This is a genomic window from Streptosporangium sp. NPDC049078 (assembly GCF_040648855.1).
Classification (GTDB): Bacteria; Actinomycetota; Actinomycetes; order Streptosporangiales; family Streptosporangiaceae; genus Streptosporangium.
Window position 1 is genome coordinate 1 of the sequence record NZ_JBEZEL010000026.1, and the last position, 112772, is coordinate 112772.

Here is a 112772-nt window from a genome sequence, read left to right on the forward strand (position 1 = left end):
GATCTTCATCTCGTTCTCGGCCGTGATCATGTCGAACTCACGGTTCGCGATCGTGGTGTACTGCGAATCACCGAGCTTGCCCGCGGCGATCGCGGTGCCGAAGTATCGCCCGCTCTGCTTGGCGGCGGCGGCCAGCGTGCTCTCCGCCGCCTCCGCGGGAGCCGACACCATCAGCGCCGCACCGACGACACCCACGACGCCGGCACTGATGATCTTGGTGAGGGCACCGAAACTTCGGCGCGCGGATGGGGGTGAAACCTTCATGCCCATGCCTGACTCCATACTGAAATCGCGGAAAGAGGGATACGCGGGAACCCCCGCGAACGACGCCGCACCCCGGACGGGGACGCACACCACGATGGCGTCATGGCCGACGACCCTTACTCGATCACCACATCAGGCAGGGCCGGCCGCTTGGAGACTCAGTTTGAAAATCTATCCGAAACATGTCAATACTTGAGCGAAATTTTCGGTCACGCTCTTCCAGCACCGATGCCCCTCACCACGGGTCCGATACAGCCAGGGCACGGCATCTCTTCAGGGCATATAGGAGAAATCTATCGGCAGTCTCGTCCTGAAATTTTCACATCAGGACCGCAACTTCCGGAATCGAGGACCGAGCTCCGCAGGCAGCGACGCCCTTCTCGGCGATGCCTGGCGCAGACGCCCCCCGAGAACCCCCGTCCCTTGACAACATCCGGGCCCGCTGTATTGACTCTCCGTCATCACCACCCGCGACGCCGGGTTGCCGAAGGGAGGTCACACCGCGATTTGGTAGCGCCAACACGGCGCACCTCCCCCACGATGCGCGATGTGGTCGGACCTGGGTGACACCACACTCCCAGGTCACTCCGCGTCCGCCGCTCCGCCGTCGTATGAGGCGGGGTTACCGACCAATCCCGTCATCGAGACGGGCTTCCCCACAGGACGAACACCGACGTCAAGCCAGCTCTGGAAATGAGCCTTCAGGACTTTCGTAGTAGCGGGCGATGGAGGCTCGGTGAGACAAGGCGCCGGGCTGGAGGTGGCGAGGTTCCAGTCGGACGCCGGTACGTCGTTCAGCGAGCGCCAAAGCACCCTCGATGTAAGGCGGGAAGACTTCGGGGTCCGGGTCGAAATCCCAGAGCATGCCCAGTTCTTCGAGGTCCTGCTTCAGTCGTTCAGGGTCGGTACTGTCACCCCAGTGGGCGAACATCGGAACCAGGCGCTCGACGATGTGACCGTCCACGGCATGGACGAAGTGGGAGTGGTGGTTGACATTGCACTCCACGCTGACGATCGACGTACCTTGTGAGAGGGCGCGCACCACGTCGCGCAAGATCCCGGCATTGCCGCCCTCCACCATGATTGATCCACCGACCGCACGGCCGACTTCGATGGTGGCGAAACCTTCCTGTTCGGGGTCCTCGGTGAGTCCCAGTCGGCTTAGCACCTCTTCAGGCGCGAGGTCGGCGATGAAGGTGAAACAGAACGCTGCTCGTTCCCATCCTGACTGGCTCCACCACGCGTAAACATCCGTGGTTGCTCTGCGGTCGCCGACGACGATCGACAGCTCGGAATGATGGCTTGTCCCATCTGTGACCGGATCGACGGGAATTCGGTGACCACAGCCTTCTTCCGTCTCGTCGTACAAGGCCAAGTGCGTGGGGCACGGCCATATACGACAAGTGGGACACGTCTTCACCTCATCGAATATGCAGTCATCGCAGCCGCGAGGCATTCGCCTGTGCGCGACATGGCGAGAGCAAGGACGCCACTGGGCGATGGTGCCCAACTGGTGGAGGGCATCTGCCCGAGCGACCGCTTGCACGGACTTCTCTGAGAATTCCGGCACAGGTTCCTTTCGATGGTTCCGAAGGGCGGTTTCAAGATGGCTTCTCGAAATGCGATCGTCACACTCCTCGAACTCCCACTCTCCGATCCGGCCGACCTTCTCCGCGAGGTCGCTCCACGTCGGAGCCTCCAGCACCGCTATCCGATCGCTCAGCCACTTGGTCACCTCGGCGGGATGCAACTCGGGCACGAAGAGCCAGTGGCGGCCGATGAGAAAGGGATGACGTTGCAGCTGATCGGCGAGGGCCGATGGGGTGCAGACGGTGAGCTGGAACCGTTCCTCGCCCGGCTCTCCCCACGGGCCGACGTACATCTCCAGCAGCTCGCAGGCATGGGCAGGGTCATCGATGCTCCGCCCGAGTTCGAGGTCCGGCCATCGGAAGGCGCCCACTTGTGCTCTCATCACCCAATAGTCGCGCAACAGGGTGAAGCCGTGAGCATGCTGTCAGCTTGGCAAGTACGTCGAGTACGGCTGGTAGGGCTGCCGGCTTGAGCTTCGGGCCGGTCGTGAGTGACCGTGGTTGACCCCTCGTCACCCTGGTTGACAGCCCGCCGATGGCCCGGCGGTCAGAGATGCATGCCCTGGGGGTGCTGGTCGTGACGGCCGGACAGCAGGATCTCTCGCAGGCTGCTTCTGAGCAGTTCGACGCCGCCCTCGTCGATCTGGAGATCGATCCGGACGACGGGCTCCACGTTCAGTTCCTTCGCGGCCTCCGCGGTGAAGTGGAAGGTCAGGCGACCGGAGTCGATCCCGCAGTGAGTCACGCCGCCGTAGGTGGTGCCTGCCTGGTCCTCGCGGACGATGCAGTATGTGTCCATGCCAAGCCCTGTCTCCTGCTCGTCAGGTTCCTCGGCGGACATCATGAAGATCAAGGCGTTCCCGGTGCCGTCCTCGTGTTCGGCCATCCCGAAAACGATCGTCTCCTCGTCCTCGTCGCGGCCGACGGTTCGCGCGACCATGGTTCCCAGCGGAGGCCAAGCCGAGCCGGGTTCGCTGTCTGCCGGTGAGGTGAGAGTGGAGTCGCCCTCAGGCAGGGGACACCGTCGGGCCAGGCGGCGCGCATCCACGACGGGGTGAGGTCCGGCCTGCGCGGGAACATGGTCAGTTCCTCCACGTAGGCCCAGGCGGGCACCTCGACGGCTTGGGCAAAAGGCAGCTCCATCCCGAAGGCGGGCGGCATCATGTCGGTGTAGTCCCGGGAGAAAGGTGACTCCATGCTGAAGGTCCGCATCATGGCGTCGTACGACTTCCCGCGCAGGCTGTAGCCGAGCCGGCAGACGAACCACGTCCCCTCACCCGGCTTGTACTCGGCCACTTTCAGCCGATGGAAAAGGTCACCGAGATCCTCGCCATCTCGAATTTGCCGGGAACCGTCCGCCATCCGATAGGTGATCGCGGTTATGCCGAAGGTGCCGAGCTGGCAGCGAAGGACGTCGACCTCCTGCCATCCGTCCGGGGCGCCATCCCGCACGGTTCGCCCGATTTCGAGGCAGAGTTCGTGCGTGAGGTCGGATGACATACTCACCGCGCCTTTTCCGTTGGACGAACGAGAAACAGGAGTTCATCGGGCGTCTTTCGGCCGTTCCCACTATCATGATCATTTCATGCATATCGCGCGAGAGCATGATCTCAAGGACAGTTTCGAGGATCCTGCCCTCTTTGCTCGAAAGTGTCCAGAGAGATCACGACGTCGATCTCCTGTTCCTCCTTCTCATCCCATTCCTGTATCAGCACCTGGCCCGGGGCGATCTTGGCGGCATCGTCGAGCTCGAACGTCACGTGTCGTAGCGAACTGGTGTTGTCGTTGGTGAAGCCGTACGCCTTGTAGGTGATCGCCGGCTCCAGAGAGGGAGGTTTGGGCGTGATCACCCAGCCACCGGCGGGGGTGTCGAGTCGAAACGAGGCGCTCTGTCCGTTCAAGGTGGGTGCTTGGTATACCGCGTCGTCGATGTACGCATCGTCGGGGTTGCCGGTCGGGCTCCTTTGGGGAGTGACACGCTCGTGGTAGAGCTTCACTCCGTCCGGTGCAGGCCCACACCAGGCCAGTACGGCGATGAGGTGACCTGACTCGTCCACACTGATACCGACATTGCCGTTGGCGGCGACTGTGCAGCCAGTGAGACAGGCCAGGAGCGTTCCCACGAGTACTATGCACATCCAGTTGCGCATGCTCCGACCGTATGCTGCGAAGGATCTCGCGAGGGGCCACGGGTTGGAGTTGTGATCACACCGCCCTGTGGTCGTAATCTGCGGCACCGGGTGCACCGAAGATCTGCAGGGCGAATGGGCTCACGCATGAGGTTTTGCGGTGCGCCCCCTCATCGAGGGCACCCTCCACGGAGGCCGGGGTACCGCTTGGCACACGGTCGCGACGCTCCTCATCGAGCATGGTGTGAACATCCGGGCCGTTCAGGAGGTTCTGGATCACCCGAGGGTGACCACGACCGAGAGGTACGCGCATGTGTCCACACCGTTGATGCGCGATGCCGGGGAACGGGGCCGGCCTCCGTGCTCCGGGGAAAGTCCTGAACGTTGCGACCAGGACTGCGACCACAGCACCTTTGGAGATCAAAAGGCCCTCTCCCCGTGTCTCGGGAGAGGGCCTCTGAAGTGCGGAGGCTCGGGGATTTGAACCCCGGATGGGCGGTAAACCCAAACCGCATTAGCAGTGCGGCGCCATAGACCTGACTAGGCGAAGCCTCCTGGTTGCCGTTCGGCTCAGCACAGAGTACCGGCCATCAGGCGAGGCGGCAAAGTGGTTAACGATCACGTCTCGGGCAAGAGTTGGGGGAGAGTTATCCACAAGCAGTGGATAACTCTCCTCGCCCCTGTGGACAAACTGGGGAATCCGCAGCTGGGTGTGGCGGAAATCCTGTGGATTTCCAGTTTGCGAGACGCTACATCTCACTACGTGAACACTTCCGAGGCCCCGACCGTCCGGCGGGACCTCGGGTGGTCACGGAGATCAGGCGGCCGGGTTGGCCTCGCCCTCGATCTCGATCTTGATCTTCTTGCCGACCAGGACGCCGCCGGTCTCCAGCGCCTGGTTCCAGGTCAGGCCGAACTCCTCGCGGTCGATCTCGGCCTTGATCGAGAAGCCCCAGACGTCCTGGCCCCACGGGTTGGTGCCGGCGCCGCCGTACTCGACGGTGAGCTCGACCGGCTTGGTGACGTCGCGGATGGTGAGGTCACCGACGAGGGTGAACTCGTCACCGGAGTGACCCAGAACGCGGGTGCTGCGGAAGGTCAGCTCGGGGAACTTCTCCGCGGAGAGGAAGTCGTCGCTGCGCAGGTGGCCGTCACGGTCGGGAGCACCGGTGGTGATGCTCGCGGTCTTGATCGAAAGCTGCGCGGAGGAGTCGAGGGGGTTCTCGGCGATGGTGACGGTGCCGGCGAACTCGTTGAAGTGACCGCGAACCTTGCTCACCATCATGTGCTTGACGACGAAGCCGATCTGGGTGTGGGCGACGTCCAGAGCGTAGGTGCCCGGGGCGGGGATCTGAAGGTTCTCCCAGGTCCGAGTGGTCATTTTCTGCTCCCGAAGAGATGCTTGCCGATTGGATGGTTGCGTCAACAGATTTCTACACGAGAAATATTCCTCTCGTCAACTACTGTCGGGTAGGGTATGACCGTGAACCACTTTGACGACCCCCGGCTGACGGCGATGGGCCTCCTCGCCGAGGTCTACAGCGGCATCGCGGCGAAGTCGCACGAGTCCTTCGCGGCCGCGGGGCTTTCGGAGGTCGACTTCGAGACGTTGGTCAGGCTGGCGCGCTCGCCACAGCGGCGGCTGCGCATGAGTGATCTGGCGGCGCAGACGAGCCTGTCCACGAGCGGGACGACCCGCGTCGTCGACCGGCTGGAGCGCGAGGGCCTGGTCATGAGACAGGCGTGTCCCACCGACCGGCGGGCCTCCTACGCGGCCATCACCGAGACCGGCGTCGACCGGCTCGGCGAGGTCCTCCCGCAACACCTGATCGACATCGAGACCTGGTTCACCGGGCTTCTCCCTCCCGCGGAGCTCGACTCCTTCCTCGCCACCCTCAGGACCATCCGCGACGCCGTACGACCGTGCGCCACCGCGGGGGCCGAGGACTTCCGGCAGGAGGAGGGCGCGCTCATCCCGTCCGATCCAGGTGCCGCGGCTCGGAGGGCGTGAGGTCCCCGCGGAGTTTGGCCATTCCCCGGGAGACCGTGCTCTTGACCGTCCCGATGCTGATCCCCAGGGCCTTGGCGATCTCCGGCTCGGTCATGTCCTCGTAGTAGCGCAGGACGACGGCGGTCCGCATCCGGGTGGGCAGCCGGTCGAGGGCCTGCTCGACACGTTCCGGCAGGTGTTGGCCGCCCGCGGCGACCGGCTCGGGGAGCTCGCCCGACGGATACTCCTCCAGCTTGCGCCGCCGCCACCAGGAGATGTTGATGTTGACCATCGCCCGGCGTACGTATCCGTCCAGGGCGCCGCGGTCCTGGATGCGGTCCCAGGCGAGGTAGGTCTTGACCAGCGCCGCCTGCAGCAGGTCCTCGGCGTCGCTCGGATGCCCGGTGAGCCGGTAGGCGGCACGCAGCAGCGCGGGGCCGCGAGCAAGGACATACTCGCGGAACTCCTCGTCGGTCCCGCCGATCACCGCGATCACCAGCCTGTGCTCCAGGTGCTTAGGTGCCAGAATCGCAGCCCGAACCCATACTGCGGCTGAACCGAAATCTATATTTCATCCATCAAAGGTAAAGATCGGCTTCGATGGGCGATGGAGCACGCAAGAACCATTAGATAGCGGTTTGTTGTGGGGTGGGCGCCAATGCGTTCCACCAGGGAGGGGAACTTTAGTACCTGGTTGGACACCTGCCGTGATTATTCGTGGAGCGGACAGCGGGATTCCGCGAAGCGTGTGACGCTGGCTGCGACACCTCGCAGAATTGGGGAGCGACGATGCCCTATCGCAGCGCCGATCGCCGTCGTACGCTGGCTGCCGCCGCGCTTGGCCGGACCGTCCAGGAGCCGGGCCCTCTCCCCTTCGAAGGCGAGTCCTTCCACGCGGTCAGCGGCACCGTCCTCGACGTCAGCCCGCATCTGATCGTCATCGACACCCCGGAGGGCGAGGAGGAGCGGCTCGTCATCGCCCCGTGGGCGACCGCCTGGCGCGGTGAGGCCGTCAGCCCCGCCGACCTCCCCCGGGGGGCCAACGTGATCATCAAGGCGCTGCGGTCCGGCCGGGTCGTGGACCGGATCTGGGCGGACATCACCAGGATCACCGGGGTGATCCAGTCGATCGGTACCGAGGGCAAGGACCACACCGTGGAGCTGTACTGCGGGCCGCACCGCGGGCGGCGCACGATCGTCATCCCCTACCGCTCCTCAGGCCGGCTGCGGGTGAGGCATCCGCGGTTCGAGCCCGGCTATCTGTTCGACGCCATCGGGGTCCGCGAGGACGGTGCGGCGCGGGCGCGGTTGCCCGCGACCTCGCAGCCGCCCTACCGGTGGACGGCCGTACCGCCACCGCCCTCCGGCTACGTAGGCGTGCAGTCGCGGATCTCGGGCACGGCGACCTGGTCGGACACCTTCGACGACGGAGAGCAGGGGGTGGCCTACCCCATGCTGGAGCGGGCCGACACGGCGTGCGACGACACCGGGGTGTCCTGCGCGGGGTTGCCGTACCTGGCGCTGGGGTCGATGCTCAACGTGCGCAACGTGTGCGCCGGGCGCACCTCGCTCCTGCCGATCGTGGCCTGCGGCTGCCTCGCCGGCCGATTCTGTGACCGGTGTCTGGAGTGCGGCACCTCCCCGCGCGGCCGGATTCTGGAACTGTCACCGAGTTCCTTCGTGGAACTCGGCGGAGACCTGACCACCGGGTGCTTCAACGCCCGGCTTGGAATGGGGTGACACGGATGTTGACGACGATCGCCGCCGCACAGCTACCGGTCGTGTTCGTGCTGCTGGTCGCGGGCACGGTCGCGAAGATCGGAACGGTCGTACGCGAGACCGAGCCGGGCATGCTGAGCAAGCTGGGGCCGGCCGTGCTGGTGCCCGAGCGCTGGCGCGCGCCGGCGATGCTGTGCTGCGCGTTCGTGGAGTTGTTCCTGGCGAGCGGGCTGCTGCTGACCGGTCATCCGTTCTTCCGGTGGGCGACCGCCGGGTTCTTCGCGGTCTCCACCTACGTCCTGTGGGAGCTGCGGCGTCGCCGCCCGGACGCGGGCTGCGGCTGCTTCGGCGAGGTCAGCGCGCTTCCGGTGGGACGGCGGTCACTCGGCCGCACCATGGTCCTGACGGCGATGTCCCTCGGACTGCTCCTCACCCCGGGGATCCCCGGTTGGGAGTCGATGGCGGATCTGACGTGGACCCACGCGTCGGCCGCGCTCGCGGGGTTGCTGCTGCTCGCCGCGCTCTCGCCGGAGATCGAGGAGACCGTCGCGAGGCTCCGCCACCGGGCGCCCTGCGAGCAGCGCCGCCTCGACCCGGCCACCGCGCTCGGACGGCTGCGGTCGAGCGCCGTCTGGCGTTCGCACCTGGGACTGCTGTCGAGCAAGGATCCGGTCGACAGCTGGCGGGAGCTGTGCTGGCGGTTCTTCGTCTATCCGGGCAACAGCCACGCGGGCGACCCCGTCGACGTGGTCTTCGCGATCTATCTGAGCGGACGGCACCCGGCGGTGCGGGTCGCGATGGTCGGCCTGGACGGGCGGCCGGTGGCGACGGAGTCTCTGCCGGAATCTCTGCCGATATCGGCCGGACGCTAGAGAGCCCTAGATTTTCCTAGGGCAGCACGATTGAGCTCTATATGGCTCTCTAGCTTCCCCACTAGAGAGCCATATAGAGGGCTAGGGGTTCCCGCACACTATATCGAACATTTGTTCGATCAGACCGGTTGTGACCGCAGGAATTTTCCGAAGTGCGGAACGGTGAACGCGATCAGCCCGCGTTCCGCGCTGTAGATGAGGCCCTTCTTGATGAGGCTGTCACGGGCCGGGGAGAGACTCGACGGCTTGCGGCCGAGCCCTTCGGCCACCTCGGCGGTGGCGACGGGCTCGTCACCGATGGCGGCCATGGCGTGCATGTAGTCGCGCTCGGCGGGGGTGGCCCGCTCGTAGCGGCTGCCGAAGAACCCGACCGCGAGCTCCTCCTCGGCCTCCGGCGCGGAGACCCTGATGTCGTCGGCGGTGATCGGGCTGCGCAGCGCCAGGTCCCAGGCGACCTTGCCGTACGCCTGGACGAAGTAGGGGTAACCGTCGGCGGCCACGTAGAGGGCGTCGAGGGCGTCCTGGGTGAACTCCACGCCCTCGCTCTCGGCCGGGGCGATGAGCGCGAGGTCGGCCGCCTCCCGGTCGAGGCGATCGATCCTCGCGTAGCGGAAGAGGCGCTCGGAGTAACTCTTGCTCGCCGAGAGCACGCTGGGCAGGTGCGGCAGGCCGGCGCCGACCACGATCAGCGGGCCGCCGCTCTGGGAGAGCTCGTGGCAGGCCGCGCAGAGCGCAGAGACGTCGGGGGCCTGCACGTCCTGCATCTCGTCGATGAACAGGGCGATGCCGACCCCCAGGTCGGTGGCGACCGCGGCGGCGTCGACGAACAGCTCGGTGAGGTCGATCTCCAGGTCTCCGGAGTCGGCCCGCCCCCGGCCCGCGGGCACGTCGATCGCGGGCGACCAGTGCGAGGTGCCCTTGGCCGCGGACGGGTCGCGCATCGCGAACGCCTTGAGCACACCGAGGAACTCCTCGATGCGCTCGGGCGCCCGATGCCTCGGGGCGAGCTCTCTGATCGCCATGTGCAGGGCGGCGGCCACCGGACGCCGGATCGACTGGTCGGGTCTCGCCTCGATCTTGCCGGTGCCCCACAACCGCTGCATGGCCATCGACTTGAAGGTGTTGAGCAGAACGGTCTTGCCCACGCCGCGCAGCCCGGTGACCACCATGCTGCGCTCGGGGCGCCCTCTGGCCACCCGTTCCAGGACGATCTCGAACTGCTGCAGCTCGCGGTCGCGGCCGGCGAGCTCCGGGGGGCGTTGTCCGGCACCGGGAGCGTAGGGATTGCGCACGGGGTCCACGCTCTCGGACTTTATGACGGGATATAGCGGCCTGCTTAGAATTCCGTAGAAAGCGCTACGGCGTGTCGCGCCGCCCTCCGCCGGCGGGCGAGGGAGCGGGGGGCGCGTCGTCGACGGCACCGCGAGCGTCGCCATGGCACACCCCTCACCTGGGAGAACATCAGACCGAACCCGTGTTCGATCCCGTGCCCATGACTGTAGCGCGGGTTCGAACACAGGCGCGATACGTTTCGATGAAAAGCCTCCCCAAGGAATGTGGGCCCCCACGCCAAGCGACCACGAATCCGGCCGTAAGCGGCACCCCCTCGGAGAACGCCCTCTCGGAGAACAGCGCCTCGGAGAACGTCGCCGGGATCGGGGCCTGACCGCCGGAGCCTACGATCGACCACGGGTGGATCACCGCCGCAGCCACCTCCCGCCCCGGGCGAGCCAGTCGCCTACAATAGCCTTTTGTCGCTTTTGTCCGTTTTTCTGAGGAGGCGGCACGTGTCAGGTTCCCGATTCATGATCCGTACGCGGGCCGTGCTCGCGGCGACCGCCGGCTGCCTGGCGGCGGCCGCGTGTGGCCCGGCCACCTCCCAGCCCGCCCCGGCCGCGCCCCCGGCCACCTCCGAGCCGATCTCGGCGTCCTCGCCCTCCACCGGGGTGGCCCCCCCGGAGCCGTCCGCCGCGACGCCGACGGCCGGCCCGTCCAGCACGGTGTCGCCGACCCCGACGGGCCCGCCGGAGTTCGCCGCGAAGGTCTCCCGGATCGCCCGTGAACGGCTCGAACACTCGTGGCGGCCCGGATGCCCGGTCCCGGTCGGCGACCTGCGGCTGATCACGATGACCTACTGGGGCTTCGACGACAAACCACACACCGGCGAGCTGGTCGTGAACAAGGACGTCACCGACGACATCGTCTCCGTCTTCCGTCGCCTGTACGACTGGCGCTGGCCGATCCGCAGGATGGAGCTCGTCGACGTCTACAAGGCCAGCGACTTCGCCTCCATCGAGGCCGACAACACCTCGGCCTTCAACTGCCGCCCCGTGGAGGGGACGAGCAACTGGTCCAAGCACGCCTACGGCCGGGCGATCGACATCAACCCGCGCGAGAACCCGTACGTGTACGCCAACGGCTCGGTGTCGCACAAGAACGCCCGCGAGTTCGCCGAGCGCCCGCTGAAGGCTCCCGGGGTGATCAACCCGGGTGACCGCGTGGTCAGGGCCTTCGAGCGGAAGGGCTGGGAGTGGGGCGGCTCCTGGTCCGGCGCCAGGGACTACCAGCACTTCGCGAAGGGCGGGAGCTGAGCCCGGCACATCGAGCAGGGCCGGGCTAGCCGTACGCCGGGGAGACGTCGGCGGGCTGGAGCAGGTCCCAGCGGTTGCCGTACAGGTCCCGGAAGACGACGACCTGGCCGTACGGCTCGCTGCGCGGGGCCTCCTCGAAGACGACGCCCGCCGCCAGCAGGCGCTCGTAGTCGCGGGTGAAGTCGTCGGTGTGCAGGAACAGGCCGACCCTGCCGCCGGTCTGGTCGCCGACCCTGGCCTCCTGCTCAGGACCGTTGGCGCGTGCGAGCAGCAGCGCCGTCTCCCTGGCGCCGCGCGGGCGGACGGTCACCCAGCGCCTGCCGTCGCCCAGCGGCGTGTCCTCCAGGAGTTCGAAGCCGAGGATGTTCAGGTAGAAGCCGATGGCCTCGTCGTAGTCGCGTACGACGACGGTGGTGAGACCGAGGTAGGAACCCACCGGTGGCCCCTGCCTCTTCAGGGGTCCTCCCCCCGCGGGCAGGCCGGCACGGGCGCTCTCCTGAAGATTGGTGATCCTCAGGATGACCCGGGCGGCGAGCAGGCCCGCGACGATCGGCAGCAGGACGCAGGCGACGAGGACGACGGTCTCCGTAATGGTCATGCCCGCGTACCCCAGGGGCACGGACGCCGCCTCCGCCACCGTCCACGCCAGCCATGCCAGCCACCACGCCCAGACCAGACCCGAGCGGCGTCCCCGGTAGAGGTCGGTTCCCGGTCGCAGCCCGCCGGGCCTTGAGGTGGTCAGGATGTCGTCGACGAGCCCCTTGGGGACGAACAGGTTGACGAGGGGGGCGATCCATCCGAACACCAGGAACGGCGTGGCGTACCTGTGGAGAACACCGGGAGAGATCGCGTACGCGTTGGCCCGGGCGCGGAACGACCAGCACATGAAGGCGATGCCCGCCGCCAGTTGGAGGGCCAGGAAAAGAAGGAGGATCGGGGAGAGGAGCAGCGCGAACACGGCGTTCCACTCGTCGGCCGCCCGCCACGACCAGCCCTCCCGGTGGAGGAGCCGAAGCACCGAGGTCCCCGCGGCGAAGACGGAGTTCAGTGCGATCAGGGTGAGGGCCACGGTCGCGAACGCGCGGACCGGCCGCAGGACGCGAACAGGTGCGAAACGCGCGCTCGGATACATGCGAGTCCTTCAACGAGGATCAAAACGGCAAGTATGCCGGATCATGACATGGCAGCATGAACGATTTTTACCTGCCGGTCGTCCCCTCCATCCCCGGCGTCTCCCTGATCGGCCGGGGGCGGAGAATCCTCAAGCATGCCCTGGGACATCATGAAGTCATGACGGCGAGGGATGGGGACGGTTGGGCCCGGTGCGATCTCGGGCACCGGCACTGGGGGGTGTACGGCGCGGCCGGTCTGCTCGCCGTCCACCACGACCCCGCGGACGGGCCCCGCGTCCTGATGCAGAAGCGCGCCGCGTGGAGCCACCACGGCGGCACCTGGGGACTGCCGGGCGGCGCCCGCGACAGCCACGAGGACACGATCGAGACCGCGCTGCGCGAGGCCTTCGAGGAGGCCGCGCTGGACGGTACCGATCTACGGATCCAGGGCGTCTACCTCGACGACCACGGCGGCTGGTCCTTCGAGACCGTGATCGCCGAGGCCTCCGAGTTGCTGCGCGTGGTCCCCGCCAGCGCCGAGAGCGACGACCTGCGCTGGGTCCCCACCGAGGAGATCACCGCGAGGGAGCTCCACCCCGGCTTCGCCGCGACCTGGCCGGTCGTCGGCCTCGCGCTCACCCCCTCCCTCGTCGTCCTCGACATCGCCAACATCGTGGGCGCCCGCGCCGAGCACGGCTGGTGGAGGGATCGCGCGGGGGCGGCGGCCAGACTGCTCGCCGAGGTCGGCGCGAGCGCCGGCGACGGCCGGTTGGCCGTGCCCGGCCGTACGCCGACGCTGGCACGCTGGTTTCCCAGGCTGACCGCGATCGTCGAGGGAGCCGCCCGCGGCGTCGCCTCCGTACCCGGCGTCCGGGTGATCGCCGCGCCGGGGAGCGGGGACGACGCCGTCGTCCAGGCCGTACGGGACGCGCGGCCGTGGGAGCACGTCCTGGTCGTCACCGCCGACCGAGGGCTGCGCGAGCGGGTCACGGAACTGGGCGCCGAGGTCACCGGGCCTCGGTGGCTGCTGGCACAGCTCTGACACAGCGGATCAGCGCGGGACTCCGACCCCGCGGATCAGGCGCGGGACGGTTCCGGTTCCAGGGGCGGCACCGGTTTCAGATCTCGGGTGGCCCGGTGGAACAGCCAGTAGCTCGTCACGGCGGTGGCGATGAAGAACAGCCTCGCCGGCCGGGGGATGTCCAGGATGAGCAGGCCGTCGCTGAGCGAGTGGAGCATGGCCGCCGTGACGAAGGCGACGACGATGGGCAGGGCGACGACGGCGCGCCCCCGGACCTCCCAGACGCCGAAGGCCACCGCGCAGACCAGACCCGTCCAGACGAGGTGGCTGAAGGGGGTGCTGAGGCCGCGCAGGAGAAGGACCGTGCCCGCACCCATGGCACCGTCGTGGTTGGCGACGCTCTTCCAGGCGTAGGCCATCGATTCCATGATCGCGAACCCGGTCGCGCACGCCAGGCCGAGTGCGATACCCGCGGCCTTGGTGAGGTGGCGGCCGGTGAGCGCGACCGCGAGGGGCGGGACGAGTTTCGCGGGTTCCTCGATCCAGCCGACCCTCAGGATCGAGGTGCTGTTCTTCTCGGAGATGAGAAGCGCGTCGAAGTAGCCGCCGAGCAGGAGTGCGACGCCCCCGCCGAACATGAACATGCTCGCCAGCGTCATGGCCGGCACGCTGGTGGCGATGTGGATACGGTCGTGGACGGCGAGCAGGAGCGCGATGGGCCCGGCTGCCGCCCCGTAGAAGAAGGCCGCGGGCAGGACGGCCTGGTTACCGGCCACCTGCATCATGGTGATGAGCGAGAAGGACAGAACGATCAGGGCGATCCACGCCTTGAACCATCGATGCCGATAGAAGCGCAAATGGTCTCGCATGGTAGGTAATTTCCCAGTAGGTTTGCCCTAGATTCGGGCGATTTGTCGATGTTTACCTAAATGTCGACTCCAGCGCGATCACCGGACCGATGACGTGGTCAGCCGAGAGCTGCGAGCGTTATGATCACTTTTATCCGCTCTTGCCAGCCCCCCGGAGACCGCACGTGGGCTACCCGCCGCAGTACGGCCAGCCGCCACGTGGCGAGACAGGACGCGGGCTGGCCGCGATAGTCATCATGGCCGTCGGGGTGGCCATCGGGGCCCTCATCACCGTTCTCACGGTGCTCAACCCGCCCTCGTCACCGCCGAGCACATCCCCGACAGGCGGCGGCGAGCACTCGGAGGTCTCGGTCCGCCAGGCCGTCCAGCCGGCACTCGACGCCTACAGCAGCGGGTTGTACGGCGACTTCTGGGACCTGTGGACCGTCGAGGCGCAGGGGCTGATCGCGCGGGAGGAGTATGTGCGGCTGTTCGAGATCTGCCCGCCGCTCCAGACGAACTCCCCGCTCGCCATCTCCACCGTCACGATCACCGGAGACAGCGCCAAGGTCGAGGCGGCCAGGCTCGGCGAGACGACGGAGTTCGGCTTCGTCTTCGAGAGCAGTGCGTGGCGGTACGAACCGTCGCCCGAGGAGCGGCTCACCTACCAGGCTCCGGTCGACCAGATAGCCGTGCAGCGGCGGGCCCTGGGACTCTGCGGCGCGACCACCCCCAGCCCCGGCGCGACCGCCCCCACTGCCCCCACTGCTCCCACCGCTCCTACGAACCCCGGCGATCCCTCCGCCCCCACGAACCCCGGTGATCCTTCCGCCCCCACGAACCCCGGTGATCCTTCCGCCCCCACGAACCCCGGTGATCCTTCCGCTCCTACGAATCCCGGCGATCCTTCCGCTCCCTCCGGCCCCACGAACCCCGGCGATCCTTCCACTCCTACGAATCCCGACATTCAACCGCCGGGGTTCCAGCAGTGATGACCTTTGATGCAGAAGTGCTGCCATAATCCGCAATTCGCAGCTACTGTCGAACGCATGGCCCACTCCATGCCGGCATGGCGAGACGGCACAGGATCGGAAAAACCATCATCAAATGATCACGATGGCGCCAGACAAGAATCGGATTCGGTTCCGCTGTGGCTGGCGCACCTTCAGTTCAGAGAAGGGCAAAAGGAAATCAGCGCACCGGCTTCTGATACAGCTATCACCATAGAGCTGGATAAAGCGGATTATGAGGCGCTTTCCCGGAAGGCACGACTGACCGGAAACCGCGTCGCCGACGTGATCCACGCGGCCCTCCAGAGAGAGATCGGCAACAAACCTCACGTGATCACCCTGATGCGCCGCTGGAACCTGCATCGCGATGACCTCGACACGGCGGCCGACTCCCTCGGGGTCGACCAGCTTTCCGAGGCGGAGTGGGGCCAGATCGGCATTCGTCGTTTCCGGAGGCGCTGAGCCATGCTTCCCGGTCGAGTGCTCGACGTGAGCGCACTGGTCGACATCGCGGTGGCGAAGACCGAATACTCGCGCAGCGTCGCGGCCATGTGTCTCTTCCGTGGCGGCGGGATATGCGTCCCGGCGACCAGTCTCGCGGCCGTCCTGTCCATCTCCCCGATCTCGACCCAGGTGGAGCTGTTCGAGCTCGTCACGACACCCGGCGTGAAGATCGACGACTTCACCCACGGGAAGGTCGGGGACATCGCGGAGATCCTCGACGGATCGCGCGACATCACGGCCGGACACGTCGTCTGGTGTGCCCGCGCCACCAAGTGGCCCATCCTCACCGATCGCGGGGCGGAACTCGTCCAGTACGACCAGAACATCGAGATCGACCCCCTGCCCTGACCCGCTCCCCGGCCGGGTGACGTGGCCGAGCGGCGCGCCGGCATGGCGGCCACCGCCGACCGTACGGACCCGAACCTCGGAAGGGGCCTTACATTCATACCTTTTCAGTCAAAAATGATGCCAAATATCGTCATACGTACGATCGATTTTCCAGGCCGCGGCTTTCACACTGGAAGAGTGACATTCCAGATGAGGCGCATCAAATTGGAGATTCCTGACGGACCGGAATACGACCAGGTGCGCGATATGCACGGTCACGCGGTCACGGTATTCGCGTCCACGGAGATCAACGGCGAACGTTCCCTGAAAATCGGCAGCAGGACCCTGCTGCTGAGGAAGGTGGGCGAGGACGAGGACGAGGAGGGACCGCTGGACGTCTACCGGGCCGAGTCCATTTCCGAACCCTCGTACTGACCTCCGCCCCCTCTGAGGGTCCATCTCCACGGAGGATCCCCCCTCTCCGATGGTCCGTCCCGCGCCCCGGATCCCGGTCGCCGCGTTCCGGTGTCCCATCCCCGGCGTCTCCGTGCCCTGGTTTTTCCGTGCCCGGCTCATCTGCCTCGCTCGTCCCCGCACCCGTGCGCCTGCCTCGAAGGACCGGTGACGCCCTGCCCCGGATCCACGAATCGCCGTACGAGACGCCCTGGAGGCCTGAGGATGTGCACGGCGGTAAGCCGCGGAAGACGTCCCGCGCGGAGTGCGCGCGAGAGTACGCCGCGGACGTCCCCCGCGGAGTGAGTGAGAGTACGCCGTTCCAACCGGGGAACTCGTGAGGGAAACGCGCACGCCCGTCCAGCACGAGGAGCTCCGACCCGATGCGCATCACCTTCGCCACCGAAGCGGCACCCGGCAGGCAGAACGCGGACGCCGACAAAACCACGGACGCCGCAGATATCACGGACACCCTGGACAGCACGGACAGCGAAGACAACGAGGACTTCTTCGGGGCGACCCCGGACGCCTACGTCCTCCTCGACGGCGCCGGCACCCCCGCGGGGACGGAGACCGGATGCGTTCACGGCGTCGGCTGGTACGTACGCTCCCTGGGCTCGACCCTCCTCGCGGGCATGACGCAGGACACGGGAACGCTCACGGAGATACTCGCGAACGGCATAAAAGCCGTCGCCTCCCTCCACCACTTCCTCTGCGACCTCACCCACCCCGGATCGCCGTCCGCCACAGTGATCATGGTCCGCCGTATGGCGGGCAACCTGGACTTCCTCGTCCTGTCGGACTCCGTCCTCCTCCTGGACGTGGTCGGCGAGCAGGAGCCGACGGTCGTCTGTGACGACCGGGTGAACCGGATCGGCAGGGCGCATCGGTCGGCCATGGACAGCCTCGCCCACGGAAGCGCCGAGCACGTGACCGCGCGCCGGGAGTACGTGGAGACCATGCGGGACCACCGCAACCGCGAAGGCGGTTTCTGGATCGCCGCCGTCGACCCGCTCACCGCCGAACGGTCGCTCACCGGCACGCTCCCCGCCGACCGGGTCCGGGCGGCCGCCCTGCTCAGCGACGGAGCCTCCCGGCTCGTCGACCTGTTCGAGCTGACCACCTGGCGCGAGGCCCTCGACATCCTCGAACGCTCAGGACCCGGCGAGCTGATCCGCAGGGTCCGCGAGGCGGAGGACACCGATTCCGACGGCTCCCGCTGGCCCCGGACGAAAACCCACGACGACGCGACGGCCGCCTACTGCCTGTTCGGCCGAGGATGAGGAGGCGGCTGACCGCCTCCCGGTGAGGTCTGACCGTCTCCGCGCGACGGGTGGTCATCCGATGATCTCTCCCCGGACGGCGAAGGACCGTCCAGGTGAAGGAAGAGTTCGTGCGCCGAACCGATGCTGGCGCGCAACGCCCGCTCCAGCTCATCGGCCTCACCCGCGAGATATCCGATCTCGGGCATGCCCAGGGCGTCGGCACCCGACTCGACGAACAGCTCCTCATAGCGCGGCAACCGTTCCACCAGCGCCTCGATCTGGCCACGGGCCCGGTAGGCGCGTTCGGCGTCGGCGACATGAGCCGCGTAACGCTCCAACGCCTCGACCTTCGCGACGACAGCGCTCTCACTGCCGGCGAGCACTCGCTCCAGCGGCTCCATCGCCGCCGCCACCTCCCGGGTGACCCCGCCACGCACGAGATCGCGGTGTTCTCCACGTAGGGAGGACAGCTTGGCCAACAGGCGCGCGACCTCCCACTCCTGCGACGGCAGCATGACGGCGTTCCGTACGTCGTCAAGCAACCCTTCGGCGTTGACACGCGATCGCAGGACGGAGTCGACCGCCGTCCGGGCCCGGCCGAGCAGGCGGCTCGCATCGGCGTCGAAGTCATCGGACAGAAGATAGGAATCCCGGTAGCGGCCCGCGAGAGCGTACAGTTCCCGCTCCGGAGTGGCGCTCTCCTCGGAATCCCCGGCGGCTCTGATCGCGAGGTGAAAGCAGTACGCGAGCGTGATGAGCAGCAGGATTCCGAGCCAGGCTCCTCCTCCGAGGAAAAGCACCATCAGAAAGCCGACCCCCGCGAACATGCCACCGGCAGCCGGGAGATCCGCGGATTTCCTTCGCGGAATCTCCGGTGGCCTCCAACCGGCCCGTACGCGCCCGAGCAGGGAGGGATTCGCGCGCAACAAATCCGCGATCTCCGAGGGCAGGTTGGGATCGACCACCACGAATGATCGCTGTCTTCCTGGTCCTTTCAGATACTCACCCCCTGTTCCATGGGTCATTGTAGGGTCCGAAAGTCGGAGTGGACGTGAGCCGGCCGATCGAAATCGGATAACTTCAGAAGAGGGCATGCGCCGCGAAAACCAGGGGTGATCTCGCATCAGCCGATAACCGCGGACACGTAATGCCTTTCCAAGGCAGACCGATAACCCCCGGGATCGACGCGACCCATGGCATCGGCTCTTCGCCCCACGTTATGGGCGGCCATCGCGCATCGGGCGAGGCTGTTTCCCCGAGATCTCCTGGAGAGCGAGGGCCCATTCGTCTCCGGTGTCGGCCGGGTCGGGTCCGGAAGGGCTGGGCAGGACGCGGACGCCTTCGGCCCTGAGGCCCTCGACGCTCCGGCGGAACGGCGCGCGTGTGGCGAGAGCGTCGTTGACGAAGGGAAGGACGACCACGGGGATGCCGAGGCCGGGTGCCTCGGCGAGGAGGCCGAGGGCGTAGGTGTCGGCGATGCCCTGGGCGAACTTGTTGACGGTGTTGTAGGTGGCGGGGGCGACGATGATCGCGTCGGCCCTGGGCGGCTTGGGCTCGTCCGGCCTTCGATACCGGCTGCGGACGGGACGTCCGGTCTGCCGTTCCAGGGCGGGGACGTCGATGAAGTCCAGTGCGGACGGGGTCGCGACGACCTGGACGACCCAGCCCTCGTCCAGGGCGAGGGCGACGAGACGGCCGACGTCCCGGGCGGCGCCCGCCGCGCACACGATGACGTACAGAAGCCTGCCGGACTCGGTCACGCGATCACTCCCGGGTACGCGACATATTCGTGGGTTCCAAGCAGAAGACACCTTGACGGGTGTGACGGACGGTGGAGACTTGTCCGGTGGTCAAAACACTACGTCCCCAGAACTACAACGAGGCGATCTACGTCGGACACTTCTTCCGTACGGGCATGCCCGTGGTGATGGACCTCAACGGGCTCACGGACGACGAGGCGAAACAGTTCGTCGACTTCGCCGCCGGCCTGGTGTTCGGCAGAGGCGGGGACATGGACCGGCTGTCCCCCAAGGTCTTCCTGCTGATGCCTCACGGACTGGGCAATCGGGTGCCCACCGTCGAAGAGGGACCGTAGGCAGGCCGGCTTCGACCTTCTCCCATGCTTCGTCTCACGCGCCGGAGACGCGACTCGGGACGGCTCTCGATCAGGGGAATCTGTCGTGGGCGGATGGCAGGATCGTCGCCGTGACAGACATCGACGACCTCCTCCGGCGCGTGTTCACGAAGGCGAGCGTGGACGAAGAGCGACTGCCTCCCACCGCGACGGAGGAAGAGGTCGCGCGGGCGGAGAGCATCCTGGGTTTCGGGCTTCCTCCGCTGTTCGCACGGCTCTATCGGGAGGTGGCCGACGGCGGCTTCGGCCCCGAATACCAGCTCTTCCCGCTCCTGGGAGAGGGTCGCACCGCCGTGAGCGTCTACCACGAGGAACGCGCGGCCTCAGGGCTTGGCGAGAAGGCGTACTGGCCGGCGGAGGTCCTGCCGATCCTGGACTGGGGCTGCGGCATGTACGCCGCGATGGACTGCCGGACCCCTGCGGGCACGATACTGCTCTTCGAGCCGAACGGAATCGAAGACGACTGGCACGACGCATGGTACGTCGACTCCGAGAGCCTGTCCGACTGGCTTGAGACCTGGGTCTCGGGAACCGGCTGGTACGAGGAGGACTCCGAAGAAGAGGATGGGATGCGGCGATGGGAGGCCGCTCGGCGGCGCCTGGCGGAGAAGAGCTGACCTGCCGTTCATCCCGCAAGCTCGTCTTCCGACGCTCCCGGAGCCCTCGGCCGCGTACGGCGCGCCCCTTCGAGGCGAGCGGGCCGTGAACGGGGCGGAACACTCCCAATGAGCACCCTTTCCCTGTTGCTCGTCCTTAATAGCCTGACGATTGCCCCGCGGTCGCCCTGGACCGCCTCCACAACGTGGGCCGACGATCCCATCACGCGTGACAGATCATCTATCGCCCAAGCAGTGGGAGACCTCAGTCGGCGGTGAGATCGGCCTCGGCAACTCGTTTGATGTACTGATTCCGGATCCGGATCAACTTGGGCATGTAGTGACGGAGAGCCAGCATTTCAGCGATCCCGCCAAGAGGGTCGAGCGGCGCGGCGAATTCAATGACATCGCTCATTATCGTACCGTCGTGGCCGTAAGGCCGAAAATAATGAGCGTGATACCAGCGCTTGAAAGGTCCTGACACCTGCTCATCGACGAAATATCCGGGGCGGTCGTAAGCGCTGATCACAGACGTCATTCGCCAACGAATGCCGAAGTGCCGCGCCCGCCACGTAACGGTGTCACCCAGCTTCAAGCTCCCGGCGGTCACACCTCCGACTACTTCCTCGGAAGATGCCACCATTGAGGCTGCGTGAACACCCACGTCCAACGAGATATCGAAGACTCGTTCCGGAGGAGCCATGATATGCGTGACAATCTCAAAGATTGGCATGTGTCAATTCTAGGCGACTGTCCGGAAGCACCGTAGCCCCTCAAAGGCACCAGGTCGCGTCTTCCGCGTCCAGATACCCGCTCACAACGGGGGTCGGGCATCCGACTCCAGTCCACGTCTCCACCGTCGCTCCTCAAAGGCGTTCCACAGCGGCTTCTCCAACGCGACCTGCGCGGATGTGGCCAACATCATCCCGCATACATCCCACACCGTTGGCCGTCGGCATAATGACTCGGAAATCGAGAAGGTGATGCCGTGGAGGACTACAAACGCGCTCTCATTAGCCAAATGGCTGCGCGACTTGACCTGTACGACTCGAATGGAATCTCCTTACCCAAGCTGGTCGAGGACCTTCGCGGCCTGTTCGAAGCCGCCGATCCGCGCGAGTTGAGCATCAGGGACTCGTTCGAAGAACTGTGGAGCGAACTCGACGCCGAGAGCGAACTCAGGACGGAAGTATGGGCACCTCCCGGCCTCGCCGATGACACCCACCTGCGCGATATCCTCCATCGGCTGCGATCCTGGATCGAGGGTGCGGCCTCACTTTCTAATCCGTAGATCCCCGAACAATCTCCAGGAACGTTCAAAGCCGTTCGTTCTGCTGATCGCCAGGGCTCCGGCCGTTCGGGGCTGTTCAGTCCAATCCATGATCGCCCGCCTGGATAGCTCCCAAGGTGACTCCTGTAAGGCGAACGGATCACCTCGCCGAGCTGCTCCGGCCCTGATGAACCCTTGGTGCACGAGACGGACGGGCCACCTACCTACCAGTCGCTGACCTCCCAGACGTACCAGGGTCCGTCGATGTGTTCGTAGATGCCAGGTCCATCGATGTCGTACGGGTCACCGTTCGGGGCCCAGGCGAGACCATAACTGGTGAAGAAACCCGTGTCATCGATCATAAAGCTGAAGGCGCTGGAGGATCCTTCAAGGTACTCGACGGGATACAGGCCGATCCAATTCCGCTTTCCAGGCGGCGTCCCCTCTGACATCGTCTTCGCGAAGTGATCGAGGTCGGCGCGCGACAACTCGAAACGCATCTTGACCGGTGCGCCGACGTAGACCAGCGAGGCGACCAGCACCACGATCAAGGGCGGAACGGCCCAGAACGGCCAGTTTCGACGCAATGCGACCAGCCTCCCAGGCATAACAAGGAGGACACCGAGCACGATCAACCAGCCGGCGCCGAACAAGAGCCAGCCGGGACCGACAAGCATGAACCACGCATAGTGCCACCCGGGAGCACTCGTCGCATACATCATCCCTAACCCCAGCAATACGGCGACCGTCACCCATATCCCGCCTTTGACATCAAGAGGAGCACGCGGGTGGTGCACGTCAGGAAGATCATTCGTTGCGTCCACCGTGTGACCGTAACTGTCGCTCATGGCGATTCCGCCGTGCTCATGTGTATGTTTTGTGCAGAAATCCCCGACCGGAGTCGAGATCGGCTGATGTCCCACATGGGCGCTCCTCCACGCGGGCGGTGCTGGAGCGAGGGCCGATAGGACTATGACAAATTTCGCGACCGCCTCATAGGCAAGAAACGAAGGGATGACTGGAGGTTCAGAGAGGACCTGGACAACCTGCGACTTCGCGATCGCAGGTCATCGGTGGCGAGCGACGCTCCGGCAATCCACGCGCCGGCGATGTCTTCTTCAGCCGTCGGCGGGCGACGCCTCGTCGGCGCTGAGGGTCCGCAGTATGTCGACCAGCGTCGACAGCTGCTCGGGGGTGAGTGGCCTGAACAGCTCTTCCGCCGCCAGTTCATAGCCGGCCGTCCAGTCCTGGGCCAGTGCGGCCCCCTGCGCCGTCACTCGAAGGAGTACGGACCTGCGGTCGTCCGCGCTGGCCTGGCGTTCGAGCAGTCCGTCACGGACGAGCGCGTCGACCAGGGTGGAGGCGGTCCCCTGGGCGATACCGACCGCGAGAGCGAGCTCGGTGAGCCGAACCGGCTGCGAACGTGCCACCTCCACCACCAGGCGCGACCTCGGTGTCGACACCCCATGCTCGCCCAGACGCTCGTTGAAGTGACGTACGAGCACCTTCGCCGTACGACTGAACTCGTCGGCGACCTGTGCTGCGGTCACGTTCTTCCTCGCGTGCGGCATCGCCCACCTCCACTTGACGCACCCATCGTACGGGAGGTTACATAGACGTCGATGCATTGATATCAAACTATTTGATGGCTATGCACCCGGAAAGCGGTCGGGAACGCGTGCCGAGCGGCACCGACCACCAGGCGTGCACGAAAAGTGCGTACTCAATCACAAGGAGTGCAATCATGAAGGTCTTTGTCACCGGTGGCAGCGGTTTCGTCGGCGGCGCTCTCGTCCGTCGCCTCGTCGCCGAAGGACATGAGGTCATGGCGCTTGCCAGATCGGGCTCGAGCATTCAGCGGGTACGTGCGGCTGGAGCCGATGCCGTTCCCGGCGATCTCACCGAGCTCGGCCCTGCCGGTTCCCCGGCGCCGATCTGGCTCACCAAGCTGCGCGAGGCCGACGCGGTCGTGCACGTCGCGGCTCACATGGAGTTCTGGGGGCCCGACTCGCTCTTCGAGCAGGCCAATCACGTGCCGACCGTCGCCCTGCACGCCGCGAGCGTCGCGGCCGGGGTGCGACGCTTCGTGCTCATCAGCGCCGCGTCCGTCTCCACGGGCAGTCAACGTCGTCCCGTCGTCGACGAGTCGACGCCGGAAGGCCGGCCGAACATCGCCTACAGCCGGGTCAAGCTGGCCACCGAGCGCACACTGTTGAAAGCCAACAGCGAGAACACCGAGCTGGTCGTGCTCCGCCCGCCGTTCATCTGGGGGCGCGGAATGACGACGATCAACGAAATGGTCAAGGTCGCCGAGGCGGGGCGGTTCGCCTGGATCGATCACGGTAAGCACATCGTCGACTTCGTGCACGTCGAAAACCTGGCCGCTGCCGCGATCCTCGCGCTCACACGGGGCCGCCACCGTGGGGTGTACTACGCGACGGACGGCACGCCGATGCCCATTCGAGACTTCCTCACCCCCTTGCTGGCGACCCGCGGCGTGGATCTGTCCAAGAGCCGCAGCGTCCCTCTGGCGATGGCGGCGCCCATGGCCGCGATGATGGACCGCACAGCGCGCCTGCTTCGCCGCAAGACGGCGCCCCCGCTGACGAACTGGCTGGTGAGCTTCACCGGCCGTGACCGTTCCTACGACATCACCGCCGCGCGGAGGGAACTGGGCTACTCGCCCGACGTGACAGTGGAGAAAGGTCTGGCGGAGATGAGCTTCTCGTGAAGTGACGACCTCGCGCGCCGCGGCCTCAGCGCCCTCACCATGGATACGGTGCCTCACGTTTCCCGTAGGCGTCCCTTATCGAAGAGTTCGGCGTCCACGAGGACGGGCGGCTGTTCCGTACCTCGCGCGGGGGCGTGATCTCCATCGGGACCTACTGCGAGGTGTGGAAGGCTGCGCGGGCCTTCGCCCTGACTCCCGAACAGCAGGTCTCACCCCTGGCGGCCCGGCCGTACGACCTGCGCCACGCGGCGGTGTCCCTGTGGCTCAATGCCGGGGTGGCGGCCCCCGACGTGGCAGAGCGGGCAGGGCACGGGGTGGACGTACTGCTCAAGGTCTACGCCAAGTGCATCGACGGCGGCACGGAGATTGCCAACCAGCGGATTGAGGACGCGCTGGCGGCGTGAGTCCACCGGTTACGGTGAGAGGGTCTCGGTCATCCGGGACCCTCTTTTTTGTCTTGATGAGCTGGGCAAACGTGGCCGGTTCCATCCCACAGATATCCCACGACCAGCGACATGTGGCCGCTCAGGGCGGCATACGGCTGCATACCCCGGAAACGATCAACGGCGCCCGATCCGAGGGAATTCCCTGGTCAGACGCCGTTTTGCGAGCTGGGCGGAGAGCGTGGGATTCGAACCCACGAGACCGGTCACCCGGCCTAGCGGTTTTCAAGACCGCCGCCATCGTCCACTAGGCGAGCTCTCCTGGTGACACGTCCGAAGAACTTGTCAGATTGCACCCTAGTCTCTCATTGGCCCGAGCGTGCCCGGACCCGGCAGGCGCCGTGGCTCCGATCTGGAGTCGCGGCGCCCGCCGGTGTGTGGGTCAAGCTGAGGACCGTGTGTGGATCAGGGCTGAGGGCCGGCGAAACCGTCGCCGACCGAGGCGGCCAGGCGGAGGTAGGACTCGCGGGTACCGGCCTGGAGTCTTTCCAGGTCGATCTCCGCGCCCTCCTCGAGGTGCGGGTCGTAGGGGACGCGGACGACGGCGCGGCAGCGGGCCGCGAAGTGGGCTTCCAGGCGGTCGAGGTCGACGGTCGACTTCGAGCGCGGGCGGACGCTGCACAGCACCACGGTCGCGGAGCGTACGAGCTCCTCGTAGTGGTGGGCCTCCAGCCAGTCGAGGGTCGCCGAGGCGGCGCGGGCGCCGTCCACGGAGGGGGAGCTGACCAGGACGAGCTGATCGGCCAGTCCGAGCACGCCGGACATGGCCGAGTGGAGCAGGCCGGTGCCGCAGTCGGTGATGCAGATCGAGTAGAAGTTCTCCAGGACCTGGGAGACCGACTGGTAGTCGGCCGCGCTGAAGGCCTCGGAGACCGACGGGTCCCGGTCTGAGGCGAGGATCTCCAGGCGCGACGGGGCCTGGGAGGTGAAGGCCCGTATGTCGACGTACCTCTTGATCTGCTGACGCTCGTTCAGCAGGTCGCGGACGGTCGCGGAGGTTTCGAGTTCGACCTTGTCCGACAGGGTGCCGCGGTCGGGGTTGGCGTCGACCGCGATGACCCGGTCGCCGCGTACCTGGGCCAGGGTGGCGCCGAGGCCGACCGTGGTGGTGGTTTTGCCGACACCGCCCTTGAGGCTGAGTACGGCGACACGGTGGTGGCCGGTGGCCACCGGGGTGCGTGCGCGGCCGACCAGCTCTCTGCGGCGGCGGACCTCCGGGGACTCGCCCGGCTTGATCAACCCTGCCGACGCCTTGTAGACGAGCTTCCGCCAGCCGCCGGCGGGCGCGTTGCGGCGGCCCCTCAGCAGCGACTCCGGATCCAGGCTGTCGGCGGACGGCCGGGGAGCCGTGCCCGGAGGCTGCTGCCTGGTCGGTGCGCCGAAGGCGGGTGCCGGGGCCGTCTGGCGGCGGCGTGCCTGGTACGGCTCCCGAACCGGTTCCGCCGCGTCCCGACCGGGTGCGAAAGGGCTCTCCCGTTCTGCCGTGTCCCGGCCCGATGCGAAAGGGTTCTCCCGTTCCGCCGTGTCCCGGCCGGACGCGAAAGAGCTCCCCCGTTCCGCGCGGTCCTGGGGGGAGGGGGTTTCCCGTTCGGGGGCGGGGGGCGTGTCCCGGCCCGGTGCGAAGGCCGTGGGGCCGGAGAAGGCGGCGAAACCGGAGGAGCCGGAGGAAGAAGGCGACGGTGAGCTGGAACGCTCCGTGTCGAAGGAGCCGAACGAGCTGAAGGCTCCGGAGGAACCGGGAGCGTCACCGAAGGCGCCCGAGGTGGGCTTCGAGCCGAAGGCACCCGCCGTGGAAGGGCGCTCCGGCGAGGCGGCCGGTTCCTGCTTGCCGGTGCCGAAGGATTCGGATGCCTGGAACCGCTCCGACTCGGGCTCGGGCTCGGGCTCGGAGCCGGGCGGAGAAACGGGCGCGGGAACGGGGGCGAAGCGATCCGGAGCGGGTTCGGAACGCTCGGGCGCCTGCCTGGGCGACGGCGACTCCTTCGCCGCCGACGTCACCGTGGAGTCGAAGGATCCGAAGGGCTCGAAGCTCGTACGGTCGCGGTCGGCGCCGGTGGAGGGGAGGCGGTCGGCCTCCGCGGCACCTGACGAGAATCGGTCGCCGTCGTCGGACGAACCAGACGTACCGGAAGTGCCTGACACACCGGACACACCGGACGAACCGGAGGTGCCGGACGGGGACCGGTCGGAGTCGGTGCTTCCGGTGGAGAGATCTCCGCTGGTCGAGGAGAAGTCCTTGTCCCCCGAGGCGGGGCGCGTGTCGCCGCTTCCGAAGGAGAAGCGGTCGGAGTCGGTGCCGCCGAACTCCTTACTGCCGAAGGTGAACCGCTCGGTGTCCGAGGAGGACGGCCTGAGCGGCTCCAGCTCTGAGGGCTCCGCCGGGGCGGGAGCGGAAGCGGCCGGCTCCGCCGGACGCTGGGGTTGCTCGAACAGCCCTCGGGAAGGCTCCTGGGCGGGCGCCGCGAACGGGGTGCGGATGTGCGGCTCGGTGAAGTCGCCGGCGCCGTACTCGCTGGTGTCGGCCGACTCCTGGCGCGGCAGGGGCTTGAGCGGCTCGAGAAAACCGTCGTTGTCCTGCTTGCCGGACGCCGGGGCGGGCACGGTGAACGACGTCACCGTGTCGGAGGCCTCCATCCACTCGGCCGCGTCGGCGTCCTCCACCGGCGGATCGGTGTCCGGGTGGGCCGAGTCGACAGCCGCGCGGAACAGCGGCGAGGACGTCGTGTCGGGCTCGGTCGGGACCAGACTCCAGGGATCCTTCGGGTACGGCGAGACGACGGCGTCGTCCACCGCGGTGGCCTTCACCGCCAGGGCGGGCGCCTCCTCCTCCTGCTCCTTGATGGCATCCAGCCACGCGAGCTGTTCCTCGAGAGATTCCTCACGATCGTGTCTTGCCACCGTGTTCCCCCTCGGGATGGGCATAAAAGGGCAGCAAACACATAGCAGGTTAACGCCCTGTGTTCATGTCAACGCGTGCAACCACCAAGTTGGGGCTCAGCGGATACCTTTTCTCACATGCGCGCCATCGTGATCGATAAACCAGGCGGACCGGAAGTTCTGACGTGGCGGGAGGTTCCCGACCCGCTACCCGAACGTGGCGAAGTCATCATCGACGTGACCGCCTCCGCGGTCAACAGGGCCGACGCGCTCCAGCGTCAGGGCTTCTACGATCCGCCCCCCGGCGCCTCACCGTACCCGGGCATGGAGTGCTCCGGCGTGGTCGGGGCGGTGGGCCAGGACGTGGAGGGGTTCGCGCCGGGTGACCGGGTGTGCGCGCTGCTCAGCGGAGGTGGGTACGCGGAGAAGGTCGCCGTGCCCTGGCAGCAGGTCATGCGGGTGCCGGAGGGCGTCGACCTGGTCGAGGCCGCCGGGCTGCCCGAGGTGGCCTGCACGGTCTGGTCCAACGTCTTCATGACCGGGCGCCTGCGGAAGGGCGAGACCCTCCTCGTGCACGGCGGTGCCAGCGGGATCGGCACGATGGCCATACAGCTGGCGAAGGCGTTCGGCTCGCGCGTGGTCGTCACCGCCGGGTCCCCCGAGAAGATCGAGCGCTGCCTGGAGCTGGGAGCCGACGAGGGGATCGACTACCGGCGGGAGGACTTCTCGGAGAAGGTCAAGGCCGACGTGGTCCTCGACATCATGGGCGGCAGGTATCTTCCGGGAAACATCAAGGTTCTCAAGACAGGGGGGCGGCTGGTCGTGATCGGCCTGCAGGGCGGCGCGAAGGGCGAGCTGAACCTGGGAGCCCTGCTCGCGAAGCGGGCCTCGGTGTACGGCACCACGCTGCGCTCCCGGCCCGTCGACGAGAAGGGGGTCATCGTGCGCGGGGTCGTCGACAACGTCTGGCCCCTGCTCGACGCCGGGGCGATCCGGCCGGTGGTGCATGCCCGGGTGCCGATGAGGGAGGCGGCCGAGGCTCACCGCATCCTGGAGTCTGGAGAACACGTCGGGAAAATCCTGCTAGTAAGTTGAGGCTATGAACGCTGAGGAGAGCACTCCGCACATCGTGGTCGTGGGTCCCCAGGGCTCCAAGGGCGAGGAGGAGGGCGAGAGCAGGTCCATCGCCGACCTCGTCGAGCAGCCCGCCAAGGTGATGCGCATCGGCAGCATGATCCGTCAGCTCCTTGAGGAGGTCCGGGCGGCTCCTCTGGACGAGGCCAGCCGCAAGCGGCTCAAGGAGATCCACGAGAGTTCCATCAAGGAGCTCGAAGACGGTCTGGCGCCCGAGTTGGTCGAGGAGCTGGAACGGCTCTCGTTGCCGTTCACCGAGGACGTCAACGGCACCCCGCCCAGCGAGGCGGAGCTCCGGGTCGCCCACGCGCAGCTGGTCGGCTGGCTCGAGGGGCTTTTCCACGGCATACAGACCACCTTGTTCGCCCAGCAGATGGCGGCTCGCGCCCAGCTGGAGAACATGCGCAGGGCTCTGCCCGGTGGCATGTCCCTGCAGCAGCAGGAGGGAGGACCCGCGGGTAACGCGGGCCCCTACCTGTAGAAGGCCCGCACCTGCAGAAGGCCCGCGATCCGGCGAGGGTACGGCGAGAGCCGGTGGCCGCCCCCGCCCGCGGAGCCTTCATGGGACGCCTTCACGGGGGTCGCGAAACCCGTCCCCCTTGTAGAGCTCCTCAAGGACTCCGGCGACCCCGTCGTCGTTGTTGGCCGCGGTCACGTGATCGACCGCGGCCAGCACCTCCGGGTGGGCGTTGGCGACGGCGTACGAGGTGCCGGCCCACCTGAGCATCGGCAGATCATTGGGCATGTCACCAAAGGCGACCACCTCTTCGGCCACGACACCGAGCGTCATAGCGAGATGGGCCAGCGCCGATGCCTTCGTCACACCGTGCGCGCTCATCTCTATCAGTGCCCGGCCGCTGGAATGGGTGGGGGTGACAAGGTCACCGACCAGCCCGTAAACCGCCTCATGGAGGATGTCGGGGTCCATTCTGGGATGCAGCGCTAGAAGCTTGGCGCAGGGCCGCGAGGTAAGTGCGTCCGTTCCGACACGGCGTCCGACGACCGTCTTGCTGTCCCATCTTCCGAGACGGAAGTCCGATTCGTGGGCGAATCCGCCCTCGTATTCCACGGAGAAGGCGAGGTCGGGCACCTTTTCGCGGAGGCGTCTCACCACCTCTTCGAGCACGTCCGGGTGGATGAGGTGGGATTTGACGATCTGCTCGCTGTGCAGGTCGTAGACGAGGGCTCCGTTGGCGCATATGGCCAGCCCACGACGGCGTACGGCGCCCGCGACCATGCTCATCCAGCGGGGTGGCCTGCCGGTCACGAAGACCAGCGTGGCCCCGGCGTTCTCCACAAGCGCAAAAGCGGCGGCCGTACGGGGAGAGACGGTACCGTCCGAGCGCAGAGCGGTGCCATCGAGGTCTGTGGCGATCAACCTGGGGCTTTGCATAACACGTCCCAGTCTGCACTGTGATAGCCGGTCTGTCGGCCCCGGGATCCGGTCCAAGGAATCTTCCTCATGGCGGGAACACGCCCGCGCCGGATAGTGTTAGATGTGATGGCGTTGTATTAGCTGAATCCCGTTGTGAAAACCAGTTTGACTGAGCCACCCCGGGGCCCGCTGTACGACACATGGGGTTCATGAGGTGTGAATCCCAAAGTTTCAAATCCTGAGGGAGAGCTTTAATGGCTCAGGGAACCGTCAAGTGGTTCAACGCTGAAAAGGGCTTCGGCTTCATCGCACCGGACGGCGGTGCACCGGACGTGTTCGTGCACTTCTCCGAGATCCAGGGCAACGGCTACCGTAGCCTCGAAGACGGCCAGCGGGTCGAGTTCGAGATCACCCAGGGCCAGAAGGGCCCGCAGGCCTCGCAGGTCCGCGCCGTCTGACGCATAGACCTCTTGGTTGAACCGGGAAGACGGGGTTCGCTTCTAGCGAACCCCGTCTTTCTGTTCCCGGACCTTCCGGGGCGTCCCGCGGCACTTCGGGCACCGGCCCCCGTCCTGCGGAGCGCGCCCCGGCGTACCGTCCCGCGTGTTCTCGCCTTACTTTCGTCCGCGGAGGCCGATTCTCCCCTTTGAGGGCACCGGCCCCGGGCCAGACCTGCGGAGCTCATCGACAGACCGGATCCGAGAGCCGCCAGGCGAGACGCCGAAGAAAGGCCGGGCTGAGCGCCAGGAGTCGCAGAACGAGGTCTCCGAGCGGTCGCAGGTGCCCGTTCACGTCGCCCGGCCTGAAAGCCGCCCGGTGAGGGTGGCGGCCTGGAGTGCGATGGGGCGGCGGGCCGCGACGTAGCGGTCCAGCGCCCTCTCTCCGCCTCTGAGAGCGACCGTAAGGGCTTCGCCGGGGCGACAGCGGGAAGAGGGGATTCCGATGTTCGTTCCGTGCCCTCCCGCGGGACTGTGGACGTGCGCGGCGTCACCGGCGAACCGAACTCGCCCGGCACCGGGACGTGCGGATCGCTCGGGTTTCGGGACACACCTCGATCACGAATGCCACCAATCCCGAACCAAGCCTCGTCGCGGTGGATCTACCCGGCCGTGGAAAGCCCGCGAGAGCCCCTCCTTGCCTGGATCGGGCATCCGGCGACCGTGGTCGCCACCTTCGTGCTGCTGATCAACGATCATCTCCTCAAGGCCCTGTGGCCGGGGCTCGTCACCGGCAAGCTGAGCGACGTCGCGGGGCTGCTGGTCGCCCCGCCCGTACTCGCCCTCGTTCTTTCTCTCCCCTTCTCCTCGTTCTCCTCGTTCTCCTCGGTCCTCGCCCGCTCCGGAGGCGGCGCCTCCTTCGGAAGCGGCGCCTCGCTCGTCCCCGTCCGGCTCGCCGCCCTCGTGGCGATCACCGCCACCGGTGTCGGCTTCACCCTGGTCAAGACCACGGAGGCGGGCGCGGCACTCGCCTCCAGAGCGTGGACCCTGGCCGCCGGCCCATCGCTTGTCCTGGCCGATCCGACCGACCTGGTGGCCCTGCCGGCGCTGGGCGCCGCGTGGCTGATCTGGCTCCGGTGCGGTACCGGTCACCCGGTACCGCGGGTCCGCGTGTTGATCATCGTCCCGATCGCCCTTGTCGGGGTCACCGCCACCGCAGGTGAACCGCGGCCGCCCGCGGCGACGCAGGTCCTCATACGTGGCGAGGTCATCGCCGTGGTCCTGGACCAAGGTGCCGAGTTCCTCTCCCGTGACGGCGGCCGTACGTGGATCGGTCACCCAGCACAGGAGCGGAGCACCCGGATCTCTTCGCCCTCACCGGACTCGGGCCTCCCAGACCTCGGTTCCTCGCCCGTCCAGGCCCCCGCGACCCGGAGTTGCCTGCCCGATGACCCCCTGCACTGCTACCGCGTCGTCCCTCCTCGGCTGGCGGTGGACGAGTCGCGGGACGGCGGGAACAACTGGAGAACGGTGTGGGCGCTCTCCCCGGGGCGTGAGGACGCACTCCGGCGGCGGGCTGCGGGCATGTGGGGCAGGCCGTGGCAAGGTTCCTCGGCCATCGCGGTACAGCGCGTACCGGACGGGCACGTGGTGGTGGCGGCCAACGGTGAGGATGGCATCGCCGTACGGGACGCGCGGGGAAACTGGCGGCGGATGGGCCTGTTCGACGGAGGTCTCTCCGCGAACGCGGCGATCCCGCTCGACGCGCCGGGAGTCGATCTGAGGACGGAGCACCGCATCGGTCTCTTCGTCGGCCTGCTCGGCTTCATGTCCGGCATGGCCGTGGCACGCCGTCACACACGGCGGACCACCGGCGTGACCGGGCCCGCGTACTTCCTCGCCGCAGTCGGTTTCGTGCTCGCCCTGCCGTCCGGCGAACCGTACGTCATCGACCTCGGCGTTCTGGTGGCCCTGCTCGGCGGCGCCTGCGCCCTCACCGCGACGATCCTCGTGTCGGTGGCGGCGATCCAGGCGCGCGTACCGGCCCGGACCTGGCTGGCGCTCGTCACCATCGCCTGCTGCACGCCGTTCGCGACATGGACGCTCTTCACCGGTTGGGAGGCGGGCGTCATCGACGACTACGCGACGGCCGGGTTCCTCGCCTGGCTCGTCGGCGCGATCGGAGTCGGAGGGTCCGTCCTGGTCGGCTGGGCGGGCGCCGCGAGGACAGCGCGAACCGGGGAAGCGGCAAAAGCGGTGAAACATCCGGCGTGAACGCGGAAGTGGCGAAAGCGGTGGAACGCCCGGCGTGAACGCGGAAAGGCCCCGCCGCGGCGGGGCCTTCACCGTGAGTCTCTTCGCGCGGCGCGGGCTTACTTGACGGGTTCGAGCACGTCGAGACCGACGTACGGGCGCAGCGCCTTGGGGAGTACGACGGAGCCGTCGGCCTGCTGGTGGTTCTCCAGGATGGCGACGATCCAGCGGGTGGTGGCCAGCGTGCCGTTCAGGGTGGCCACGTGCTGGGGTTTGCCACCGGAGTCACGGAAGCGAACGCCGAGACGGCGGGCCTGGAAGTCGGTGCAGTTGGAGGTCGAGGTGAGCTCGCGGTAGCTGCCCTGGCTGGGCACCCACGCCTCGCAGTCGAACTTCCGCGCGGCCGAGGACCCCAGATCTCCGGCCGCGGTGTCGATCACCCGGTAGGGCAGCTCGACCTTGGCCAGCATCTCCTTCTCCCAGGCGAGCAGGCGCAGGTGCTCGGCGTGGGCGTCCTCGGGGCGGACGTAGGAGAACATCTCCACCTTGTCGAACTGGTGGACCCGGATGATGCCCCGGGTGTCCTTGCCGTACGAGCCGGCCTCGCGCCGGAAGCAGGAGGACCATCCCGCGTAGCGGTACGGGAGCGCGGAGCCGTCGAGGATCTCGTCGCCGTGGTAGGCCGCCATCGGCACCTCGCTCGTGCCGACCAGGAAAAGGTCGTCGTCGGGCAGGTGGTAGACCTCGCTTGCGTGGGCGCCGAGGAAACCGGTGCCCTTCATGGACTCCGGCTTGACCAGCACGGGCGTGATCATCGGGACGAAGCCCGCCTCGATCGCCTGCTGCATGGCCATGTTGAGCAGCCCGAGCTGCAGCCTGGCGCCGACACCCTTCAGGAAGAAGAACCGCGAGCCGGAGACCTTCGCGCCGCGCTCCATGTCGATCGCGCCGAGGAGCTCTCCCAGCTCCAGGTGGTCCTTGGGCTCGAAGTCGAAGGACGGCTTCTCGCCGATCTCCTCCAGCACGACGTAGTCGTCCTCGCCGCCGGCGGGAGCCCCCTCCTCCACGAGGTTGGACACCGTGTAGAGCAGGCCGTCGAGTTCGGAGCCGAGCTTCTCCGCCTCGGCCTCGGCGGACTTCACCTGCGCGGAGAGATCCTTCGCCCGCTCCAGCAGGGTCGCCTTCTCCTCACCCGAGGCACGGGAGACCGACTTGCCGATGGTTTTCTGCTCGGCGCGGAGCGTCTCGAAGCGACTCAGCGCGCCGCGCCGCCGCTCGTCGAGGTCGAGCAGCGTGTCGACGACAGAGTCGTCCTCACCGCGGGCACGCTGCGACGCCCGTAGCCGGTCGGGATCCTCACGAAGGGTACGCAGGTCAATCACAGCCACAAGGCTACCGATGTACTGCCCGCGCCCGCGCCCGGATTGCCCGCCCGCCCTCCGAGGCGGGGTGGCGCCACGGGAACGGAACCCGCTTTCCCGCCCGGCGGGACGTTTCGGCGGGCACCCACCGACCCCGTTTCCGCCCGGCGGACGCCTTCGGCGGGGGCCCGGCGGACGCCTTCGGCGGGGATACGCACCGGCCCCGACCTCGCCCCCTCTGGTGTGCCTTCGGCGAGCCCCCGCCGGGTTCGTTTCCCTCGGAAGCGCCTTCGTCGGGCACACTCCGGATCCCTCTCGGAGGGCGCCTTCGAAGGGCATACCCCGGCTGCCCCCCTGGGATCGGCGCCGGCTCGCGGGCCGGGTGACGGTCAGACCTGACCGTTGCGGATCCTGCCGAGCCAGCTGGCGGCCTCGGTGAAGTCGCCGTCGTTCGTACCACGCTTGATCTGCGGGAAGAGACCGTCGGCACGCGGGTAGCTGCCCAGGAAGCGCACCTCGGCGGAGACCCGGTGGAGACCCGAGATCGCCTCTCCGACGCGGGCGTCGGCGACGTGGCCCTCGAAGTCGAAGTGGAAGAAGTAGCGGCCGATGCCGTCGCCGGTGGGCCGCGACTCGATGCGGGACAGGTTGACGCCGCGGACGGAGAACTCGGTCAGCATCTCCAGCAGCGCGCCCGGGTGGTCGTCGGCGAGGAAGACGACCAGGGAGGTCCGGTCGGCACCGGTCGGCTCCGGCAGCGGTCCGGGACGCGACACCTGGACGAACCGGGTGACGGTGTCGGTGCGGTCGCCGATCCCGGACGCGAGCTCGACCAGTCCGTAGTGCTCTCCGGCGATGCGCGCGGCGATGGCCGCGTCGTACGGCGAGCCGGGCAGCGCGACCTCCTGCGCCGCGGCGGCGGTCGACGGGGCGGCGACCACCACGGCGTCGGGCAACTCGCGGGCGATGAAGTTGCGGCACTGGGTGATGGCCGCCGGGTGGGTGAAGACCCTCTTGATGTGGCCGATCTCGGTGTCGGGACGCGCCAGGAGCGAGAATTCGACGGGAAGCAGCAGCTCGGCGGTGATGAGCAGCGCCTCACCCCGGGCGAGCTCGTCGAGGGTCGTGGTGATCGCGCCTTCGAGCGAGTTCTCCATCGGGACGACGGCTCCGTCGGCCTCGCCGCGCCGTACGGCATCGAGGGCCGCGGTGACGTTCGGGCTCGGCAGGCGCTCGGCCTCAGGCGCCAGGATGCGCAGGGCTTCCTCGGTGAAGGTCCCCTCCGGTCCCAGGTAAGCGAGTTTCGGCATGGCCCCAGGGTATCCGGCGACTGTCAGAAAATGTGCGCAGGATTACATACCGATACGACCGACTCCTATCCGATCAGTCGAAGTCGCCCCACGTCAGAGGTCGTTTCCTCGTTGATCTTCCCCTCGATGGCCACCGCGCGCCGGACCCCCGCCCGCTCAGGTCCCCTCGACGGCCGTTTCACGTCCGGGGCCCTCGTCCCTTCCGGGCCGCTCCGTCTCCGGGGCCGTATCCCGCCGGGAAAGCGCCTCGAACGTCGCCCTTCGCCGGGGCAGCCACACTCCCAGCACCCAGACCAGGGCCAGCGCGCCCAGCCCGAATCCGTTCTGCACGATCTTGCCCAGCACCGGGCTGAGCACCGGGATCTCCATCGCCTTGATCGTCACTCCCCACCAGGGGATCGGCAGCACGTAGTAGAGCCAGACCCCGGCGGCCACCCGGAGCCTGACCGGGTCGCGCCCGTCACCGACCAGCGCGCCGAGCACCACGACCACCCAGGCCAGATGGTGGATCCAGGCGACCGGCGAGAGCAGTACGGCCATCAGCCCGACCAGGGCCACCCCGCTCACGAGGTGCCCGTCGAGCAGCGCTCTACGGGCGTGGCGGAAGCCGTACCAGGCGACCACGGCGACCAGCGCCAGCCAGAGCAGGCTCGTCAGCACGTCGGGGAGGTAGAGCCGGATGAGCATGCCGCGCATCGACTGGTTGGTGGTCGCCGCGTTGGCACCGAGCCGCTCGGGGTCGAGCAACGCGCGGAACCAGAAGTCGGCGGCGTCCGCCGGGATCACCAGGAACGGGAGCAGGGTCAGCAGCGCGGCGGTGAGCGCGGCCACGAGGAAGGTCTCTCGATGCTCCCGTCTCGCGCCGGGTCCGAAACCGGCGATGAGGAAGTAGATCAGGAAGACACCCGGGGTGAGCTTGACCGCGGTGGCCAGGCCGATCAGCATGCCGCGCGGCCACAGCGGGCGCCTGGCCACGCAGTCGGCCAGACAGAGCGCGACGAGCAGGATGTCCACCTGGCCGAAGCGGACCTGGTCCCTGATCGGCATCAGGTAGGTGCACGCGATCATCAGGGCGGCGAACAGCAGCGGCGTCCACAGCCGCCCCCCGCCCGTCCCACCGAGCCCGCCGAATCTCCCCGAACCGACCAGTCGGGTGCGTACGCCCCGGAGTTTCCCCTCCGTCGGCGCCGGCTCCCCACCGGGCGCGCGGGGAGCGGAACCCGGTGAGAGCGGAACCTCGTCCGCCGCTCCCGACCTCCCCGGCGCGCCACCCACCCCGTCGAACACGGCGCGGAAGGAGAGCCGGACGGAGACCCCCAGTGTCAGGAAGATCAACGCTGTCCACGCCCACTGCGCCGTCGTCCACGACACCGCCGCCAGCGGCGTGGCGAACAGCGCCGCCACCGGCGGATAGGTGAAGGGCAGCAACTGCGGCGCGGGCGTGACGAACCCGTAGACGGACCGACCCTCCAGGATCGCCGCTCCGCCGGTACGGTACACATCCAGGTCGACCAGACGCTGGTCGTCCACATTGCCCAGCCAGGAGAGCACCAGCGGGGCCACCGCGGCGGCGACGAGCAGCAGCGCGGGCAGCCAGGGCAGCCACGCCGACCACGACGGCCACGTCCGTGGGCGCCGCTCGGTCGTGGTCGCCTCGCCAGTCCTCACGAGCAGGCAGGTTACCGTGGGGGCGGGGAAAAGTGGCCGCCCAACGGGCACGGACAGAGCGGGCACGGACAGGGGGAACCGGATGGCTTCGGCACACAGCGGTCACGGGCGCGCGTGCCCGGCGACCGGGGGACCCGCGACACGGCCGGCGTTCCGCCGGGTCGCCGGGACCGTGCCGACCGCCGCGGCCCTGCTGTCGGCCCTGCTCTTCGTCCTGCTCGGCCTCCCGGGCACTCCGGAGGCCTTCGCCGCCTCCGGTGTTCCCCATACCTTGGGAGCCCAGGGGATCTCGGGTGCCCTCGACGCCTCGGGTGCCGGTACGGGCGCCTCGGGTGCCCCCGGTGTTCCGGGGGGCTCCGGTGACGGCGTGACGGGCGCCTCGGCGGTGACGACTCCCGGAAGGGTCGTGATCATCGGGGTGCCCGGCCTGGAGTGGAGCGACCTCGACCGGGAGCGGACCCCGAACCTGTGGAGGCTCGCGGGTGAGGGCGGGTCCGCGTCCATGTCCACCCGGGCGGTCCCGCCGCCCGAGCGGGGGATCACCTGCCCGGCGGCGGGCTGGCTGACGGTGTCGGCCGGCCAGCGCGCGGGCGCTCCCGGCACGGGTTGCGAGCCCCCTCGGGCACCGGAGGCGGCCCCCGGCGGCGGGGCGAGCGTGCCCGGCTGGGACGAGCTGACCGCTTTCAACGCCACCACCTCCTACCGGCCGGTTCTCGGGCAACTGGGCGGGCTCGCGGCGGAGGCGGGTCTGAAGGTGGCGGCCGTCGGGCCGGGAGCCGCCCTCGCCGCCGCCGACAAGTCCGGAAAAATCGGGAAATACGCGGCAAGTGTCGAGGAGCTGGGCGACCTGTCCCCGTACGGGCTGATCGTGGTCGAGGCCGATGACCTCGCCAGGGCCTGGACCGGTGACGCCCTCGCCGCGGACGGCGTCCCCGCCACGATGACCACCCAGGCCAGACAGGAGGCCGTGGCCAGGGCCGACCGCGTGGTGGGCACGGTCCTCGACCGCCTGCCCCCCTCGCTCGCCGACGGCACGACCCCGGCGTCGCCCACGGCGAGCACGGCCCCGGAGACCACCGCGCCCGAAACCCCGGCACCGGCACCGGCACCGGCACCGGAAACCACGACGCCGGAAACCACGGCCCCGGGGACCACCGCTCCCGGAGCCACGACGCCCGAGGCCACGCCCTCCGAAGGCACCGTCCCCGGAACGGCCGCGCCCGGAACGGGGACCACGGTCCTGGTCGCCGGCCTGGCCGACACCTCGGTCGCGCCTCACCTGCACGTGGCGATCGCCCGGGGGCCGTCCCCCGGCGGGGAAACGTACCCGCGCGGCTACCTCACCGCCGCCTCCACCCGCCAGGACGGCCTGGTCACGAACACCGACCTGACCGCCACCGCGATCGGCCTGCTGGGCCTCCAGTCCCCCAACGGGGTCGTGGGACGCGCCTGGCAGGGCGGCGGGACGAGCGAGGAGCCGGTCGCGGCGACGGTCGAGAAGCTCGCCGACGACGACCTGGCGAGCCAGGTGCTGCGCGAGGTGAGGGGGCCGTTCTTCGCGGTGTTCGTGGCGGTGCAGATCCTGTTCTACCTGCTGGCCGCCGTCGCGATCCGCCGGGGCTGGGGTGGTTCTCGTGCCCTGACGGCCATCCAGGTCGTCGCCGTGGTCAGCGGGGCGATCGCGGTCTCCACCTTCCTGGCGCAGCTGATCCCCTGGTGGAGCCTGCCCGCGCCGATGGTCTGGGTGATTGTGACGATCCTCGGCTTCGCCTGCGCGGTCGCCGGGGTGGCGCTCTCCGGACCGTGGCGGGCGCACCCGCTCGGCCCGCTGACGGTGGTCGCCGCCATCACCTCGGTCGCGCTGCTGGCCGACGTGATGACCGGCTCGGCACTTCAGGTGAACGCGGTCACCGGCTACGAGCCGGTCACCGGCGGACGCTTCTACGGTTTCAGCAACATCGCCTTCGCCGTCTACGCCGCCGGCACGATCCTCGCCCTCGCCGGAATCGCCCAGTGGCTGATCTCGGGTGGCCGTCGGACGCTCGCGCTCGCGGTGTGCGCGGCGTACGGAGGACTGGCGGTGTTCGCCGACGGCTGGCCCGCGTGGGGCGCCGACTTCGGCGGGGTCCCGGCGTTCCTGGTGGGGGTCGCGATCCTCATGATCCTGGTGTCCGGCGGGCGGGTCTCACCGATGAGACTGATCCTGGTCGGCCTGGCGGGCAGCCTGCTGATCAGCGCCATAGCGGTGGCCGACTGGATGCGGCCCGCCGACCAACGCACCCACCTGGGTGCCTTCGTGCAGCAGGTGCTGGACGGGGAGGCCTGGACCGTGGTCGGCCGCAAGTTCGGCGCGATGATCGGGGTCACGGTCGGCAACTGGTCGCTGTCGCTGCTCACGCTGGTCGCGCTGGCGTTCCTGTTCCTGGTGCTCGACCGCCCTTCGCGGTGGGGGGCCTCGGCCCTGGGCCGGGCCTACACGCTCGCGCCCGCGCTGCGCGCCGGGCTGATCGGGGCGCTGGCCTGCTCGCTGATCGGGTTTCTGATGAACGACTCGGGCATCGCGATCCCCGCGATGGCGCTCACGGTCGCGGTGCCGCTGACGCTGGCCGCCTGCGTGCGCGCAGTCCGGCTCTCGCCGCCCACCACACCAGGGCGATCGTCAGTGCCAGCAGCGTCCACGGCACCACCGTCTCCCTGAGCAGGGTCTTGGTCCAGAGCAGGTCATCGGGCCGCGCTATCTCCCTGGCCGGGAGGTAGGCGAGCGACAGCACGGCGACCCTGGCCACCATGAACGCCTCCAACGCGGGCCAGGACGCCATCGCCAGCAGCGCGAAGGCCAGCCCGTCGTACCAGGGCAGCGCGTACGGGGCGGCGAACAGCCAGGCGACCACCATCGCGGCGGCCACGGACGGACCCACATTCGGCCCCACAGCCGGCACGGTGTCGGCGGGCAGCGCCCGCAGCACGAGCCAGGCCAGGCAGGCCATCAGGAGCAGGGACCCGATCTGGATCCACGCCGAGTACGCGCCCGGCCCGAAGAGCGACTGGAGCCCCACCTTGACGAGTTGCCAGGGGGTGGCGAGGGAGACCCTCTTACTGGCGGCGCTCACCTGATCGAGCACGTGCGGCCCGGCGACGGCGTAGATCGCCACCACGGTGGCCGTCGCGGTCCCCGCCACCACGGCGAGCCTGCCCGGCGAGCGACGCAACTCCCACGCGGGTCCGAGGGCGACGAGCCCGGCGTTGAGCTTGACCCCGATGCCCACCCCGAGCATCAGCCCCGAGGCGGCGCCGCGCACCGTGAGCGCGGCGACCATGCAGGCGACGGCGAGGGTGTCGACGTGTATCCCGGCGGCGAGGTGGTAGATCATCAGCGGGTTCGCCACCCACAGCAGCGCCGCCCGCCGCTGGAGGTTCGCGTCCCCCCTGGCGAAACGGTGCAGCAGCAGCGCCGTACCGACGAACGCCGCCGCGTTGACGACGGCCATCACGAAGACCGTGAGCCTGACCGAGTCACCGCCCACGAGGCTCGCCAGTGCCTGGACGGCGGTGGCGACCGGGCCGTAGACGCTGGTCACACCGGCCCACTCCTCCACCGCGCCGGTGACGGGGTCGCCGGGCAGGGTGGCGGGGGTGATCGCGTACGGGTCCAGGCCGAGCGTGACCAGGCGACCGTACGCGGCGTAGTTGAGGTGGTCGGCCGAGCCCGAGGGCGACAGGAAGGCGAGCACGCCCGACACGGCGCAGCCGGCCGCGAGCAGCAGGCGCGGGTCGGGGCCCCACCGTGACCTGAGCGCGCCGACGAGTCCGAGCCCGCCCAGCACGATCGCGAAGGCGCCCATGGCGATGACCAGATGGGTGCCGGGATGGACGTCCAGCGAGTACGGCGGCTGCCAGGAAGGGCCGGGCAGCCTCGGGACCATGGCCGAGGGGCCGAGCAGCCCGATCAGAACCGTCGTCGCCGCCGAGAGCCCCACGGCTGCGAACGCGGCGATGCCGAGCCTTCGCGGCGTATCGCCGGCGGGGCTCCGCCTGGCGTCGACGACCGACGCATCCCGAGTCACCCGCAAATTCCAGCACACCCGGCGGGGTGCCCGGTTCGGCGCGGGCTTCCAGGCCCGCCGACCTGGTCGACCGGGTGCCAGGGCGGCCGGGGCCGGGGCCGGATCAGCCCATGTCGGCCAGGTCAGCCGGGTTAACGGCGTGCCAGGAGGGCGCGGGCGACGTCGCGGAACTGCCTGGCCCGATGGATCTGGGCCTTCCAGTCGGTACCCGTGGCCCGGTGTGCCATCTCGACCTGAACCTCGCGCACCCGGAAGCCCTTCCTGAGCAGGTCGATCGTGAGACCCGTCTCCACGCCGAAACCGCGCGCCAGGGGGCGGGCGGCCTCGAAGGCCGCCCGGGTCAGGCAGCGCTGCCCGTTGAGCGGCTGGGTGGGGGTCCAGCCGGTGGCGCGCTCGACGCCCTCACGCGCGAGTCTCACGACGAACCCGTGGCCTCCGAGCTTCACCCGGGTGACGAAGACGGCGATCGTCATGTCGGCCTCGCCCGCCGCGACCGGCTCGATCAGCGCGGTGGCCGTACGGGCGGTGTCGCCCAGATCGGCGTCGAGGAAGAGCAGGTGCCGGGGCTCCTCGCCGTCGAGCTGGCGCACGGCGTGGGCACCGCTCTCCATGGCGGCGGCCTTGCCCCGGTTGTGGCTGTGTCGCACGACACGGGCGCCGGCGGCCTTGGCCACCCGTCCCGTCTGGTCGCCGGAACCGTCGTCGACGACCACGACGAGGTCGACGCCGGGCAGCGCCAGGACCGCGGCCACGGTGGCCCCGATCCTGTCGCCCTCATCCTTGGCGGGAATGATCGCCGCCGTGCCGGCCATCGAACACCTCCAGCGTGGTGACCCCGGGCATCAGCCGTGGGGAGGACGTCATCCTTGTGAATCGGAGGTCAGCAGCTTCTCCGGCAGGGTCTCGTGCACGACGAAGACGGAGTCGAGACCTGTGACCTGCAGGATCTTGCGTACGGCGGGCCGGGGCGCCGCCACCTCCAGTGTGCCGCCCCGCTCCCGCAACCGCTTGAGCGCGGACAGCAGCACGTTCATGCCGGTGGAGTCGCAGAACTCCACCGCGGACATGTCGAGGACGACACGCATGGTCTGGCTCTGACCAAGCAGCCGGGTGAACTCGGCCTGCAGGCGAGGCGCGGTGTATAGGTCGATTTCGCCAACGATGGTCACGACGGTGTGCCCGGCATGAGATCGAGTTGAGACTTTTAGCTCCACAGCGGGCACACTATCGGCGCGAGAGCCGCTGGTCACGTTCTCTTGAACAACCCGAGTCGTCCGGCCCTTTGTCCCCCGTTTCCGTCTCACGGAAACCCTGAGTGCGCGAAGCTTGACACTACGCAACAACGGCTTGGCCCGAAAGGGAGGAGACCCGGCACCTCCCGATCACCCCGCGCCACGTCAGTGGCGGCCGTTGAGTCACAAGAAACGGGCTCAAACGCATCATGAACACCGACCTACCCGAAGATCTCCAGCGGAAGCGGCTCCGGGAGCACCTGGAGTCCATGATCACTCGTACCGACAAGGCCACCTCGTGGCGCGACGCGGCGAGCTCACTGCGAAACCTGGTGGACCACGAGGGGCACATCCCGATCAGGACCCGCCTGTCGACCGAGGACCTGGACTTCCTTGAGGGAGCGCGTGAGGAGCTCCTCGACTTCGCCACGCTCGGCGTCAGGCTGCTCGACCTGCACCGGCCGCGCGACGCGGGCGGCGTCACGAGCGACACCGCGCATCCGATCCTGCGTTGCCGCAGCTGCATGTGGCGCTGGCCGTGCCCGACGTTCCGGGCGATGGTGGAATCTCTCGGCACCACCAGGAGGCTGACCTCCTGCCAGCACGTCGAACGCGACACCGAGGGTGACGAGTGCGCGCAGATGGCCCTCATGGTCGCTGTGAGACCCGAGAACCTCGATGACCATGTCACGCCCGCGCCGGCCGCCGACGGCACGGGTTCCAACGGCACGGGCGCGAACTGACCGTCCCTCGACCGTCCTGTCCCCGCACCCGGGCTCGACCGTTCAACACACGGACGCCCAGGCGAAGGAGCACCTGGCCGCCCGGACGAAGCCCGGACGAAGGAGCACCCGGCACCCGGCCGCTCAGGCGGAGAGTGACAGCCGGATCTCGAAGCGGCAGCCGGCGTCGGCGTTGACGACGCCGATCGACCCCTCGTGGGCCTCGACGATGCCTCGCGCGATCGCCAGGCCGAGGCCCGCTCCGGCTCCGTCGGCGCTGGGGGTACGGGCCGTCTCGCCGCGGAAGGCGACGTCGAAGACGCGGGGCAGGTCGTCGGCCGGGATGCCGCCGCAGCAGTCGGCGACGGACAGGCAGGCGATGTCGTCCTCGGCCGAGGCGCGGACCACGACGGTGCCGTCGCCCGGGGTGTGCCTGATCGCGTTGACCACGAGGTTGCGCAGCGCCCGGGAGAGTTCGGCGGCGTCGGCCTGGACGGGGACCACCTGGTCGGCCTCGCCGGTCAGCCGCACCCCCTTCGCCCTGGCCAGCTGTTCGACCCCGGCCAGCGCGTCGGCGACCAGATCCCCGAGGCCGATCCTGCTGCGCGACAGGCGCAGTGTCCCGGCGTGGATCCTGGACAGCTCGAACAGGTCGTCGACCATGCCCGACAGCCGGTCCACCTCCAGGCGGATCTGCCGGTGGTAGCGGCGGACGGTCTCCTCGTCGGAGACCACCCCGTCCTCCAGGGCCTCGGCCATCGCCCTCATGCCCGCCAGCGGGGTGCGAAGGTCGTGGCTGACCCAGGCGACGAGCTCTCGGCGGGCGCTCTCCAGGGCGCGCTCGCGCTCGTGGCCGAGCCGCAGCCGCCGATACGCCTGGTCCAGGCTCCCGGCGATCGTGCCGAGCTCGGCGGGCAATCCCCTCGGTGGGGTGAACTCCCCCGAGGGCGATACGGCGTGCACGGCGTCGACGAGCCTGCGGCTCGCCGCCACGACCCGGCGCGAGAGCACCGTCGCGACGCCCAGCCCGACCAGGCCGCCCACGACGACCACGCTGAGCACGATGTCTCTCGGCGTACCCTCGATGATCATTTTCAGGGTGATGGCGACCACTCCGCCCACCGTGGCCACCACGGTCACCACGACGACCACCGCGAGCATCACGCCGATCGACCGCTCGCGCAGCAGTCGCATCGCGCCCAGCCCGGCCAGCGCGACCAGCAGGCCCAGCCCGGCGGTGACCGCGACGATCAGCAGGATCTCGGGGATCACGACTCCGCCAGCGGTTCGTAGCGGTAGCCGACGCCCCACACGGTGACGATGCGCCGGGGGGCGGTCGGGTCGGGCTCGATCTTCTCGCGGAGGCGGCGGACGTGCACGGTCACCGTGGACGAGTCGCCGAAGGACCAGCCCCATACCTGGTCGAGCAGGGCGGAGCGGCTGAAGGCCTGGCGGGGGTTGCGCATCATGTGGGCGAGGAGGTCGAACTCGCGGGCGGTGAGCAGGACCTCGTCGCCGTGCAGGCGCACCTCGTGGGCGCCGACGTCGACCGTGAGTTCGCCGTCCCTGAGCACGCCGGTGCCGGCGGGCAGGGAGGCGCCGCGCGCCCGCCGCAGCACGGACTGTACGCGCAGGGCCAGCTCACGCGGGCTGAACGGCTTCGTGACGTAGTCGTCGGCACCGGTCTCCAGGCCGGCGACCCTGTCCAGCTCCTCGCCGAGCGCGGTCAACATGATCACCGGGACCGGCCAGCGCTCCCTGAGTTTCCTGCAGACCTGGAGTCCGTCCATCTTCGGAAGCATCAGGTCGAGCACCATCAGATCGGGCGGGTTGGCCAGCGCGCGCCTGAGCGCCTCGGCGCCGTCCCCGACGCAGTCGACCGCGTGACCGTCGCGTTCCAGGTAGCGGGCCACGACCTCGGCCACCATCGGATCGTCCTCGACCACCAGAATCCGCGCGTTCATGGCCTCCACGGTAGGCCCGCGAGGGAACGATCCCCCATTCGTGTCATCGGTCCGTAAGGACCGGATCGTTATGACCTTCGTTATGATCAAGGCCCTCGCCGTTTCCCCGGCCGACGTACGGTAGAGCGTATGAGTCGTATCGTGTTCGGGGTTCTGGGCGTCCTGCTCGCGCTCTACGTGGTGTTCGGGCTCGTGCTGCCCGCCCTCTTCGGGCTGCTGAAGTTCGCGCTCGTGCTCGGGGTGCTCGCCCTCGTGGTCGTCGCCGCGGTCACCGTGGTCGGCAAGCTCAAGCAGTGAACCTACTGCTCGCCGTCCAGACCCTGACGGTCTGGATGTTCGACGGCGGCGGTGTCCTCACGGCCGCCGCCGTGGTCGGGCTGGGCGTGCTCCTGCTCGCCTGGGCGCTGCGTCCGGCGCCCGTCACCTCGGGTACGGGGTCACGGTCACCGCTGTCCCGGCGCGACCGGGCCAGGCTGACGATGTTCGTCCGGCAGTGCGACCCCGACGCGGCCGGGAGGTCCCGGCCCAGAGCACCCTCCGCGGGCCCGGCGCCCGCGTAACCCCCGCGACCTCTCGCGACCTCCGTGCCCGACGCGCGTGATCGCCGTGTGTCCCCCGTGTGCCTGATCACCGTGTGCCCGCACAGATGTGGTCGCCGTGCGCCCACGCGCACGCGATCGCCGTGCGTCACCCGCGCACATGACCGGTAACCCCGTACATGCGTGATCGGCATGTCTCCGGGACACCCGGCCTTCGCGCGCCGCGCACGCGTCCCGAAAAGATCCTCGCGGTTCGCGGGTGCCTTCTGCGCCGTCTTCACTCCGCTCGGAAGGGCCCTTCCATGTTCGACCCCGTCATCTCGTTCACCGCCGGTCTCATCGCCGTGCTCGCCGAGCCGTTGGGTTCGGCCCCGCTCGCGATCGTCGTTTTCACCCTCCTCGTCCGGCTCATGCTGCTTCCGCTCGGTGTCATGCAGGCGAGGGGCGAGCGGGTCAGGACCCGCCTCGCGCCGGAGCTCGGGAAACTCCGGAAGCGGTACGGCCGCGACCCCGAGCGGCTCCAGCGGGAGATGGCCGCCCTCTACGCCAGGGAGAAGACCTCGCCGCTGGCCGGGTGCCTGCCGTCCGTGGCACAAATGCCGTTCCTCATGGTGACGTACCAGGTGTTCGTCTCCTCGACGATCGCCGGGCAGGCCAACACGCTCCTGACTCACGGGCTCCTCGGGGTGCCGCTCGGGCAGCAGTTCGCGGGCACGGTGGCCGGATTCGGGCTGATCAGCGGTCCGACCATGGTGTTCGCCGGACTCTTCCTGCTGCTCGTCGCCGTGGCGTGGGTCACCTCCCGCCGGATGCGGCGCACGATGAGCGAGGACCTCCAGCCCGCGGCGCTGCGCCGGATGCTGCCCCTGCTGCCGTACGGGACGGTTCTGGTCGCCATGGTGCTGCCGCTGGCGGCGGGGATCTACCTCCTCGTCTCGACGGCCTGGACGGCCGGTGAGAAGGCGGTGCTGCACCGCCCGGCGCTCGCCGGGGCGTGAGGGCCCGTCCCCGGATCCACCGAACTCGGCACCGGCGAGGGAGCGCCGTCACACCGCTTCGGACACCCACGAAAGAAGCACCGCGACACAGGTTCGACGCCCACGAAAGAACCGCCGTCACACCGGCTCGGCACCCGCGAAAAACCGCCGTGAACGTTTCACGTTCGCCGCACGTCTCCTCACCGGTGTCACGAGGTCAGGCCCGCTCCGCGGACCGGGACGGGGACGGTGATCTGTTTCCTGGCGAGTGCCGGTGTGATACTTCCGGTGCCGTCCGGCCCGACGGAGTGATCGCACGTCTTCGCGGAACCGCATTTCGTCCATGCCCCAGGAGGAATGATGCGCAAGACCCTGACCCTGCTCGCCTCGGCCGTGCTGGCCACCGGCCTGACACTGTCCGTCGGCGCGGCCCCCGCACAGGCCGCCACCCTCAGAAACGTCTACTACTACGACTGGGACTGCCACCGGGTCGGAAACCTCGGCATCCAGAGCGGCTGGTGGACCTCGTACAGCTGCGTCCCCCAGTACGACAAGTGGTTCCTCTACGCGTAGAGCCCGCGTAGCCGCCCACCGAACAACGCCGCCCGGCGGGCCCCGGGTGAGCACGCGGAGATCGGGATCCCGCCCTGCCTCATGACGTGTGAGGTGGGGCGGGACACCGTCGGGAGCGTTACCCGCATTCCCTGAGGGCGGGTTCGGGGGTGGAAACACGGCCGTTACCTACCGTGTCGACCGCCGCGACCAACGCCCACACCGTGGTGATCTCTCCTTCGTGCCTGACGCCCCAGGTGGAGGCCAGATATTCGACGATTCCGAGTCCTCGCCCTCCCAGGGAGGAGAGCGCCGGGCGTCCCGCCCGCGGTTCGGTGGCGGCGCCACCGTCACTCACAGCGACCTCGACATGCTCCTCGGTCCAGCGCCATGACACCCTGATCTGCCCTGATGGCAGGGGGTGAGCGTGACGCAGCGCATTGCTCAGCAGCTCGCTGACCACGAGCACCGCGTCATCGATGGCGGACTCGTACACACCCCGTTCCTGCAGGTCAGAGCAGAGGCGTTGGCGTGCGACAGCGACGCTGGACGGTGCATACGGCAACAGAACGACGCTCGACGCACTCACCTCCCCGTATGCCTGTTCCCCCCTGAGGAACTCACCCCAGTACGACCGAAATGCCCCGTTAGATAGTCTTGGAAACCGCACACCAATTACAGCTTGTGCACATTCGACAATAGATCAGCACATCCGTTACCGGCTCGTTGCCGCCTCGGCGTGTCGATCAGGTAAGAGCGCTCGGCGTGTCGGCAATACGAAGAGCCAACCTCATCCGGGTGCCGCCCGAGGGGCGCGGATGCGCCGTGACCTCCCCTCCCTGGGCCCGCGCGAGGCTCCGCACGATGTAGAGGCCGAGGCCGACCCCGCCGAATCTGCGGCGGTCACCGCTGTCCGCCTGGACGAAACGTTCGAAGACGCGCTCCCGGATGGCGGGGGCGATTCCCACGCCCTCGTCGTCCACGACCAGCACCACCCGGTCGCCGTCCACCCATGCCTCGACCCTGATCAGGCCACCGTCCGGTGAGTACTTGAAGGCGTTCTCCAGCAACTGGGCCAGCAGGATGTCGGTGGCCAGCGCGTCACCGGACACCGGGGGCAGGTCGTCGGGGACGGCGACCTCGATGCGGTGCAGGTCCGACAGGATCGGCAGACCCAGCGTGGCACGCCCGACCAGTTCGGCCAGGTCGAAGCTCTCGATCCTGAGCACGAGCTCGCCGGCCCCGGCGCGCGAGCCCAGCAACAGGTGGTCCATGAGCTGACCGAGAGAGCGGGCCCGCTCGGCGATGGTGTGCACGGCGGCACGGCGCTCGACGTCGGTCATGCCGTCCCAGCGGCTGTCGAGCGTGCTGGCGAAGCCTCGGACCACGGTGATCGGCGTGCGCAGCTCGTGGCTGGTGGTGGCGAGGAAGAGGTCCTTGGCCTCCTCCAGCTCCTTCGCGCGGGTGACGTCGCGGAAGTCGACCACGATCTCGCCCGTCTCCACGATCTCCGCGCAGAGCACGTCCAGCCAGGTGCCCGAGGGCAGCTGGATGCCGAGCTTGTCCCCGGGCCTCGGCAGCTCGAACGGCGGCGGCCCGCCGATCACCTCGGTGGCGTGGAAACCGGTCAGCTCGCTCGCGGCCGGGTTCCACCGGACGACCCTGCCCGCGCCGTCGAGGACCGCGATGCCGTCGGCGCTGGCGTCGAACACCGCCCGTTCGTGGGCGCGCTGGCGTACGGCCTCCTGGTAGGCCATCGCGTTGCCCACGGCGATGCCCGCGTGACCGGCGAGGAGCTCCAGCAGTTCCAGCTCCAGGTGGCTCACCTTGCGCTTGGCGAACAGCGCGTACAGCGCGCCGTACGGCCGCCCGCCCATGGCGGCGAGGCCGAGCGCGATGGTGTGCAGGCCGGGCAGCCGCGACCAGATCAGCTCGTCCAGGCGACTCTGGTCGCCGGTCTCCAGCAGGACGGTCCTGCCCTCGCGCAGCAGCTTGCCGACCAGGCTGGTGCGAAGGTCGGCGGTGGAGTCGCGCATCGAGTCGGGAAGGTTGTGGCAGGCCACGAGCCTGAGTTTGTCGCCCTCGATCAGCACGAACCCGCCCGCGTCGGCCCCGGTCAGGTCGGCGAGGCTCGCCGCGATCCGGTCGAGCACGGCGGGCAGCTCCAGCTCGGCGTTGATGTCGGCGACCACGTCGGTGAGCCTGCGGACGAGCTGTGCCCTGCGGACGCTGCGCTCGTTCGCGGTCTCGTCGTCCTGGGCCAGGTGGTAGACGCTGACGTAGCCGAGGAGGGCGCCGTCCGGCGAGGACAGCGCGCCGGTGTCGACCCGTACGTCGATCAGGCTGCCGTCGCGGCGAAACCGCTTGGTCCTCAGCGAGACCTCACCGCCGGTGCGGACCTTCTCCAGGACCGCGTTGTGCTCGGCCGTCAGCTCCTCGGGGACCACCGGCGCCCGGCGCCCGACGATCTCCTTCGCCGACCAGCCGAAAAGGCGCTCGGCGGCGGGATTCCAGGCGAGCACCGTCTGCTCGCGATCGATGGCGACGATCGCGTTGGGCGCAGCGGCGACGACCTCACGGCCGATACCGCCGTCACTGTCGGCCCTGTAGTCCACCACAGACCCATAGTGCCGTCTCAACCGGTCTGATCTTGGCACTTTCGTCCCGCACGTGTTGCCACTGGCCGGGCGATCCGTCCGATACTCTGCGGTCACCACACACCTGGATACGAAAGGGTGGGGCCATGTCATCCGGCGACATCGATGCATTGCTACGGGTGACCTCGCCCGACTACGTCGGCACGAGCCATCCCGACATCGCGTTCGGCACGCTCGACGGCCCGCTGGGGCGTCTCACCCTCGCGGTGACGGGCAGGGGTGTGGTGGCCTGCAGCTACGAGGACGAGAACGTCGTCTTCGAACGGATCAGCAGGGAGGTCGGCACGTTCATCGGGCCGGACGCCCGGCGGCTCGATCCCGTCCGCCGGGAGCTGGACGCCTACTTCTCCGCCAGGCTCCGCGCCTTCACCACACCGGTCGACCTGCGCCTGGCGACCCAGTTCTCCAGGACCGTCCTGCAGATGATGCTCGCGGTGCCGTACGGGACGGTGACGACCTACCGCGAGATCGCCGAGCGGATCGGCAGGCCGCGGGCGCTGCGCGCGGTCGGCAACGCGCTGGGCAGCAACCCGGTGTGCGTCATCGTGCCGTGCCACCGGGTCGTCGAGAGCGAGGCCGTTCTGGGCGGGTACGCCGGAGGGTCCGCCGCCAAGGAACGCCTGCTGCGCATCGAGTCCACCGCCACGGCCCGCGCGCCCGGCGGCGCGTAGACCGCCTCGCCCGTCCCTCCCCGCCCGGCCGAAGGCGTACGCTCCCGTGCGACAGGAAGCCGTACGCCCTCGTACGCCACCGACCGGAAACCGTACGGGCGGCACGGTCAGGAGCGGCGCCGGAGCGCGCCGAGGGCCAGGGTGGCGAGGCCCGCGACGAGGAACGCGCCGACGGACGCGCTCATCCACGGCTGCGGGACGAAGCCGAGCGCGTCGCGGACGCCGTTCCAGAACGAGGTCCACCACGCGACCTCCGGAGCGGTCGGCAGTGCGGCGAGCATCCACCACGTCACGAAGCCCAGCACCCACGCGACCACCATGAGCGGGCGCGAGGGCGCGGTCTCCGAGGTGTCCCAGCGATCGGCGCCGCCGAGCAGGAAGTAGTCCGCGGCGAGCACCGCGAACATCGGCACGAAGACCGCTCCGATGAGGCCGAGGAAGCCGGTGTAGGTCTCGGCGTTGACGAAGATCGCGAGCAGGGTGACCAGCACGCCGATGGCGACGGAGATGATCCGGCGGTCCAGCCTGGGCAGCAGGTTCTGCAGCGACATCGCGGTGGAGTAGACGTTCACGAACGACTGGTCGGTCTCGCGCAGCACCAGGATGCCGAAGAACAGCGGGCCGAGCGCCGCGGCGACGAAGGGGTCCCAGACCTGGTTCGGGTCGTTGCCGACCAGTGCGAGCGCCGCGATGCCGAGGACGAGGCAGGCCACCTGGGCGATCGTGTAGCCGCCGACGACCCCGGTGAACGCGGCCCTGCCGGAGCGGGAGAAGCGGGCGAAGTCCGCCGCGACCGGCACCCACGAGACCGACAGCGCGATCACGTAGTCGACCGCGGGGGCGAACGCCTCCCAGGATCCGCCGCCGATCGCCGGTCCCCGCTGGAAGAGCGCGATCGTGAACCAGATCATCGAGATCACCACACCGGCGGTGACGTACCTGCGGAGCAGGCGGACCGCTCCCAGCGGCCGGATGGTGAGCGCGGTGGTGATCACCCCCGCGACGACCACCCAGACCGCGTAGGGCACCTCGACACCGAAGGACCCGGCGATGGCCTGGGCGCCCTGGGCGATCACCCACAGCTCGAAGGCCCCCCAGCCCAGCATCTGGATGATGTTCAGCACGGTCGGCAGGTAGGAGAGCCTGGCCCCGAAGAGGCCGCGCAGCAGGACCATCGCCGGAGCGCCGGTCCGCTGCCCGGGAATCGCGGCCAGGCCGACCATCGCGGTACCGATGACGCTGCCCACGACGGCGGCCAGGATCGCGGCCACGAAGCTCAGCGGCCGGTCCCCGAGCGGGTTGATCAGGGCGATCGCACCGGAGAACCCGAGCAGGCTGACTCCCAGGTTGGCCCAGAGCGCGCCCTGGTCGAGCACGCCGAGGGCCTTGGGAGGAGCCTCGCCGAGCGTGAGGGGCGCCTCGACCGCCCCTGAGTCCCCGGGATCGCCGGGGCCCTTGGTGGAATCAACGGCGGCAGACGTCATCACGCACACTCCCTACGCCGGCATTACCCGGACAGGTTCATGCGGTCGGCGGCGCGTCGGAGGGTTCGAGACCCTCTGCGTGATTCCGCCCTCTCAGCCCGGTTACGCCCGAGCTCCCGCGGTAGACATTCGCCCCGATTATGCCATTCATTCCTTTCCTAGCAAGGGCTCCCCCTCGCCCGGTGCGTACGGCTCAGGCGACGAAGGGGTCCTGGCCGCTCTCGGCGACCATCGGGCGTCCCGCGCCGTCCCAGGACCGCATGCCGCCGCCGACGTTGATCGCGTCCCAGCCGACGTGGTTGAGCCAGGCGGCGGCGTTCGCGGAACGGCCGCCGACCCGGCAGACCACGTAGACGGGTGTGTCCTTGGGCACCTCGTCGACCCGCGCCTGCAGCTCGCCCAGGGGGATGTGGACGGCACCGGGCGCGTGCCCGGCACGCCACTCGTCGTTCTCGCGTACGTCGAGCAGGAACGCGTCTTCCGGCACGGCCTGCACCTCAACTTCAGGAACACTCATGCGCTCATTGTTCCAACGTCCCCCACCGGATGGGGCACGAAGCCGCTCGGATGCCCTCATCCGGACCTTCAATTTCCCCTGATAGCAGGCTAATTAGGGACATCCGGCCTGCCTGATCATCCGTCTCCGGCAGGGCGGGGAAGCCGTTCGCCGAGGGCGGCCGGGAGCGCCTCACGGAGAACGGATGATCCGGCGGAGGGACCCGGCCGCCGGAGACGTTCACCCACGTCCCGCTGTCAGGGCACGTCCCAGAAGGCGAGTTCGTGAGCCATCCCCTCGGCGAACAGCCTCCCCGCCCTGCCGGGGTCCGGCGCCGCCTCGTCGATCATCACCGCGATGCGCTCGGTCAGCTCGGCGAAGGCGGGGTGCGCGTAGGTGTCCACCCAGGCGCGGTAGCGGGGCTCGGTGGGCGGGTTCTCCGCCAGGACGCGGCCGAGCGTGGAGTAGCCCCACATGCAGGGGTAGAGCGCGGCCAGACCGTCGGCGTAGACGGCCGCGGAGTCGAGCAGGAAGGAGGTGTACGCCGCGCAGGCCGGCCCCTTCCTCGCGCCGCCGAGGTCGGCGTCGAACTCGGCCGACAGCGACCGGTGCAGGCTCAGCTCCTCGTGGAAGGTGGCGTGCGCCAGGTCCACCAGGTCGCCCAGATGCCCGTCCGGAGCCTGCCAGGCGAGCCGCGAGAAGACACGGACGTAGTCGAGCAGGAACAGGTAGTCCTGCTCCAGCCACGACCGGAACACCGGCTCCGGCAGGTCTCCCCGTGCGATGCCCACCACCGTCGGGTGGGCGAGCTGCGCCTCGACGAGCGGGCGGCCGATCGCGTGCAGTTCCTCAGAAACCCTCATGGGTCGGAGATTGTGTCAGGTCAGGGAGGCGGCGCCGAAGGAGACGCTGAAGCGCTTGCACCAGATGGTGACGGACTTCAGGCTGTCGAGGTCGGCTCCGGCGGGAATGGCGTAGTTGGCGTTGCCCCTGTTTCCCTTCAGGTCGCCGAGTTCGAGGTGCTTGCCGTCGTCCAGGTTGAACCATCCCGCGGTGCCCTCCTTGACGGGCTGGTCACTGAGCCAGACCCGCAGGTCAGGCCCATCGGAGGTGTTCAGGTCCTCGATCCGCAGGACCCGGCTCCCGTCGGGCAGCTCCAGCACCCTCGCCCTGCCCTCGGTCTTGTGCTCGTGGGAGATGAACGTGCCCTTGGACAGGGTCTTCGGCTCCCGAGCGGGCGCAGGGGATTCGGAGGGCGCCGAGGGCTCCGAGGACTCCGAGGACGCGGAAGACGTCGAGGGCTCGGAAGGCTCGCCCTGCGGGGCGGCCTCGGCTCCGGGTGGCGCGGTCGCCACGGGCAGCGCCTCGTTCACCTCGACGACGGTGAACAGGCGCCACGGCTGGAACAGGTACAGCGCGACACCGAGCGCGACGGCGCCCAACGCCAGGACGCCCCAGGTGACGGGGTGTCGGAGCAACCTCTTGACTCTCATGGGATACCTCCGGCGTCGGGTCCCGCGGCTTCCGGCCACGAGGAGAAAGCCGAGATGTCCCTCCGGCCTCGACGCCGACGCTATCCGCGGCGCCGCCCTCGATCGATTACGGACTGCTTACGACCGCGAAGTCCTCGCCCCGCTCCCGCGTGACACGACGGCGCCGACCGCCTCGACCCCGCCGCCCCTCGACGCCTCACCCCGCTCCCGCGTGACACGACGGGACTCCCCGGTCTCCGAAGGACGCGGCCCGGTCGCCTCCGTTCGGCCTCCGGCGCCGTTGTCCGGTACGGGACGAGCGGGTCGCGAAGATCGAAAACGAGCTGGGCCGAGGCCCTCGGAAGGCCGGGGAGTCGGAAGGCCGGGGAGAAGGTCACTTGCCGAGGGCGTCCTTGGGGACGGGCTTGTCCTGGGCGAGGGCCTCGAACATGCGCAGGGCCTTCTCCCGGTCCCACTTGACGACGGCCTGGCCGTCGATGGTGGGCAGTGAGCCGATGGGAACGACCGTGGTGATCGGGTCGCCGCCCATGGCGAGGCCGAGGGAGAGCAGGTCGAACGCGCCGGTCTCCTCGCCGACGGTCACCGAGTCGGCCGCGCTCAGCGCGAGCGGGACGGAGGTGAAGGGGTTGATCAGGACGCCGGGGCTCGCCGCCTTCTTCACCACCGCGGAGAAGAACTGGCGCTGGCGCTGGGTCCTGTCGAGGTCGGGGATCGCGCCGGTGGCGCGGGTGCGGACGTAGCCGAGGGCCGTCCCGCCGTCCATGGTCTGCAGGCCCTTCTTCAGGTTGATCCCCGCCTTGGGATCCTTGATCGCCTGCTTGACGTTGATCTCGACCCCGCCGATGGCGTCCACGATCCCCACGAAACCGCCGAAGCCGATCTCCATGTAGTGGTCGATGCGCAGCCCGGTGACCTGCTCCACGGTCTTGGGAAGCAACTGCTGGCCGCCCTTGAAGGCGTAGGCGGCGTTGAGCTTGTTGCTGCCGTGGCCGTCGATCGGCACGTACGAGTCACGCGGGAGGCTGACCAGGGTCGGGCGGTCGTCGCCCTCGGGGATGTGCAGCAGCATCATCGTGTCGGTCCTGCGACCCACCGCCTTGCCCGTGGCGAGCTTCTTGCGCTGGGCCGCGGTCAGGCCCTCGCGGCTGTCGGAGCCGACCAGCAGCCAGTTGGTGCCGGGAGTGTCGGCGGGACGGCCCTCGTAGTCGGTGAGCGCCTCGACCCGGGTCAGCCGCGAGTTGACCGTGAAATACCCGACGACGACCAGGATGAGCAGCACGACGACCAGTCCGGCGAGGATCCGCACGGCGAGCCTGCCGGGGCGCTTCGGCCGCCAGGCGGGCATGCGCGACGCGAACCCGCCGCCCTGGCCGCCGGAGCCTCCGCCCGAGCCCCCCGGCTGGGCCGAGGGGGCGTTCAGCGGCCTGACCGGGCCGGAACCCGATCTGGCCTTGCCGTACACTCGCCCGCCTCCCCGGGAGGGCGGCACCTCGCGCGCGGACGCCTCCTGTCGGACGGGCGTCTCCCGTGAGGAGGCCGACGCCCCCCGGACGGGCGCCCCCGGGCCGCCAGGCGCGGGGTAGGCGGGCTGCCCGGCCGCTCTCGACGGCACGGGCCCCGGCGTGGGCGATCGCAACGCGCGGGTGCGATCGTCGTCTTCGGGCCTGTCAGCCACGTCTTGTCCCGCCACTTCTCGATCTCATGGTGAAAACGTCATTATCGACGCTACGTCGTGGCTCAGGAACCTGCCGCGAGACGGCCAAGGTTTCCCTATGTAAAAGTACTCAGACAGGTGGTTAGCGACCGACAATGCGATCGTCGGCCGATCCGGAAACATTGACCCCCACCCGGATCGTTACGGTAGAGGACTACCTCTGCTCGAAAGGATGATCGTGTCCACTCCGGACCCGTGGAGTATCTGCCCGTGCGAACGCACGGGCACCACTGAACCAACCGGGAGAGTCGCCCGGTGAACACGGCTTTGGGCCTTCTGGCCATCCTCCTCCTGACCTTCGCCACCGGTTACTTCGTCGCACAGGAGTTCGCCTTCGTCGCGGCGGACCGGGGTGTGCTGCGCGAGCAGGCCGACTCCGGCGACGCGGCCGCGGCACGGGCGCTGGAGGTGACGAAGCGGCTGTCGTTCATGCTGTCGGGCGCGCAGCTCGGCATCACCGTGACCGCCCTGCTCGTCGGCTTCCTCTCCGAACCCGCCATCGCCACGGTCGTCCGTCCCTGGCTGGAGAACGCGGGAGTGCCGTCGGGGGCCGTGCCCGGCATCGCCGTGGCGCTCGCCGTCACGATCGCCACGGTGATCCAGATGGTCTTCGGCGAGCTGGCCCCCAAGAACCTGGGCATCGCCCGTCCCGAGCCCGTGGCGAAGTTCCTCGCCCGCTCGACGTTGATCTACCTGCGGATCGCCGGACCGGTCGTCCGGCTTTTCGACTCCGCCGCCACCGGCCTGCTGCGCCGGGTCGGCGTGGAGCCGGTGGAGGAGATCGAGCACGGCGCGAGCCCCGAGGAGCTGTCGCGGATCATCTCCGAGTCCGCCACGGCGGGTGACCTGCCGCCAAGGCTGTCGGAGCTGCTGGAGCGGGCTTTGGAGTTCGGTGACCGCACCGCGGAGGACGTGATGGTGCCGCGCCCCCGCCTGGTGCTGCTCAGGGACGACCGGCCGATCTCCGACCTGGTCGACGCGGTCCGCAGGCACGGTCACTCCCGCTACCCGGTGCTCTGCGACCAGAACGGCGACGACGTGGTCGGCGTCACCGGCGTACGCGAGCTGCTCAAGTCGGGGCTGACCGACGGCAGGCTGGAGAAGATCACCCGTCCCGCGCTCCTGGTGCCCACCTCGTCACCGCTGCCTCTCGTCCTGGAGCGCATGCGCGCCGCCCGCGACGACCTGGCGTGCGTCATCGACGAGTACGGCGGCCTGGCCGGCGTGGTCACCATCGAGGACCTCGCCGAGGAGCTCTTCGGCGAGCTCATCGACGAGAACGACCCGGAGCCCGCGGGGGTCGTCGTGGGCGAGGAGGGCACCTGGGACCTCCCGGGCACGCTCCGGCTGGACGAGATCGAACGGGCCATCGGGCTGCAGCTCCCCGAGAGCGACGACTACGACACCGTCGCGGGCCTGGTGCTCGCCACCCTCGGCCGGATGACCGAACCCGGTGACGAGGCGACCGTCACGCTGACGCCGCGGCACGATCCGCTGGAGAGCGACGACGTCGACGAGGAGGAGGCAGTGCTCACGGTGCTCTCCGTGCACCGCAGGGTCCCCGAGTGGGTTCGGCTGTCGCTCAACGCGCCACGGGAGACCGATGGCGACCAGGACACGGAGACGAGACCCGGGAAGACCGGGGATGAGGAAGAGCCGGAGATGAACGCGCCGCGGATGATCCAGCGTGGCCCCGAGCCGCCCATGATCGAGCGGAGCGGGGTGAGGCGGCGATGAGCACCGTCTCCGCCCTCCTGCTCGGCGTGGCCCTGCTGATCGGCAACGCCTTCTTCGTCGCCGCCGAGTTCGCGGTGATCTCGGCCCGCAGGCACCGCCTGGAGGAGATGGCGGGCAAGGGCGGCCGGTTCACCCGGCTCGCCGCCCGCGCCGCCGTGCGCGGCAGCAGGGAGCTCTCCCTGATGCTGGCCGGAGCCCAGCTGGGCATCACGCTGTGCTCGCTCGGCCTCGGCATGGTGACGGAGCCGGCCATCGAGCACCTGCTGGAGCCGGTCTTCGGCGCGGTCGGCCTGCCCGAGTCGCTGCGGGTCGCGGTCTCGCTCGTGATCGCGCTGGCGTTCGTCACCTTCCTGCACATGGTGATCGGCGAGATGGCCCCCAAGTCGTGGGCGCTCACCCACCCGGAGACCGCGGCGATGGGGCTGGCCATGCCGTTCCGCGGCTTCACCTGGCTCATGAGGCCGGTGCTCGCAACGCTCAACGGCCTGACGAACGGGATCCTGAGGCTGTTCGGGGTGGATCCCAAGGACGAGCTGGCCACCACCAGGACCCCGGTCCAGCTGGCGATGCTGGTCGGCGAGTCGGGCCGGATGGGCCTGCTCGACCGCGATGAGCACGACCTGCTCACCCGGGCCCTGCGGGTTCACCAGCAGCCGGTGGAGCGACTGATGCTGCCGCTGGAGAAGACCACCTCGGTGCCCGACGACGCGACGAGCGAGCAGATGCGCCAGGTCGCCGCACGCGACGGGCACCTGCGCATGCTGGTCACCTCCGGCAGGCCGGGCGACGTCCTGGGCGTGGTGCACGTCAGGGACATCCTCGTCCGGCCGGAGGCGAGCCCCGCCGAGCTCGCCCGCCCGGTGCCCCGCCTGGACAAGGCCACCACGATCCCCGACGCGGTCTCCACGCTCCAGGACGCCCACGCGCACCTGGGCCTGGTCACGGAGAACGGCGGCGAGGTGGTCGGCATGGTGAGCCTCACGGACCTGCTCGGCGAGGTCCTGGACGTGCGGGTGCTCGCGACCCGCTAGCGGCTCGCCGACTCGCGACCCGCCGGTCGGCGGGGACCGTCGGGATCGGTCTCGGAGTGGGCGGGAGACGGCGCGGGCCGGGGAAAGATTCTTTCCCCGGCCCGTGTTCTCTGTCAGCGTAATCCGGACACCGGCGAACCCCTGCAAGTCATCCGAAAGTGATCAGCAAGCACGGCAGGGTAGAAGGGTGAGGCATGCCGTAGTGGGCCAAAAACCACAAGACCCATGCGTAACCCCTGAGACTTCTCTATAACGGAGCGAGCGACTATCTTGATCGATGATCCACTCGGTCCGGCACGAGACCTTACGGACGGCTCAGATGAATACGCGGTTTCCCGGAAAACGACAAGACCCCGGTCGCGATGCTCGCATGACCGGGGTAGTGATCTTGTGGGCGAGGAGGGATTTGAACCCTCACGTCCTTTCGGACACACGGACCTGAACCGTGCGCGTCTGCCGTTCCGCCACCCGCCCTTGTTGGGTGCGGTCGAAACATTAGCACGAATCAGCCGGTACCCATGAACCCGGATACGATCCTCCTAGATGCGGAAGCGGAGCAGCTGGGTGCGAGAGAGCGAGGAACGAGCCCCCAAGCGGCCGTGACCAGATAGACGGAGGAGGGGAGGTACCCGATGGGAGTCCTTCAGCGTTTCGAGCGGAGGCTCGAAGGCTTGGTCGAGGGGGCCTTTGCGCGGGCGTTCAAATCTGACCTTCAGCCGGTAGAGGTCGCCAGTGCGGTCCAACGGGAAATGGACGAGCGGGCGGCGATCGTCGCCCAGGGCCGCACTCTCGTGCCCAACGACTTCGTGGTCGAACTGTCCACGACCGACAGCGAGCGGTTGGAGGTTTACTCCGACAGCATCAGCCACGAGCTGGCCAACCTCGCCAGGGAGTACGCCAAGGAACAGGGCTACTCCTTCGTGGGACCGGTCAGGGTCCGCTTCGAGACGGCCGACGACCTCGCGGTCGGCCTGTTCCGCATCCGTTCGGGCGTGATCCGCGGGGCGACGGTCGAGCAGGACGAGATCCGAACCCCGGTGAGCGACGTGCCCCCCGCACGGTCGCACGCCTTCGGGGGCCGCCCCCGCCTGCTGGTCTCCACCCAGGACGACCCGCAGGGCCAGCGGTCCTTCGACCTGACAACACCGGTGACCCTGCTCGGCAGGGGCACCGACTGCGATCTACGGCTGGTCGACCCGGGTGTGTCCCGGCACCACGCCGAGCTGCGAGTGGAGGGCCCCCTGGTCGCGCTCGTCGACCTCGGCTCCACGAACGGCACCTTCGTCAACGGCCAGCCGGTTCGCCGGGTCGAGCTCCAGAACGGCACTCGTGTGACGCTGGGGCGAACGACTCTGGTTTTCCGGCGCGATTAAAGGTAAACAGACGGTCCATGTCCGAGCTCACGCTGCTGCTGATCCGGCTCGCCTTCCTCGCGGTGCTGTGGTTCTTCGTGATTGCCGCGGTCGGTGTGATCCGGACAGACTTGTTCGGATCACGCACGGCCGCCGCCGTCCCCGCGCGCAAGGCCCCCAAGCCGGTGAAGCCCGCGGCCAAATCCAGGAAGGGGGAGCCACGGGAGATGATCGTTACCGGTGGCCCCCTCCAAGGCACCACCATTACCCTCTCGGAGACGCCCATCACCATCGGCCGGGCGAACGACGCGACGCTGGTAGTCAGCGACGACTACGCCTCCAGCCGGCACGCCCGGCTCTTTCCCCAGGACGGTCAGTGGATCGTGGAAGATCTCGGCTCGACCAACGGCACGTATCTCGACCGCTCCAAAGTCACCCGTCCGACTCCGGTGCCGCTCGGTGTTCCGATCCGCATCGGTAAGACCGTCATCGAATTGCGCAAATGACCATCGCACTCCGTTACGCCGCCCGCTCCGACGTCGGCCTCCTCCGCGAAGGCAACGAGGACTCCGCCTACGCCAGCGGCCGCCTGCTCGCCGTCGCGGACGGCATGGGCGGCCACGCACACGGCGAGGTGGCCAGCTCGGTCGCCATCGCCGCGATGTCCTCGCTCGACGTGGACGCCCAAGGGGGTGACCTGCTCAGCGCCATCGAGGCCGCGGTACGCGACGCCAACCGCAAGCTGCACGAGATGGTGGGGCGCGATCCCAGCCTCAAGGGCATGGGCACCACCCTCACCGCCATGCTCTGGTCGGGGACGAGGGTCGCCCTGGTCCACGTCGGCGACTCACGCGCCTACCTGCTGCGCGCCGGGGAGCTCTACCAGATCACGCACGATCACACCCTCGTGCAGTCACTGGTGGACGACGGCCGCATCACCCAGGACGAGGCCGCCACCCATCCACAGCGGTCGATCCTGCTGCGGGCGCTCGACGGCAGCGGTGAGGTCGACCCCGACCTGTCCCTGCGCGAGGCCCAGGTCGGCGACCGCTACCTGCTCTGCTCCGACGGCCTGTCCGGGGTGGTGAGCGCCGAGACACTGCACCACACGCTCTCCACGATCGAAGACCCGGAGGGGGTGGTCCGCACCCTCATCGACCTGGCCAACCGTGGCGGCGGCCCCGACAACATCACCTGCGTCCTCGCCGACGTGCTGGAGGTGGACGAGAGCCACGTACCGCGCACCGACGCGGCCGTGGTCGGCGCCGCGGGTTCCAGCATGCCGCGGTCGGAGCTGCCGGACACCCCCGCGGGTCGCGCCAGCGCGGTCACCATGCCGCAGCCCGTCATCTCAGACGACGACGACATCGACGAGCCGATCATCAGGGCCGCGGCCCGACCGGCCAAACGCCGCCGGCTGTGGCCGCTCCTGGCCGTGGTGGGCGGCGTCGTCGTCGTCGGAGGCGGCCTGGGCTGGTATTTCGGCGGCCAGTGGCTGGAAGACCAGTACTTCGTGGGCGCCAAGGGCAACGAGATCGTGGTCTTCCAGGGCGTGAAGACCAACCTCGGCCCCTTCGAGCTCTTCGACGTGGCCCAGAGCACCGCGGAATCGATCACCTCCCTCGGAGCGTTCCAGCAGGGTCAGGTCCGCGACGGCATCCCCGTTCCCACCGTCGAAGCGGGCCTGAAGAAGATCGAAGAGCTGAAGTCGTCCGCGGCCAAAGCCGATCGGAAGGAAGAGCCGACCGCGACCCCGAGCGCCTCCGCGTCCTCCGCGCCCGCCAGGGCCCCCGAACCCACAAGGTCACAGTAGACACATGAGCACCCCTAGCGCCGAGCCGGTCCCGCTTCCCGCCAAACGGCGGGTGGCCCAGTTGGCGATGCTCGCATTCGCGGTCGCCATCGTGATGCTGGCGTACGCCAACGTGGGGTTGGCCCTCGACAACCAGATCCCATCGGGAATGCTCACCTACGGCCTCGGCCTGGGTGGTCTCATGCTCGCCGCCTACCTGGTCCTGGCGAAGTTCGCCCCCTGGGCCGATCCGCTGATCCTGCCGCTGGTGACGCTGGTCAACGGCATCGGGCTGGTGGTCATCTACCGCCTTGAGGCCTCCGGCATGCCGGGTGCCTCGGCCACCGGCCAGCTGCTGTGGACCGGCGTCGGGGTCGTCATGTTCTCCGTGACGCTGATCGTGCTGCGCGACCACCGCGCGCTGCAGCGTCTGACCTACACCATGGGCGCCCTCGGCCTCGCCCTGCTGATCTCACCGCTGCTGCCGTTCATCGGCCAGGAGATCAACGGCGCGCGCATCTGGATCGGCATCGCCGGTTTCACCCTCCAGCCCGCGGAGTTCACCAAGCTCGCCCTGGTCATCTTCTTCGCCGGCTATCTGGTCGCCAAGCGCGACGTGCTCGCCCTGGCCGGGCGGCGGCTGCTCTTCATCGACCTGCCCAGGGCCCGCGACCTGGGACCGGTCCTCATCACCTGGGGCCTCAGCCTGGGCGTGCTGATCCTGCAGAAGGACCTCGGCTCCTCGCTGCTGATCTTCGGCACGTTCATCGCGATGCTCTACATCGCCACCCAGCGCACCTCGTGGGTGCTCATCGGCATCCTGCTCTTCGTCGGCGGCGCGGTCCTGGCGGGGCTCATCTTCGACCATGTCGCGGCCCGCTTCGAGGTCTTCCTCGACCCGGAGAACCCGGAGCTGTACGACCGCACCTTCGGTGGCAGTTACCAACTCATGCAGGGCCTGTTCGCGATGGGGCAGGGCGGCGTTCTCGGCACCGGGCTCGGCCAGGGACATCCCAACCTGATCCCGCTCGCCTTCTCCGACTTCATCTTCACCGCCGCCGGCGAGGAGCTCGGCCTCACCGGGCTGATGGCCCTGCTGATGGTCTACGCCCTGCTGGTCGAGCGCGGTCTGCGCACCTCGATCGCGGCCCGTGAGCCGTTCTCCAAGCTGCTGGCCGGCGGCCTGTCGTTCATCCTCGCCTGGCAGGTCTTCATCATCGTGGGCGGCGTGACCAACCTGATCCCGCTGACCGGCCTGGTCACCCCGTTCATGTCCCAGGGCGGATCGGCGCTGCTGGCTAACTGGATCCTTATCGCGCTGCTGGTACGCATGTCGGATACGGCGAGGAAGCCTCCGCCCCAGGCCATCCAGGACGAAGGAATGACGCAGGTGTTCCAGCGATGAACGGTCCCCTCAAGCGCGCCGCCTTTGCCTGCCTGCTCATGTTCGGCCTGCTCATGATCAACGTGAACTACCTGCAGGCCGTACGAGCGGAGGATTTGCGCGACGACTCGCGCAACACGCGCAACTTCTTCGCACGGTACGAGGTCGAGCGCGGTCGCATCACCGCGGGCGACAAGATCCTCGCCGAGTCGATCGACACCGGCGACTCCGAGTTCCGCTTCCAGCGGCGCTATCCCGAGGGCAAGGTCTACGCGCCCATCACCGGCTTCTTCGCGCCGGAGAGCGAGCGCGACATGGAGCGGGCGGAGAACAGCCTGCTCGACGGGAGCAGCGCCGACCTGCTGATCCGGCGCAGCATCGACCTGTTCACCGCCAAGCAGACCAAGGGCGCCAACGTCGACCTGACGATCAACCCCAGGGCGCAGGAGGCCGCGTACAAGGCGCTGGGCGAGAGCGGCAAGAAGGGCGCGCTGGTCGCGATCGAGCCGAAGACCGGGGCGATCCTCGCCATGGTCTCGATCCCCACCTACGACCCAAACCTGCTGTCCAAGCCCAGCAAGGAAGACGTCAACAAGGCCTACAACAAGCTGGACAAGGACGAGGACAAACCGCTGGTCAACCGGGCCATCGAGCGCACCTACCCGCCCGGCTCGACCTTCAAGGTGGTCACCACCGCCGCATACCTGGAGAGCGACGACACGGTGGGGCCGGAGACCCAGGTGGACGCCCCGCAGCGTCTCGATCTGCCCGGCACCACCGCCGACCTGCCCAACTACGGCGGTGCGGCGTGCGGAGCCGGGGTGGTGACGCTCTCGTTCGCGCTGGAGAAGTCCTGCAACACCCCGTTCGGCAAGATCGCGATGGAGCTCGGCTACGACGCGCTGCGCGAGCAGGCGCTCAAGTTCGGCATCGGCGGCGACCCGATCGAGATCCCGCTGCCGGTCGCGGGCAGCGGCATCGGCCCCGAGGAGGACCAGGCGGCCCTCGCCCAGGCCTCGATCGGCCAGCGCAGCAACCAGATGACCCCGCTGCAGATGGCCATGATCGCCGCCGGCATCGCCAACAACGGCGTGGTCATGAAGCCGTACCTGGTGGACAAGATCGCGGACGCCGAGGGCGGCGAGATCGAGAGCGCCGACCCCGACGAGCTGGACACCGCGATGAGCGAGGACAGCGCGCGCAAGCTTCAGGAGATGATGGTCAACGTCGTCAACAAGGGCACGGCGAGCGCGGCGCAGATCCCGGGGGTGACGGTCGGCGGCAAGACCGGCACCGCCGAGACCGCGAGGGGCCGTGACCCGCACGCGTGGTTCATCTCCTTCGCCCCCGCCGAGGACCCCAAGGTCGCCGTCGCGCTGATCGTCGAGTCCGGGAGCGCCGGCAGCGACGCCTCCGGTGGTCAGACCGCCGCCCCGATCGCCAAGAGCGTGATGGAAGCGGTGCTGGGTAGATGACCGCGTTGCTCGGGGGCCGATACCGCCCGCTGGGGCGGATCGCGTCGGGCGGCATGGGTGAGGTGTGGCGGGCCGAGGACGAACTCCTCGGCCGTGAGGTCGCCGTGAAGCTGCTGCGTCCGCACGTGGCGGAGGATCCGGCCTTCCGCCTGCGGTTCCGCTCCGAGGCGCGCATCGCGGCCGGGCTGTCCGATCCCGGCATCGCGCAGGTCTTCGACTACGGCGAGGGTGAGGGCGTCGCCTACCTGGTGATGGAGCTGGTGCCGGGACAGTCCCTCGCCGGCATCCTGGCACGCGACGGCGCGCTGAGCCCGGAGATCACCCTCGACGTGGTCCGCCAGACCGCGATGGGCCTGCACGCCGCGCACCGCGCGGGGATCATCCACAGGGACATCAAGCCCGGGAACCTCCTGGTGACCGAGGCGGGCGTGATAAAGATCACAGACTTCGGCATCGCGCGAGCGCTGGAGGCCGTGCCGGTCACCCAGACCGGCATCCTGATGGGCACCGCGCAGTACGTCAGCCCCGAGCAGGCGTCGGGCGAGCCGCTCACGGCCGCCACCGACATCTACTCGCTCGGGGTGGTCGCCTACGAGTGCCTGGCCGGTCGGCCGCCGTTCCGCGCCGACACGCAGGTGGCGATCGCCCTCATGCACATCGGCGAGCCACCGCCGCCACTGCCGTCGAGCGTCCCTCCCGCGGTTCGCGAGCTGGTCATGGCGTGCCTGGCCAAGGACCCGCTGCGGCGCCCGGCCGGTGCCAGGGAGCTGTCGGAGCGGGCGGACATGCTGCTCGACGCGCTGACCTCCACCGGTTCCACCGGTCTCGGCATGCTCACCGACCCGGTGGGCTGGCGCGCGGAGCCCGCGAGCGAGTGGCCTCAGGAGGTCACCTCCGCCCTCGCCGTCCCTCCCCGGCCCGATTCCGGCCCCGGGGCGGGTGCGGGTGCCGGAGCGGGTGCGGGTGCCGGAGCGGGTGCGGGTGCGGGTTTCGGCGCGGGCGGGGGTTCCGGTCCCGGGCCCGGTCACGGCGCCGGCACGAACGGGGCGGGCGCGAACGGGGCGGGCACCGCTCCGGTGCGCGGGCGCCGCGGCCTGCGCAGGAAGACGGTGATCGTCGCGGCGGTCGCGGGGTGTGCCGCCGCGGTCGGGCTGGGCGCCCTCGCGGTCCACGAGCTGACGAGCCGGCCCGGTGACAACGAGCCGGGAGAGCCGGTCGTACGGTCGAGCCCTGCCACCAGGTCTCCGACGGCCAGACCGACGGAAACCAGGTCTCCGACGAGCAGACCGCCGCTCTCACCGACGAACTCGGCCCGCCCTTCGGTCACGCCGTCGGCTACGGTAAGCACATCGGCCACGCCCACCGTAAGGCCGAGTACGTCGCCACCGCCCAGCCCCAGCCCGACGCCCAGCCCGACACCCAGCCCGACGGTGACACCGAGCCCCACACCGAGCCCGACTCCTGAACCCGGTGACACAGAGCCACCGAACGAGGAGACGTGATGCGGGAACGGGTCGATGATGGACACCGGTGGCCCAAGAGCTCACCGGCACCCAAGATGAACGGTAAGGGACAGTGCAGGAAATGACTCAGCCCCGACGCCTCGGCGATCGCTACGAGCTTGACGGCGTCGTCGGGCGTGGCGGCATGGCCGAGGTCTATCGCGCCCGAGACATCCGGCTGGATCGGATCGTCGCCATCAAGACCCTCCGCGCGGACCTGGCCAGGGATCACATCTTCCAGGCGCGCTTCCGCCGGGAGGCGCAGTCGGCCGCGTCGCTGAACCACCCGTCCATCGTCGCGGTCTACGACACCGGCGAGGACGTCTCCGAGGGCGCGCCGGTGCCCTACATCGTGATGGAGTACGTCGACGGCCGCACGCTGCGCGACCTGCTGCGGGCCGACCGGCGGCTGCTGCCCGAGCGCGCCGCCGAGCTGGTCGACGGGATCCTGCGGGCGCTGGACTACAGCCACCGCGGCGGCATCGTCCACCGCGACATCAAGCCCGCGAACATCATGATCACTCGCAACGGCGACGTGAAGGTGATGGACTTCGGCATCGCCCGCGCGATGGCCGACTCGGCCGCGACCATGACGCAGACCGCCCAGGTGATCGGGACCGCCCAGTACCTCTCACCGGAGCAGGCGAGGGGCGAGCGGGTCGACGCCCGCAGCGACCTCTACTCCACCGGCTGCGTGCTGTACGAGCTGCTGACCGGGCAGCCGCCGTTCACCGGTGACTCCCCGGTCGCGATCGCCTACCAGCACGTGCGCGAGGACCCGATCCCGCCGTCGCAGATCGACCCCGACATCCCGCCGTGGGCCGACGCCATCGTGCTCAAGGCGATGGCGAAGGACCCAGCGCACCGCTACCAGAGCGCCGGGGAGATGCGGGCCGACATCCAGCGGGCGATGTCCGGCATTCCGACGGACGCCCAGACGATGGCCCTGAGCGCCAACAACGAGTACGGCTCGGCCACCCGGACGATGATGCAGCCGCCCGGCCCCGGCGGCCCCGCCACCCAGCGCACCACCGCCGTCCCCCCGTACGAGTACGGCGAGGAGGGCGGCGGCGGGCGCACCGGCGGAGGCGGGGGCGGCCGACGCCGGCAGCAGAGCGGCGGGAACACCGCGGTCAAGACCGCGGCGTGGATCATCGTCCCGCTGCTGATCATCGGTGCCTTCATCGGCGTCGGCGTCAAGTTCCTCAGCTCGCCCGGCGATCCCACCGCCTCGGCCAAGGTGACGATCCCGCAGCTGGTCTCGCAGACCGAGGAGGCGGCGACCAAGAAGCTGGCCGAGCTCGAACTGAAGGTGAAGACGGTCGAGGAGTACGACGAGGAGATCCCGAAGGGGTCGGTGATCGAGACCGATCCGGCGGCCGACGCCGAGGTCGACAAGGGCACCGAGGTGACGCTCAAGGTCTCCAAGGGCGTCGAGAAGGTCGAGGTGCCCTCCGTGCTCAACATGACCACGGAGGAGGCCAAGCAGGTCCTTGGGGATGCCGGTTTCAAGGTCAGCGTGCAGACGAAGGCCTCCAGCCGCAAGCAGGGAATCGTCTTCGAGACCGTGCCCGAGGCGGGCAAGAAGGCCAACAAGGGCAGCACCGTCCGGATCTACGTCCCCAAGGAGGCGATGGAGGTCCCGTCCGTGGTGAACCTCACGGTCGAGGACGCCACGAGAGCGCTCAAGGAGGCGGGCTTCAAGGCGAAGATCTCCGAGCAGCCGAGCGACCTGCCCAAGGGCACCGTGCTGAGCCAGTCTCCCGAGGCGGGCAGCAAGTATCAGCCGGGGACGACCATCACGCTGATCGTGTCGAGCGGGGCGCCGCCCCAGCCGACCGAGCAGCCGACCTTCCCCGACGAGCAGCCGACCGTTCCCGACGAGCAGCCGGATGAGACGCCCACGAATCCCGACGAGGGCACGATCTTCGACGAGGCGCCCAGTGACGAGTTCTGATCTGAGCACCTGACCGGATCATCCGATGGAGGCCCTCGCGACCGCGGGGGCCTTCGTCGTCTCCCGTCCTCCGACTCGGCGCGGTCTCCCGCTGAGAGGCACGCGAGCGGGAAATGTCCTGAAGGCGGGGGCCATGGGACGGGGAGGTCTGGAAAACAGGTGGGCCCTGAAACGGGGAAGAGCCCTTCCGCCACTCGGGGGCGATGGCGGAAGGGCTCTCACTGGTCAATCGTCCAGGATGGGTCCCGCGTTACAACAATCTTTCCAGCCAGTTTCCGAGCAGTTGACGACCGTGTTCCGAGATCACCGACTCGGGGTGGAACTGCACGCCCTCGACGGGGGCGGTACGGTGGCGCAAGCCCATGATCACACCGTCCTCGGTGGTCGCGGTGACCGTGAGGACCTCGGGAACCGTCTCTGGCAGGACCGCCAGCGAGTGGTAGCGCGTCATGGTCACCGGGGACGGCAGGCCGGCGAAGACACCCTGCCCGTCGTGCTCGATCGCGCTGGTGCGGCCGTGCACCAGTTCGGGGGCCCGCGCCACGGTCGCCCCGTGGGCGACGGCGATGGCCTGGTGTCCCAGGCAGACGCCGAGGAGCGGGATGCCGTGGGCCTCGCAGTGGCCGACGAGCGGGACGCTCACCCCGGCGTCCTCCGGGGTGCCGGGGCCGGGGCTGATCAGGACCCCGTCGAAGCCACGGGTGTCCTCGACCGTGACCCGGTCGCGCGGGCGCACGTCGCAGGTGGCACCGAGTTCGCGGAGATACTGAACGATGGTGTGGACGAAGCTGTCGTGGTTGTCGACGACGAGGACCCGGCTCATCGGCCCACGACGATCGAGGCGACGCGGTTCGTCGGGCCCTGGGCGGTCAGGAGGGTCCCGTTCAACGGCCCACACCGGTTCGTCGGGCCCTGGGCGGTGAGGAAGGTCCTGTTCAACGGTCCACGCCGGTTCGGCGGGCCGCGCCGGTTCGTCGGCCCGCGACGGCCGGTAGGACGCGGTTCATCGGCCCACGGTGGTCAGGTCGAGGGAGATGCGAGGTTCGATCCAGGGAAACACGACATACCAGAGTACGACGGCGACCAGCCCGACCAGCACCAGGGTGGCGAACACCCTGGTCACGAGGTTGCCGGGAAGCATCCGCCAGATCCAGCCGTACATGAGACCCGCCTTCTTTCCGATCTTGGTTACCCGGGCCGTACCGGGTGGTTCTCACGGCCTTCCAGCTCGCCGGAGACGATGAGGCGCTGGGCGGCCGAGTACTCCGGGTGGCAGGTGGACAGGGTGATCAGCGCTCTGTCCGGCTCGCGGCCCGGCTGGTCGGGGACCGGGGCGATCACGCCGATCTCGGAGGGGTCGACGACGCGCTTGCCGGTGACACGGTAGGTGTAGCGGGTCTCGCGGGTGTCGACCAGGATGAGATCGCCCCTGCGGAGCTCGTCGATGCGGTTGAAGGGAGCGGCGTAGGTGGTCCGATGGCCCGAAAGTACGAAATTACCGATTTTTCCTGGCATGGCGGTTCCTGGGTAGTGCCCGGGGCCCATCCTCAGCCGATCCTGGTCGACGCCCTCCACGATGGCGTACCGGTAGTCGTCACCGAGCCTGGGGATCGTCAGCATCGCCACCGCACCGCCCAGCCGGACCGGCCAGGCCGCCCTGTCCCGCCGCCCCCCTGCCTTCCCGCCCGGTGGGGCTTGCGCCAGGAGTTCCTCACGCAGCAGCGCCTGCTGCTCGGCTGTGTAGGAGCCGGTGCCCCACAGCAGGTAGGCGCAGAAGAGAAGGACGACCAGCCCCGCGGTGAGGCTGAGGTCGCCCAGAGCCCTCAGCGCTGCTCTCATGGGGGCAGGGTAGTGACGGGAAAGGCCGCCGCGGTGAGCCGGATCACGGGCCCGGCATAACATTTGCCACAGGATGGTGCCCTGTGGAATCGCCACGGCCCACCTGCGCCGACTATCCTTACACGGAACTTCACACGCTAGCGACCACGCTCACCGACACGGCCTGCGCACGATCCGGATCGCGCAGGGTTGACGCAGGAGAAGAACCCCAGTGCCCAAGCCCAAGACTCGTAAGAAGCCGGTCTACACCCCGCCGCAGACGTCACAGCAGATCAAGGTGAGCCCACGCTGGCTGGCGCCGGTCATGGTGACCTGCTGGATCGTCGGCATCCTGTGGATCGCCGCCTACTATGTGGCGCCCACCGCGCCCCTCCTCCGCGACCTCCAGAACTGGAATCTGCTGGTCGGGTTCGCGTTCATCATCTTCGGGGTGGTCCTGTCCACTCGGTGGCGCTAGCTTTTCCACAGGGATTGTCCACACCCTGGGGAAGCATCAGGGTGTGGAGATCAACCGAAGATCCCGAGCTCGGCCTGGACGGCGAACGGTGGCAGACCCAACACCATCGCGACCAGGACGACCAGCATCACCGCGCAACCTCCCCACTGGATCGCGCTGCGGTTTTTGGCGGGGGCGAAGGCGAAGATCACGGCGACCAGGGTGCCGACGATCAGACCGCCGAGATGCCCCTGCCAGCTGATGCCGGGGATCACGAAGGTGATCACGGCGTTCACGCCGATCAGCCAGAGCACGCCCTGGGCGTTGTAGCCGAGCCTCCTCGCGAGCACGAACAGCGCGCCGAACATGCCGTAGATCGCGCCCGAGGCGCCGACCGCGGCGATGCCGAACAGGTAGATCGCGACGGATCCGCCGAGCGCGGAGAGAAGATACAGCGTCAGGAACCTGGCCGACCCGAGGCGCCGCTCCAACTCGGGACCGATGACGTAGAGCGCCCACATGTTGAACAGGATGTGGGTCAGTGCCCAGCTTGAGCCACCCAGCGGCTGGTGCAGGAACGCACCGGTGATGAGGCGCCACCACTCGCCCTGATAACCGACCTCGTAGGCGTTCATCGTGAAGTTCGCGAGCACCCAGTTGGTGTTCACGGTCTCGACGGCGTACGCCAGGATGTTGACGATCAGCAGCGTCCAGGTGACCCGGGGGGTGGTGACCGCCCGGCCGCCGAAGACCGCCTGCGCCTGCCGCATGCCCCTGTTGCCCTCGTTCACGCACTCGGGGCACTGGAAGCCCACCGAGGCGTCGCGCATGCAGTCGGGGCAGATAGGACGTTCGCAGCGCTGGCAGCGAACGTAGGTCTCACGTTCCGGGTGCCGGTAGCAGGTGGGGACAACGGTGTTGGGCTCGTTGGACGGCTGGGTGGTCATGTGTGTGGCTGGCCCCTTCGAGCGTGCTGTTATCCACAGACTGCCAGCCTATTCACGATCCCGAGCGCCTGTGCACCCGTGAACGGCGACTGAGCCGCACCGGGCGAAGCCCAGGTCGAGGTGAGACGGTCTCGGACGAGCGAATCCGAGGGACGGGGCGGGGCCGAGGGAAGATGCGGGTCTGAAGGACAGGGCGGGTCCGAAGGACGGGGCGGGTCCGAAGGATGGGGCGGAAAGAGCCGGGCGAAGACCGAAGCGAGGACCGAGGACCGAGGCTGCACGGGACCGGCGCGTCCGAGGGCGGGGCCAGCGGGGCCGGACGAGGGTGTGCGGGAACGCGAACGGCGGCCTCCGACGGAGGCCGCCGAGCATGAGATCAGCTCTGGACGCGCTCGATGGTCACCGACTCCAGGACCACGGGCTCCGTGGGACGGTCACGGGCGTCGGTGTCGGTCTTGGCGATGGCGTCGACGACGTCCTGGCCCTCGATCACCTCACCGAAGATGGTGTGCTTGCCGTTCAGGTGCGGCGTGGGCACGACCGTGATGAAGAACTGCGAGCCGTTGGTGCCGCGGCCGAACTGGACACCGGCGTTGGCCATGGCGAGCAGGTAGGGACGGTTGAAGTAGAGGTCCGGGTGGATCTCGTCGTCGAACTTGTAACCCGGGCCTCCGACGCCCTGACCCAGCGGGTCGCCGCCCTGGATCATGAATCCCGAGATGACCCGGTGGAAGATCGTGCCGTCGTACAGTTTGGCGGTGGACTTCTGGCCGGTCTCCGGGTGCACCCACTCGCGGGTGCCCTCGGCGAGCTCGACGAAGTTTCTCACGGTCTTGGGCGCGTGATCCGGGAAGAGCTGGACCTTCACGCTGCCGCGGTTGGTGTTGAGGTTCGCGATCAACTTCTCAGCCATGATCGGACTGCCCCCTTCAGGTCGTAGGCAATACCTGAGCAACGTATTGCTTTTGTGGCACTTTGACGATTTCGGCCGTGGCCGCATCCCCAAGCATCCTCCCACGGGCCGTCATGATTGAGCCGCCTTCGAGCGGGAAGGGGTGGCGACGGGGCCCCAACGAATGGGGAGGTTGTTGTGCCTCTAGCACTGTTTGGAAAGCGCCACATGAAGATCGTGGCACCGGAAAGGCGGCTGCGCCACGTGAAGGCTCAGGCCGTCCGAGCTGCGGATCGGGTCGGCCCAATGGCCAGTCATGCCCGTGACGCGGCAAGTCAGCACGCACATGACGTAGCCCTTCAGGCTCGCGATGTGGCCGGTCAAGCCCGTGAGATGGCCGGTCAGGCCCGTGAAGTGGCCGGTCAGGCCTGCGGCATGGCGAGTGAGAAGATCATCGTGGCACGTGGGTGGGCGGCACCGAGGCTTGACGCCGCCGCGCACTCGATCGAGGAGCAGCTCGCGCCGAAACTCAGCGCCGCGCTGTCCCAGGCCGCCGCGAGGATCGATCCCACTCCCGTGAAGTCCAGGAAAACACCGATGTTCCTGCTGTTCACGGGCATCGCGATCGCCGCGGCGGGCTACGTTCTGTACCGCAAGAACGCCGACCAGTGGGCGGACACTCTGAAGGAGAGCGCCTCCGACGCGTCCCAGTGGGTGGGTCAGAAGACGGAGGCGGTGGCCGGAAAGACCTCCGGCGCGGTGGACGACGCCGTGAAGAAGGCCGAGGAGGTCGGCGCCAAGGTCACCGACAAGGCTGCCGACATCAAGGCCGAACACGCGTCGCACACGTCGCAGACGCCGAAGAGAACCCCTTAGGGGACGGGGCGCGCCTCTCGGATGACCGGGCTCCCGCTCGGCCCCCGGACATGGCGCGCAACCGATCACGGCGTACGACGTCGGCAGAGAGTACGGCTCGCGCCGCGAAGGTGCGGGCCGTACTTTCGTGTGGCGGCCCGTCGGCCGTATTTCCGCGCGGTACCCCATTGATCGAACTTCCGGGTGGCGACCCGTTGACCGATCACCAAGCACTTGTTAGAACGTGTTCCCCGGCCCAAGGAGCACCGATGACGCTGTCGCCCCTCGACGACCATCCCGTACACCAGTCGTCCGAGGTGATGCGGCACGTCACGACGTCGGACCGCAATTTCTACGACCGGTACTACTTCAACTGCCACGCCGGATCCGACGAGCTGATGCTCATCGTCGGTCTCGGCCAGTATCCCAACCTCGGGGTCACCGACGCGTTCGCCTGCGTGCGCCACCGGAACCTGCACCGCGTGGTCAGGGCTTCCCGGGAGCTCGGCGACGACCGGATGGACACGAGGGTCGGCCCGTTCAGGGTCGAGGTGATCGAGGGACTGCGACGGCTGCGGGTGGTGCTCGACCCCACGGAGCACGGCCTGTCCTTCGACCTCACCTGGGAGGGCACCGTACCGGCCACGCTCGAACCCCGGCACTTCCTGCGCTGGCAGGAGCGCGTGGTGTTCGACTCCTCGCGGATGGCCCAGACCGGCCGGTGGACCGGGCACATCCTGATCGGCGACGAGCGTGTCGAGGTCACCCCCGACCGCTGGCAGGGCACCCGCGACCGCTCGTGGGGCATCCGCCCCGTCGGCGAGCCCGAACCTCCGGGCATCCAGGCGCGCAACGCGGGGACTTTCTACTGGCTCTACACGCCCGTCCGGTTCGACGACCACGCCATCCTCTGCATCATCCAGGAGGACGAGAAGGGCCGCCGAGTCCTGGAGGAGGCGGTGCGCGTGTGGGGGTTCGGGTCCGCGCGGGAGGGTGAGGAGGAGTATCTCGGCCGTCCCGAGTATCGCCCGACGTACGTGGACGGCACCCGGGAGGTGCGCGAGGCGACGATCTCCTTCTCCCCGCCGGGCGGGAAGCCCTTCGACCTGCACTGCGTCCCGATTCTCCCGGTGCACCTGATGGTGGGCACCGGATATGGCCTGGAATCGGATTGGAAGCACGGCATGTACCAGGGTTCCCACCCGGTGGTCCAGGGCGTCACCCACACGCTGCCCGAGGACGCCCAGAAGATGTGGGGCATGGTCGACGCGGTCGGCCGCTTCGAGTACGACGGCCGGATCGGCTACGGGTTGTACGAGTACTGGGCCCTGGGGCCGCACCCGTCCTTCCCCGAAGGTTGAACACCGCGTCCCCTTCGGGAGGTCTTCCATCGCGCGGAGTCCGTTCTTCCCGAGTCCGGGCACGAGCGATGGAAGACCTCCCGGAGGGTGAACCGCACCGTCCCCCGTACGGCGCGGACTCCCGGGCCGGTCCTGCGGTCGCTCGCGGTCGTTCCCGGTGACTCCGCGGTCCGGCGGTTCTGTAGCCCGGTGACTTCGTGACCCGGTGGCTCCGTGACCCGGTGGCCACGGACCTGCCAGGCTTCCCGGATCGTCTCCGAGCAACCGGCTGCGAACCGGCCGGACCATTCCCGCACGGATGCCCCGGCCGGCTCGCAGGTCTTCACGGGGACGCCTCTCCGCTCGCACGGCGTCCCCGCGAGGTCACTTCTCCTCGGCCTTCATGACGCAGGTGACGGTGGGCACGTCGCCCTCCGAGGACTTCTGCGCCACCCTCACCTCGGTGACCGCGTCCCCGTCGGGGACGGGCACGGCCGTGGAGAGCGTGGCCGTCTCGCCGGACTCCGGTACCCCTGCGGGAACGGCGGGCACGGCCATGACCGTGACGTCCTCGGGCAGGGCGGAGGGCTCCGCGGCCGGCTTCACCGCCCTGAAGTCCTTGGTGATCGTGACGCGGCCGGCTTCGGCCTTCCTGGCCTCACCGGTCTCCCCGAGCGGCGGGGCGGGGACGGCGGGCACCGCGAGAGCGGCTCCGCCCTTCTCCAGTTCCTTGCGCTCGGCCTCGGTGAGCGTGCGCGTCGTCAGGCTTATCTTGCCGCCGCCCTCGCAGTCGACGAGCCGCGCGACACCATCCTTGGGCAGGGGCGCGGGGGTGGGGGTGTCGGCACTGGCGGCCCCGGTCAGCGTGGCCATCAGAGCCCCCGCGGTCACCACGGCGGCGGCGAGCATGCGAATACGCATGTGTTTGTTCTCCTTGTCAGACGGATCGATGTCAGGCGGATCGATGAACGAATCGGGAAGCGGACCGGCCCGCGGTTCCGGAGACCACAGCTTCCCGCCCGCTGCCTGAACCCAGGCTGAAGGCGCCGGAAGTCGTCTTCAGGTTGGCTTTAGCCGCGGTACGGCAGTCTGAGCGGCATGCGCGTGCTGCTGGTTGAGGACGAGAAACGCCTGGCCCATCTCCTGAAGGAAGGGCTGGCAGGCGAGGGGTTCGCCGTCGACGTCGCGTACGACGGGCGCGACGGCCTGTGGATGGCGACCGAGAACCCGTACGACGTGATCGTGCTCGACGTCATGCTGCCCCGGATGAACGGCTACGCCGTCTGCGCCAAGCTCCGCGACGCGGAGAACTGGACGCCGATCCTGATGCTGACCGCCAAGGACGGGGTGCACGACGAGGCCGAGGCCCTGGACACGGGCGCGGACGACTTCCTGTCCAAACCGTTCTCCTACGTGGTGCTGCTGGCCCGGCTGCGCGCGCTGGTGCGCAGGGGCGGCGGGGCGCGGCCGGTGTCCATCGTGGTCGGCGACCTGACCGTCGATCCGGCGGGGCTCCGCTGCCGCCGGGGCGACACGGAGATCTCCCTCACGCCCAAGGAGTTCGCGGTCCTGCACGGCCTGGCGCGCAGACAGGGCGAGGTCGTCTCCAAGAGCGAGCTGCTGGCCCAGGCGTGGGACTTCTCCTACGACGGTGACCCGAACATCATCGAGGTCTACGTCAGTGCGCTGCGCCGCAAGATCGACGCTCCGTTCGGCCGCTCGTCACTGGTGACCGTGCGCGGCGCCGGCTACCGGTTGGAGGCCTGAGATGGCATCGCGTCTTTCCGTACGGCTCCGGGCGACCCTCGCGGCCACCGCGATCGTCGCGGTCGCGCTGGGAGTGGCGTCGGCGGTGCTCGTCGGCGTGCTGACGGGGAGCCTCACCCGCAGCGCCTCCGACGAGGCCACCCGCCGCGCCGCCGCGACCGCCGACGTCCTCGCCGGTGGCACGGTGATGCTCGACGTTCCGGCGATCGACGTCACGCGGGCCGCCGTTCCCGCGACGGCCGAGGCTCCGTCGGCCACCGTGGTGACCGTCACCGGAACGCGGGCCGGGGTCCTCCGGCATTCGGAGGCGACCCTTCTCGATCCCGACATCAAGATCTTCACGCACCCCGTATGGCCGGCTCCGGCGGTCGCGGGCCCATCGTCCGAGAGGAAGGGCACGACGTCACCCCCGGAGGTGGCCATCCGGGGCACGGCGGACGAGCCGTCACCCCATGCGGCGGCAGCGAAAGGTACATCGGACGCGGCGCCACCCCCGGAAGCGGCCGTGAAGGGCACCGCGTCCCCCTCGGAAGCGGCGGCGAAAGGCATCCCGTCACCCTCGGAGGTGGCGGCGAAGGGCACCGCGTCGCCCTCTGAAGCGGCGGCGAAGGGCACCGCGAACAAGGTGTCACCCCCGGCGGTGGCGCTGCGGAGCGTGGCGGGCGCGCCGGCGTTCCAACTCGCCGAGCCGGCGCCATGGGCGTCCGGCGACTCCTTCGCCCTCGCCACGATGCCGGTGGACACCGCGAACGGAACGTTGTTCGTGCAGGCCAGGGCATCGATGGAGCCCACGGTGGACGCCCTGAGGTCCCTGCGCGGCCTGCTGCTTCCCGGCATTCCCGCGCTGCTCCTGCTGGTCGCCGTCCTGACCTGGCTCACCGTCGGCCGGGCGCTGGCACCGGTCTCGGCCATCCGCGCCGAGGTGGCCGACATCACCGCGAACGACCTGCACCGAAGGGTCCCCGTACCGAGATCGCGCGACGAGATCGCCCGCCTCGCCGAGACCATGAACAGCACACTCGACCGGCTCGAACTGGCCGTCGGCCGGCACAAGCGCTTCGTCGCCGACGCGGCCCACGAGCTGCGCAGCCCGCTCGCCATCCTGCGGACCCGCCTGGAGCTGGCCCAGCCGGAGCCGCTCGCGGCCGAGGCGCTGACCGACGTGGAGCGGATCCAGGCGCTCACCTCCGATCTCCTCCTGCTCGCCCGCCTGGACGCCGGTGAACCCGCCTGTCACGAGGAGGTGGATCTCGGCCAGGTGACCGCCGAGGAGGCGGCCAGGTCGAGGCCCAGGCCGGAGGTCAAGGTCACGCTGGAAGTGGCGGCCGACACCGTGGTCATGGGCTCCGCCGGCCAACTGCGCCGCCTGGTGGCCAATCTGGTGGACAACGCGGTACGCCACGCGGGTTCCACGGTCACCGTCCGGCTGGCCGTGGACGGCGGCGAGGCGGTGCTCGACGTGCGCGACGACGGTCCGGGCATTCCCGCCGAGCACCACGAGGCGGTCTTCGACCGCTTCACCCGGCTGGACGAGGCCAGGGACAGGGACGCGGGCGGTGCGGGGCTCGGGCTCGCCATCGCGAGGGACATCGCGGTACGGCACGGCGGGAGTCTGCGCGTCGCGGGGAAAGATCGCGAAGCCTGGCTACAGGCCCGTTTTCCTGTGATATGAACCCCTCAGGTGATCTATCACGGCGCCCTTCACTCCCCAGGAGGCCCACCATGCCCGCCCCAACCCGTCGACTGATGATCTTCCGAGGTCTCGCGGGCGGCGCCGCCGCCGTGATCGCGTCGGCCGCCACATGGGTACGCCCCGCCCAGGCGTCCTCGGAGACCCAGGAGTCCGAGGAGTCCGCCGGTCCCATCCTCGCCAGGACGAGCGGCATCCCCGTCGGCGGCGGCCGGATCATCAAGGGAACATGGGTGGTCACCCAGCCGGTGAAGGGCACCTTCCGCGCCTTCAGCGCGAAGTGCACGCACCAGGGCTGCACCGTCGCCACCATCCGCGGCGGGACCATCAACTGCCCCTGCCACGGCAGCAAATTCAGGATCGCCGACGGCTCGGTGGCCAGAGGCCCCGCCAAGCGGCCGCTGGCCCGCAGGAAGATCAAGGTATCCAAGGGGATCATCAGGCTGAGCTGACCGCTCGGCTTCAGACGTGGCGGGCCGGACCGCGCGAGCGAGCCAAGCAGGCGAGCCGAACGGAGCCGGCCGAGCGGGCAGGACGGGTGGGCCGGACGGGTGGGCCGTGACCGATGACCTCCCCGGACATCGGCGAAGGTTTCACGTGAATCAATACGCTTCGCCCGGCGGCCAGGACGGTCTTGGCGGATCGCACCCGCTCCCGAGGGGCAGGAGACGTCACTCCCGGGGCGGGACATCCGATGACCGCCCGGCCACGGGGAAAGCGGAGGCCGCCGGGAGCTCCCGCTCGGTGAGAGGCATCCGATGTCCGCACGGCGACGGGAGACGCTTGGCTTCCGCACTCGCGACCGGACGGCCCGCCACGCGCACCCGGTGAACGTTTTCCGAAATATCTAATTGATATCGTCACATAACGCCACCGGGGAATATATGAATATTTACCCGAGAAAATCCATCCGAGATAACCCGTGAATCGCATGCGGATGTACAAGTCTCACTCTCCGGCAAGTAATGTCAAAGGGTTGATCGCGCCTGACGGCGGATAGACGTCACACCATGCGAGGCACAGTTCGACGTTCCCTGATCACCGGCACCGTCTTCGCCCTGGCCACAACCCTCCCCTTCGGCATCGCACCCGCCGTGGCCGACCCAACCCCCGACTCCCGGCACCTCCCACTCCCGGATCAATTCACGGTCCTCAGAACGGGCAGCAGGGGAATGGAGGTGCACAACGCGAAGAAAAGACTCAAGGATCTGGGATTTTCCCCGGGGAATCTCAGCCCTCTGTACGACTCCGCTCTGCGAATGACCGTATGGGCGTTCCAGAAGGCGAACGGATTGAAACCCGTCGACAGAATCGACCTGCCGACCTGGCAGGCTCTCCTGCGCCCTCGCCGGATCAGGCCCCTGGTGACGTACGGGGAGCGGGAAAGGGCCGAGATCGATCTGCGGCGCCGGCTCCTCGTCGCGTGGAGAGACGGGAAACCCGTGCTGGTGACCCACATCTCCACCGGCGCCCGCAGGCCGTACTGCGAGAAGGGCCACTGCGGGTTCGCCTCGACCCCGATCGGCGACTACCGGGTGGGAATGCGGGTCCCCGGCTGGTCCACGGGGATCCTCGGGGCGATGTTCTATCCCGTCTACTTCAACGGCGGCATCGCGATCCACGGTTCCACCCTCGTCCCCCGCTTCCCCGCGTCCCACGGGTGCGTCCGGGTCCCGCTGCACAACGCCCTCGACCTCTACCGGTTCCTTCAGCCGGGGACTCCGGTGTACGTCCGCCGCCCGGAGGCTCCCATCGGACGTGCGATGAGGGTTCGCGGGGAGCGGCGCCCGCGAATCCCGAAGGCACGACCTGTCGAGGCTCCGCACCACTCGTCCAAGAAATCCTCGCGTCCAGGGCTCTCCACCGGCCGGCGGACGGGAGGTGACACCGGTGGCCGCCGGTGAGCGTGCGGGCGCATCGGAGCGGGGAGGTCGTGGCCGGGTGGTGCGGGCGCCTGTGACAAGCCGTGCGGGCCTGGCCCGGCTCGCGGTGCGCCCCCACCTGCGCGCGGACGCCTGGCGACGAGCCGTGCGGGCGCCCCGCGCCGGTTCCGCCGCGAAAATCCCGGCCTGTACGCCGATCGAGCCGATCTCGGGGGCTTAGAACCGATGCCCCGAGGTGATGATGAGGATGTCGGCTGATCATTCCGAAGGGCGTGCATCGTGATACCAACCATGATCCTGTTCGGCCTGGTCTTCGGGCGCTGGTGGCGCGCCTCCCTCCTCGCCGCCGCCGTGTTCTGGCCCGTGGTGCTCCTGGCCGGCGACGCGATCGGGCTCGACGGGTCACTCATGACGGCGGCCGCGCTGGGAGTGCTCAACGTCTCCGCCGGGGTGGCGATCCACCAGAGCGTCCTGTGGATCGTGAGGAACACGATCACGCAGCGGCCGCGGGCGAAGAATCCCTGACGCACTTCCCTGCGAGGAGGGACGCTGTCGCGCACATTCGACGCGCCCTCCGGTGGCCGGACGAGAACGCCCCGGCGAGCCGACGGACCCACGGTCGAACACGTCCCCGACTCCCCGGCCACCTGGCGGCGTCCGGCGATCGACATCACCCACGGGCGTGTCTTCAGGACCTGATCCCCTCCAGGATCACCTCTTCGAGCACGATCGAGGTCATCGAGCGATCGCGCGTGTTGTACTGCCCTCCGGTGATGGCGACGACCAGGTCCAGCGCGGGCGCCACGTAGATCACCTGGCCGCCGTTGCCCGACCCTCCCTTCCACGTGTCGCCCGAATACCAGTGGTAGCCGTAGTGGAGGTCCTCGGCGATCCGCACGTGCGGGTGCAGGGCCGTCTTCAGCCAGGACGAGGGAACGACGTCGCCGCCCCCTTCGAGCACGAGCCGCCCGATCGAGAGAAGGTCGCGGGGGGTGAGCCGCAGTCCGGCGGCGGCCATCGCCGTCCCGTCCTCGCCGGACGACCACTCGAAGCGCGTGATCCCCAGCGGTTCGAACAGCCTGGTACGCGCGTAGTCCTCCAGCGCCCGTCCGGTGCCCTTCGCGATGAGCCGCGCCACCAGCGCGGAAGCGCCTCCGCAGTAGGACCACTTCGTGCCCGGCTCCTCCACGATCCGCTGCTCCAGGACGTAGCGGAAACGGTCGGGAGACAACTCCATCGCGATCTCACTGTTCGCCGTGCTCGTGTAGGGGGCGCTCTCGTCCCACTCCAGGCCGAGCGTCATGGTGAGGGCGTGCTCGACCGTGAGCGCGGCGCGCCGGGGATCCTGCGGGAGGTCCGAGTATTCGGGGAAGTGCCTGAGCAGTGGCTCGCGCGGCTCCGGCACCTCGCCGTCGGCCAGGGCGATGCCGTACAGGAGTCCGACGACGCTCTTGGTGATCGAGCGGAGGTCGTGGAGCGTGTCGGGCGTGAAGCGCACCCGGCCGAGCGGCTCGTTCAGCTTGAAGTCCTCGCCCTCGCCGTAGTGCTCAAGGATCACCTGGCCGTGGCGGACGGCGACCACGCCGTGGAGGTCGGGCACCCGGCCCTGCTCCACGGCCAGGGCGAGACGGTCGTTGAGTGTGTCGCTGCTCATGGTTCCGTTCTACGCCCTGCCACCGTGTCAGGATCAACCCCTCGTCGATCACGACGCGCGTGGAGAACCGGGGCCGTTCGCGCCCGCCGGCCGTGCCTTTCTCGCCTCGTTTCCGGCAGGCCCCCTGCGGGACCGCGGACCGCGACGGGACTTCGCCGGGCGAACGCGGTCGGCCGGGGCCAGGCGAGTGCGTCCGCTTGCGGATAATCCGGAACGGTACCGGTTGGCTATGGTGAGGAGCATGACCGCGATGGCACCCGCCCGTACCGAGCCGGATCTCTCCTTCCTGCTGGACCACGCCGGCCATGTCCTGCGGACCCGGATGGCTGCGGCGCTCGCCGAGATCGGGCTCACCGCACGGATGCACTGCGTGCTGGTCCACGCCCTGGAGGAGGAGCGCACGCAGATCCAGCTCGCCGAGCTCGGCGACATGGACAAGACCACGATGGTGGTCACGGTCGACGCCCTGGAGAAGGCGGGCCTCGCCGAGCGCCGCCCGTCGAGCACGGATCGGCGGGCCCGGATCATCGCGGTCACCGAGAAGGGCGCGCAGGTCGCGCGGCAGAGCCAGGAGATCGTCGACGGCGTGCACAGGGCGGCCCTGGCCGCGCTGCCGGGAGACGAGGGCGAGGTGCTCGTACGAGCCTTGAAGCGCCTGGTGGCCGGACATCTCGCCACCCCCGTGGAGGCACCGCAGGGAGTCCGGCGGGCACGGCAGCGCACAAAGTGAATCCATAGAGGATCGTCTACAACAAAACTATCTGCTACGGTCTCTCCTGTTCCCCTCGAACAGGAGGCGACCCCATGTCGCGTACCGCACCTTCCGCACGCCCCGCCGATACGTCTCCCTCGCGCTGGACGGCGCTCGCCGTGCTGTCCGCCGCGATGTTGATGACGATCCTGGACGGCAGCATCGTGACCGTGGCGATGCCGACCATCCAGGCGGACCTGGGCTTCTCGCCCGCCGGGCTCAGCTGGACCGTCAACGCCTACCTCATCGCCTTCGGCGGGCTGCTCCTCCTCGCCGGTCGGCTGGGCGACCTCATCGGCCGCAAGACCATGTTCCTCGCGGGGAACACGGTCTTCGCCGCCGCGTCGCTACTGGCCGGACTGTCCACAGGGCCCGGCATGCTGATCACCGCCCGGTTCCTGCAGGGCGTCGGCAGCGCGATGGCCTCGGCGGTCGTGCTGGGCATCCTGGTGACGCTGTTCACCGAGCCCGGGGAGCGCGCGAAGGCGATCGGCGTCTTCAGCTTCACCGGCGCCGCCGGAGCCTCGATCGGCCAGGTCCTGGGCGGGGTCCTCACCGACGCGCTCAGCTGGCACTGGATCTTCTTCGTCAACCTGCCGATCGGGCTGGTCACGATCGCGATCGCGATCCGGGCGCTGCCGGGCGAGCGCGGGGTCGGGCTCGCCGCCGGAGCCGACGTCCTCGGCGCCGTGCTGGTCACCGGCGGGCTGATGCTGGGCCTCTACACCGTGGTCAAGATCGAGGAGTACGGCTGGCTCGCCACCCACACCCTCGGCCTCGGCGCGGTCTCGATCGCCCTGCTCGCCGCGTTCCTCGTCCGCCAGGCGACCGCGAGGACCCCGCTGATGCCGCTGCGGATCCTCCGCTCGCGCAACGTCTCAGGCGCGAACCTCGCCCAGATCCTGACGCTGTCGGCCATGTTCGCCCTCCAGATCATCGTCGCGCTCTACATGCAGCGGGTCCTCGGCTACGGCGCCCTCGACACCGGCCTCGCGATGCTCCCCGCGGCGGTGGCGATCGGCGGCGTGTCCCTGTTCCTCTCCGCCCGGCTCAACACCCGTTTCGGCGAGCGCGCCGTCCTGCTCGCGGGCCTGGTGCTCCTGTTCTGCGCGATGTGCCTGCTCACCCGCGTACCGGTGAGCGCGAACTACGTCACCGACCTGCTCCCGGTGATGCTGCTCATCGCGGGCGGCGGGCTGGTGCTCCCGGCACTCACCACGCTCGGCATGTCCGGCGCGGGGGCCGACGACGCGGGCCTGGCGTCCGGGCTGTTCAACACCACCCAGCAGATCGGCATGGCCGTCGGCGTCGCGGTGCTGTCCACGCTGGCCGCCCGGCGCACCGAGGAACTGCTCTCGGCGGGAGAGAGCACGGCCTCCGCGCTCACCGGCGGCTACCACCTCGCCTTCGGTGTCGCCGCCGCCCTGCTCCTCGCCGCCTTCGCCGTCGCGCTCGTCGTGCTGCGGCAGCCCGGGCCGGTCAGAAGAGGGTGAGCGGCTCGGCGGGCATGGGCTCGGGCAGCGGCTCGACCTCCGGCAGCAGGGCCCGTACGTCGTCGTGGAAGCGACGGGCGAGCGTGAGCGCGTCGGCGTTGTCGGGGGTGTGCACGAACACGGTCGGCGAGCGGCCCTCGCGCAGCCAGCCGGTGACCGTGCCGATCCAGTGCTGCCAGCCCTTGATCGTGCTCTCGGTGTCGTCCCTGCCGAGGTAGCGGACGATCGGCCGGTCGGTGAGGGCGACCGACCGGAGCGGCATCCGGGGCTTCCTCGACCACGCCTCCCGTTCGGTGTCGCTGGTCGGAGGGCTCCGGAAGAGCGTCGTGGTGTCGAAGGGCACCCACTCGGCGCCGACACCGGCGAGAACCCCTTCGAGAAGCCGCGCGGACCGCGCGTCGTCGAAGAACGCGCGGTGGCGGACCTCGACGGCGTACCTGTGCGAACGAGGGAGCCGGTGCAGAAAAGCGGCGAGGGTGCCGAGGTCGGTCGGGGCGAACGACCCCGGCAGCTGGATCCAGAGGGCGTGGGCTCGCGGCCCGAGTGGCTCGATCGTCTCCAGGAACGACCGGACCTCCTCGTCGACGCCGGTGAGGCGCCTCTCGTGCGTGATCGACTTGGGCAGCTTCACCACCAGCCGGAAGTCGGGCGCGGTCTGCCTCGCCCACGACTCCACCGTGCTCCTCGACGGTGTCGCGTAGAACGTCGTGTTGCCCTCCACCGCGTTGCACCAGGACGCGTAGGCCCGCAGGCGCTCTCCCGGCGGGAGCGGGTGGGGCAGGAAGTTCCCCTGCCATGACTTGAGGGTCCACATCGCGCATCCCACATGAAGCCGCATGACCTCGACGCTATCCAAGGACGGGAGCGAACCGGGCGTCGTACGTTAGATCCATCATCCGACCGGGCATCCCGATAGACCATCGCATTCGCGACAGATGGGATGTTTCCCAATGAAGGCGATATCTATCGCGGCAGGGGTCCTGGCCATACTCATGGCGGCCCCGCCCCCGGTGGCGGCCGAGATCGGAGCCGGGACCGGCGCCTCCCCGGCCTCCGCCTCCTCCGCGAAGCCGGCCTATCCCACCGAGTTCTCCCTTCCCGACGGTTTCCAGCCGGAAGGGATCGCCATCGGCCCGGGGCCGTCCGCGTACTTCGGCTCGCGCGGAACCGGCGCGATCTACCGCGCCGACCTGCGCACCGGGAAAGGCCGGATCATCAATCCGGGACCCGGCACCCCGTCGCTCGGTCTCAAGGTCGACCCGCGCGGGCGGCTGTTCGTCGCCGGCGGCACGGGCGGCGACGCCCGCGTGATCGACACCCGCACCGGCAAGGTGCTCGCGAGCTACCGGCTCACCACCGGCGCCGCGTTCGTCAACGACGTCGTGCTCACCCGCGACGCGGCGTACTTCACCGACTCGGCCAACCCCGTGCTGTACAGGCTGCCGTTCGGGCGCGGGGGAGCGCTGCCCTCCCAGGCGGCGAAGGTGCCGCTGAGCGGGGACATCGTCTACACGACCGGCAACAACGCCAACGGCATCGCCCAGACCCCCGACGGCAAGGGCCTGCTCGTCGTGCAGTCCAACACCGGCAGGCTGTTCCGCGTCGACCCCTCGACCGGAGTCGCCACCCTGGTGGACATCGGCGCCGAGTCCCTGGAAGGCGGGGACGGCCTGCTGCTGGAGGGCCGTACCCTCCACGTCGTACAGAACCGCCTGAACCTCCTCACCTCCCTCTCCCTGGACCGCGCCGCCACCTCGGGGAAGGTGATCCGCAAACTCGTCGACGAACGCTTCGACGTTCCCACCACCGTCGCCTCCTTCCGCGACCGCCTCTATCTCCCCAACGCCCGTTTCACCACGACCCCCACCCCGACGACCCCGTACAACGTGGTGGCCGTCAAGGGGCACTGATCGTTCCTCTCGTGCCCGCCCGCCGCTGATCGGCGTGCCCGCCCCCGCGGGCACGCCCTCGCACGTCCGCCGCACCGAGAAAGCCGCACCGAGAAATCGGCCGGCCGCGCGAAGGGGCGGCAGCGGAGCCCACGACGACGGCCGATTTCCGCCAGCGTGCCGCCTCGGCGCGGCCGAGCATGGATCCATGAGTACTCTTCTTACGCTCGCCATCGAAGCCGAGGTCGCCGCCGAGCTGCGTGTCCGCGACGACGCCGGGCGCCCGCCCCGCGTGGTCACCGACACCGAGGGAGGCGCTCCGCTGCGATGCTGCCTGCGTCGCAGCCTGCCGGGCGAGCGGCTCGCCCTGCTCGCGTACGCGCCATTGCGCAGGTGGGCGGCACGGACCGGGGGCGATCCCGGCCCGTACGAGGAGCTGGGCCCGGTGTTCGTGCACGCCGCGCAGTGCGAGGGACCCGGCGGGACGGGTTTTCCCGTCGAGATGTGCGGCGAGCGGCGGGTCTTCCGCGCCTACGACGCGGTCGGCAACATTCTCGGCGGACGGCTGGTGGACCGCCACCTCAGCCTCGACGCCGCCACGGCGGAGGCCGTCCTGGCGGAGCAGTTCGCGGACCCGGGCGTGGCGCTGGTGCACGTACGGGCGGTGGAGTTCGGCTGCTTCCTGTTCGAGGTGCACCGTGCCTGACCTGGAGGTGTACCTCGCCTGACCACAGGCGGCGAATTCTTCGCCGCCCGCCTCGGACGACGCCGTCATGTGACGACGGCGTCGGAGATCTTCACCGGCTTCTTCCCCGGTGACCCCAACGGCGCGGAGGGTCTCGTCGATCATCGCCCGGATCGACGAGCCCCTCCGCGCCGTATGCGTGCCGCCGTCGCCGGCGGCCCTGCGAGTACGAGTTCACGGTCATCGACACCATCGACTCTGGTCGGATCGGCATGCATGAGTTATATTTCACCTGTAAGAAAATTATTACAGGTGAAGGAGCGTCATGACAGGGGCCGTGCCGACCGGCGACGAACTGGTCGTGGTGCTCGCGGCGCTCGCCAACCCGCTGCGGCTGCGCATCGTCGCGAGGCTCGCCGACGGGCGTGACTACGTGAGCCACCTGGCCCGCGACATCGGGATCAGCCGCCCCCTCCTACACATGCACCTGCAGCGGCTGGAGGCGGCCGGGCTGGTCGTCGGCAGCCTTGAGCTCTCGGAGGACGGCAAGGCCATGAAGTACTACGAGGTCACGGACTTCCACCTGCGCCTCACCGCCTCGACCTTGGCCGAGGCGGTCCAGACCCTCACCCGATCGGACCCCGAGAAGGGTCCCGCCCCCAAGGAGAAGTCCTGAATGGACGCGACGACCTGGCCTGGCACGGTCCTGATCCTGGGCCTGTCATTCCTCGCCCTGATCCTGCTCATCGGCACCGCGGCGACGGTGCACGAGTTCCGCAAGCTGAAGATATCCGCCACCGTCCAGGAGGACCTGCGACAGCTGGTACGCCGCTACGAGCAACTCGCCGAGAACACCATGGACGCCCAGCAGCGGATGTCGACCGACCTCTCCGACGTGCGAGCGCGCGCGACCTCGATCGAGCAGATCCTGCGGACCGTCGAATGACCTCCTCCCCTCCCCGAAGGGAGGGGATTCCCCACGGTCACCCGTGAGGGTTCCTGCTTCACCACCGGTCGCCCACCAGGAGGACTCCCCATGAACAGGCCCACCACCCAGAAGAAGGACACGATGAAAGCGATCACCCAGGAGAGGTACGGCCTCTCCGGCGTCCTGAGACTCGACGAGATCGACAAGCCGGTGCCCGGCGACGACGAGGTATTGGTGCGCGTTCGCGCGGCGTCGGTGAACCACGGCGACCTGGCGACCATAACGGGCGTGCCGTACCTCGGCCGCCTCGTGTTCGGGCTGCCCACGCCGAAGCAGAAGGTCCCCGGCCGCGACATCGCCGGAGAGGTCGAGGCCGTCGGCAGGAACGTGACGCGCCTGCGGCCGGGCGACGAGGTGTACGTCGAGGTCAACGGCGGAGGCTTCGCCGAGTACGTCCGCGTCCCCGAGGACCTGCCGTGCCCGAAGCCTGCCAACCTCACCTTCGAACAGGCGGCCGCCGTCCCCTGCGCGGGAAACACCGCACTGCACGGTCTCCGCGACCGTGGCGGGATAAAGGCCGGGCAGAAGGTCCTGATCAACGGGGCGTCGGGCGGCGTGGGCACCTTCGCCGTACAGATCGCCGCGTCGTACGGGGCGGAGGTGACCGGGGTGTGCAGCACCAGGAACATGGAGCTGGTCCGTTCGCTCGGTGCCGACCATGTCGTCGACTACACCCGGGAGGACTTCACCAGGAGCGGCCGACGTTACGACCTCATCTTCGACCTGGCGGGAAACCACTCGCTCTCCGACTGCAGGCGCGCGTTGAGCCCCGGCGGGACCCTCGTACTGTCCAGCTCGAAAGGCGGGCGCTGTTTCGGTCCGGTGCTCCGGCTCCTGGGGGCGCTGGTGCTGGCGCCGTTCGTACGGCAGAACCTGCGCCCGTGCATGGCGATGCGAAGCCGGGAGAGCCTCGTCGATCTCAAGGATCTGATCGAGTCCGGGCGGATCACACCCGCGGTCGAGAAGACCTACCCGCTGAGCGAGCTCCCCGAGGCGATGCGGTACTTCAGCGAGGAGCACGCGCGAGCGAAGATCGTTATCACCGTGTGAGGCCGGTGAACGCCGTTCGCCTCGGGAAGGTCCGCGCGGACCTCGGTCCGATGCCGGGTCAGGCCGGATTCATCCGGGTGACGATCGTCCGCCAGAGGGCGAGTTGCAGCAGGGCGAGGAGCACGACGGCGGGCATCAGGGTCCAGATCCCGACGCTCTGCCCGATGGCACCGGTCAGCCAGGGAAGCGCCGCGCCGCCGATGACCGACACCCCGTTCATGATGCCGATGGCCGTCGGCACCAGCCGGGCTGTGGTCAGGGTGGGCACCACCGCCATCGCCGTCGGGAAGACGGGCCCGAGGAAGAAGCCGAGCAGGAGGAAACCGGCGGTCGCCACGACCACTCCCGGCGCCACCCAGGTGAGCACCGTGCTCGCCGTCACGCCGACCAGGCAGACGTAGGTCATGCCGACCGCGGTCAACCCCATCCTGGTGGCGACCGGACTGATCAGGAACCGCCCCAGGGTCAGCCCGAGCCAGTAACCGCTGGCGATGTAGCCGGCGGTGAGGCCGGTCTGCGCGTGCTCCTCCACCAGGAAGGTGAACCCCCAGTTGCCCACGCTGATCTCCAGGCCGACGTACACGGCGAGGAACACCGAGGCGAGCACCACCGCGGGCGTGCGCAGCACGGAGGTGAGCAGACCGCTCCGCTCCGGTTCGGAACCCGGGGGACCCGCCGAAGGCACCGGGGCGTCCGGATACGGGGTCCCCTCTTTCGCGGAGGGCTCCGACGACGGGGCGCCGGGCCTCACGGAGGGCTCGGGGACTGCCGGAGGCACCGGCACGCCAGGCTTCACGGAGACATCGAGGGCATCGGCGACGTCGGCGGTGCGCCTGGGATAGGCGACCAGGAAACCGGCCAGCAGCGGCAGGCCCGCCAACGCGAGCACCAGCCACACGGCGGTCCACGGCAGGAAGGTGAGAGTCCAGGCGGCCAGCAACGGACCGAGCAGCGCGCCGACACCGAAGAACGCGTGCAGGCGGTTGAGCAGTGTCGTGGCCGAGGGCAGTTCCGCCAGATAGGCGTTGAGCACCGACTCCAGCACACCGGTGCCGTAACCGACCAGCAGTTGCACCGCCACGAAGGCCGCGAACGGGGGACGGGTCGCCATGTACAGCGTGGATATCACGTACAGGCCGCCGGCGACGGCGAGGGAGAGGCGCGTACCGAGGCGTTCGAGCAGCGGGCCCGTGGTGGATCCGGCGAGCATGAACCCGGCGGAGGAGACGAAGAAGGTGATGCCGATCGTCGTCATGTCGACGCCGTAGTCACCGATCAGTGTGGGCAGCAGCACTCCGCCCACACCGGCGTTCAACCCGACCAGTACGAAGGTCGCGTACGCCAGGACGACCGGCGCCCGCCAAGGGCTGCTCACGACGGGCACATGCTCTCCAGCACGGTCATGTGATGCGGATGGTTTCCGAACCGCCCGGTGGAGGTGTGGGTCCACGGCGGTCCACCGTCGGCCGACCTCTCCCGGGGGCCTCGCCACTCGGGTGATCACCCAGGAAAGCACTTTTTTGGGGGGGAGTCTTGCCATCCGCTTTACCTGAGGGGCTCAGCATATGACGATCTTCGACAGCGGAACAGACGCGAGGCCGCAGATTTTTTAACCTGAAATTTTCATGCTCGGCGAGGCATTTCTACAGTTCACTGTTATCCGGCCCGTGCGGTGCTTGCCCCCCGCCGAGGGCCGGGGTCAGACTCCGCCGGAGTATCACCCCTCCGCGCGACCACGTGAGCGATCCGCATTCCCGTCGCACTCGCGTGCCGGTCCACGCGAGGAAATGTTAACGCTAACAATCGCGGGAGCCGATCGACGTCGAAACGACCAGGAACCATTCGGCGTCGGCGCCGAAGACCGGCGCCGACGGGACCGAGAAGGCGCGGATCGGCATCCACAGCCACGAGGAGGAGACATGACGAAGGACCACAACGAGCCCGAGAACGGCGAGCGAAACCCGCTGAGCCGCAGGGCCGTCCTGACGACGCTGGGAGCCCTGCCGGTCCTCGGCGCGGCCTCCGTCGTCGCGGCCACGGAGGCCACCGCCGCGACGGCGGTCATCAACCCGTCCGCGCAGCGGCAGACGATCCGCGGCTTCGGCGGCATGACCTTCGCGGCCTGGATCGGCGACCTCACGGCCGCCCAGCGGGAAACGGCGTTCGGCACCGGCGAGGGCCGGCTCGGGTTCTCCGTGCTGAGAATCCCCGTCCCCGAGAACCAGGCGGACTGGAGCCGTGACGTGGCGACGGCGAAGCGCGCGATCGAACTCGGCGCCTCCGTCATCGCGTCGCCGTGGAATCCCCCCGCCAACATGATCGAGACATTTACCCGCGGCAGCCAGACCAACGCGAAACGCCTCAGGGCCAACATGTACGCGGCCTACGCCCAGCACCTGAACGACTTCAACACGCACATGCGGAACAACGGCGTGAACCTGTACGCCATCTCAGTGCAGAACGAGCCCGATTACGCGCACGACTGGACGTGGTGGACCCCCGCGGAGATCCTCAAATTCATGCGGGAGAACGCCGGCTCGATCAACACCAAGGTGATCGCGCCCGAGTCCTTCCAGTATCTGAAGAACATCTCGGACCCGATCCTCAACGACTCCACCGCGCTCGCCAACATGGACATCCTCGGCGCCCACCTCTACGGCACGCAGTTCTCCAATTTCCCCTACCCCCTCTTCAAGCAGAGGGGCGCGGGCAAAGAACTCTGGATGACCGAGGTCTACCACCCCAACAGCAGCGACTCGGCGGACCTCTGGCCCCAGGCGCTCGACGTCGGAGAGCACATCCACCGCGCCATGGTGGACGCCGAGTTCCAGGCGTACATCTGGTGGTACATCCGGCGCAGCTACGGCCCCATGCGCGAGGACGGCCAGATCAGCAAGCGCGGCGCGATGATGGCGCACTTCGCCAGGTTCGTCCGCCCCGGATACGTGCGGGTCGACGCGACCGCGAACCCGGCGTCGAACGTCTACGTCTCGGCGTACCGGGGCGGTAACTCCACGGTCATCGTCGTCGTCAACAAGAACACCTCGGCGGTGAGCCAGCAGTTCACCGTGTCGAACGCCACCGGATCGTCCAGCGTCTCCTCCTGGCTCACCGACGCGAGCAGGACCGTCGCACCCCAGGGAACGACCACCATGTCGAACGGCTCCCTCACCGTCACGCTTCCCGCCAGAAGCATGATGACCTTCGTGACCGGCGTGACCACCACCCCCGACCCCACGCCCACCCCGACCCCCACCGTCAGCCCCACCCCCGGTGGCGGAACGGGACCCCGGGTCGCCTACACGATGAACTCCTGGAACAACGGCTTCACCGCCAACATCAGCATCACCAACACCGGAACCACGACGATCAACGGCTGGACGCTGGTCTTCACCCTGCCCTCCGGCCAGTCCATCACCTCGGGCTGGAACGCCACCTACTCGCCCTCCAGCGGCCAGGTGAGCGCCGTCAACGTCAGCCACAACGCCACGCTCGCCCCCGGGGCCACCATCGACATCGGCTTCCAGGCCAACCACACCGGCAACACCGGCAAACCGACCGCCTTCACCCTCAACGGCATCGCCTGCACCGTGGTCTGACCGGCGACGCTCCTGTCGGCCCGACCGGCGACGGGGCAGGTGCCGCCCCTCCGACACCGGAGGGGCGGCGCAATCGGCCGCCGGCACCTGGGAAGAAAATTCGGCGGAACCTGTCGAGAACCGGTGGCGGCCGTTCGTCACTCGTACGACACAGCCCTTCCGACCACGAGGAGCAACGATGAGGTACGCGATGCTGATCTTCGGCGACGATCGCGAGTGGGGTGCGCTCTCCCCTGCCGAGGAGCAGGAGGCGATGGAGCGGGTCTACGAGTGGTACGAGCGGTGGCAGCCGACCGGCAAGATCGCCGATGGCGGTGCCGAACTGCGGCCCCGGGACACGGCGAAGACGGTGCGCGCCGACGTGAACGGCCAACCGGTGATCACAGACGGGCCGTACCTGGAGCTCAAGGAGGTCATCGGCGCGGTCGTCATGCTGGAGTGCGACGACATCGACGAGGCCGGGCGGATCGCGGCCACCTGGCCGCTCACTGCCGGGATGAGCGCGCTGGAGGTCCGTCCGGTGACGAACCGCGAGTAGCGGTGGTGCTGGGCGCCGGTCTCACAGGCGGCGCCTCAGCTCCCCCACCCGGCGCGACATCAACTCCCGTTCGGCCGGGTTCTTCGCCAACTCCAGAGCCCGCTCCGCCGCCGTCAGCGCCTCGGCCGGACGGTCGAGCGTGGTCAGCAGGTCGGCCCGGGCGGCGTGCCACAGGTGATAACCGGCGAACCGCGCCCCGAGCGCGTCGACCTCGTCCAGCGCCGGGGCAGGCCCCACCGCGAACCGTGTGGCCACCGCCCGGTTCAGCAGCACCACCGGCGACGGGTCCAGCGCGTACAGCCGGTCGTACAGTGCCCTCACGTCGGCCCAGTCGGTGGCCTCGTACGAGGTGGCCAGGGCGTGTAGCGCGGCGATACCGGCCTGCAGTTGGTAGGACCCGGGCCGGCCCTGGCGCACCGCCGCCCGCAACCGCAGCACCGCCCGTTCGATCGCCGCCTTGTCCCACAGCCGCCGGTCCTGCTGTTCGAGCAGCACGATGCGACCCCACGAGTCGAACCGCGCGTCGGCGCGGGCATGGTGCAGTTCCAGCAACGCCGCCAGGCCCGCGGCCTCCGGCTCGCGGGGCAGCAGCTCGGCGAGCCGGCACGCCAGCTCGACCCCCTCGCGGGCCAACTCGCGCCGCTGGGCGGAGCGGCCACCGGACAGATACCCCTCGTTGAAAACGAGGTAGATGACCGCGAGCACTGCCGGTAACCGGTCGACGTACTCATGCGGCTGTGGCACCTCGAACCGGATACCGCGCTCCCGCAGCCGACGCTTGGCCCGGGAGAGCCGTTGCGCCATCGTCGGCACCGGCACCAGGAACGCGGCGGCGATCTCGTCCGTGCTCAGGCCGCCGACGGCGTACAGCGTCAGCGCGACCCGGGCCGGCTCGGCGAGATCTGGATGGCAGCACCCGAAAATCATGGCGAGCCGATCGTCCGCACCCGGTTCCGGCGGCGCTTCCGCGGCCACCCGTGCCAGTTTCTCGCGACCGACGGCGTCGCGGCGTAGCCGATCCAGCGCCTTGCGCCAGCCCGTGGTGACCAGCCAACCGGTGGGACTCCGCGGCACTCCCTCGTCGGGCCAGCGCTTGAGAGCCTCGGCCAGCGCGTCCGACAGCGCCTCTTCTGCCCGGTCGAAGTCGCCGAGCCGCCGGCTGAGCGCACCGAGCATGCCGGCCGCGTCCGTCCGCCAGATGCGGTCCAACAGCTCTGCCACGTCGTCCACCACATCAGTGTGCGATATTCGCAGGGGTGAGCGCCGCGCGAGCCTCAAGCCGGAAGGCCGGCCCCCATCCCCTCTGCTGGACCGATGACATGGGCCGACACCCAGCCGCGTCGCCCGATTCGCTGGGATTCCTGTCGCATGTCCCCGTCGCCCGCCCATATGGTGTAGCCATGGTGGGACGGCTGGTCGTCGTCGTTGGTTTCGACGGCATCGAGCTCGTCGACGTCGCGTGTGTGACGACCGGTTTCGACTACGCCAACCGGCAGGGGGCCGACCCGGCGTACCAGGTGGTGTTCGCGACCCCGATGGGCCGGCCCGTGCGGTGCGACTCCGGACTCGAGTTGCCCGGGCAGGGCCGGATCGACACGATGGACGGTCCGATCGACACCCTGATCGTCTCTGGTGGCCAGGGGCACGAGACCGCCGCCGCCAACCCTCGGTTCGTCAGCCAGGTCGTACGGCTCGCCAGGCTGTCGCGGCGGGTCGCGTCGGTGTGCACCGGGGCGACCGTGCTGGCCGCCGCCGGGTTGCTCGACAACCGCCGGGCCACCACGCACTGGTACGAGGCCGGACGGCTCGCCACCCGCTTCCCGCAGGTGCGGGTCGATCCCGCGCCGATCTTCGTCCGGGACGGCAGCGTCGCGACGTCGGGCGGGGTCACGGCTTCTCTGGATCTCACGCTGTCCTTCATCGAGGAGGACCACGGGTCCGAACTCGCCCGTCGCGTGGCCATGGGCATGGTCACCTACCTGAAACGCCCCGGGAATCAGGCGCAGGTGAGCCTGTTCAACAGGATTCCGCACTCCGACCAGCTCCTGGTCCGGCGGACCATCGACTACGTGGTCAGCCACTTCGACGAGGACCTCAGCGTCGCCCGCCTGGCCGCGCTCGCCGGGGTGAGCGAGCGGCATCTGAGCAGGCTGTTCGTCGAGTGCGTCGGCCGGACCCCCTCGCGGGTGGTCCGCGACGCGCGCCTCGAAGCGGCCTCCCAGCTGCTCACCGCGACCCGTGAGCCGGTCGCGGCCATCGCCCGGCGGTGCGGGTTCGCCTCCGCCGAGTCCTTACGGCAGGCGTTCGTGGCATGGGCCGGGGTCTCGCCGTCGCGGTTCCGGGAAAGATCGTGAAGCTTGGTCCCGCGGTCGCCCCGTGGTCGCCGTGAACGACACGGGCGCGAGCGTCAGGCAGGCGAGCACCGCCACCAGCAGCAGGACGAACGCATGTCGTATGAGCGGAAAACGCCTTCGCAGGCTTTTCGTTGCCGTCCTTTTCCGCGATCACTAAGAATCGCATACGGGATCTCAGCTGTCGCGCTGCTTGAGGCGGAGCGCCTCTTTGCGGACCTCGGCCTGAAGAGACTGCTCGCGCTCCAGCCACGCCGGGTTCTCCGCTTTCAGCGCGTCGATCTCGGCGGTGGTGAGAGGTTCGGTGATCCCGCCCCTGAGCAGGCCGGCGACGGAGATCCTGAGCTTCGCGGCCATGACCTGCTTGGTGTGCGGGCCGTTGCGGCGCAGGTCGGCGAGCCAGGCGGGTGGCGTCGCCTGCAACTCGTTCAGCTCGTCCCTGGAGATGACACCCGCCTGGAACTCGGCCGGAGTGGCCGGCAGAGGGACACCCAGCTTCTTGGCCGCGGTCGCGGGCTTCATCGTCTGGGTGGTCTTCGGTTTGGGCGAGGTCATGACGTCAAGAATAGTCAGCCGGAACAGGTTCCCCTGACATCGCTACCCTGGGGAAGTGACTGATGGAGAGACCGGCGGGACGTTTCGACTGGCGTACGTGCCCGGGGTGACACCCGCGAAATGGGTCAACGTCTGGATCGAGCGAATGCCCGAGGTGCCGATCACCCTGGTCGCGGTTCCCGCCGCCGAGGTGGTGGGACTCCTGCGGAACGGCGGTGCCGACGCCGGATTCGCCAGACTGCCGGTCGACCGGGACGGGCTCAGCGTGATCCCTCTCTACACGGAGACCACGGTGGTCGTGGTGCCCAAGGACCACGTGCTGACCGCCGCCGACGAGGTGGCCCTCGCCGACCTTGACGACGACGAGGTGTTCCACCCTCTGGACGACACCGTCGAGTGGACGGTCCGGCCCGGGCTGCCCGCGTTCACCCGCCCGGCCACAACGGCGGACGCGGTCGAGCTGACAGCGTCCGGCGCCGGGATTCTCCTGGTTCCGCTGTCGCTGGCACGCCTCCACCACCGCAGGGATCTCACCTATCGGCCGGTGCCGGACGCGCCGCAGTCTCAGGTCGCGCTGGTCTGGCCCACGGACGCGACCACCGACCTGGTGGAGGACTTCATCGGCATCGTCCGCGGCCGGACGGTGAACAGCTCGCGGGGCCGTACCCCCGCCTCCCCCGCGAAGAAACCGGCGAAGCGGCAGGCACAGAAACCCGCGCAGAACGGCTCCGGTCGCCGGACCGTGCCGACCGGCCGCAAGAAGAAGGGCCACCGACCTCGGTGACCTGCGGACAGATACGCCGATCACCCTTGGTAAGGAATGAGCACCGACGGCTGTCAGGCTGAGGCGGTAAGTCGACGCTCATCGGCCTTCATGGTGTCACCGTGGAGCCGCGAAGATTCCAACCCCTGAATTCCCGCTCACCAACGGGAGCCCTTCGCGACGTGGCGGGCTCCTCGCCCTGCTCCAGAGCTGGTCGAGACTCGACCTGGTGTGCCTGTGCGAGGTGGTGCCGCACCCTCGCGAACCGCGCTTTCACGAGAACACGCAGGCCAGGTTCATCGATGAAGGGCGAAACACGACTCGCCTGACTCGGAACCGCACGAATGCTTGCCCGGGCTTGTTCGGATTCGGTAACCGAGTCAAAATCAGTTCAGCCTTCAACTAATTGGTTGGAGGGTCACTGCACGGATGAGGAGAGGCATGAAGCGCATCATCTCCATTCTCGTCGCCGCCGTCGCCCTTGGCGCCACGCTCACCGGCGTCAGCCCCGCGTCCGCGGCCGCGTCCGCAGTCGACTGCTCCACGGGCGAGTACACCCGGGTCCTGAACAGCTACGTGCCCACCAACATTGAGAGGGGGGCCATAGACGGCCGCAGCTACAACATCGGCGGCTCGTTGACGTACACGTTCGATATCTGCCTTGACATCCCGGACACCTCGACATTCACCATCGAGGTACGGATCTGGAACAACGGGACACAGACTTCGTTCGTGGACGACCGGCCCGGGGACAAGATCTTCCGCTACACGCTCGCTCCCAACAGCTTCTGGCAGGTCTACGGCACGTTGACCGGCCCCGGCAGCACCTACCTCTACTACACCTGGAACGAGAAGATGACCCTCTCCTGACGCGGAAAGGGCCGCCCGCCTCGCTCGGTGAGACGGTCGGCCCTACCGCTCTCAAACGGCCCGGAAGCCTGCTTTATCCCGGGTCCACATTCCATCCCGATCTCTCAAGCGGCTCGGTGAGCGGCTGGATTCGTCGTCGCTGTATTTATTTCACCGCCGCACGGGACCGCGAAGGCCACTTCCTGGTCGTCGTCTGGCCGCCCATGCCGAAGCGAGGTCACGGCGACGGAAATGCATGAGGAGTTCGGCCGACCCCTGAGGTTCGGATCGTTCCACGATGTCTCCCGCGTGTCCTTCGTTCGGTTCCTCCCCTTCGAGACACCGACCCGTCCCGGAGCGGGGACCGGTGATCTCGAAGAAACGACCTTCGAAGAACCGCATGAAAGAGCGAGGGGGTGCGGCGACTCGGACGACAGGATGCGCATCGGCGACAGGCGAGGACCGGGGACTGTCACGGAGATCCCTGTGCGCTTTCGCACCACTACTTCCATCGCTCAGGCCCCATATCTTTTCAAGTACCACAAAGAGATATATCTCCTACCCAAGGCGCACATCTGATCTTATTTACCATACAGAAAAAGCAGAAGAACGCCTTTTCGTCTTGACGAAGTCGTCGAATGGCATGAGCATGGAAGCGACTGTTCATTTTCTCATGCATAGAAACAACCGATTCGGTCAACAATTATTCGCGGGTGCGGTTTCTCGCCCGTGACACGAGCAGGGCGATGAGTGCCGACTCCAGTTCCAGCAACCAGCGACCCGAAGATCATGTCAACGAGCTGAACGGGACCGTGCTGGGGTCGGCGGTCCAGGCCCGGGACATCCACGGCGGGATCCACCTGCATCAGGCATTCACCCCCCTGCCGCGACCGACCCAGCTGCCGGCCGGCGGCATCCTGGTTGATCGTGCCGAGACGCTCGCCCTCCTGGACGCCGTGTGCTCCGACCGGGCAGGGACGGGGGTGCCCAAGGTCGCCGTCGTCAGCGGCCCGGCAGGCATCGGCAAGACCGCGGTGGCGTTGCACTGGTCGCACCGGGAGCGTGACGCCTTCCCCGACGGTCAGCTCTTCGCCGACCTGCGTGGGCACGCGATGGACACCCCCGTGCAACCGGCGGAGGTGCTGGGACGGTTCATCCGCGCCTTCGGGATCGCGCCCGAACGGATCCCCGGTGACCTGGCGGAGCGTTCGGCGCTCTACCAGTCGCTGGTGAGCGGGCGCCGTCTGGTCGTCGTGCTGGACGACGCCCTGTCGGCGGCCCAGGTGAGCCCGCTGCTGCCGGCATCCGCGGACAGCATCGCGATCGTCACCAGCCGGTGGCGGCTCGCGGGACTGCTGATGCGCGGGGCGAAGGGAGTCCAGCTGGGCCGGCTCAGTCCAGCCGCCGCGCTGACGCTGCTGAAACGGACCGTCGGCGACGACCGGGTGCACGGCGAGCCGGAGGCGGCCGACGAACTGGTGGAACTGTGTGCGCGACTGCCGCTCGCCCTGTGCGTGGCCGCCGCCCGGCTGGCCACCAGGCCGCACTGGCCGCTGTCGGAAATGGTGGAGGCCCTCAGCCACGAGCGGCGGCGCCTCAGCGAACTGTCGGTGGAGGACGACATGACGATCCGGGCCGCTCTCACGCTCTCCTACAAAGGACTCACCCCCCAGGAAGCGGGACGTGTCTACCGGCTGCTCGGGCTCTTCCCCGGTGCCACCTTCGACAGCCGGGCGGTGGCCGCAACGGTGGGGCTCCCCCTTGTCCAGGTCCGTCACCTGCTGGAGGTCCTGACGGACGCCAACCTGCTCGATGACCTGCCCAGCGGGCACTATCGCTTCCACGACCTGACCCAGCTGCACGCCCGGGAACTGGCCGAGCAACTGGATTCCGTGGCGATTCGTGAGGAGGCCGTGCGAAGGGCGCTTGACTGGTTCCTGTACACCGCCTGGGGCGCGAGCCAGGTCGTGCTGCCGTACCGCCGTGTCTCCCGGGAAGCGGTGATCCACAAGCCCGCCGAACCAATTGTCTTCACCGGTCCGGTGCAGGCTCTCGACTGGCTGGAGGACGAGTTCGCCAACCTCAGGGCCACCACCCTTGCCGCGTTCGAGCGAGGTCTGTTCGACGTGGCCTGGCAACTGGTCGACGGCATCTGGCCCCTGTTCCTGTACCGCGGTCATCACGCGGAACGGCTGGAGATCGACAGGCTGGGCCTGGCGGCGGCACGCGCCTGCTCGAACTCCCCGGGCGAGGCCAAGATGCTGAACCGGACCGGTCTGGCGCTGCGCACCCTCGGCCGGTTGGACGAGGCCGCCGACGACTTCCGAGGAGCGTTGGAGATCTGGCGTCGCGAGGGAAACCGGCAGCGGGTGGCCGGCAGCCTGCGCCGGTTGGGCCTGGTGGAGAAGGATCGAGGGCGGATCGACGAGGCCATCGCGCTCTTCGGGGAGGCACTCGACGACTACCGCGCGATGGGCAGGTCACGCAAGGTGGCTCTGACGTTGTGCGACCTCGCCGACGCGATGACCGGGAGGGATCGCCAGGCGGAGGCCGTCGAATGCCTGACGGAGGCGCGACGGCTCCTCGCTCGGGAACCCGACCCCTACAACCAGGCACGCGTGCTCGTCCTGCTCGGCCGCGCACGGGCCGGAGGACCCACGGCGGCAGCCGATCTCCTGAGACGGGCGCTGGAGGAGATGCGGCGGATCGGCTCGGACAACGGCGAGGCCCAGGCCCTGGAAGCGCTTGGAGACCTCGCCCTGGAGAACGGCCACCGGGACGACGCTCGCGAACGTTACCAGGACGCGCGGCGGATCCTCGTCCGGCAGGGGGCCAGGAGCGAAAGGCTGGACGATCGGCTGTCCCACCTGGGGGGAGACTGACGGCCGTGTGGTGTCCGACGGTCGAGACCGCCCCGGCGGGATGCCAGGGCGGTCCCGGCGGTCAGGCCGCCCCAACCTCCCGGCGTCCCAACGCGCGGCGGGGCCCGGTGTCCAGCCACAACATCGGAGTCCTGACGTCCGGTCACGACGTACGGAGATCCCAGCGTCCGGTCACGACATGCGGCGTATGTGCCGCTCCCAGCCTCGACAGTTCCTCACAGGTCAGCGACGCCGTCACCGGAGTGCGGGACCCGACCTTCCAGCCGGCGTGCACCACCGCCGCCCGCAGGGCCCGTACCGGATCGCCGGTGTTCCGCCAGACGTGCAGGAAGGTGGCGAACAGCGCGTCACCGGCTCCGGTGGTGTTCACGACCTCCCGTGGCGTCACGGCCTCCGCCCTGACGAGCAGCCCGTCTCTCATCCCGAGCACCGCCCCACGCTCGCCGAGTCCGACTCCCACCACCTGACAACGCGGGTAGCGCCGGAACATCTTCGCCATCCACTGCTCGGGCGGACAGGGCAGGCGTTCGTGGCTGCAGAAGACGATCCTCGCGGCCTCCAGCCATGGACGGTTGTACTCGTCGCCGAGGTGGTGGATGAGGTGGACGTCCACGGCGATGGGAATGCCGAGCCGAGTCGCGGGCCGAACCAGATCCCGGACGAACTTCGCGTTCGTCAGGACCAGAAGGTCCGCGCCACGGGCCTGCGCCTCGAAGAGGTCCGGTGGATACGCGACCCGGTTGACGGGCGCCAGGTTCGGGAAACCCATGCGACGGCCGTCGGGTGTGACGAGTGTCACGCCCGACGACGATTCGGCGCTCTCGACGATCCCGGGTCCCAGCAGGCCCGCACGGCCGAGTTCGGTCGTTATACCCGCGCCGATGAGATCGCGGCCGACCACGGTGCACAGACGCACGTGATCGCCGAGCGTCTTCAGGGTCCGCGCGATGTGGCCCGCGGCCCCTGACACGCCGGCGCATGACCAGCATGGCGACGACGTGGGGGCGTACCGGACAGGAAACTCCCTCACCCCAACGGACATGTAGAAACTGACGGCGCCGGCCACGAGGATCCCGCGGTTCATGCGGACGTCCTTCCGGTGTCGTACGCCCCGAGGCGGGCGGGGCTGACCTGCGTCCTGCCCGCCACCTCGAGCGTTCCGATCCTGGCCGCCGAGGAGTCGACGTACCGGCCCACGATCACCGAGGCGGTGCCCAGGCTCTCGAACGGCATCCCTGCGGCCCGCCAGCCGTATAGGAACGACCCGTAGACGGCGGGCCAGGGGGCGGAGCCGCCGGAAAGGTCTCCCACCTCGGTGATCGCGGCGAGCCGTCCGTCTCGAAACCCCGCCAGGAGGCCGCCTCCGGCCTCCTGTCCGCCGACCGCGACCTCGCAACCGGGATATCGGTCAAGGAGGCCGGAGATGCCTCTTTCGGGAACGTTCCAGGGGATCTTCGGGCTCACGAGGACATCGGCGACCTCGCACCAGGTCCGGTTCAGGGGGTCGTCGAGGGTGGCGACGATATGTGTGCCGTCGAAGACGCGCCTGCCGGGCGGCAGGCCACGGTGGTGTCTCTCCGGAGACAGGATGACGAGGTGCGGGGCGCGGAGCGGGCCCTCGCGGGGGATCACCAGGATCGCCGGTTCACTCCGCCGCGATGTGGCGGTTCCGCGCGTGGTGAGGGTCCGCGGCGGGACGGTGATCCCGGACGGAGCCGCGGGTCCGGGTGAAGCAGCGGGTCCAGGTGAAGCAGCGGGTCCAGGTGAAGCAGCGGGTCCAGGTGAAGCAGCGGGTCCAGGTGGAGCGGGGGCTGCCGACGGGGACGGGATCCGGCGCAGCCTGAGCGCGTGTTCCAGCCGGAAGAGGTGAACTGACACGAACGTACCGAACACGTTGATTCTCCGATCCGGATGGTCTACCTGACGAGAAAAGGCGCCGGAGCCGGTGCGGTCACCGGGATGGTCGCGGGTTGCCGCAGTTCCAGCAGCCGGTAGATGAGCCGGCGCATGTTCCGGTCGAAACGGCCTGGCTCGGAGGTGATGCCTTCCGCGACGGCCCGGTAGTGGCCGGGCCCCACCTCCTCGGCGATCCTGACCAGCTGCTCTCGCAGCGAGCCGCGAGGGGAGAGTCTGGGTGCGACGGTGGCGAGGCCGCCGAGGGCGGACGCGGGGTCGACGTCGTCCCGGGGAAAGCCGGCCAGTGCGACCGGCGCCCCGGTGACCGTCCCGTACAGGGTCGCCGATCCGTGGTCTCCGATGATCCAGTCGGCCGACGCGAGGACCGCGTGCCAGTTCGCCTCCGGTGGCACCAGGCTCAGGCCGCGCCGCAGAGAGTCGGCGAACCAGGCTCTCACCTGCCAGATGCCGTGCCCGAACCAGACGTTGGGGTGCAGGAGCAGCACGACGCGGTACTCCTGCCGGGGCAACTCGGTGACCAGGCGGTGCAGCAGCCGGGGCCATCGGCCGAAGAGCGATGTCGACCCCCAGGTCGAGCTGACCACGACGAGCTTCTGATCCGGCTCGACGGCCAGCGCGCGGCGGTACAGATCTCGGTGCGGCAGTGCGGCGACCAGCCTGTCGTAGGAGGGGTCGCCGACGACGGTGGCCACCGGGAGCGCCTGCGGGCAGGTCCGGCCCAGCCGTCCCAGCTCGGAGGAGTGGGAGAGCGCCACCGCGGAAGGCAGTACGGCGCCGTCGTACAACAGGCGCTGGGGATCGAGCCCGTATGCCACACGATCGCCCACGGCACGCACACCGTCTCGTACGGCCACGAGCTTGTTGAAGCCGGCGCCGTGCGGAATGACGATCAGTGGCGCGTGAATCTCGTGGAGCGCGCCCAGGCTGGCGGCGACGGCGAGATCGAACCGCTGGTTTCTGGACTGTTCCCAGGGCAATACCACCGCCCCCAGTCCACCGACGAAATCCGCGACCCCGTTGCTGAAGACGTCCGGGGCGATGGTGAACACGACCTGGATTCTCAGGTCGGATTCCACGAGGCGTACGGTGTCCATCAGGCGTTGTCCCGATGTGACGGTGTGGACGACCACCAGCACCACTTTGCAGTTCCTGCGCGTCACCCATCGGCGAGAGTCGAGCCCGATAGGAACCCTGCTCCATTCGCGGTCGGACATTTTCCTGTCATCACCCCTGACCTGTTCCGGCGGACGGGCGAGGTTCGTCGTCCTCTATAGAGAGGTTCATCGCCCTTCGCAGAGCGTCGCCGTCGAAACTTGCGGAAACCCTTGCGGTAATCCTGTTGCCAGCCAGAGGGAATGAGGATAAATAGGTCATAGGACTAGTCGAATCACTTACTGCGCAGGCGACTCTGACCAGTTAAATGCCTCATACGGAAGACCGCTCCCGCCGGGAAGGGGAATAGAATGGAATTCCGTATTCTCGGACCGGTCGAGTTTTGGTCCCGAGGTCAACGCCGTGACCTGGGGTGGGCCAGGGAACGTCACATTTTGGCCGTCCTTTTGATGACCCCGGGAAAGCCTGTTTCCACCGAGTCGCTCATCCGCAAGGTGTTGGGTGAAAACCCCCCGGACAATGCCCGAAGCATCCTGTACAGTCCCATCGCCCGACTGAAGGGCCACCTGCACGGCGCCGGAGAGGGCGTGCGGCTGAGAGGTGGTTCGGGGACGTATTCCCTTGAAACAGACCCGGAGAACATCGACTACCACCACTTCCGCGCACTGTGCTCGAAAGCCCGTTCGGTAAGCGAAAAGGGCGACGTCGACGGCGCTTTGCGACTGTATGGCGAAGCGGGTCGATTGTGGCGGGGAGAGCCGCTGTCCGGACTCTCCGGCTCCTGGGTCGTCAATACCCGTAGAAATCTCGAAGGCGACCTGCTGGCCGGCACCGTCGAACGCGTCGAACTCGAACTCCTTCGCGGCTCGAACACCAACCTCGTGCCGGAACTGTACGACCTGGTCAACCGATTTCAATTCGACGAGAAACTGGTCGAGCTGCTCATGATGGCGCTCTATCGAGCCGGTCGGCAGGCGGAGGCCCTCGGCGCCTACCGTCAGGCGCGCAGTCGTCTCGTCGGAGAGCTCGGCACCGAACCGGGGCCGGGGTTACGGGCACTGCAGCAGCGCATCCTCCAGGGCGATCCGGCGCTGCTGCCCGAGTCCTGGCGCGGGGCCCGGGGGAACACGCCGCTGACCAGCCTCCCTCGCGACGTTCACACCTTCGTCGGCAGGACACCCGAGATCAACCGGCTGATCGACGAGCGGATACGGCAGGACGCGGTCACCGTTCTCGCGATCGACGGCATGGCGGGGGTCGGGAAGACGGCACTGGCCGTGCACCTGGCCCACCGGCTCGCCGACGACTATCCCGACGGTGTGCTCTATCTCGATCTACTGGGCTACGACGCCGAGCACGCGTCGATGGACCCGGCGACCGCCCTCGAACGTCTCCTGCGCCTCCTCGGCATTCCGGTCCCTGACGGCCTGGACGAGCGGGTGGCGAGGTGGCGCACCGCGCTCGCCCGCCGCAAGGTGCTCCTGGTCCTCGACAACGCCATCGGGCATGATCAGCTCAGCCCTCTCCTGCCGGGGGCACCCGGTTGCCTTGTCATGATCACCAGCCGTCGGCGGCCGGCGGGGCTGGACGACGTTCACTCGCTCTCCCTGGGGGTTTTGCCACCGCAGGAGGGGGCCGACCTCTTCGGTCGCGTCGTGGGTTCGCGGCGCGCGCTCCCCGCGGACGACGTCGCGCGGGTCGTGCGGCTCTGCGGCCATCTCCCCCTCGCGATCCAGTTGGCCGGTAGCCGGCTCCGGCACCGGCCCGCGTGGAGCGTGGCCGACCTCGCCGAGTTGCTCGGCAGGAACGACCGGCGGCTGAGCGAGATCCGGGCGGGGAACCGCGGGATCATCGCGGCGTTCGAGCTTTCCTTCAACGGCCTGGACGAATGGCAGCAGCGGGCGTTCTGGCGGCTCGGACTGCACCCCGGGGCGGACATCACCGCGGACTGCGCGGCGGCGCTGCTGGAATCGGACCGGGCCGAGGCGGAGAGGTTGCTCGACGATCTCCTCGACCATCACCTCATCTCCGAGCCTCGGCGAGGTCGATACAGGTTTCACGACCTCATCGGCGAGTATGCCCGCCTGCTGTCGAACCGGGAGCCGGAGAGCGCGCGAGCCGAGGTGCTCCGCCGGGTCCTCGACCACTACCTTCACATGGCCGACACCGCCGACCGGCTGCTCTACCCGCACCGCACCCGCGGCCCGGCCGAAATGTTCGACGCACCGGGTCCCGGAGCGGGTATCACCACCGAGGAGCAGGCCCTCGCCTGGATGAACGCCGAAGTGGACAACCTGCTCCTCGTCACGCGCCACGCCGCCGATCACGGGTGGACGAGGCACGCGGCGTTGCTTCCGCGCGTCCTCGGCCGATATCTCGACGTGTGGGTCCGCTGGGCGGAGGCGGCCGAGCTCCACACCCGCGCCGTGGAGGCGTGGCGCGAACTGGGGAATCGGTCGGGGACCGCGTACGCGCTGGCCGACCTCAGCGTGGTGCGGCGGCAGACCGGCCGGTATGAGGAGGCCCTCCGGCTGGCCGACGAGGCGCTGACGATCCAGCGTGCCCTCGACGACGAGCGGGCCATCGCCGACCTGCTCGACAACAGCGGCCTGGTGTACTGGCAGCGTTCCAAGTTCGACGTCGCCCTGAACTGCTTCGAGCAGGCACTGCGACTGCGCAGGGCGCTGGCCGACCGCCACGGTCAGGCCGCCAGCCTCACCCATATCGGGATCATCCACTCGCATCTGGGGGACTACCCGAAGGCCACCGAACACCTGCTGGGGGCGCTCGGGTTGTACCGGCAGGGCGGCGACCGGCGCGGACAGCAGGTCGCGTTGAACAACATCGGCGAGATCGAGTTCAGGCTGGGCAACTACAACACCGCGCTGAGGCACTACGAAGAGGCCGAGTCCGTCTACCCTGACATGGGCCCGCAGAACAAGGCCATCTGGCTCAACAACGTCGCCAACGTCTACCAGTTCCTGAACCGGCACGCCGACGCTCTCGAGTGCTACAGAAAGTCACTGCGGATTCACGGTGACATCGGCGACCGGCGGCACGAGGTGGACGCCCTCAACAACATCGGCAACTGTTACGCGCGTATGGGCAGGGACGAGGACGCGCTCGTCCATCACCAGAAGGCATTACGCGTCTCCATCGAGATATCGGAACGTCACGAGGAAAGCCGGGCCCTTCTCAGTATCGGCGGAATTCATCATCGCGCTGATCACCACGACGCCGCCCTGGCCCATTACGGGAAGGCCCTTGCCGTGGCGCACGCCATCGGGGACGTCCACCAGGAGGCCCGCACGCTCGACGAGATGGGCACCGCGCTCGCCGACGCCGGCAAGTGGACACGGGCAGAGGAGTGCTGGCGACGGGCGCTCGACCTCTACGAGTCTCTCGGCGTGGTGGAGGCGGAGCTGCTCCGGGCGAGACTTGCCAGGTAGAGCCGACGGGAGTCGCCAGGCGGCAGGTGGACCCATCCTGCTGTATGATCTTCATGGCCCACTGGGTGCTCAAACGCACACATATCGCCCTTATCGCTAATTCGCCACTTTTATTCTCATATTCCCCGCAGGATGTCGCGAGCCCTGCGAGATGACTACCAGTTCGGGATGTCCTATAGTGGAGTCTCGTCCTGGCCGAAATTTGAGACCGAGGACGTTTTCGGTTTTTGGCAAGAAAGCGAAAAACAGCGATGAGACGACCCTTCAAGACCGTCGGCGCCATTCTTGTGACCGGTGCCTTTATGATTTACGGTATCGACCTGTTGTCGATCATTGATTCCCTGGTCATTAGTTCCTGAATATATTATCGAACGGCCAGGGGTGGCGTAGGCCACCCCTTTTTTTTGTCGACCTCGGGGTCCCGCACCCACGGTAGTGGACGACCGAGCAGACGATCCGGCGACCACGCCCACCACCCGCACGGCCCCGTGCCGACGCAGCCTGTCCCCCGGACCGTTACCGTCCGTCATCCTCGTACCCGCCGAGGCCCGGTGAGCGGCGGCCTCAGCCCTTGAAGGCGCCGTTCATGATCCCGGCCACCATGCGCCGTCCGACGAAGACGAACAGGACGAGCAACGGGAGGGTGGCGAGGAAGGAACCGGACATGGCGAGCCCGAGGTCGATGCTGAAGCTGTTCTGCAGCGCCTTGATCGCGATCTGGACGGTGTACATCTCCGGCGACTTCAGCACCACGAACGGCCACAGGAAGTCGTTCCACGCGGTGACGAAGCCCAGCAGGCCGAGCACGAAGGCGGCGGGACGCACCAGCGGGAACGCGACCCGCCAGAAGATCTGCCAGGTCGACGCCCCGTCGATGCGGGCCGCCTGAAGGAGCTCGTCGCTGATGGCGGACGATATGTGCTGGCGCATCCAGAAGATGCCGAAGGCGTTGGCCAGGCCGGGGACGATCAGCGCCTGGAGTGTGTCCACCCAGCCCAGCGATGAGATGATCATGTATTGCGGGACGATGGCGAGCTGGGTCGGCACGGTCATCGTCAGAACGACGACCAGGAACAGCGTGTTGCGGCCGCGGAAGCGCAGTTTGGCGAACGCGAAGCCCGCCAGCGCGCACAGCACCGCCTGGCCCACGCCGATCGACCCGGCCACGATCAGGCTGTTGACGATCGACTGGACGAACGGCACGGTCGAGAACACCAGGCCCGCGAGGTGGAAGAAGTTGTCGCCCGGCACGATCTCGGGCGGCAGATTCGTCGCCGTCGCGGTGTCGGTGGTGGCGACGATGAACATCCAGTACAGCGGGAACAGGCAGAAGAAGACGGCGAGCGCGAGCAGCGCGTAGGTCCACCATCGGACACGATCGCCGGAGCGTGGTCTCGTCGTGCTCACGATCGCCTCCTCAGCCCTTGACCGGGCGGATCCGGGTGGACAGGAAGTAGTTGAGGCCGGCGAGCACGACGACCATCACGAACAGCGCCACGCCGACCGACGCGGCGTAACCGAACTTGAACTGGGTGAACCCCTGCTCGAACAGGAAGAGGGTGAGCGTCTGGCACTGACGGATCGGCCCGCAGGTGGTGGCCGCGCCGCGGTTCACGAGCAGCGGCTCGGTGAAGATCTGCAGCCCGCCGATCGTCGAGGTCACGATCGTGAACACGATGACCGGCCGCAGGGCGGGGAGGGAGATGTGCAGGAACTGCCGCACACCTCCGGCTCCGTCGACGGCGGCCGCCTCGTAGATCGCTCGGGGAACGGCCTGCAGGGAGGCCAGGTAGAGCAGCGTCGTGTAGCCGAACCACCGCCAGGCCACCATGACGGCGATCATCACATGGCTGCCCGCCACCGACTGGGTGAAGTCGATGTGCTCGACACCCACCAGGCCGAGCAGCCAGTTCAGCACCCCGTAGTCGCGGTCGAACATCTGGACGAACACGATGGCGGTGGCGGCCACCGAGGTGATGTACGGCACGAGCATCGTCATGCGGAAGAACACGGCGAAGCGCAGCCGTACGTGGTTGAGCAGGTGCGCGAGCAGCAGCGCGACCAGCAACTGCGGCACGGTGGACAGCAGCCAGATGCTCACGGTGTTGCGCGCCGCGTTCCAGAACCGCACGTCCCCGAGCAGCCGGTCGAAGTTGTCCAGGCCGACGAACACCTGCTCGCCGATCGGGTTCCAGTCGAACAGCGCCACGTAGAAGGTGAACAGCAGCGGGATGAGACCGAACACCGCGAAGAGCACGAAGAACGGGGCGATGTAGGCGTAGGGGGCAACGATCTCGGCGAAACCGCGTCGCGCGGCCTCCACCGGCGGGGCCGGGGGCAGGTCCGCCTTGGTGGGGCTGATGCTCGTCGTCACGGTCTGCTCGCTTTCCCGCCACCGGCGCGGGCCCCTTGGAACGGCCCGCGCCGGCGACGCTCGCGAAGGGGCCTAGCCACCGATCGCGGTCTTGATGTTGGTCACCGCCGCGTCCCACGCCTTCGCGGGATCACCCTTGCCCTGCTCGACGTTGGTGATGGCGTTCGTGAACTCCGTGCCGATCGTCGTGCTCTCCGGCCCGATGAGGAACGGCTTGAGGCCGAGCAGCGAATCGGTGTAGATCTTGCCGATCGGTGCGCCGGAGAAGAACTCGTCCTTGGCTGAGGTGAGCTTCGGGTCCTGGTAGACCGACGGGGTCGCGGGCAGCGACCTGGCCTCGGAGAAGTGTTCGAGCTGGCCCTGCGGCGACTGCATGGTGGCGATGTACTCCCAGGCGGCCTTCGGGTTCTTGGCGTTCTTGGGGATCGCGAGGAAACTGCCGCCCCAGTTGCCCGAGCCGCCGGGGATCGTGGCGATGTCCCACTTGCCCTTGGTGTCCGGGGCGTTGTCACGGATCTGGCCGAGGAACCAGACCGGTGCGGCGGCGACGGCGAAGTCCCCCCGCTTCATCGCGGCGCTCCACCCCTCGGTGAACGAGCTCTGCTTCGCGGTGATCCCGGCGGCCACGGCCTTGAGCGCCTGGTCGAAGGCGGCCCTGACCTGAGGGCTGCGTTCGTACACCAGGTTGCCCGCGGGGTCGTAGTACTTCTCCTGCCCCTGGTTGACCACCTGCGAGTAGACGCTCCCACCCGCGTTGTCGATGAACGCCTTGCCGGTGGCCGCCTTGTACTTCTTGCCGACCTCGATGAAGGCGTCCCAGGTGGGCCAGAGCTTGCCCACCTCCTCACGGTCCGTCGGCAGCCCGGCCTCCTTGAACAGATCGGTCCGGTAGGCGATGGCCATACCGCCGACGTCGGTCGGGATGCCGATGATCGAGCCGTCCTTGGCCGTGGGCTGGCTGATCACCCAGTCCAGGTAGTCACCCTTGACCTTGTCGGCACCCAGCGTGCGCAGGTCGACGAAGTTCTGCGGTTGCTGGACGAACTTGGGCAGGTCGTCGCCCTGGATCAGCACCAGGTCGGGCACCTTGCCGCCGGCGAGCGCGGTGGTGAGCGCCTGCGCCGTCTCCTGCGCGTTCCCCACCTCGGTCAGCTTCACCTGCACGTCCGGCTTCTTCTTCTGGTACTCGGCGACGGACGCCTTCTGGTTGATCCCGGTGAACGACCAGAACTCGAACGACGAGCCGTCCGATTCGCCGGAGGGAGTCCCGGACGACGAGCCTGAGCACGCTGCCATGCTGAGGGCCGCGGTAGCGGCCAACACGACCGCTGAGACGTTACGGAACTTCACGGCGACCTCTTTTCGCTTGCTGTGGTCAGGGATGCGATGTGCGGCCCGGCAACGCGAGGACGCGCCGCGCTCGCCGGGCACCTCCTCCGCGCGCAGGACGGTGCCGCGCCGCCTCAGACTCCGGATCGCGAACGCCGGACAGGTTCGACACCGCCATGCCGACCTGCCGCCTCACCTGCGAAGCCTTCTGACATCGCTCTTGAACATGAAACTTTCGGAATGTCACACCGGTCATTGATCCAGGACATTAGGGCTCTGCCGACCTGAGCGTCAATATTCTTACGGCAATGTGTCTGAAACAATCGGCCTGTCGGTTTTATGTTTCGGGAGCACACCGCCCCCTCCACCGAGACGACGGAGGCGGCCTGCCAGGCAGATCACCAGAAGCGAAGAAGAGATTCGGCCCTCGGGTGGCAACCTCGAAGAGCGGAGCAGCCGGCCACCGACCTGACGTTGGAGGATCGATGGGTCTTCTTGAACCAATAGTACGAATGGCGATATATATCAGTTATGGCGCTACGCGAGCAGAGCTACCTGATCCTGCTGGCCCTGTCCCAAGGCCCGCTCCATGGATACGGGGTGATCAAAGCAGTGCAGGAACTGTCCGAAGAGCGTGTACGCCTTGGCGCGGGCACTCTTTACGGTGCTCTGGATCGACTGGCGGGCGACGGACTGGTGATCGTGGTCAAGGAGGAGGTCGTTTCCGGCCGTCATCGCCGCTACTACGATCTCACCGGCCACGGTCGTCAGGTGCTGTCCGAGGAGACCGCCCGCCTGACGCGCTTGGCCGCCACCGCTCAGCGCCGATTGAGCCTCCGGCCCGGGATGGGGATGTGATGACCCCCGAGGTCACCTCTACCTACGAGCGTCGCTGCCGACTGCTGATGCGTCTGGCCTACCCAGCCCGCTTCCGGGAGTTCCGCGGTGCCGAACTGCTGAGCACCCTGATGGATCTGGCCGAACCAGGGCAGAGCAGCCCAACCTTGCGCGACGGCCTGGACGTGCTCCGTGGCGGACTCACGCTGCGCCTGCGCGAGCACCCGCCGGTGTGGCACTGGCTGCCCTATCGGGCATTCGGCTGGCGACTGCCCTGGAAATATCGCTGGTGGGCCAGAGACGATATCCAAGGCCGATTTTTCCTGGAACGGCATGTGGTCTTCGCCGTGCTTGGCTGGAGCCTGTATCTCACATTGATCCAGTCTCCTATACCGCTGCCGTACTGGCCCCTGCTGAAGGTATCGGGAATTGCCTACCTGCTCCTTCTGCCGTTCAGGGCCCGCCTGAGACGTCTATTGCTCGCCAGACACGAGTTCCATCCTGATGGCGCCTCTTACGTAAAATCAGCGCTCCAATCATAAATCGTTGCCTTTCGGCTGGAGCACCCTCGTGTGTACTGGATATCAGGACGCCCTGGCCGCTTGGAGCGGCGGTTACTATTCGGCGGCCGGATTCAGGGGGACGGAAGTCTCGGGCATCGACCAGTGCGAGGGGTCTATCACATCATCGGCGGAAGGCGCGGCGATGTCGGTTTCGGCACCCCAGCCGGTCAGACGAGCATCAACGACAAACGAGACAGGGACACCACCGTTCTTGGAAAACGGTTGGCTCCATGAACCCCAGGCCCTGCGCACCAGCTGGTCCTCACCGAGCCAGAGTCGCCAAGACATCTTGGCCTTCGCTTCCTCTTCGGTGAGCATCACCACGAGTCCGAAGGGGAATCCCTGAGAGGCCTTGGAGAGCTGACCGACGGTCATCGTGCCCTGGTAGAGCGTGGTACGAGTGCCGTCGTAGACGCCTGCGGGGCGCTTGACCCTGGTAGTGGCCAGCACCGCCTTCAGCATGGCTGGATCGGCGAGCTGGATCCAGCCGGCGTCCAATTCCGGCCGGACCTCGTCGTCCTCGTTGAGGAACCAGCTTTTGCCGTCGGGCAAGTAGTCGTTCTGGACGTACTGGCGGCCCTCAAAGATGATCTGCCGTACGGGATCGACCCGTTTTATGCGGTCGGAGTCATGTGTCATATCGACGGCTACGATCTTGCCCTTACCGAACTCGGCGACGGCCTTGGTCCAGACGTAGTCCTTATCCTTCTGCTCCTCCGTTACGGTGCGGACCATCGACATCTTCACACCCCGGTTCTCGACGAGCCGGCGCTTGAGAGCGTCGATCGGGTCGACGGGAGTTTCCTGGACGCCTGCGGTGGTGTCGAATCCAGTCGCCATCGGGACGGCCGCCTCCACGACCTCCCCGCCGCAGGCACGTTCGACGTGCTCAGCACGGATGTCCTTCCAGCGTGCATATTCCGTCACGATCCGCCCCCTCCGTCTGCCGTTCCTGCATGTAGACCTCGTAGCACTGTTCGGCGATCGGGGTGGTCTGTACCAGGCGTTCCACCGCCCGGTCTTATCACCCGTGACCAACAGGATGCTGGATCGCTACGGAGCGAAGGCAAAACAAGATTCGCACCGTCCCCGCGCTGTCAGTACTCAAGGATGCCGTGGGCGGTCACGATGTGACTGGAAGCGTTCGGCCGGACCCCGGTAATGCGCTCAGCCAGCTGCCGCGCCGCGGCAAGCCCGCCCTCCGAGTTGCCATGGACCAAGCCGAGCTCGATCCGATCGGTCAGGTAGTCCGTCTGGATGTTGTCCGTCTCATGAGGAATCAACGGGTCGAAGGAGAGGAGCTTGCGGCCGTCCGCATAGTGGTCGAAGGACGCGACCCTGTTCACGTTGACAAAGACGCTTGCCGTGACCGTTCCTGCCGACAAGGGCCGCAGCACCTCGTCCAACGTGCCGGCG

111 protein-coding genes, 3 tRNA genes, 2 pseudogenes and 1 riboswitch (1 of these 117 running past the window's edge) are annotated in these 112772 nt (G+C 68.6%); of the genes and pseudogenes, 61 read left to right on the forward strand and 55 right to left on the reverse strand.

Annotation, left to right across the window (positions count from 1 at the left end; all coding sequences use genetic code 11):
* The 3 genes from AB0B90_RS34990 to AB0B90_RS35000 all read right to left on the reverse strand — a co-directional run.
* The coding region (locus AB0B90_RS34990) for an endo-1,4-beta-xylanase (protein ID WP_362926429.1) at positions 1–270 on the reverse strand (270 nt) is incomplete at its 3' end.
* A gap of 670 nt (positions 271–940) precedes the next feature.
* Positions 941–2236 carry an Imm8 family immunity protein gene (locus AB0B90_RS34995; RefSeq protein WP_362926430.1) on the reverse strand — a complete coding sequence of 432 codons (1296 nt, stop codon included), beginning with the start codon at positions 2234–2236 and terminating at the stop codon, positions 941–943.
* Positions 2237–2400: 164 nt separating this feature from the next.
* Positions 2401–2793, reverse strand: coding sequence for an Imm10 family immunity protein (locus AB0B90_RS35000; RefSeq protein ID WP_362926431.1), 393 nt, complete (start codon positions 2791–2793; stop codon positions 2401–2403).
* A 365-nt stretch (positions 2794–3158) separates the two neighbouring features.
* Between AB0B90_RS35000 and AB0B90_RS35005 the strand changes: the two genes are divergently transcribed.
* Complete coding sequence (locus tag AB0B90_RS35005; protein ID WP_362926432.1) at positions 3159–3350, forward strand: hypothetical protein; 192 nt, start codon at positions 3159–3161, stop codon at positions 3348–3350.
* 113 nt (positions 3351–3463) lie between these two features.
* Here the strand turns inward: AB0B90_RS35005 and AB0B90_RS35010 are convergent, their stop codons facing one another.
* Entirely contained in the window at positions 3464–4003 is a 540-nt protein-coding gene (locus AB0B90_RS35010) for a hypothetical protein (protein WP_362926433.1), read from the reverse strand.
* A gap of 139 nt (positions 4004–4142) precedes the next feature.
* Between AB0B90_RS35010 and AB0B90_RS35015 the strand changes: the two genes are divergently transcribed.
* Positions 4143–4466, forward strand: coding sequence for a tyrosine-type recombinase/integrase (locus tag AB0B90_RS35015; protein ID WP_362926434.1), 324 nt, complete (start codon positions 4143–4145; stop codon positions 4464–4466).
* Here AB0B90_RS35015 and AB0B90_RS35020 read toward each other — a convergent pair.
* Together AB0B90_RS35020 and AB0B90_RS35025 are read right to left on the reverse strand one after the other, a co-directional pair.
* Positions 4448–4537, reverse strand: a tRNA-Ser gene (locus tag AB0B90_RS35020). The two genes, AB0B90_RS35015 and AB0B90_RS35020, sit on opposite strands and share 19 nt — an antisense overlap.
* Before the next feature lie 262 nt (positions 4538–4799).
* A complete protein-coding gene (locus tag AB0B90_RS35025; RefSeq protein ID WP_344915082.1) occupies positions 4800–5363 on the reverse strand; it encodes a YceI family protein in 564 nt (187 codons plus the stop codon).
* Positions 5364–5459: 96 nt separating this feature from the next.
* Between AB0B90_RS35025 and AB0B90_RS35030 the strand changes: the two genes are divergently transcribed.
* Complete coding sequence (locus AB0B90_RS35030; RefSeq protein ID WP_350942092.1) at positions 5460–5993, forward strand: MarR family transcriptional regulator; 534 nt, start codon at positions 5460–5462, stop codon at positions 5991–5993.
* Here the strand turns inward: AB0B90_RS35030 and AB0B90_RS35035 are convergent.
* Entirely contained in the window at positions 5953–6468 is a 516-nt protein-coding gene (locus AB0B90_RS35035) for a SigE family RNA polymerase sigma factor (RefSeq protein WP_350942091.1), read from the reverse strand. The two genes, AB0B90_RS35030 and AB0B90_RS35035, sit on opposite strands and share 41 nt — an antisense overlap.
* Before the next feature lie 293 nt (positions 6469–6761).
* On the opposite strand from AB0B90_RS35035, the gene AB0B90_RS35040 reads away from it, so the two are divergent.
* Positions 6762–7712: a hypothetical protein gene (locus AB0B90_RS35040; protein WP_350942089.1), complete on the forward strand. Its 951-nt coding sequence runs from the start codon at positions 6762–6764 to the stop codon at positions 7710–7712.
* Positions 7713–7717: 5 nt separating this feature from the next.
* The gene (locus AB0B90_RS35045) at positions 7718–8563 is read left to right on the forward strand and encodes a MauE/DoxX family redox-associated membrane protein (RefSeq protein ID WP_350942087.1); all 846 of its coding nucleotides are present in this window, start codon (positions 7718–7720) and stop codon (positions 8561–8563) included.
* A gap of 119 nt (positions 8564–8682) precedes the next feature.
* Here the strand turns inward: AB0B90_RS35045 and AB0B90_RS35050 are convergent, their stop codons facing one another.
* Positions 8683–9864, reverse strand: a complete 1182-nt coding sequence (locus AB0B90_RS35050; protein ID WP_329088482.1) for an ATP-binding protein — start codon at positions 9862–9864, stop codon at positions 8683–8685.
* 486 nt (positions 9865–10350) lie between these two features.
* On the opposite strand from AB0B90_RS35050, the gene AB0B90_RS35055 reads away from it, so the two are divergent.
* Complete coding sequence (locus tag AB0B90_RS35055; RefSeq protein WP_362926435.1) at positions 10351–11154, forward strand: M15 family metallopeptidase; 804 nt, start codon at positions 10351–10353, stop codon at positions 11152–11154.
* 25 nt (positions 11155–11179) lie between these two features.
* Here AB0B90_RS35055 and AB0B90_RS35060 read toward each other — a convergent pair whose 3' ends face one another.
* Entirely contained in the window at positions 11180–11590 is a 411-nt protein-coding gene (locus AB0B90_RS35060) for a VOC family protein (RefSeq protein ID WP_362926469.1), read from the reverse strand.
* Positions 11591–11671: 81 nt separating this feature from the next.
* Positions 11672–12286 (reverse strand): annotated as a pseudogene (locus AB0B90_RS35065) (DUF4328 domain-containing protein); the annotation flags it as partial.
* A gap of 56 nt (positions 12287–12342) precedes the next feature.
* Here AB0B90_RS35065 and AB0B90_RS35070 point away from each other — a divergent pair.
* A complete protein-coding gene (locus AB0B90_RS35070; RefSeq protein ID WP_350942084.1) occupies positions 12343–13308 on the forward strand; it encodes an NUDIX hydrolase in 966 nt (321 codons plus the stop codon).
* A 35-nt stretch (positions 13309–13343) separates the two neighbouring features.
* Here the strand turns inward: AB0B90_RS35070 and AB0B90_RS35075 are convergent, their stop codons facing one another.
* Positions 13344–14156 (reverse strand): PrsW family glutamic-type intramembrane protease, encoded by an 813-nt coding sequence (locus tag AB0B90_RS35075; protein WP_350942082.1) that lies wholly within the window; start codon positions 14154–14156, stop codon positions 13344–13346.
* Between the two features lie 164 nt (positions 14157–14320).
* Between AB0B90_RS35075 and AB0B90_RS35080 the strand changes: the two genes are divergently transcribed.
* From AB0B90_RS35080 to AB0B90_RS35100, 5 genes are all read left to right on the forward strand, one after another.
* Positions 14321–15127, forward strand: coding sequence for a hypothetical protein (locus tag AB0B90_RS35080; RefSeq protein WP_362926436.1), 807 nt, complete (start codon positions 14321–14323; stop codon positions 15125–15127).
* A gap of 57 nt (positions 15128–15184) precedes the next feature.
* On the forward strand, positions 15185–15607 hold the full coding sequence (locus tag AB0B90_RS35085) for a hypothetical protein (RefSeq protein ID WP_362926437.1): 423 nt from the start codon (positions 15185–15187) through the stop codon (positions 15605–15607).
* Positions 15608–15610: 3 nt separating this feature from the next.
* Entirely contained in the window at positions 15611–15997 is a 387-nt protein-coding gene (locus tag AB0B90_RS35090) for a hypothetical protein (protein ID WP_350942077.1), read from the forward strand.
* A 177-nt stretch (positions 15998–16174) separates the two neighbouring features.
* A complete protein-coding gene (locus AB0B90_RS35095) occupies positions 16175–16411 on the forward strand; it encodes a hypothetical protein (RefSeq protein ID WP_350942075.1) in 237 nt (78 codons plus the stop codon).
* Between the two features lie 401 nt (positions 16412–16812).
* Entirely contained in the window at positions 16813–17712 is a 900-nt protein-coding gene (locus AB0B90_RS35100; protein WP_362926438.1) for an integrase, read from the forward strand.
* Here AB0B90_RS35100 and AB0B90_RS35105 read toward each other — a convergent pair.
* Together AB0B90_RS35105 and AB0B90_RS35110 are read right to left on the reverse strand one after the other, a co-directional pair.
* Entirely contained in the window at positions 17688–18497 is an 810-nt protein-coding gene (locus AB0B90_RS35105) for a hypothetical protein (RefSeq protein WP_350942072.1), read from the reverse strand. The genes AB0B90_RS35100 and AB0B90_RS35105 overlap by 25 nt on opposite strands.
* Before the next feature lie 414 nt (positions 18498–18911).
* Positions 18912–19454 carry a flavoprotein gene (locus AB0B90_RS35110; protein WP_362926439.1) on the reverse strand — a complete coding sequence of 181 codons (543 nt, stop codon included), beginning with the start codon at positions 19452–19454 and terminating at the stop codon, positions 18912–18914.
* 86 nt (positions 19455–19540) lie between these two features.
* Between AB0B90_RS35110 and AB0B90_RS35115 the strand changes: the two genes are divergently transcribed.
* Both AB0B90_RS35115 and AB0B90_RS35120 read left to right on the forward strand, forming a co-directional pair.
* Complete coding sequence (locus AB0B90_RS35115; RefSeq protein ID WP_362926440.1) at positions 19541–19789, forward strand: cell division protein SepF; 249 nt, start codon at positions 19541–19543, stop codon at positions 19787–19789.
* 110 nt (positions 19790–19899) lie between these two features.
* Complete coding sequence (locus AB0B90_RS35120) at positions 19900–20445, forward strand: SMI1/KNR4 family protein (RefSeq protein ID WP_362926441.1); 546 nt, start codon at positions 19900–19902, stop codon at positions 20443–20445.
* Between the two features lie 244 nt (positions 20446–20689).
* On the opposite strand, the gene AB0B90_RS35125 is transcribed toward AB0B90_RS35120, so the two are convergent.
* Complete coding sequence (locus tag AB0B90_RS35125) at positions 20690–21157, reverse strand: SRPBCC family protein (RefSeq protein WP_350942066.1); 468 nt, start codon at positions 21155–21157, stop codon at positions 20690–20692.
* Positions 21158–21412: 255 nt separating this feature from the next.
* Between AB0B90_RS35125 and AB0B90_RS35130 the strand changes: the two genes are divergently transcribed.
* Positions 21413–21715, forward strand: coding sequence for a hypothetical protein (locus tag AB0B90_RS35130; protein WP_350942064.1), 303 nt, complete (start codon positions 21413–21415; stop codon positions 21713–21715).
* Positions 21716–21918: 203 nt separating this feature from the next.
* Here AB0B90_RS35130 and AB0B90_RS35135 read toward each other — a convergent pair whose 3' ends face one another.
* The gene (locus tag AB0B90_RS35135; protein WP_350942062.1) at positions 21919–22542 is read right to left on the reverse strand and encodes a hypothetical protein; all 624 of its coding nucleotides are present in this window, start codon (positions 22540–22542) and stop codon (positions 21919–21921) included.
* A 270-nt stretch (positions 22543–22812) separates the two neighbouring features.
* A complete protein-coding gene (locus AB0B90_RS35140) occupies positions 22813–23244 on the reverse strand; it encodes a MarR family transcriptional regulator (RefSeq protein WP_350942060.1) in 432 nt (143 codons plus the stop codon).
* A gap of 95 nt (positions 23245–23339) precedes the next feature.
* Between AB0B90_RS35140 and AB0B90_RS35145 the strand changes: the two genes are divergently transcribed.
* Together AB0B90_RS35145 and AB0B90_RS35150 are read left to right on the forward strand one after the other, a co-directional pair.
* A complete protein-coding gene (locus tag AB0B90_RS35145; RefSeq protein ID WP_362926442.1) occupies positions 23340–24425 on the forward strand; it encodes an NAD(P)-dependent oxidoreductase in 1086 nt (361 codons plus the stop codon).
* 134 nt (positions 24426–24559) lie between these two features.
* Positions 24560–24829, forward strand: coding sequence for a hypothetical protein (locus AB0B90_RS35150; RefSeq protein ID WP_350942057.1), 270 nt, complete (start codon positions 24560–24562; stop codon positions 24827–24829).
* Between the two features lie 212 nt (positions 24830–25041).
* On the opposite strand, the gene AB0B90_RS35155 is transcribed toward AB0B90_RS35150, so the two are convergent.
* A tRNA-Ser gene (locus AB0B90_RS35155) sits at positions 25042–25130 on the reverse strand.
* A gap of 143 nt (positions 25131–25273) precedes the next feature.
* Complete coding sequence (locus tag AB0B90_RS35160; RefSeq protein WP_362926443.1) at positions 25274–27766, reverse strand: AAA family ATPase; 2493 nt, start codon at positions 27764–27766, stop codon at positions 25274–25276.
* Positions 27767–27883: 117 nt separating this feature from the next.
* Between AB0B90_RS35160 and AB0B90_RS35165 the strand changes: the two genes are divergently transcribed.
* Positions 27884–28840: an NAD(P)H-quinone oxidoreductase gene (locus AB0B90_RS35165; RefSeq protein WP_350942053.1), complete on the forward strand. Its 957-nt coding sequence runs from the start codon at positions 27884–27886 to the stop codon at positions 28838–28840.
* Positions 28841–28844: 4 nt separating this feature from the next.
* A complete protein-coding gene (locus tag AB0B90_RS35170; RefSeq protein WP_350942052.1) occupies positions 28845–29360 on the forward strand; it encodes a bacterial proteasome activator family protein in 516 nt (171 codons plus the stop codon).
* A gap of 78 nt (positions 29361–29438) precedes the next feature.
* On the opposite strand, the gene AB0B90_RS35175 is transcribed toward AB0B90_RS35170, so the two are convergent.
* Positions 29439–30329: an HAD family hydrolase gene (locus AB0B90_RS35175; protein WP_350942051.1), complete on the reverse strand. Its 891-nt coding sequence runs from the start codon at positions 30327–30329 to the stop codon at positions 29439–29441.
* Between the two features lie 179 nt (positions 30330–30508).
* On the opposite strand from AB0B90_RS35175, the gene AB0B90_RS35180 reads away from it, so the two are divergent.
* Positions 30509–30712 carry a cold-shock protein gene (locus AB0B90_RS35180; RefSeq protein ID WP_012886943.1) on the forward strand — a complete coding sequence of 68 codons (204 nt, stop codon included), beginning with the start codon at positions 30509–30511 and terminating at the stop codon, positions 30710–30712.
* Between the two features lie 330 nt (positions 30713–31042).
* On the opposite strand, the pseudogene AB0B90_RS35185 reads toward AB0B90_RS35180, so the two are convergent.
* Positions 31043–31255, reverse strand: a pseudogene (locus tag AB0B90_RS35185) (FAD-dependent monooxygenase); the annotation flags it as partial.
* Between the two features lie 108 nt (positions 31256–31363).
* Here AB0B90_RS35185 and AB0B90_RS35190 point away from each other — a divergent pair.
* Entirely contained in the window at positions 31364–32965 is a 1602-nt protein-coding gene (locus AB0B90_RS35190) for a hypothetical protein (RefSeq protein ID WP_350942050.1), read from the forward strand.
* Positions 32966–33063: 98 nt separating this feature from the next.
* Here the strand turns inward: AB0B90_RS35190 and serS are convergent, their stop codons facing one another.
* The 3 genes from serS to AB0B90_RS35205 form a co-directional block, all read right to left on the reverse strand.
* Positions 33064–34326, reverse strand: a complete 1263-nt coding sequence (serS, locus tag AB0B90_RS35195) for a serine--tRNA ligase (protein ID WP_362902130.1) — start codon at positions 34324–34326, stop codon at positions 33064–33066.
* 368 nt (positions 34327–34694) lie between these two features.
* Positions 34695–35615, reverse strand: coding sequence for a prephenate dehydratase (pheA, locus tag AB0B90_RS35200; RefSeq protein ID WP_350942047.1), 921 nt, complete (start codon positions 35613–35615; stop codon positions 34695–34697).
* A gap of 156 nt (positions 35616–35771) precedes the next feature.
* A complete protein-coding gene (locus AB0B90_RS35205) occupies positions 35772–37283 on the reverse strand; it encodes a glycosyltransferase 87 family protein (protein ID WP_362926444.1) in 1512 nt (503 codons plus the stop codon).
* Positions 37284–37365: 82 nt separating this feature from the next.
* Between AB0B90_RS35205 and AB0B90_RS35210 the strand changes: the two genes are divergently transcribed.
* A complete protein-coding gene (locus tag AB0B90_RS35210; RefSeq protein WP_362926445.1) occupies positions 37366–39981 on the forward strand; it encodes a hypothetical protein in 2616 nt (871 codons plus the stop codon).
* Here the strand turns inward: AB0B90_RS35210 and mptB are convergent.
* The 3 genes from mptB to AB0B90_RS35225 form a co-directional block, all read right to left on the reverse strand.
* Positions 39863–41347 carry a polyprenol phosphomannose-dependent alpha 1,6 mannosyltransferase MptB gene (gene mptB, locus AB0B90_RS35215; protein WP_350942043.1) on the reverse strand — a complete coding sequence of 495 codons (1485 nt, stop codon included), beginning with the start codon at positions 41345–41347 and terminating at the stop codon, positions 39863–39865. The two genes, AB0B90_RS35210 and mptB, sit on opposite strands and share 119 nt — an antisense overlap.
* A 131-nt stretch (positions 41348–41478) precedes the next feature.
* Positions 41479–42159, reverse strand: a complete 681-nt coding sequence (locus AB0B90_RS35220) for a glycosyltransferase (protein WP_350942042.1) — start codon at positions 42157–42159, stop codon at positions 41479–41481.
* A 48-nt stretch (positions 42160–42207) separates the two neighbouring features.
* Positions 42208–42561 (reverse strand): STAS domain-containing protein, encoded by a 354-nt coding sequence (locus AB0B90_RS35225; RefSeq protein ID WP_350942041.1) that lies wholly within the window; start codon positions 42559–42561, stop codon positions 42208–42210.
* 227 nt (positions 42562–42788) lie between these two features.
* Between AB0B90_RS35225 and AB0B90_RS35230 the strand changes: the two genes are divergently transcribed.
* Positions 42789–43322: a hypothetical protein gene (locus AB0B90_RS35230; RefSeq protein ID WP_350942039.1), complete on the forward strand. Its 534-nt coding sequence runs from the start codon at positions 42789–42791 to the stop codon at positions 43320–43322.
* A 123-nt stretch (positions 43323–43445) separates the two neighbouring features.
* Here the strand turns inward: AB0B90_RS35230 and AB0B90_RS35235 are convergent, their stop codons facing one another.
* Positions 43446–44573, reverse strand: a complete 1128-nt coding sequence (locus tag AB0B90_RS35235; RefSeq protein WP_350942037.1) for a HAMP domain-containing sensor histidine kinase — start codon at positions 44571–44573, stop codon at positions 43446–43448.
* Positions 44570–45265, reverse strand: a complete 696-nt coding sequence (locus tag AB0B90_RS35240) for a response regulator transcription factor (protein ID WP_350942035.1) — start codon at positions 45263–45265, stop codon at positions 44570–44572. Before AB0B90_RS35240 ends, AB0B90_RS35235 begins: the two co-directional genes overlap by 4 nt.
* 129 nt (positions 45266–45394) lie before the next feature.
* Between AB0B90_RS35240 and AB0B90_RS35245 the strand changes: the two genes are divergently transcribed.
* The 4 genes from AB0B90_RS35245 (at position 45395) to AB0B90_RS35260 (ending at position 47354) form a co-directional block, all read left to right on the forward strand.
* Positions 45395–45562: a hypothetical protein gene (locus tag AB0B90_RS35245; RefSeq protein WP_350942034.1), complete on the forward strand. Its 168-nt coding sequence runs from the start codon at positions 45395–45397 to the stop codon at positions 45560–45562.
* The gene (locus tag AB0B90_RS35250) at positions 45559–45825 is read left to right on the forward strand and encodes a DUF6412 domain-containing protein (RefSeq protein WP_350942032.1); all 267 of its coding nucleotides are present in this window, start codon (positions 45559–45561) and stop codon (positions 45823–45825) included. The genes AB0B90_RS35245 and AB0B90_RS35250 overlap by 4 nt, the downstream gene beginning before the upstream one ends.
* A gap of 281 nt (positions 45826–46106) precedes the next feature.
* The gene (yidC, locus tag AB0B90_RS35255) at positions 46107–46802 is read left to right on the forward strand and encodes a membrane protein insertase YidC (protein ID WP_362926446.1); all 696 of its coding nucleotides are present in this window, start codon (positions 46107–46109) and stop codon (positions 46800–46802) included.
* Positions 46803–47141: 339 nt separating this feature from the next.
* Entirely contained in the window at positions 47142–47354 is a 213-nt protein-coding gene (locus AB0B90_RS35260) for a hypothetical protein (RefSeq protein WP_350942030.1), read from the forward strand.
* A gap of 118 nt (positions 47355–47472) precedes the next feature.
* Here AB0B90_RS35260 and AB0B90_RS35265 read toward each other — a convergent pair whose 3' ends face one another.
* Positions 47473–47922 (reverse strand): ATP-binding protein, encoded by a 450-nt coding sequence (locus AB0B90_RS35265; protein ID WP_350942029.1) that lies wholly within the window; start codon positions 47920–47922, stop codon positions 47473–47475.
* 157 nt (positions 47923–48079) lie between these two features.
* Positions 48080–49951, reverse strand: coding sequence for a PAS domain S-box protein (locus AB0B90_RS35270; RefSeq protein ID WP_350942028.1), 1872 nt, complete (start codon positions 49949–49951; stop codon positions 48080–48082).
* 125 nt (positions 49952–50076) lie between these two features.
* On the opposite strand from AB0B90_RS35270, the gene AB0B90_RS35275 reads away from it, so the two are divergent.
* Positions 50077–50661 (forward strand): methylated-DNA--[protein]-cysteine S-methyltransferase, encoded by a 585-nt coding sequence (locus AB0B90_RS35275; RefSeq protein WP_362902111.1) that lies wholly within the window; start codon positions 50077–50079, stop codon positions 50659–50661.
* A gap of 107 nt (positions 50662–50768) precedes the next feature.
* On the opposite strand, the gene AB0B90_RS35280 is transcribed toward AB0B90_RS35275, so the two are convergent.
* The 5 genes from AB0B90_RS35280 to AB0B90_RS35300 form a co-directional block, all read right to left on the reverse strand.
* Complete coding sequence (locus AB0B90_RS35280; protein ID WP_350942025.1) at positions 50769–52145, reverse strand: cytosine permease; 1377 nt, start codon at positions 52143–52145, stop codon at positions 50769–50771.
* Positions 52137–52275: riboswitch (TPP riboswitch) on the reverse strand. It overlaps the preceding gene by 9 nt.
* A gap of 63 nt (positions 52276–52338) precedes the next feature.
* Positions 52339–52662 (reverse strand): rhodanese-like domain-containing protein, encoded by a 324-nt coding sequence (locus AB0B90_RS35285; protein ID WP_350942023.1) that lies wholly within the window; start codon positions 52660–52662, stop codon positions 52339–52341.
* 236 nt (positions 52663–52898) lie between these two features.
* On the reverse strand, positions 52899–53504 hold the full coding sequence (locus AB0B90_RS35290) for a TenA family protein (RefSeq protein WP_362926447.1): 606 nt from the start codon (positions 53502–53504) through the stop codon (positions 52899–52901).
* A 15-nt stretch (positions 53505–53519) separates the two neighbouring features.
* Positions 53520–54134 (reverse strand): DM13 domain-containing protein, encoded by a 615-nt coding sequence (locus AB0B90_RS35295; protein ID WP_362926448.1) that lies wholly within the window; start codon positions 54132–54134, stop codon positions 53520–53522.
* 373 nt (positions 54135–54507) lie between these two features.
* Entirely contained in the window at positions 54508–55596 is a 1089-nt protein-coding gene (locus AB0B90_RS35300) for an LCP family protein (RefSeq protein WP_350942019.1), read from the reverse strand.
* Between the two features lie 507 nt (positions 55597–56103).
* Here AB0B90_RS35300 and AB0B90_RS35305 point away from each other — a divergent pair.
* Positions 56104–57585: a hemolysin family protein gene (locus AB0B90_RS35305; protein ID WP_350942018.1), complete on the forward strand. Its 1482-nt coding sequence runs from the start codon at positions 56104–56106 to the stop codon at positions 57583–57585.
* Positions 57582–58616: a hemolysin family protein gene (locus AB0B90_RS35310; protein WP_350942017.1), complete on the forward strand. Its 1035-nt coding sequence runs from the start codon at positions 57582–57584 to the stop codon at positions 58614–58616. Before AB0B90_RS35305 ends, AB0B90_RS35310 begins: the two co-directional genes overlap by 4 nt.
* A gap of 391 nt (positions 58617–59007) precedes the next feature.
* On the opposite strand, the gene AB0B90_RS35315 is transcribed toward AB0B90_RS35310, so the two are convergent.
* Positions 59008–59090: transfer RNA gene (locus tag AB0B90_RS35315), tRNA-Leu, on the reverse strand.
* A gap of 158 nt (positions 59091–59248) precedes the next feature.
* Between AB0B90_RS35315 and AB0B90_RS35320 the strand changes: the two genes are divergently transcribed.
* From AB0B90_RS35320 to pknB, 7 genes are all read left to right on the forward strand, one after another.
* A complete protein-coding gene (locus tag AB0B90_RS35320) occupies positions 59249–59989 on the forward strand; it encodes a DUF3662 and FHA domain-containing protein (protein ID WP_350942016.1) in 741 nt (246 codons plus the stop codon).
* Between the two features lie 17 nt (positions 59990–60006).
* Positions 60007–60474: an FHA domain-containing protein gene (locus tag AB0B90_RS35325; protein WP_350942014.1), complete on the forward strand. Its 468-nt coding sequence runs from the start codon at positions 60007–60009 to the stop codon at positions 60472–60474.
* Positions 60471–61781 carry a PP2C family serine/threonine-protein phosphatase gene (locus AB0B90_RS35330; protein ID WP_350942013.1) on the forward strand — a complete coding sequence of 437 codons (1311 nt, stop codon included), beginning with the start codon at positions 60471–60473 and terminating at the stop codon, positions 61779–61781. The genes AB0B90_RS35325 and AB0B90_RS35330 overlap by 4 nt, the downstream gene beginning before the upstream one ends.
* A gap of 4 nt (positions 61782–61785) precedes the next feature.
* Entirely contained in the window at positions 61786–63165 is a 1380-nt protein-coding gene (locus AB0B90_RS35335; RefSeq protein ID WP_350942012.1) for an FtsW/RodA/SpoVE family cell cycle protein, read from the forward strand.
* Entirely contained in the window at positions 63162–64619 is a 1458-nt protein-coding gene (locus AB0B90_RS35340; protein WP_350942011.1) for a penicillin-binding protein 2, read from the forward strand. Before AB0B90_RS35335 ends, AB0B90_RS35340 begins: the two co-directional genes overlap by 4 nt.
* Complete coding sequence (locus AB0B90_RS35345; RefSeq protein ID WP_362926449.1) at positions 64616–66121, forward strand: protein kinase; 1506 nt, start codon at positions 64616–64618, stop codon at positions 66119–66121. The genes AB0B90_RS35340 and AB0B90_RS35345 overlap by 4 nt, the downstream gene beginning before the upstream one ends.
* An 82-nt stretch (positions 66122–66203) precedes the next feature.
* Positions 66204–68078, forward strand: a complete 1875-nt coding sequence (gene pknB / locus AB0B90_RS35350) for a Stk1 family PASTA domain-containing Ser/Thr kinase (protein WP_362926450.1) — start codon at positions 66204–66206, stop codon at positions 68076–68078.
* Positions 68079–68328: 250 nt separating this feature from the next.
* Here the strand turns inward: pknB and AB0B90_RS35355 are convergent, their stop codons facing one another.
* The 3 genes from AB0B90_RS35355 to AB0B90_RS35365 form a co-directional block, all read right to left on the reverse strand.
* The gene (locus AB0B90_RS35355; RefSeq protein ID WP_362926451.1) at positions 68329–68901 is read right to left on the reverse strand and encodes a gamma-glutamyl-gamma-aminobutyrate hydrolase family protein; all 573 of its coding nucleotides are present in this window, start codon (positions 68899–68901) and stop codon (positions 68329–68331) included.
* Positions 68902–69081: 180 nt separating this feature from the next.
* Positions 69082–69240 (reverse strand): hypothetical protein, encoded by a 159-nt coding sequence (locus AB0B90_RS35360; protein ID WP_350942005.1) that lies wholly within the window; start codon positions 69238–69240, stop codon positions 69082–69084.
* A 26-nt stretch (positions 69241–69266) separates the two neighbouring features.
* The gene (locus AB0B90_RS35365; RefSeq protein WP_350942004.1) at positions 69267–69917 is read right to left on the reverse strand and encodes a class E sortase; all 651 of its coding nucleotides are present in this window, start codon (positions 69915–69917) and stop codon (positions 69267–69269) included.
* Positions 69918–70128: 211 nt separating this feature from the next.
* On the opposite strand from AB0B90_RS35365, the gene AB0B90_RS35370 reads away from it, so the two are divergent.
* Positions 70129–70374, forward strand: coding sequence for a cell division protein CrgA (locus AB0B90_RS35370; RefSeq protein ID WP_350942003.1), 246 nt, complete (start codon positions 70129–70131; stop codon positions 70372–70374).
* A 50-nt stretch (positions 70375–70424) separates the two neighbouring features.
* Here the strand turns inward: AB0B90_RS35370 and AB0B90_RS35375 are convergent, their stop codons facing one another.
* Both AB0B90_RS35375 and AB0B90_RS35380 read right to left on the reverse strand, forming a co-directional pair.
* Positions 70425–71300 (reverse strand): rhomboid family intramembrane serine protease, encoded by an 876-nt coding sequence (locus tag AB0B90_RS35375; RefSeq protein WP_350942002.1) that lies wholly within the window; start codon positions 71298–71300, stop codon positions 70425–70427.
* A 376-nt stretch (positions 71301–71676) separates the two neighbouring features.
* Positions 71677–72213 carry a peptidylprolyl isomerase gene (locus AB0B90_RS35380; protein ID WP_350942001.1) on the reverse strand — a complete coding sequence of 179 codons (537 nt, stop codon included), beginning with the start codon at positions 72211–72213 and terminating at the stop codon, positions 71677–71679.
* Between the two features lie 207 nt (positions 72214–72420).
* Between AB0B90_RS35380 and AB0B90_RS35385 the strand changes: the two genes are divergently transcribed.
* Together AB0B90_RS35385 and AB0B90_RS35390 are read left to right on the forward strand one after the other, a co-directional pair.
* A complete protein-coding gene (locus AB0B90_RS35385) occupies positions 72421–73068 on the forward strand; it encodes a hypothetical protein (protein ID WP_362926452.1) in 648 nt (215 codons plus the stop codon).
* A 248-nt stretch (positions 73069–73316) separates the two neighbouring features.
* Positions 73317–74408 (forward strand): hypothetical protein, encoded by a 1092-nt coding sequence (locus AB0B90_RS35390; protein WP_350941997.1) that lies wholly within the window; start codon positions 73317–73319, stop codon positions 74406–74408.
* A gap of 363 nt (positions 74409–74771) precedes the next feature.
* Here the strand turns inward: AB0B90_RS35390 and AB0B90_RS35395 are convergent, their stop codons facing one another.
* Entirely contained in the window at positions 74772–75308 is a 537-nt protein-coding gene (locus tag AB0B90_RS35395) for a hypothetical protein (protein ID WP_350941996.1), read from the reverse strand.
* 177 nt (positions 75309–75485) lie between these two features.
* On the opposite strand from AB0B90_RS35395, the gene AB0B90_RS35400 reads away from it, so the two are divergent.
* The 5 genes from AB0B90_RS35400 to AB0B90_RS35420 all read left to right on the forward strand — a co-directional run bounded on the left by AB0B90_RS35400 (position 75486) and on the right by AB0B90_RS35420 (position 80252).
* Positions 75486–76154 carry a response regulator transcription factor gene (locus AB0B90_RS35400; RefSeq protein WP_350941994.1) on the forward strand — a complete coding sequence of 223 codons (669 nt, stop codon included), beginning with the start codon at positions 75486–75488 and terminating at the stop codon, positions 76152–76154.
* A 1-nt stretch (position 76155) separates the two neighbouring features.
* Positions 76156–77826 (forward strand): ATP-binding protein, encoded by a 1671-nt coding sequence (locus tag AB0B90_RS35405; protein WP_362926453.1) that lies wholly within the window; start codon positions 76156–76158, stop codon positions 77824–77826.
* 50 nt (positions 77827–77876) lie between these two features.
* Entirely contained in the window at positions 77877–78296 is a 420-nt protein-coding gene (locus tag AB0B90_RS35410; RefSeq protein WP_350941990.1) for a Rieske (2Fe-2S) protein, read from the forward strand.
* A gap of 720 nt (positions 78297–79016) precedes the next feature.
* Positions 79017–79748 carry a L,D-transpeptidase family protein gene (locus AB0B90_RS35415; RefSeq protein ID WP_362926470.1) on the forward strand — a complete coding sequence of 244 codons (732 nt, stop codon included), beginning with the start codon at positions 79017–79019 and terminating at the stop codon, positions 79746–79748.
* Between the two features lie 258 nt (positions 79749–80006).
* On the forward strand, positions 80007–80252 hold the full coding sequence (locus AB0B90_RS35420) for a hypothetical protein (protein ID WP_350941987.1): 246 nt from the start codon (positions 80007–80009) through the stop codon (positions 80250–80252).
* 163 nt (positions 80253–80415) lie between these two features.
* Here AB0B90_RS35420 and AB0B90_RS35425 read toward each other — a convergent pair whose 3' ends face one another.
* Positions 80416–81381 (reverse strand): serine hydrolase domain-containing protein, encoded by a 966-nt coding sequence (locus AB0B90_RS35425; RefSeq protein ID WP_362926454.1) that lies wholly within the window; start codon positions 81379–81381, stop codon positions 80416–80418.
* Between the two features lie 241 nt (positions 81382–81622).
* Here AB0B90_RS35425 and AB0B90_RS35430 point away from each other — a divergent pair, with 241 nt between their 5' ends.
* Positions 81623–82111: a MarR family winged helix-turn-helix transcriptional regulator gene (locus tag AB0B90_RS35430; protein ID WP_350941984.1), complete on the forward strand. Its 489-nt coding sequence runs from the start codon at positions 81623–81625 to the stop codon at positions 82109–82111.
* Between the two features lie 74 nt (positions 82112–82185).
* Entirely contained in the window at positions 82186–83625 is a 1440-nt protein-coding gene (locus AB0B90_RS35435; RefSeq protein WP_362926455.1) for a DHA2 family efflux MFS transporter permease subunit, read from the forward strand.
* Here the strand turns inward: AB0B90_RS35435 and AB0B90_RS35440 are convergent.
* Positions 83612–84463: a DUF72 domain-containing protein gene (locus tag AB0B90_RS35440; protein ID WP_362926456.1), complete on the reverse strand. Its 852-nt coding sequence runs from the start codon at positions 84461–84463 to the stop codon at positions 83612–83614. The two genes, AB0B90_RS35435 and AB0B90_RS35440, sit on opposite strands and share 14 nt — an antisense overlap.
* A 112-nt stretch (positions 84464–84575) precedes the next feature.
* Between AB0B90_RS35440 and AB0B90_RS35445 the strand changes: the two genes are divergently transcribed.
* The 5 genes from AB0B90_RS35445 to AB0B90_RS35465 all read left to right on the forward strand — a co-directional run bounded on the left by AB0B90_RS35445 (position 84576) and on the right by AB0B90_RS35465 (position 88237).
* A complete protein-coding gene (locus AB0B90_RS35445) occupies positions 84576–85535 on the forward strand; it encodes a superoxide dismutase (protein WP_362926457.1) in 960 nt (319 codons plus the stop codon).
* Positions 85536–85722: 187 nt separating this feature from the next.
* Positions 85723–86220, forward strand: coding sequence for a DUF1203 domain-containing protein (locus AB0B90_RS35450; RefSeq protein WP_362926458.1), 498 nt, complete (start codon positions 85723–85725; stop codon positions 86218–86220).
* Positions 86221–86524: 304 nt separating this feature from the next.
* Positions 86525–86875 carry a winged helix-turn-helix domain-containing protein gene (locus AB0B90_RS35455; RefSeq protein ID WP_350941975.1) on the forward strand — a complete coding sequence of 117 codons (351 nt, stop codon included), beginning with the start codon at positions 86525–86527 and terminating at the stop codon, positions 86873–86875.
* On the forward strand, positions 86876–87145 hold the full coding sequence (locus AB0B90_RS35460; protein WP_362926459.1) for a hypothetical protein: 270 nt from the start codon (positions 86876–86878) through the stop codon (positions 87143–87145).
* 90 nt (positions 87146–87235) lie between these two features.
* Positions 87236–88237 (forward strand): NAD(P)-dependent alcohol dehydrogenase, encoded by a 1002-nt coding sequence (locus AB0B90_RS35465; RefSeq protein WP_350941973.1) that lies wholly within the window; start codon positions 87236–87238, stop codon positions 88235–88237.
* Positions 88238–88295: 58 nt separating this feature from the next.
* Here the strand turns inward: AB0B90_RS35465 and AB0B90_RS35470 are convergent, their stop codons facing one another.
* On the reverse strand, positions 88296–89612 hold the full coding sequence (locus AB0B90_RS35470; RefSeq protein ID WP_362926460.1) for an MFS transporter: 1317 nt from the start codon (positions 89610–89612) through the stop codon (positions 88296–88298).
* A 544-nt stretch (positions 89613–90156) separates the two neighbouring features.
* On the opposite strand from AB0B90_RS35470, the gene AB0B90_RS35475 reads away from it, so the two are divergent.
* Positions 90157–91836 carry a cellulose binding domain-containing protein gene (locus AB0B90_RS35475; RefSeq protein WP_362926461.1) on the forward strand — a complete coding sequence of 560 codons (1680 nt, stop codon included), beginning with the start codon at positions 90157–90159 and terminating at the stop codon, positions 91834–91836.
* Positions 91837–92014: 178 nt separating this feature from the next.
* Complete coding sequence (locus tag AB0B90_RS35480; protein ID WP_350941969.1) at positions 92015–92374, forward strand: YciI family protein; 360 nt, start codon at positions 92015–92017, stop codon at positions 92372–92374.
* 21 nt (positions 92375–92395) lie between these two features.
* Here AB0B90_RS35480 and AB0B90_RS35485 read toward each other — a convergent pair whose 3' ends face one another.
* The gene (locus AB0B90_RS35485; RefSeq protein WP_362926462.1) at positions 92396–93595 is read right to left on the reverse strand and encodes a DUF6596 domain-containing protein; all 1200 of its coding nucleotides are present in this window, start codon (positions 93593–93595) and stop codon (positions 92396–92398) included.
* Between the two features lie 179 nt (positions 93596–93774).
* Here AB0B90_RS35485 and AB0B90_RS35490 point away from each other — a divergent pair, with 179 nt between their 5' ends.
* Complete coding sequence (locus AB0B90_RS35490; protein ID WP_350941967.1) at positions 93775–94728, forward strand: helix-turn-helix domain-containing protein; 954 nt, start codon at positions 93775–93777, stop codon at positions 94726–94728.
* A 174-nt stretch (positions 94729–94902) separates the two neighbouring features.
* On the opposite strand, the gene AB0B90_RS35495 is transcribed toward AB0B90_RS35490, so the two are convergent.
* Entirely contained in the window at positions 94903–95280 is a 378-nt protein-coding gene (locus AB0B90_RS35495) for a DUF5997 family protein (protein WP_350941965.1), read from the reverse strand.
* A 55-nt stretch (positions 95281–95335) separates the two neighbouring features.
* Between AB0B90_RS35495 and AB0B90_RS35500 the strand changes: the two genes are divergently transcribed.
* The 3 genes from AB0B90_RS35500 (at position 95336) to AB0B90_RS35510 (ending at position 99774) form a co-directional block, all read left to right on the forward strand.
* On the forward strand, positions 95336–96064 hold the full coding sequence (locus tag AB0B90_RS35500; RefSeq protein ID WP_362902046.1) for a LysR family substrate-binding domain-containing protein: 729 nt from the start codon (positions 95336–95338) through the stop codon (positions 96062–96064).
* Positions 96065–96484: 420 nt separating this feature from the next.
* Positions 96485–96913 (forward strand): hypothetical protein, encoded by a 429-nt coding sequence (locus AB0B90_RS35505; protein ID WP_350941962.1) that lies wholly within the window; start codon positions 96485–96487, stop codon positions 96911–96913.
* 692 nt (positions 96914–97605) lie between these two features.
* Positions 97606–99774 carry a tetratricopeptide repeat protein gene (locus AB0B90_RS35510; RefSeq protein ID WP_350941960.1) on the forward strand — a complete coding sequence of 723 codons (2169 nt, stop codon included), beginning with the start codon at positions 97606–97608 and terminating at the stop codon, positions 99772–99774.
* A 142-nt stretch (positions 99775–99916) separates the two neighbouring features.
* Here the strand turns inward: AB0B90_RS35510 and AB0B90_RS35515 are convergent, their stop codons facing one another.
* The 3 genes from AB0B90_RS35515 to AB0B90_RS35525 form a co-directional block, all read right to left on the reverse strand.
* On the reverse strand, positions 99917–100858 hold the full coding sequence (locus AB0B90_RS35515) for a carbohydrate kinase family protein (protein WP_350941958.1): 942 nt from the start codon (positions 100856–100858) through the stop codon (positions 99917–99919).
* Positions 100855–101406 carry a hypothetical protein gene (locus AB0B90_RS35520; RefSeq protein WP_362926463.1) on the reverse strand — a complete coding sequence of 184 codons (552 nt, stop codon included), beginning with the start codon at positions 101404–101406 and terminating at the stop codon, positions 100855–100857. Before AB0B90_RS35520 ends, AB0B90_RS35515 begins: the two co-directional genes overlap by 4 nt.
* A gap of 284 nt (positions 101407–101690) precedes the next feature.
* Complete coding sequence (locus AB0B90_RS35525) at positions 101691–102905, reverse strand: hypothetical protein (RefSeq protein ID WP_350941955.1); 1215 nt, start codon at positions 102903–102905, stop codon at positions 101691–101693.
* A 348-nt stretch (positions 102906–103253) separates the two neighbouring features.
* Between AB0B90_RS35525 and AB0B90_RS35530 the strand changes: the two genes are divergently transcribed.
* Positions 103254–106253 carry a tetratricopeptide repeat protein gene (locus tag AB0B90_RS35530; RefSeq protein WP_362926464.1) on the forward strand — a complete coding sequence of 1000 codons (3000 nt, stop codon included), beginning with the start codon at positions 103254–103256 and terminating at the stop codon, positions 106251–106253.
* A gap of 564 nt (positions 106254–106817) precedes the next feature.
* On the opposite strand, the gene AB0B90_RS35535 is transcribed toward AB0B90_RS35530, so the two are convergent.
* From AB0B90_RS35535 to AB0B90_RS35545, 3 genes are all read right to left on the reverse strand, one after another.
* Positions 106818–107660, reverse strand: coding sequence for a carbohydrate ABC transporter permease (locus tag AB0B90_RS35535; RefSeq protein WP_350941952.1), 843 nt, complete (start codon positions 107658–107660; stop codon positions 106818–106820).
* Between the two features lie 10 nt (positions 107661–107670).
* Positions 107671–108627 (reverse strand): sugar ABC transporter permease, encoded by a 957-nt coding sequence (locus tag AB0B90_RS35540; protein WP_362902040.1) that lies wholly within the window; start codon positions 108625–108627, stop codon positions 107671–107673.
* A gap of 72 nt (positions 108628–108699) precedes the next feature.
* A complete protein-coding gene (locus AB0B90_RS35545) occupies positions 108700–109977 on the reverse strand; it encodes an extracellular solute-binding protein (protein WP_350941948.1) in 1278 nt (425 codons plus the stop codon).
* A gap of 510 nt (positions 109978–110487) precedes the next feature.
* On the opposite strand from AB0B90_RS35545, the gene AB0B90_RS35550 reads away from it, so the two are divergent.
* Positions 110488–110814, forward strand: a complete 327-nt coding sequence (locus AB0B90_RS35550) for a helix-turn-helix transcriptional regulator (protein ID WP_362926465.1) — start codon at positions 110488–110490, stop codon at positions 110812–110814.
* Entirely contained in the window at positions 110814–111335 is a 522-nt protein-coding gene (locus tag AB0B90_RS35555) for a hypothetical protein (RefSeq protein WP_362926466.1), read from the forward strand. Before AB0B90_RS35550 ends, AB0B90_RS35555 begins: the two co-directional genes overlap by 1 nt.
* Positions 111336–111410: 75 nt before the next feature.
* On the opposite strand, the gene AB0B90_RS35560 is transcribed toward AB0B90_RS35555, so the two are convergent.
* Together AB0B90_RS35560 and AB0B90_RS35565 are read right to left on the reverse strand one after the other, a co-directional pair.
* Entirely contained in the window at positions 111411–112283 is an 873-nt protein-coding gene (locus tag AB0B90_RS35560) for a hypothetical protein (RefSeq protein ID WP_362926467.1), read from the reverse strand.
* Positions 112284–112453: 170 nt separating this feature from the next.
* Positions 112454–112772, reverse strand: the 3' portion of a protein-coding gene (locus tag AB0B90_RS35565; protein ID WP_362926468.1) for a DUF6461 domain-containing protein. 194 nt of this gene lie beyond the right edge of the window; the window shows 319 of its 513 coding nt (coding positions 195–513); the start codon falls outside the window, past its right edge — the gene reads right to left on this strand; it ends in the stop codon at positions 112454–112456.

What these genes read in the sequence shown, in the direction of transcription:
- AB0B90_RS35385 (WP_362926452.1), top strand. Translation starts at nt 72,421, where the DNA reads ATGAAGATCGTGGCACCGGAAAGGCGGCTGCGCCACGTGAAGGCTCAG.
- AB0B90_RS35210 (WP_362926445.1), top strand. Translation starts at nt 37,366, where the DNA reads ATGGCTTCGGCACACAGCGGTCACGGGCGCGCGTGCCCGGCGACCGGG.
- AB0B90_RS35165 (WP_350942053.1), top strand. Translation starts at nt 27,884, where the DNA reads ATGCGCGCCATCGTGATCGATAAACCAGGCGGACCGGAAGTTCTGACG.
- AB0B90_RS35445 (WP_362926457.1), top strand. Translation starts at nt 84,576, where the DNA reads ATGAAGGCGATATCTATCGCGGCAGGGGTCCTGGCCATACTCATGGCG.
- AB0B90_RS35465 (WP_350941973.1), top strand. Translation starts at nt 87,236, where the DNA reads ATGAACAGGCCCACCACCCAGAAGAAGGACACGATGAAAGCGATCACC.
- AB0B90_RS35145 (WP_362926442.1), top strand. Translation starts at nt 23,340, where the DNA reads ATGGCTATGCACCCGGAAAGCGGTCGGGAACGCGTGCCGAGCGGCACC.
- pknB (WP_362926450.1), top strand. Translation starts at nt 66,204, where the DNA reads ATGACTCAGCCCCGACGCCTCGGCGATCGCTACGAGCTTGACGGCGTC.
- AB0B90_RS35100 (WP_362926438.1), top strand. Translation starts at nt 16,813, where the DNA reads ATGCGCATCACCTTCGCCACCGAAGCGGCACCCGGCAGGCAGAACGCG.
- AB0B90_RS35230 (WP_350942039.1), top strand. Translation starts at nt 42,789, where the DNA reads ATGAACACCGACCTACCCGAAGATCTCCAGCGGAAGCGGCTCCGGGAG.
- AB0B90_RS35435 (WP_362926455.1), top strand. Translation starts at nt 82,186, where the DNA reads ATGTCGCGTACCGCACCTTCCGCACGCCCCGCCGATACGTCTCCCTCG.
- AB0B90_RS35025 (WP_344915082.1), bottom strand. Translation starts at nt 5,363, where the DNA reads ATGACCACTCGGACCTGGGAGAACCTTCAGATCCCCGCCCCGGGCACC.
- AB0B90_RS35475 (WP_362926461.1), top strand. Translation starts at nt 90,157, where the DNA reads ATGACGAAGGACCACAACGAGCCCGAGAACGGCGAGCGAAACCCGCTG.
- AB0B90_RS35335 (WP_350942012.1), top strand. Translation starts at nt 61,786, where the DNA reads ATGAGCACCCCTAGCGCCGAGCCGGTCCCGCTTCCCGCCAAACGGCGG.
- AB0B90_RS35340 (WP_350942011.1), top strand. Translation starts at nt 63,162, where the DNA reads ATGAACGGTCCCCTCAAGCGCGCCGCCTTTGCCTGCCTGCTCATGTTC.
- AB0B90_RS35455 (WP_350941975.1), top strand. Translation starts at nt 86,525, where the DNA reads ATGACAGGGGCCGTGCCGACCGGCGACGAACTGGTCGTGGTGCTCGCG.
- AB0B90_RS35070 (WP_350942084.1), top strand. Translation starts at nt 12,343, where the DNA reads ATGAACGATTTTTACCTGCCGGTCGTCCCCTCCATCCCCGGCGTCTCC.
- AB0B90_RS35405 (WP_362926453.1), top strand. Translation starts at nt 76,156, where the DNA reads ATGGCATCGCGTCTTTCCGTACGGCTCCGGGCGACCCTCGCGGCCACC.
- AB0B90_RS35125 (WP_350942066.1), bottom strand. Translation starts at nt 21,157, where the DNA reads ATGCCAATCTTTGAGATTGTCACGCATATCATGGCTCCTCCGGAACGA.
- AB0B90_RS35275 (WP_362902111.1), top strand. Translation starts at nt 50,077, where the DNA reads ATGTCATCCGGCGACATCGATGCATTGCTACGGGTGACCTCGCCCGAC.
- AB0B90_RS35105 (WP_350942072.1), bottom strand. Translation starts at nt 18,497, where the DNA reads ATGGTGCTTTTCCTCGGAGGAGGAGCCTGGCTCGGAATCCTGCTGCTC.
- AB0B90_RS35330 (WP_350942013.1), top strand. Translation starts at nt 60,471, where the DNA reads ATGACCATCGCACTCCGTTACGCCGCCCGCTCCGACGTCGGCCTCCTC.
- AB0B90_RS35410 (WP_350941990.1), top strand. Translation starts at nt 77,877, where the DNA reads ATGCCCGCCCCAACCCGTCGACTGATGATCTTCCGAGGTCTCGCGGGC.
- AB0B90_RS35395 (WP_350941996.1), bottom strand. Translation starts at nt 75,308, where the DNA reads ATGCGTATTCGCATGCTCGCCGCCGCCGTGGTGACCGCGGGGGCTCTG.
- AB0B90_RS35390 (WP_350941997.1), top strand. Translation starts at nt 73,317, where the DNA reads ATGACGCTGTCGCCCCTCGACGACCATCCCGTACACCAGTCGTCCGAG.
- AB0B90_RS35490 (WP_350941967.1), top strand. Translation starts at nt 93,775, where the DNA reads ATGGTGGGACGGCTGGTCGTCGTCGTTGGTTTCGACGGCATCGAGCTC.
- AB0B90_RS35240 (WP_350942035.1), bottom strand. Translation starts at nt 45,265, where the DNA reads ATGAACGCGCGGATTCTGGTGGTCGAGGACGATCCGATGGTGGCCGAG.
- AB0B90_RS35365 (WP_350942004.1), bottom strand. Translation starts at nt 69,917, where the DNA reads ATGAGAGCAGCGCTGAGGGCTCTGGGCGACCTCAGCCTCACCGCGGGG.
- AB0B90_RS35135 (WP_350942062.1), bottom strand. Translation starts at nt 22,542, where the DNA reads ATGAGCGACAGTTACGGTCACACGGTGGACGCAACGAATGATCTTCCT.
- AB0B90_RS35360 (WP_350942005.1), bottom strand. Translation starts at nt 69,240, where the DNA reads ATGTACGGCTGGATCTGGCGGATGCTTCCCGGCAACCTCGTGACCAGG.
- AB0B90_RS35245 (WP_350942034.1), top strand. Translation starts at nt 45,395, where the DNA reads ATGAGTCGTATCGTGTTCGGGGTTCTGGGCGTCCTGCTCGCGCTCTAC.
- AB0B90_RS35415 (WP_362926470.1), top strand. Translation starts at nt 79,017, where the DNA reads ATGGAGGTGCACAACGCGAAGAAAAGACTCAAGGATCTGGGATTTTCC.
- AB0B90_RS35290 (WP_362926447.1), bottom strand. Translation starts at nt 53,504, where the DNA reads ATGAGGGTTTCTGAGGAACTGCACGCGATCGGCCGCCCGCTCGTCGAG.
- AB0B90_RS34995 (WP_362926430.1), bottom strand. Translation starts at nt 2,236, where the DNA reads ATGAGAGCACAAGTGGGCGCCTTCCGATGGCCGGACCTCGAACTCGGG.
- AB0B90_RS35280 (WP_350942025.1), bottom strand. Translation starts at nt 52,145, where the DNA reads ATGACGTCTGCCGCCGTTGATTCCACCAAGGGCCCCGGCGATCCCGGG.
- AB0B90_RS35495 (WP_350941965.1), bottom strand. Translation starts at nt 95,280, where the DNA reads ATGACCTCGCCCAAACCGAAGACCACCCAGACGATGAAGCCCGCGACC.
- AB0B90_RS35180 (WP_012886943.1), top strand. Translation starts at nt 30,509, where the DNA reads ATGGCTCAGGGAACCGTCAAGTGGTTCAACGCTGAAAAGGGCTTCGGC.
- AB0B90_RS35000 (WP_362926431.1), bottom strand. Translation starts at nt 2,793, where the DNA reads ATGGTCGCGCGAACCGTCGGCCGCGACGAGGACGAGGAGACGATCGTT.
- AB0B90_RS35375 (WP_350942002.1), bottom strand. Translation starts at nt 71,300, where the DNA reads ATGACCACCCAGCCGTCCAACGAGCCCAACACCGTTGTCCCCACCTGC.
- AB0B90_RS35040 (WP_350942089.1), top strand. Translation starts at nt 6,762, where the DNA reads ATGCCCTATCGCAGCGCCGATCGCCGTCGTACGCTGGCTGCCGCCGCG.
- AB0B90_RS35440 (WP_362926456.1), bottom strand. Translation starts at nt 84,463, where the DNA reads ATGCGGCTTCATGTGGGATGCGCGATGTGGACCCTCAAGTCATGGCAG.
- AB0B90_RS35010 (WP_362926433.1), bottom strand. Translation starts at nt 4,003, where the DNA reads ATGCGCAACTGGATGTGCATAGTACTCGTGGGAACGCTCCTGGCCTGT.
- AB0B90_RS35285 (WP_350942023.1), bottom strand. Translation starts at nt 52,662, where the DNA reads ATGAGTGTTCCTGAAGTTGAGGTGCAGGCCGTGCCGGAAGACGCGTTC.
- AB0B90_RS35450 (WP_362926458.1), top strand. Translation starts at nt 85,723, where the DNA reads ATGAGTACTCTTCTTACGCTCGCCATCGAAGCCGAGGTCGCCGCCGAG.
- AB0B90_RS35295 (WP_362926448.1), bottom strand. Translation starts at nt 54,134, where the DNA reads ATGAGAGTCAAGAGGTTGCTCCGACACCCCGTCACCTGGGGCGTCCTG.
- AB0B90_RS35005 (WP_362926432.1), top strand. Translation starts at nt 3,159, where the DNA reads ATGGAAAAGGTCACCGAGATCCTCGCCATCTCGAATTTGCCGGGAACC.
- AB0B90_RS35430 (WP_350941984.1), top strand. Translation starts at nt 81,623, where the DNA reads ATGACCGCGATGGCACCCGCCCGTACCGAGCCGGATCTCTCCTTCCTG.
- AB0B90_RS35310 (WP_350942017.1), top strand. Translation starts at nt 57,582, where the DNA reads ATGAGCACCGTCTCCGCCCTCCTGCTCGGCGTGGCCCTGCTGATCGGC.
- AB0B90_RS35550 (WP_362926465.1), top strand. Translation starts at nt 110,488, where the DNA reads ATGGCGCTACGCGAGCAGAGCTACCTGATCCTGCTGGCCCTGTCCCAA.
- AB0B90_RS35320 (WP_350942016.1), top strand. Translation starts at nt 59,249, where the DNA reads ATGGGAGTCCTTCAGCGTTTCGAGCGGAGGCTCGAAGGCTTGGTCGAG.
- AB0B90_RS35030 (WP_350942092.1), top strand. Translation starts at nt 5,460, where the DNA reads ATGACCGTGAACCACTTTGACGACCCCCGGCTGACGGCGATGGGCCTC.
- AB0B90_RS35555 (WP_362926466.1), top strand. Translation starts at nt 110,814, where the DNA reads ATGACCCCCGAGGTCACCTCTACCTACGAGCGTCGCTGCCGACTGCTG.
- AB0B90_RS35525 (WP_350941955.1), bottom strand. Translation starts at nt 102,905, where the DNA reads ATGTCCGACCGCGAATGGAGCAGGGTTCCTATCGGGCTCGACTCTCGC.
- AB0B90_RS35400 (WP_350941994.1), top strand. Translation starts at nt 75,486, where the DNA reads ATGCGCGTGCTGCTGGTTGAGGACGAGAAACGCCTGGCCCATCTCCTG.
- AB0B90_RS35260 (WP_350942030.1), top strand. Translation starts at nt 47,142, where the DNA reads ATGCGCAAGACCCTGACCCTGCTCGCCTCGGCCGTGCTGGCCACCGGC.
- AB0B90_RS35530 (WP_362926464.1), top strand. Translation starts at nt 103,254, where the DNA reads ATGACCCCGGGAAAGCCTGTTTCCACCGAGTCGCTCATCCGCAAGGTG.
- AB0B90_RS35085 (WP_362926437.1), top strand. Translation starts at nt 15,185, where the DNA reads ATGGCCCACTCCATGCCGGCATGGCGAGACGGCACAGGATCGGAAAAA.
- AB0B90_RS35045 (WP_350942087.1), top strand. Translation starts at nt 7,718, where the DNA reads ATGTTGACGACGATCGCCGCCGCACAGCTACCGGTCGTGTTCGTGCTG.
- AB0B90_RS35355 (WP_362926451.1), bottom strand. Translation starts at nt 68,901, where the DNA reads ATGAGCCGGGTCCTCGTCGTCGACAACCACGACAGCTTCGTCCACACC.
- AB0B90_RS35425 (WP_362926454.1), bottom strand. Translation starts at nt 81,381, where the DNA reads ATGAGCAGCGACACACTCAACGACCGTCTCGCCCTGGCCGTGGAGCAG.
- AB0B90_RS35090 (WP_350942077.1), top strand. Translation starts at nt 15,611, where the DNA reads ATGCTTCCCGGTCGAGTGCTCGACGTGAGCGCACTGGTCGACATCGCG.
- AB0B90_RS35075 (WP_350942082.1), bottom strand. Translation starts at nt 14,156, where the DNA reads ATGCGAGACCATTTGCGCTTCTATCGGCATCGATGGTTCAAGGCGTGG.
- AB0B90_RS35325 (WP_350942014.1), top strand. Translation starts at nt 60,007, where the DNA reads ATGTCCGAGCTCACGCTGCTGCTGATCCGGCTCGCCTTCCTCGCGGTG.
- AB0B90_RS35380 (WP_350942001.1), bottom strand. Translation starts at nt 72,213, where the DNA reads ATGGCTGAGAAGTTGATCGCGAACCTCAACACCAACCGCGGCAGCGTG.
- AB0B90_RS35460 (WP_362926459.1), top strand. Translation starts at nt 86,876, where the DNA reads ATGGACGCGACGACCTGGCCTGGCACGGTCCTGATCCTGGGCCTGTCA.
- AB0B90_RS35515 (WP_350941958.1), bottom strand. Translation starts at nt 100,858, where the DNA reads ATGAACCGCGGGATCCTCGTGGCCGGCGCCGTCAGTTTCTACATGTCC.
- yidC (WP_362926446.1), top strand. Translation starts at nt 46,107, where the DNA reads ATGTTCGACCCCGTCATCTCGTTCACCGCCGGTCTCATCGCCGTGCTC.
- AB0B90_RS35220 (WP_350942042.1), bottom strand. Translation starts at nt 42,159, where the DNA reads ATGGCCGGCACGGCGGCGATCATTCCCGCCAAGGATGAGGGCGACAGG.
- AB0B90_RS35505 (WP_350941962.1), top strand. Translation starts at nt 96,485, where the DNA reads ATGAAGCGCATCATCTCCATTCTCGTCGCCGCCGTCGCCCTTGGCGCC.
- AB0B90_RS35170 (WP_350942052.1), top strand. Translation starts at nt 28,845, where the DNA reads ATGAACGCTGAGGAGAGCACTCCGCACATCGTGGTCGTGGGTCCCCAG.
- pheA (WP_350942047.1), bottom strand. Translation starts at nt 35,615, where the DNA reads ATGCCGAAACTCGCTTACCTGGGACCGGAGGGGACCTTCACCGAGGAA.
- AB0B90_RS35480 (WP_350941969.1), top strand. Translation starts at nt 92,015, where the DNA reads ATGAGGTACGCGATGCTGATCTTCGGCGACGATCGCGAGTGGGGTGCG.
- AB0B90_RS35345 (WP_362926449.1), top strand. Translation starts at nt 64,616, where the DNA reads ATGACCGCGTTGCTCGGGGGCCGATACCGCCCGCTGGGGCGGATCGCG.